This is a genomic window from Arenibacter sp. 6A1, assembly GCF_012272855.1.
GTDB lineage: Bacteria > Bacteroidota > Bacteroidia > Flavobacteriales > Flavobacteriaceae > Arenibacter.
Genome location: NZ_JAAXCQ010000014.1, coordinates 1 through 115,343 on the forward strand (window position 1 = coordinate 1; position 115,343 = coordinate 115,343).

A 115,343-nucleotide genomic window follows, 5' to 3' on the forward strand; every position below is an offset into this window, starting at 1 on the left:
AGTTCAAAATCCCATCCGGTAGCTGGGGAAAGGGTTTCTCCCAAATAAACTGCCAGGGCTTCCAAGCCATCATTGTACTGTATTTTTGTTGATGGGTGTAGTAAAAATACCTCTCCATTAGGCTCAAACCGCTGTGGTTTTGGAATGATATCGGCCGCCTTTGCTTTTCCAAAGGAAATCATAATAATGGAAAACAATAAAAATATTTTTCCCAAATTGGTCTTTAACATAATATAATAATAAAAAATTTATAAATACGACTTAAACAAGGTCAACCATCAACGAATAGAAGTACCTTAGTTTAAACTCTCGTTAACTATTTAAGAAGTTATTTGGAGTTAATAATTGAAAATTCACAGTATCATTCTTAATCTTACAGGATATTTAAGTATCCTTAGGTAAAGTTTATAAGTATTTCCAATGAATTTTTTAGCATATTATTAGATTGTAATTTACAATATTCATAGTTTGAAATCAGGTTTTAATCTGCTATCAAAACCCAATCTGAGATTTTAAAATTATACAAATCGGATTTTGATAGGTTTACTATGGTATCTCCTAAAATTTAAAACTAATAATGCCCTCGGCGGGAACTATATTGTTTATACTTTTCCAAGTATTGGTGTCTGGTTCTCCCACTGTTACAGTATATTTTGTAGACTTTTCGAATACCTTTGGGGTAAAAGTTTTTTTATTTAAGCGCAAGGAGTATACAATTTCATTGCTACCTTCATCGATCACCTTTACAACCGGATTTTCCATGCCTTCAATATTCAAGGTAGGCAAATAGGCTGCTGCTTCACGACCATAGTTTTGTTCCTGATCGATAACGATTGGCCAACCCTCATATTGCGCCGTGTCACCGTCTTGTGGTTTGGCTTGCCTAGGCCAACACTCCATAGTTATAGTTCGTTTGTTTTTATTTAATCTTACAATCCCATATCCTGCGGCCCTATCATACAGCCTAGACGGCTTCATGCCGGTATAGAGAGGATTGGATACTGCATGAACCGTCATTTTGTTTCCAAAACCATCTTGGTTCTCTCCTGTATATTTTGGATGTCCCTCTAGACGATTCTTTCCGCCTTCTAAAGGATACCAGCGCCTAGGCCAATGATTGGTAATAGAGGGAACGCAAAAGGCAAAACCACTATCATTCCAACTATCAACACCATATTGAATAGTACTTCCCAAATGTTGGTCTCCTGCCAAATGAAATGCAAACCCTTTTCGGATAGTACTCACGGCCTTGTTTCTTCCAGTTTGTGGCCATCCATTTGAATCTAAATCGGATACTGGACGATCGTCTGCAGGGTATTCGCCTTCTTTCATGATTCTTAAAGTAGGTATAATAGCGCCTGTGAGAGCCTCTTTTGGCAAAGTGGCTACATTTGCAAAAATAGTTTGTGACAATAAGACCTTCATTTGCGATTGAAAACTCCAATCAGAGGACCATTTGTCTAAAAAGTGTAACTGTCTGTCTCCAAGTAAGATTGCCCCGGGTACATCGCCATCCTTTTTCATGTCGAAATTTTTATTCATCGCCCATCCATTATTTATTTTTGCATTTGGTAGAAGGGCGTTAGGAGCCGATTTAAATTTGCGATCTTCCAAAATCGCAAAACTAATTCCACCATAGGCCATATCGGTATAATAAACCCCTATACCTTGTTTTACTGGCGTAGGATCAAAAGGATCGGGTAAATGACTTGTTTGGGTACGCTCTACCATTCGTACCCATGGGGCTGGCATTTTGTAGCCTCCGGCATCTTGCGCTTTGGCACCTTGGCCATATTCTGGCGGAGTGGGCTTTCCTGATTCACCCCAAATATTCCCGTGGTAAACATCGTGGTCATCAGTTATACTTACAGTAGGTCTGTCTTTCATTAATTCCCTATATGCCCAACCGTACATATACCACTTCCGTAAATAATCCAAGGTCGCTTTATCGAATGGAGATCTTTGAATACCAAAACCTCCACTAGGCTCATAAAGTTGATCTCCCGAGAAAAATAGCAAATCTGGATTATGGTAGGCTACCTGGTTAAATATATCTGTATTGGGAAAGCCCATATGATCATTGCCGGTAAACCCAGCAATGACTATTTCATCCTTGTCTTTAGGTTCTTTCCGTATCGTTCCTTCCCAATAATATTCTTCCTTTGAATTGTCTCCTTTGTCCATTTTATAAGCCAATCTGTAAGGGATATCTTTGTTTTCTTCCCAATCCATAAACTTAAAAGTGGCTGTTCGAGCATCTTTATCTATGGATGCCTCTTGAATAGAGCTCCAACGTCCTTCTTTCTGTATCTGAAAGCTAACCTTTTCAGCTGAATCGCTAATTGGTGCCATCTGTGCTGTGAGTTTAAGTACTTTTCTGCTTATGGTATACTGTGAAAACATAATAGGGCCAAAGGTATATTCTGGATACGATTTAACCTTGGTTCCAGAAATCTCCCAATCTTTAAACGCGACGCTTTTTTGATTGCTCTGGCTCCCATCATCTAACTTATAACTACTGACTAAAACTAAATCCCCAATCAATTTTTCAGCAGCAACTCCTTGCTTAGTCAATTGTGTTATAGGATTTTTTGAATTCTCATCAAATAAAGAAAGTATTAATAGGTAACCATTAGAGCTCTCGGATACTTCTAATTGTAAATAAGCTCCTTGCTGTATGATCTTTTGATACTCATTGTTTAAACTGTTTTCTGAAATTTCTCCTACGAACAAGTTTCCTTGGGTGGTTACTCCTAGATCAAGTCCCTTTCCAAAAATGGCATTGTCACGATAATCGTTGAACTCTCCTTTAGAACCTATGCTAAACCCGACCCAGTTTTTATTGTCCTTCCCTGGCTGTGCATTCAATACCCTAAGATGAACCTTCATCCTCAGTTGGCCTTCACTAGCATCTAATTTTTGTGTCAAAACATGAACATTTCTGTTCTCTTTACTGACATTGCAGACAAGCTCCCCATTTTCCAAATGCCAATCCTGTATTGGGTTGGACCAATATTCTGGACCTATATAAGCTCTGGGCTTTGAAGTGTTAAAATCACTTTTAAAACTTAGATTGCCATTTTCTTTATTGATACAGCCAATTAAACTTAATCCTACAAAGAAATAGCAGCCTAATAGGGCGTAACTGTATTTGATCATTTTTTTAATTTTTTAATTTTTTTTCTGATGTTATCTTCAATAAAAAAAACAGAACCAAAGGTACGGCCCAGTTCGAGCCTCTTTCGACAAATGCCCATATTGATTCACCTGCCAATGGTCTTACCACTGCGGTTGAAAAGGCCCAAACAAAGGCCCATAAAACAACATATTTATAAGGTTTTAATAGAATAGTTATGGCCACAATAACATCGAGAAATCCTATTATCACAATTAAGTTTTTAGAAGCTTCTATAGAAAAACCAACCGTCTGCAAATAAATTAGCCAATTAGCATTACCATTAATGGCAAACATACCATGTCCTATAAAAGTCATGAAAACCGCCACTCGCAATATTAATTCTAGGCTCTTGAAATGTAAAAAAGTAGATAGCATTGGTGTTAATTAAAAATAATTATTTATTCTTGTAACAATCCGTTTTCTACCATTGGGATCCTGAAAATCTCCACTTCAGCATCTTGATGTTCCCGAGAAAAGATTTCGGCGGCCTTTGCCAAAATTTCAGGATATTGATCTGCAACATTGTTTTCTTCCCTTACATCGTCTTTAAGGTTATATAATTCAAGGGTAGGCTCTTCTTTTTTATTTTTGAGATTTCGTCTTAGCACTTTCCAATCGCCCATACGGATAGCGACTTGCCCACCGTATTCTGGATATTCCCAAAATAAAAACTCGTGGAGTTTTTGATTTTCTTCATTTCCCAACAGTGTTGGCAAAAAGCTTATTCCATCGGTGCTTTCGGGAGTAGACTGACCTGTCAAATCCGTTAAGGTGGCCATAACATCATAATGAGCAGAAATAAGGTCGGTTGTTGTACCGGCCTTTATTTTTCCGGGCCATGAAGCAATCATTGGAATACGGATTCCACCTTCATACAAAAATCCTTTCCCGTAGCCATACTCACTTCTAAATGGCTCGGCACTATTGAACCAAGGAGAATCTGTTCCTCCATTAAAGGTAGGACCATTGTCTGACGTAAACATAATCAAGGTATTTTCGTAGATCCCTTCCTTTTTCAATTGGGCTACTAGTTTTCCCACATTTTCGTCTAAATAAGAAACCATAGCAGCATAAGCAGCACGCGGATTTTTATTTGGAAAATAACTTCTTTCACCTAAATAAGGTTCCTCGTCTCCAAATTTTTCGATATAATAATCTACCCATCGTTTTGGTGCTTGTAAAGGAGCATGCGGAATAGGATCTGCCCAATACATAAAAAACGGTTTGTTTTTATGGTTATCAACAAATTGAGTAATCTTATCAAACATCAATTCCGAGGCGTAGTCATTAAGAGTATATTTGGCATAACTAGCCTCTTGGAAAGGATCGGCTCCCTTATCCAATTTGGTGTTAGGAGCAATGGTATCATTGTTTAAATACACCCTAGTTTTATTCTCATACAAGTGTACGGGGTAATAGGTATGGGCTTGGCGCTGGCAATTGAATCCAAAGAAATAATCGAAACCAAAATTTGTAGGAACAGATTCGGTATGCGGAGCTCCCAATCCCCATTTCCCGACCATTCCCGTGGCATAGCCTGCTTCTTTAAGTTTATTGGCTATGGTCACCGTAGTCATGGGTATAGGGCGTTGTCCTTCTAAGGAAGAGTCTTTGATACCAGCCACATAATTCCATACTTCTCCCCGTTCTCTCCACTCATCGTTCCCCCTAACATAAGAGTGCCCAGAATGTTTCCCGGTCAGTAAATTATAACGAGCTGGAGCGCATACAGGGGCGCCAGTATAATGTTGTGTAAAGAGCATTCCGCTCTTAGCTAAAGCATCTATATTAGGAGTTTCTATTTGCTCCTGCCCATAGGCCCCCAACTCTGCATATCCCAAATCATCGGCCAAAATGTAAATGATATTAGGTTTTTGATTTACGCTGATGACTGTTTTTTCTTTTTTCTGCTCTTTGCAAGAAGAAAATAGTACCATAAAACACCCTAGTAGATAAAAATTTGATAACAAACGATTCATTCTTATTTAATTTATGATTTCAAAATATTCTTTACATCCATTCTTTTTATTCTTTATAATCTGGGTTTAAAGCCGAGGGGACAGGAGCCATGGTGTTTTCCCTCCAGTTTATCAAAAGTTGTAACAATTCTTTCGTTATTGCACCATGGGTTTCTGCCACATTATTTTTTTCTCCAAGGTCTTCCTCTAGATTATAAAGCTCTATTGCATCATCTTCAAAATAGTGGTGGAGTTTCCATTTCCCAAATCGGATCACTGATCCGGGTCGTGTTCTAAATTTTGGGTCCCTGTTTTCATTCTCTAAGGCTACAGCCTCTAGATATACCGGAAAATGCCAATATAGCGGCCTGTTGAAAGTTTGCTGTTCCCCCGTTAATAAAGGCACCAAGTTTTTTCCATCCAAATTCTTCGATTTAGGAGCCTTTACTTTCGCAACTTCCAAAATAGTTGGATATAGATCTAAATTACTGATAGGTTCATCGCTACGCTGCATAGCAGAAATAACATTATTCCATACAAAAAAGAACGGTACCCTTATTCCTCCTTCATAGTAACTACCCTTTCCGGATCTTAAAGGGTGTTGTTTGCTAACGGAAAAAAGACCGCCATTATCGGAAGTAAATACTATAAAGGTATTTTTTAGTTTCCCGGTTTCCTCCAAGGTAGCTACCAGTCGCCCAAGATTACTATCTAAATTTTCTATCATAGTAGCATAGTCAGCGTTGTCTTGTCCCAAGCTTGAAGATTTATTTTTATATTTTTCTACCAACTCCGGAACGGGCTGAATGGGAGTATGAACGGCATAGGGAGCATAATTAAGAAAAAAAGGGCCTTTAGTGTTTTTTATATAATCAAGGGTCTTGTCCATCACCAAATCTGTCAATCGTTTTCCAGGTTCTCCCAGAAGGTCTACATTTCTATAAGGTGGGTAATAGCTTTTCGGGTGGCCGGCATGGCTTCCTCCAATATTAATTACAAAACCAGAATTTAAAGGATCTTCAGTAAGATGCCATTTTCCAGCGTGAATGGTAGTATAACCATTTTTTTGTAAGAGTTGGGGTAGTAGAAAAAATTCATCGGATAAGGTTTCTGTATTTTGGGTAGGAACCAATTTTCGATCTTTCGATTTTCCCCGTTCCGAAGTGCCAACGGTATAAATTCCATGGCGTTGCACCCATTCTCCAGTCATTAGACTGGCTCTGCTTGGGGCACAGTTGGCAGAGGCTGCGTACCCGTTGGTGAAAACAATGCCTTTTTTGGATAAGGCATCGATATTAGGGGTTTCAAAATAATCGCTACCCATAAAACCAAGATCTCGCCAACCAAGATCGTCTATATTAATGAGAATAATATTTTGTTTCTCCGAATATTGAGGTATAGTCTTATTGTTAGTTTTGCACGAATGAAACACCAACAGTAATACCAAAATCACTGTATATATCCTTATCGTTTTTTTCATGACTTTAAATATTTGGGAAAAAATGAAAGCTCTATTATTGAATATAAGGGTTGCCCTATTGTAGGGCAACCCTATAAAATATTTATTATTCCCAACCCGGATTTTGCTCTAATTGCGGGTTTAATACGATCTGATCTGATGGAATAGGCTCAAGGTAGTAATGTTCCGGAACTCCAGGTGGTACACCAAATGGAGATACATAACCTTCCGATGCCCCACCTTGTAACGTTAATTTATTTCCGTACTCGGAATTTACCACCCATCTTCCTAATTTCTCTTGTGAACCATATTCTACCAACTTTTTCCACCGCTTAATATCAAAAGCTCTTCCCAAGCCCTCGGCCAAAAATTCTATTCCTCTTTCTCTGCGAATTTCCCATAGGGCAGGGGCCACATCGGCATCTCTTGTTGGGTCGTTGGGAATGCTACCAAGATCTAAGGGAGCAACAGCACCTCTGGCCCTTAATTTGTTAATGGTGGCATCTGCAATTTCTTGGTTAAACTGTCCTAGTTCATACATGGCTTCCGCGTAATTTAAAAACACTTCTCCCATTCTAAAAATAGGGGCATCATGAGAATCCCTGTTCTGTAGCCTACTAATTTTATTAGAAAACTTATAAAAGGCATATCCTGAATAAGTTACGTTATACCCATGCCCTTCATTAAATTTCCTAAAGTGAGGTGATGTTCTAACTACCAGCCCCCTCCAGTTTAATGTAGGCAATGTTTTATGGGTATCATCACTTATGGTTGCCATTAAATCTATATACTCTCTATGTTTAGGGTCAGCATCGAACTCCCAAGTAAGTTGATTTTTACCGCCAGTATCTACCCTAAATGGTGGCGGGGTATTATAGTACAATCTGTGGTCACGATTTCTAAATTCGTCATAGGCATCTTTTTCTCCATCGAAAAGAGGACTTGTAAATATGGTTTGACCATCAAGACATAAATATTGATCTACCGCTTTTTTTGTCAGGTCTTGATGACCAATAGAACTTCTGTTGTAGTGAGACCAACGTCCGTTCTGCACTCCAAATTCATAGGCTTTGTACAATAAAATACCAGATACCCCGGCCAAACTTTCACTGTTAAATACTTCGTCGTAATTAGGATGTAGTTCTGGGTGGTCTGCTATTAGTTTCGCTCCTGCATCGGCACTGGCTTGTAAATATTGTAATTCCCCTCCAAGGCCATGGTATTTTCTCCAGCTACCTTCATATAATCCAAATCTGGAAATCAGGGCACGGACCACATCGGTATTCACGGTGTTAGAACCAGAGCCTTCAGGATTTATAAGAGTTTCAGCCTCTAAAAGATCGTTTAATACATTTTGTGCCAATTGGTCCCTGTTTGTTTTAGGGCCATATAGAACATCCGTATCGGCTTCTGATAAAGCTCTATCTACCCAGGGAACTTCTCCGTAGTTTGCTATAAGTTGTACATATTCGTATGCTCTAAAAAAAAGACCAACTCCTTTCCAATGTTGTTTTTCCCCATCGGTTAACTTACTGTTGTCAATATTGTCAAGCATAAGGTTTGCTCTCCTAATATTCACAAAGGAACTGTTCCATAAACTCGATGATGATGGGACCGTTTTCCGTTGCCAAAACAACTCGTCTCCTTGAGTACCTGAATTATTTACAATAAGATCACTGCCTAATTCCCTATTAATAGGAGTTAGGTCCCAATACCCGGGAAAGGAATAGGAATACAAAGACCAGGCATAGGTTTCAAAATTAGTGTTAGTGGTAAAGGTGGTAGAAACCGTTAATTGGTCTTTAGGAAGTTTTTCCAAAATTTCATCGGAACAACTACTCCCAATCAAAAGTAAAAAAACTGCTATTTTTATATGTATATTTTTCATCTCTCTGCTATTAAAAAGTTAAGTTTAGACCTATGGAATAGTTTTTTAGATAAGGATAAATCCCTCCACTTCCTTGAATGGCCAGTTCTGTATTAATTCCATCTGGATAATCGTTAATACTAAAAAGGTTTTCCCCTGCGATATAAATCCGGAGTTTGTCTATTTTATTCTTTTTTAATATTTCTTGTGGAATAGAATATCCTAATGTTAGGTTTTTGATTCGTAAATACGCACCATTCACAAGGTACTTGGTTTGTGTACTTCTACTAATACCATAATTTACCCCCCCCAAAGGATAGTTTCTAGGAAAAAAACCCTCTGTATTCTCCGGTGTCCAATAGTCTAACTGAGATTGGTAAACAACAGAAAATTCATCGATATAAGGGAAACGAACGCGGTTATTGATATAAAGATCTCTTTTACCAACCCCGTTGGCTAAAAATGAAAAATCGAAATTTTTATAGGTCACATTTCCAAAAAATCCATATTGATATCTTCTTGTTGAATTCCCTATTACACTACGGTCTCCAGGATTTGATAGGGTATTGTTGCCAAAGTTGATGATTCCATCGCCATTTTGGTCTATATATTTAATATCACCCGGGTTTTGATTACGACCTTCCCAATGGGGTATACCTTCCTTTAGTGTTCCTCCGGTTAAATAATTAGGGCTGCTTGGATCCATATTTAGAGTGCCAGCTTCAAAATCGTCATTGGTATAATACCCATCAGTAGTATATCCCCAAATTTCTCCTAATTCTTGTCCGACATAATATTGCCCTAATAATCCTGCGGGATTGTCGAACTTAGTGATTTTGGATTGGTTGTCAGAAAGACTAATTCCAATGTTATAATTAACTTCACCAATCTTGTCATTCCAAGAAGCAGCAAATTCCCAACCTTTCGATTCCAAATCTGCGACATTTTCCAAAGGCGCATTGGCACCAAGTATGCCAGGTAACTCAGCACCAGGCGCCAACATATCCAAGGTTTGTCTTTTAAACCAATCGAAATTGACGGCAAGCCTATTCCTGAAAAAATTAGCATCAAAACCTAGGTTAAGTGTTTGTACAGTTTCCCAAGTAAAAGATGTGCTCACCAAATTAGGCAACAATAGGGTGGCATACCTAGATCCAGTTTCTTCGTTTAACCAATTCACTGATCCGGTGTCCCCAAAATCCGTAATTCCTAAGCCCGGTATTGCTGGGTAAAGAGAAGAGGTGTTTTGGTTTCCAATTTCTCCCCAAGACCCTCTTAATTTTAAACTAGATAAAAAATCTATGGATTGCATGAAAGATTCGCGACCTAGGTGCCATCCTCCGGAAAAGGACGGAAAAAACCCGAATCGGTTGCCTTCTGGAAATCTGGATGATCCGTCATATCTACCACTTACTTCTAAAAAGTATTTTTCATCGAAATTATAATTCAATCTTCCAAAATAACCTAGAACACTCCATTCCCCGTAGGAATCATCTGTGGTTTGGGCTCCTGTAGCACCCGATAGTGATGGTAGGTCTACATTGATAAGATTATTTCTTTGAGAGATGAAAGTTTCAAAACTGTTCTCTTCACTATTTACACCTGCCAAAACATTAAAAGAATGCTTATTTAGATCAATGGAATATTTTCCATATAAATTAAAAGCATTGTAATTGGTTTGAGTATTCTCTTTTCTAAAAAAAGTATTTACAGGATCTACGGCATTTAAGACAAACCTTTCTGGATTTACCGTTAATATTTGGTTGTCGCTGGTTGTTCTAGTTAGATTTTTTTTCTCGAAAGTATATTCTCCTACCAAGTTTAACCCTTTAGTGACAGCATAATCCAACTTTTGAAATAACCGAAGGTTGTCATTTAAAATCTTTGGGGCTACTTTAAGGCGTTCTATATTTGCCGGGGTAAAATAAGGAACTTCAGTTCCATCATCGAAAACATGATTACCACTGGCCGGGGTAAAGGAGTTAAAAGAAATAGCATCACTATAACTCCCCAACGGTGTTCTTCTTGTACTGTTTCTGTAAATAATATTTGTGGTCGCGACCAGTTTATCACTCAGGTTAGTCGTTAAGGATGCATTTACATTAAACTTTCTAAAACTATCGTTTCTTGTCACTATAATACCATCTTCGTCACTATATCCGGCAGAAATTCGATAGCTAGTTTTATCCGAACCGCCACTAAAATTAAAATTATGGATTTGGGTAAATCCCAGATCGTTTATCCATTCTCCCATTAGATCAGTGTCAGCCAATGGATATCTTAGTCCACCCAATTCTGCGTAACCGTTGGGATATGTGGAAGGGTTTTCCCTATATTCTTCTAAAAACCCTACCCATGACGGAATATCTTGGCCAGTCCAAAAAGGGTTGGTCCCAAAATCGTTCACGGCATTGATAAAATCGTAGGTTGATGCTTTGTCAGGAATATCCTCAGGATACATAAAACTAAAGGTAGAGGAGTAATTAAATCGTATAGGCTGGTTTTTAGCTGGAGTTTTCGTGGTTATCAAGATAACCCCAAAAGCTGCTCTAGCCCCATATATAGAGGTTGCAGAGGCATCTTTTAGTACGGTGATCGAGGCTACGTCCTGCGGGTTGATATCGCTTACTGAGACAGGAACGTTATTCATCAAAATTAGTGGTCCTCCTCCGTTAATGGAAGTTGTTCCTCTAATATTTATCCCTAGACCAGAGGCTCCTGGTTGTCCAGAATTGGTAGTGATCTGAAGTCCTGGGATTGCACCTTGAATAGCTTCAATAGGATTGGTGACCGGGCGGTTTGCCAATATGTCTTCCATATCCACAGAACTAGTTGCCCCAGTAACATTTGCTTTCTTTTGGGTGCCAAACCCGACTACAACCACCTCGTCGAGCATCGCGGCATCTTCTACAAGGGAAACATTGATGGTAGATTTTCCTTTAGTATCCACTTCTTGTGGTAAATATCCCAAGGAACTAAAAACTAAAACAGCATCTTTAGTTACCTTGATTGCATAATTTCCGTCAAAATCTGAGGCTGTACCGATAGAAGTACCTTTTACGACAACGTTTACCCCTGGCACTGGCATATCCGTACTTTGATCTGTAATAACTCCTGTTATAGTTTTGTCTTGTGCATGGATTGTGCCAAGAGCACCCATCAAGAAGAGCAAAACACAATGTTTAAATAGTTTTTTCATAAAATTTAGTTTAATTTGGTTAGTTAATCATTCTGTTGGTTAATAAGTTTTTTTCCATTCAATTATAAGGGGCTCCGTTATTTTCTTTAGTTAGTGCGGAAACAGGGGTGACTGTTTTCTATGCCAGTGCATCACATACATCCATAGTGGAGCAATATTTTGCTTAGCCGATTTTACCATGGAGTTCATTTAAAAAAATGTCTATACCGCCATGGCCTGCTTCGGTAGCGCAACCGTTCTTTTTTTAAATGGGGATGGTAGTAATCGGAGCAATGGTTATTCTGGTTCCCATGATGGCAGAATTTTTTAATAAATTTCTTGTCGATTTCATGTTTTGAAATTTGTTATTTAGGTTAGAGAGGATATAATAGAAGATGTATATATTCTAATTAAAAAATATCCCCGTACAAATTTGGGATTTTAGATAAAACTTATATGGTGAGTTAATCTTCAAAAACCTCCTGTATATTCCTCATATGAGGGGAGGTGAAGAATATGTGACCCTTATTTGCCGAATATTGGGATTTTTATATAAAATTGTCTAAAATGTTGTTTTTTTAGCTGTAAAAGGATAAAAGCTATCATTAATGAATAAAATTCCATAATTTAGGCAAAACTATAATCAGCCTAGAGTTCAAATATAAAACGACTTAATATTGTTTACATTCACTTCAAATTTTGTTTTAGAAAGCGGTCTAAAGAATAAAAACTCCAACAAGTTTTATGTTACCACTTCCCCATTGTCTGGGTTGATGATAATTCTATTTATGTTCTTGGCGAATCTCATGTTTGGGCAAGAAAAAGCAAACTTTATCAATTTAAATAAGAGTTTTTACGGTGGGTCTAAAATTTTGGAAGACCACTTAGGTTATATGTGGGTGACCAATGAGGATGGACTCTATAAATACGATGGATATGAATTTTCCTTTATCCCTTACCAACATATATTTGGTAAGGGATTTATTGGCGACCGACACAGTGTTATTGAAAAGGACAGCAATAACATTTGGATATCAACCCTGAATGGAGAGCTGACCAAAATTACTAACGGGACTATATATACTTCTTATAAGGAAAACATATCCAAAAAAGGAAAACCGGTTAGAATAAGTGCTATCACTACAGACAAAGAACATGTTTGGTTTGGTTCAAATAAAGGAATCTTATATAATCATACTAAACAAACAGAGCAAGTAGATAGTGTTCTAAGTCTTCCTAAAGACCTAAACAGGAACCAAAGTATTGCAGGCATTGTCTTAACCGATCCCGATAATATGTGGATAAGCACTAGTCGCGGGAAAATCTATCATCATATTTTAAATACCACTATCCTAAGGGAATTAAAAACGCCATTCAGTGATTTTAGACAGAATATTAAGACCACAAAGGATCAAGAAGGAAAGCTATGGATAGGAACAGAATTAAAAGGTCTATTTGTTTATAATCCTTCAACCGACACCTTTTCTCAGCCCTTCGAACAGGAAAGCTTTAACGGATCCTTAAAAACTAAGATGATTATTTCCTTATATAGTGACAACTCAGGTATTATTTGGGCCGGTACTGATGGCGATGGTCTTTTCAAGATAAACCCTAAAAATAACCAAATCACAAACTATAAACATGAAGAATACAACAGATTATCGATAGGAAGCAATACCGTTCCCTTTATAACTGAAGATAGCAAAGGAAACAAATGGTTTGTTTTGAAAAAGGGAGAGATCAATATACTTCCTCAACAAAATCCCAACGTTAAATATTTTAATAGCACGGTTAACAATGCTCCAGCAAGGGTTCTTTCTTTATTAAAAACTAAAGATGGCTCTTTATGGATTGGAATAGACGAGAAAGGACTGACTCGCATAATGCCAAATGGCAGAAAAGTACAATACAATAATTCTGAAAAAAACGAATTTTACTTTAAAGGCAAATATGTTCAAAGTTTAGTAGAAGATAGTAAAGGGAATCTTTGGATAGGTACCTACCAAAATGGTCTGTGGGTGTACAATCTAGACAAAAGAACCTTTACTAGAGTAAAAACCACTAAGGAAACGGAAATTCCTTCCTCTGATATACGGTGCTTATTTAAGGACCATAAAGATAGAATTTGGGCAACTATGTCAACGGCAATTCATGTTTTTTCTAAGGACCAAGATTTGTTAGCTGTTTTTGGTTATCATGAAAACGGTCTTAGCGGAACCATATCTCAGTCCGTTTCACAAGACGAAAATCAAAATATTTGGGTAGCTCTGAGTAATAGTGGTCTATATAGGCTTAATGAAGATATAAACGATTTATCTAAATCGGCCTTTATTCCTTTTGAATACGGTCCAAAGAAGAATGAAGCTTATTACCAATATAATATCAAGACAATTTATCCGGACTACAAAGGAGGCTTATGGCTGATTAGTAGCTCTGGAAGGTTAATAAGGTTTGATTTGAGAAATAAATCTTTTATTTCCTATTCCTCTACAGGAAATTTGCACGGTCTCTCTCTGACCTCTCTTTTGTTAGAAGACTCTGAAAACATATGGCTCGGGAGTAAAAACGGCATTCATCATTATAATTTAGAAAATCATAAAATAAGATCTTTTTATCAAACCGACGGCCTCCAAGGTAATGTATATTCCAGAGCTGTCTTTAAAGATAGTAGCGGGGTACTATATTTTGGAGGAGACCAGGGTGTTTCTGCCTTCCGGCCGAGTACTATGGAAAAAAAAGATACTTCGGCCAAACTTTACCTACATAGCCTAGAAATCTTAAATAAAAGTGCTTCTCAAATAATTAGTGATCAATTAACTAATGGAATAGAAGGTATGAAATATTTGGAATTAGATCCAGGTCAATCCTCCTTTTCTTTTAAGTTTTCGGCAATTGACAATCTTTTAAACTCTAATTACCATTATGCCTATCGGCTTAAGGGTTTTGATAAAGAGTGGATTCCCGCTAAAAAAGAACGTCTGGCTACCTATACCAATATTTCCCACGGGGCTTATTCTTTTGAAGTTAAAGCAGGTACTTCCAAAGATACATGGGATATTGACCCTATATCGTTAGATATTTATATTAAACCGGTTTGGTATAAAAGTAAGGTAGCCTACCTGATATATTTTATACTTATAAGCTTATTGTTCTATGGAGTTATTGTTTGGATACGGTTAAAAAATAAATTGGAAAAAGAGGAATGGAAAAATAATAAAGAAAAAGAATTATATGCTTTAAAAATGGATTTTTTCACTAAAATGTCCCATGAAATTCAAACGCCACTTACTTTAATATTAGGGCCAATAGATGATATGTTACAAAGGGAAGGTGCCAATGGTAACGCCCTATTAAGGCAGCGATTGTTGATGTTAAAGAACAATGCTCATAGACTCTCGAGAATTGTAACGGATTTAATAACCATACGCAACAAGGAATTAAACACCCTGAGAATTTATGCCTCACAAAACAATTTAACAGTACACCTTAAAACCATTGCTTTATCTTTTTCGGAACAGGCGCGTTTTAAAAACATTAATTTTCACCAGGAGCTTCCAAAAGAGGACTTTATAATATGGTATGATTATGATAAGATCGAACACGTATGCTATAATTTAATCTCCAACGCTTTTAAATTTAGTCCAATAGGAGGCGAAATAACTTTAAAGATAGAGCAATCAACTAAAGACAATGTAACTATTTCTATTAAGGATTCGGGACCAGGGATACCTAAGGAAGAATTAGATTTAATATTTGAACTTTTTTACCAAGCTAAATTAGGAAAGCACCAGAAAGGCTCTGGAATTGGTTTGGCCCTTACGAAAGAACTAATTAGTTTACATCATGGAAAAATTGATGTGCAGTCTTCCGCTGATACCGGTACCTGTTTTAAAGTTACTTTACCTACAAAAGAAAGTACATTTACTGAAGAAGAAAAAATTAGAGTTACCCAAAAAAATATTGTAAATCAAGAATTGACTGGAGAATGGACTCCTAATGTAAAAGCGAACCAAATTTATAAGGTCAATGATAAAAAATCACATACTATACTCATTGTTGAGGACAATATAGATATGCAGATATTTTTAAAAAACATCTTAGAACAAGAATATCATCTGCTCATTGCGGAAAATGGTGAACAAGGGATGGCTATAGCCGAAAGAAACAGTCCGGACCTAATTGTTAGCGATATCATGATGCCGAAAATGGATGGTATTAATATGAGTGAAAAACTACAAAAACAAAAATCAACGGGACATATCCCAATCATATTAATGACAGCTGAAAATACTGACAACATAAAAATAAAAGCACTGAATTCAGGGGCTGTGCAATTCATAAAAAAACCTTTTGACTATCACGAACTATTGTTGAAAGTAAAAAACCTGATTATATCTAGGCAAAAAATATTATCCAAGTTAAAAATGGACCTAGTTAATATTCCGAATAAGAATATGATTCTTTCCAAAGACGAAATATTTATGCAAAACTTAACTAAAGAGGTTTGTGAAAATATTGAAAACCCCGATTTTAAGCTAGAAGAATTATCGAAGCTGATGAATATGAGTTACTCCGCTATATACCGAAATTGCCAAGACATTACGGGAAAAACATTAATAGAATTTGTTAGAAACCAACGCTTAAAGAAAGCAGCCATATTGATTTTGGAACAAGGGTACAATATTTCTGAAGCCTCTTTTATGTCCGGTTACAAAAGTTCCAAATACTTCACAAAGTGTTTCAAGGAGGAATATGGAATATCTCCGGCTTCCTTAAAAAGGGAAGCAAAATCTATAGGCCTAGAAACAACTATGAAAAGATATAAATTTAATTAAATCAATTTTTCATAAATGCCCAAAATAGGTTTGCCTGACATACAGCCAAATTGGACTTTAGGAGTTGTAATCTTATTTATTATATAAAGTTAAGAATAACATTCTTAATTTTAAAAAATTATAAAAGCCCTAACCGATACCATGCTGCCTATAAAGAAAGAACGGAATAGCCTTTCCTAGCTTGTTCGTGACACGACATATACCCAGTTCAACTATATAAATGATGCAAGGAGCAGGTGGAGTTCGGAGCCGAAAGTTTCCCAGGAAATGGAATCAAAAAAAAAAGGCAATAGCAAGAACTTATAAGTGACCAAAGAAGGATTTTTGTATCCTTAAGGATTATGACCATTACGATCGCAAAGGGATTGGATGGAGCATGAGTAGTGGTTTGAGTGCTGAAGAAGCATACTTTCGGCGTGCAGGATGGTAATAAAGAATCGGGATATAGTCAAGAGACTTATTTACCATTCAGACAGTGGGGAGAAATATGACTGTGAGAATTTTGGAACGAAATACAAATCTTAAAAACGTACCTTAACTAATAATGCGGGTTTTATTTACAAGCCCTCAAATTTTTTCGAGATTAAACAGGTTTAGATCCACAAGAATGTGGTTATATTCAATTTATAGTAATTACAGGGTATAAATAGGTGTAAAAACAACAATACTAAACCTTTTTTGGAAAATTTTACACCACTGAAAGTTCTTTGTGTTCTACATTGCCGTCTAAAATAAAGTGAATTTATATTTCAATGGTAGGCCAATGATAAAATATACTTATCAACCCCATTTTTTAGAGTTTATTAATCTTATTCATAATTGTATATGATAATTCCAATACACTTAATAAACTTAAGGGCATCCCGTCTATTACGTATCAATTGCATACCAAAAGGAATCAAATAGACAATTATTGGGGTCGTACGTATATTTTAATGACTTGAGTATTTAGGCAGTTGGTGTTCCAAAATTGATTCTACTTGAATTGTGACATTATTTTCCTAATTAGAACTAAAGTCATTTTCTTGATACAGTGAACTACAAATCACATAAAATATAATATTCTTAAAACCATGATAAAGAAAGTATACATACTTGTTACATTTTTCGCATTTATTGGAATTTTAAAAGTCAGGGCAACAGATCCTAAGTCCTTAAAGGATTATCTGGTCCCCAAACCTAAAGACTTAAACATCAGTCAGGGTGAATTCACGCATAATAGTGGTAGAATAATTGCTTATGGAATTGCAAAAAATAGAGGGCTGCGTTTCTCAGCAAGATATCTCCAAGATATATTAGCAAAAAAAGGGATGAATTTCTTCATTGCCGGTAATATTGCCTATGGGGAGTCCCCGAGGATTGAATTGATAATTAATCCGGAAAAGGTACGTAAAGTTCAGGGATACCATCTTGAAGTATCGGATCAGCATATTTCTATAACGGCACATGATGAAGCCGGACTTTATTACGGAGTTCTGACCTTTGGACAAGTTCTTGAATACAGTGTAGGCAAGGGGGGGGGTTCCCGCCTTGGAAATATATGATCACCCTGATTTTGCCAGAAGGGGGGTCACTTTGGATATAAGCCGAAACAAGGTTCCTACAATGCAATCTTTATTTCAGTATATTGATATGTTCTCCTCTTGGAAAATCAATGAAATTCAATTGTACACAGAACATACTTTTCAGTACCAAAATCATAAAAAGGTGTGGCGAGGTGCAAGTGCGCTATCCTCGGACGAAATTTTGGTACTGGATAATTACTGTAAGGATAGATTTATCGACCTTGTTCCAAACCAGAATGGATTTGGACATATGGAGCAATGGCTAAAACATAAGGAGTATTGGTACATGGCTGAAAATGAAACCATAAAAGACCCATCTCATCCCGTTCTGGGAATCAGAAGAACCCTTTCTGCCGTGGATGACAATTCTAAGGTGTTTATAGAAAGACTCTATTCAGAATTGCTCCCTAATTTTTCGAGCGAATTTGTTAATATTGGAGGAGATGAGCCCTACGAACTGGGAACTGGAAAATCCAAAGCTGCTGTGGAATCGAAAGGAAAGGGTCAGGTATACTTGAATTATTTATTAAAACTTAATCAGTTGGTACAGGCTAACGGAAAAAAAGCCCAATTTTGGGGTGATATTATTCTTAAGCATCCTGAATTAATCCAGGAATTACCCGAAAATATAACTTGCATGATATGGGGGTATAGAGCAAACCATCCTTTTGACCGGCAAGCTGCGAAATTTAAAAAAGCAAACATACCTTTTTATGTTTGTCCAGGTACTTCATCATGGCGTTCCATAATAGGAAGGACCGATAATGCAATTAAAAATCAGATCAATGCGGCCGAAAACGGTATAAAATATGGCGCTGTTGGATATTTAAATACCGATTGGGGAGATGGTGGACACCCTCAGCATCTAATAAGTAGTTATGCTCCTTATATTTATGGCGCAGCAGTCTCCTGGTCTTTAGAGAACAATAGAGATTTGGATATTAATTACCTGCTCAATAAATACATCTATCAGGATTATACCAATAAAACTTCTCAAATTATATATGATTTGGGTAATGTAAATCAAATTTTGACCCCTGGGGGTAGCTTTAATATGCCTTTTTACAACCTTTTAAAGAATGTAAAAGAGCCATTGAGTAAACATCAACAAACCAATAAATTAACCTTGGATAATTTAGAAAAAGCGATTGATGAGCTAAAGTCCATAATAGACAGGGCCAATAGAATAAAAGCTTCTGCCAAGGATGCTCATATTGTAAAAAGGGAGATCGTTAACGCCGCAAAACTGGCTATACATGCTTGTCATCTTGGGATTGAAAAACTAAACGCTACAAATGGTATCTTGGACAATTTACCCTCGGAAAATAAATATTCCTTAGCGAAAGAACTGGAAGAAATTATTGCAGAATATCGAGAAATATGGGTAATGAGAAATAGGGTAGGAGGTTTAAGTGACAGCGTGGATCATCTAAATAAATTGAAAAGGAATTATGAGAAATAGCAATTCATCAATGAATACAAATCAAATCTGTTTTTTTTCTTTTAGTAAAAAAATTAAAGGAACTGCTTTTGCAATGATTAGGAATTTCCTTCTGTATAAATATATGCTCTTCTTTTTATTTGTTGGTATAGCCTATCCACAGAAAGTAGATACACTTAAAAAGGACGTAAGTCCCAATGTCGTATTAATTTACCTTGATGATAGCGGTTATGGTGATTACGCTCATAATGGGAACCCAACGATAAAAACACCGAACATTACAAAATTAAAGCAAAGCGGTATTAATTTTACTCAGTTCTATGTAACCTCCCCAGCCTGTTCGGCATCGCGATATTCAATAATGACAGGACGCTACCCTGGTAGATCTGGATTGGGCTCATGGGTAATTGGTCCTAGATCCCAAAGACATATTCATAAACAGGAAATTACCCTGGCCGAGGGACTGAAATCTATTGGTTACAAAACAGGTATGTTTGGTAAGTGGCATCTTGGCACCCCAAATGAGCAGAATGGACACAGCTCCGATGCGTTACCCTTAGCCCATGGATTTGACGAATGGATTGGAACCAATGTATCTCATGATTACAAGAATGCTATGCTTATCCAAAGTAATCCGGAAGGAAATAACCCAATTACGGGATATGATGTGCTTGCAACTAATTTGCCGTCAAGTATTGCAGCGTCAACCTCACTAACTGGTGTTTGTACTAAAGCAGCCATTAACTTTATACGAAGTAATCAAAACAGACCGTTTTTCGCTTATATTGCCTATAATATGCCACACCTAGGCCTTTTTGTAAGCAGTGAATTTCAAGGAAAATCCCGAAAAGGAGAGCTGGGTGATGTTATGGAGGAACTGGATGCTTCTATAGGTGATATTATCAACACTTTGGAAGATGTTGGAGTTCGGGAAAATACAATAGTTATATTTTCTTCTGATAACGGTCCGTGGATTGTGTTTTCTAATAGAAGCGACACTAAATATGGGGATACCAGATTAAAAGTAGGATATGCGACACCGTTCAGGGACGGAAAAGGTTCTACATGGGAGGGGGGGCATCGAGTGCCTGGAATTATTAGCTGGCCCGCAAAAATAAAAGGCAATAGAAATGAGCAAACCCCTGTTAGTACTTTGGATGTGTTGCCTACAATTTTCTCTATTACAGGGGTTTCGCTTCCCATAGACAGAACCATTGATGGTCGTGATATTAGCTCTCTGTTATTGTCCGAAGGTCACTATAGCCAGATAAATGACTTTAAGTTGTTTTATAATTACACAGACAACCTCCCTTCGGCAATAAGGAAGGGGCCTTGGAAACTTCATGTGCGCATTGGTTCCCAAACGAAAAACAATTACGGTTTTGTAGCCTCAAGGGAAACTCCCCTCCTATTTCAGGTTGAAGAAGATTTAGGAGAACGTATCAATAGGGCTGATCAGCAATCGGAAAAGACTTTGGAATTACTTTTTGAATTAGAACAATTTGAACAAGAACTTAAGAAAGAGGGTAGTTTTTGGGATTAGTGTATTACCCCTGAAAAAGTTAAATTTAACAAAACAACATATAAGTAGATGTTTTTATAATTGGTAATATTGGTGAGAGGGAACCAAAAGATTTACATTCATAATGTCCTCTTTATATATGAAAAGTAAGCTGTTTCATTTTTTCTGTTTGTTATTTCTTTCTTATGGCCTATTAGGCCAAAGTAATCGATTTATCAATCTTGATAGGGAAGATGGGCTGGTCAGTAATTTTGTAAGGGCTATCTTTCAGGATGCCTACGGTTACATGTGGTTTGGAACCGACAATGGACTGAATCGCTACGATGGCATTCAAATGGAAACCTATCAACACGTTCCTGAAGATGAAAGATCTCTTTCTAACAATCATATTCAAGATATTTTTCAAACTTCATCTAATAAATTACTCATATGTACTTCAACGGGTATTGATGTTTACAATTACAAAACCCAAGAATTTAGGCGCGTAAGATTTATTGGCAACTACAGATTAAAAGGTTTTCGTGAAACTTTTGACAATAAGGTGTGGGTTCTTACGAACAATAAGGTGATAATTGTTTTGGACGCCGATTTGCAATTTCTATATACCATTGACTTCGCCCAAATTGGTAATGAGGAGAACATAAGGCTAAACAACCTATGGATGTTTGACTATGATCAAGATAATTTAGCCTTATACGATGAAAAGTCCGGATTTTTTTTGTTTAACGTAAAGACCAAAAGGTTAAAATTGCTTTCAAAACATATACTGCCCGTTTCTACTCGAGTTTTTGGAATACACCCTGTAAATGAGCAAGAATTTTGGGTGGCCACTTTGAAAGGTGTTTTTGCATTTCAAAATGGTAATTTATATAAAAGATTTACCAAAGAGCCCCATAATAATACACCACAATTAACCAGTAATTTTGTTCTGGATATAAGGCAAATGCCCAACAATGAGATCTGGCTGTTTACAGATGGCGGCGGTATCAATATTTATAATAAGATCACCAATCGGTTTAAGTATTTAAAAAACAATATTGATGACGATTATTCATTGGGATCAAATTTTATTTTTACCACACACATAGATAACAACTCAACGTTATGGATTGGAACAATAAAAAACGGTGTTAGCCAATTGGATGCCAATAACCCATTTATTACCCATAATTTACTTGTAAATGAAGATTATCAAAGGCATAATGTACCGGTTTCGTCCCTGTTCTTGGATTCAAAAAATCGGATTTGGGTAGGTAGTGATGGTAATGGTCTTTATAAGCTAGTAGATAACCATATGGAACACGTAGTGTTGGATTCAAAAATTAAAACGATTTCGGCCATTAACGAGGTAAATTCAGAACAATTAATTCTTGGAACGTATAAAAACGGGGTAGCTACACTCGATTTAAATAAAAACAAATCCACAATACAAAAAAATATAATTAAAAGCATAAATCAGGATGTTAAGATTACTTTTCTTGAAAAAGACAGCTATGGGAGATTTTGGCTGGGAAGCAATAATATTGTAACTACAATACCAAACGAAGGTGAAAGCTTGTATCAAGTTAATACTGATAGAGCACCTATTAATTTAAGAGCCCTTTCCTATGCTCAACACAATAAGGATACCTTACTTTTTGGAGGGGTTTTAGGTATTTACCAATATGACCAAAATGGCTTCAAAATGATTTCCAATGTTCCCGAGGACATTAATTATATACTAAAATTAGACAGAAATAATTATTGGTTGGCTACAAGGAAAGGGCTATGCTTGTTCAATGTTAAAAACACGGAAGCATCTTTTTATGGCTTACAAAATGGTCTTAATAGCCAAGAAGTCAATGTGCTTATCTCTGACAATTCCAACAATATATGGGTTGGGACCGATCAAGGAATTTCAAAATTTGATATAGACACCAAGAGCTTTACCAATTATACCTATAAAGATGGTTTCACGGACAATTCATTTCAAATTAACTCCGTCCTTAAGGATAAATATGGAAAGTTGTTCTTTGGCGGAACAAAAGGCGTACTTACATTTCACCCAGATAGTATTATATCGGAAACAAAAATTAAAAAAGTTATCATTACTAAAATTCTGGTCAATTATGAAGACGTATCAAGTGATAAACAAATGGTACTGGAGAAACCAATAGAGGAAACACAGCTAATCACTTTAAGCCATAACCAAAAGGTTCTAACGGTCAATTTTTCTTCCTTTGATTTTAAACAACCCGAAAAAATTGATTTTTCGTACAAATTAGAGGGCTATGATGATGAGTGGCGCTTTACTTCTAACAGAGGTATTACCTATATGAACCTTGAGCCAGGGGAATATACCTTAAAATTAAAGGCCTCGGATACCGCAAAAAATTGGAATGACACCTATACTGGACTTGATATTAAGGTACTTCCTGCTTGGTGGCAGACGTTGTGGTTCAAGTTAGGAGTTTTCATTTTTCTTGTATTGATAATCTATTCTATAAATTACTTCATACTAAAAAAGGCAGAATCCAAAAGAGCTTTGGAATTTGAAAAAAAATCCCTCAAGGAACAAAATGAAATACACGAAAAACAAATAAAGTTTTTTACTAATATATCGCATGAGATCCGTACTCCACTAAGTTTAATCCTGAGTCCTCTTGAAGCTATAGTTAAAGAGGGTGGCCTTAGTAGCAAAGTCGTTGAAAACCTGTTTATTGTCCAAAAAAACGCATTGCGCATAAAAAAACTAATAGACAGAGGTATTGATTTTAGAAAAGCAAAATTTAAAGAACCCGAAATGCAACCTGGTAAACAAGATATTGTTGCTTTTCTTCGGGAACTCTCTGAAAGCTTTAATAGTTTTTCAAAATCAAAAAACATTACACTTATTTTTAAGTCAGATGTAGATTCCCTGTTTATGTGGTTTGACGAATATATGACAGAAACAATATTCTACAATTTACTTTCAAATGCATTTAAATTCAGTGGTCCTAATGAAAACATTATTATGTCTGTTTTTTCAGAAAAGGATAAGGTAAGAATAACGGTTCAGGATTTTGGATCAGGAATTCCTTCTGATGATCTTGTTCACATCTTTCAACGCTATTATCAGGCTAAAAGTCATTTAGGTGGTTCAGGAATAGGTTTGGCATTGACCAAAAAATTTGTTGAAGCACATGAGGGAGAAATTGGTGTTAAAAGTGAAATAGGTATAGGAAGTTGTTTTGAAGTGGTTTTTCCCTTGATAAACCAGCCGAGTAAAGTAAATAATCTTTTTTATTACAATTCAAAGGAAAAGGTTGTTCCGGTTGAAGAATTCCCCCACTCCAAAGAAAAGGAAACAATTAATTTAAAGGTGCATACGGTTCTGATTGTAGAGAATGAAAAAAGCCTACGGGACTATTTACGTGTAAATTTGGCCCCTTTCCACAAAATTATTATTGCTGCCCACGGGAAGGAAGCTTGGCATATTGTAAACAACAGAAAAATAGATCTCGTTGTCTCCGATGTTATGATGCCAGAAATGGATGGCCTTGCGTTATGTGAACTTATAAAAGGAAACAGTAAGACTAGCAACCTTCCTATAATATTATTAACGGCCAAAACGCTTACCGAGGACAAAATAAAAGGTTTTGAAACAGGTGCCGATGCCTATCTGGAAAAACCCTTTCAATTAGAGGTATTACGTTCAAGAATCGACAATCTCTTGGTTGGCAAGGAAAGACAAAGTAAAAAAATGCTGGAGGATTTAAAAATACCTTTGGATGCTGAAACAATTAGCACCTCGGATGAGGAGTTTTTAAAGAAATGCCTGTCCATTATAGAAGTAAATATTGATAATCCGGATTTCAATATCCCCATTTTTTCTAGAGAACTGGGAATGAGTAAATCTCTGATTTATAAAAGAATGGGGGGAATAACGAACATGACAATCAACGAATTGATTCTTTCCGTTCGACTACAAAAAGCCTCATATATGCTCACTCATACTAAGAAATCAATTGTAGACATTTCATTGCTTGTTGGCTTCAAAAACCCAAAATATTTCAGTACCTGCTTTAAAAGGAAATTCGGCCTAACGCCATCAAACTATCGATCTGAACAACTATATAAAGATTAGAAATAGGATATAGTCGTTCCCAATAGAAATTAGTCCTTATGCCCCACAATGATGCCACCTTGGTTGAAGCTCATCATTAAAAAAAAAATAGCCGCTTGCAATACAAGTCAAAATACAGAATTGCTAATTGATGAAACTTGTCTGACCAGATTTATAAGCTCTACACTTCTTCTTTTACTGTTAACGTTAATAGGGTAAACCTCAACATCCTTAAAGGAATTGCTATATCGGAATAGATAATGGTCTAAAATTGGACCTTGTTAAGACAGTTAACTATATCCTAATGAAAATCCGATTAGTGGGGGAATTATAATTTTTTAGATACCGATGGCTTGGACAGCTATTGTACTTCCATCCAAGTGTACTCGTGTTGTGTCCATTACGCTCTGAATTCTAATAGGACTTTTGAACAGAAGTTAGTATTTACGGTGCAATTACGAATTGTAGTACATTTTTCATCTATACAATAATAGACATTTTGCAATCAATACCTAACCTCTGCATAAAATTGACAATACCAAACCTCTTCTGGAAGATTTTCACCGTTTAGAACTCTTATTTCTAAATAGATTAGCCAGACCTTTTAATGAATTAAGAAGGATAACTAAACCAAACTAAATCATACAATTTTATGAGAAAAACGAACAAAAAAAAGAAGAAACAATTTCAGGGAACACCCACTTCGGCACTAAATAGGGGTATAGTCTTTATTTTGGTGTGGACATTGACGTCTATGTTCGCCTTGGCCAACGATGGGGCCTTTGTTAAGGTTCAAGATGAAATTAGTGGGACCGTGACCGATAACTCGGGCCTTCCTTTAATTGGAGCTACAGTAGTGGTTCAAGGATCATCATTAGGAGTGACAACAGATTTTGACGGTAAGTATTCCATTGCGGCCTCTAATGGAAGCGTATTGGAGTTTTCATACATAGGTATGTTGACCAAGACAGTTGAGGTGGTAGATTTCAATGACATAAACGTATCCCTAGAAGAGGATGTCAACCAACTGGAGGAAGTGGTCATTGTAGGATATGGTACTCAGAAAAAATTAAATGTGACAGGTGCTGTGGAATCTATAAATTTAGAAGATGAGATTGGCGAACGTCCAGTACCCAATGTTACTTCCATGCTACAAGGAGTTCTTCCTGGACTCTCAATAAGCCAAACAGGAAATGGGGGTGAACCGGGTGCGTCACAAAATTTGAACATTAGGGGCTTAGGCACCTTAACAGGGAACTCGGGAGAACCTTATATCTTAGTTGATGGATTTCCTCTTTCTGCCAGCCAGTTGAACTCCATAAGCCCAAGTGATATTGAGAACGTAACAGTGTTAAAAGATGCTGCTTCCGCCGCCATATATGGCTCAAAGGCTGCATTTGGAGTTATATTAATTACCACCAAAGGGGGTGTCAAAGGTAGGACTGTTGTAAAATTTTCAACGAAATATGCCCTTTCTTCACCAACCTCGTTACCAAAAATGGCCAATAGTCTGGAGTTTGCAACGGCTATTAACCAAGCACAAACGAATAGTGGCGCTTCCAATTGGTTTAAAGAGGAGGCATTGGACAAAATAAAAGCATATTTAAACGGCGAGTTGCCGTATTCTACGGAGTTAAATGAGCAGGGTAATAGATGGTTAAGTGGTCGGAGTGGCTTTGCCAATACGGATTGGTGGAAATTGTTTTTTAGGGACAGTGCACCTAGATCAGAACACAATGTAAGTGTTAGTGGGGGAACAGAAAGTACCAAATATTATATCTCTGGAAATTATTTTGAACAGGACGGCCAGATGAATTATGCTATTGATAAATATGACAGGGCTTCCTTTAACATAAACTTAAAAACCGAAGCTACAGATTGGTTGAGGTTTGATGTTACAACAAGGTATACTAAGGAGAAAAGAATATTTCCTTCTGGTGGCTTTCAAAACTTTACTAAAGATATAGTTTACCATCAAATCTCTAGGGCATGGCCAACGTCTCCGGCTTTCGACCCGGATGGAAATGCGATTGATGCCAATATTTTGAGGTTTAGGGACGCGGGTAACACATCCAATGATTATAATACCACATTAGTGCAATTGGGTGCCGACTTCGAGCCGGTTAAAAATTGGATTACTCGAGTAAGCTACAATAGAAAAGTGAGAGGCTCACAAGCGGTAAGGGAGCGGTTTGCAGCTATTTTAAACTATCCTGACGGGTCTACTAATAACGTAGGTTATAAACCAAATAACATCCAGAGAGTCTATACCGAGGGTACAGACCAACTGGTGAATTTAGTAAGTTCTTTTAACACCAGCCTAGGAAGTCATCATTTGAAAATCTTGGGGGGGTATGAACAACGTCTGGATGAATGGAGTAATGTGCTGGCATCTAGATCAAACCTTATCACCAAATTTGTTCCTGCCATCAGTACTGCAGTGGGGGAAGATTATGTTGGGGATACTGCCCGCCACTATTCTACCCAAGGTGTGTTTGGAAGGTTTAATTACGATTATAAAGAAAAATATATACTGGAACTCAATGGGAGGTATGACGGAAGTTCTCATTTTAGAGACGGAAAACGATGGGGATTTTTTCCTTCGGCTTCTATAGGTTATAATATTTCCAAAGAAGCTTTTTGGAAACCTTTAAAAGGAGTTGTCAACAATTTAAAATTTAGAGCTTCATGGGGTGAGCTTGGTAATCATGATACCAATCTAGGATACTTGTATCAAGAGACCTTAGGATCCAATGAATCCCATTGGTTAATGAACGATCAACAAACTGTATATATAACCAGACCCAATATTGTTAGCCCAAACCTTACATGGGAAACGGTTACTACCACGGATTTGGGTATTAATGCAGGGTTGTTCAAAAATAAACTGAACGTAACCTATGATTACTTCACTCGGGTAACGTCAGATATGATAGGACCTGCAGCTGCTCTGCCCGCCTTATTAGGAGATAATGCACCTAGGGAGAACAATGCAGAATTAACGACCAAAGGATGGGAAATTTCCTTCTCATGGAAACAAAAATTCGGTAACTTTAGCTATAATTTTGGGGCAAACTTATCAGACAATACCAGTAAGGTTACCAAATACAACAACCCTACCGGTATCTTTTCCTCTTATAGGAAAGGTCAGGTGATTGGTGATATTTGGGGGTATGAAACTGTGGGATTGTTTGCTTCTGATGAAGATGCTGCAGCTGCACCAGATCAATCCATATTTCGAAACAGATGGCTGGCCGGTGATACCCAATATGCAGATTTGGATGGTGATGGAGAGATTACCCGAGGGGACAATACAGAAAGCAGTCCAGGGGATAGAAAAATTATCGGTAATAATAGGGCACGATATAACTACGGATTTAATCTTGGAGCTTCCTACAAGGGATTCAATCTGTCAGTACTATTCCAAGGTGTAGCCAAAAGAGATTATTATTTTCCGGCAAGTACCAATCTTTTTTATGGTTTTAGAGGCAATATATGGCAAACTAGTGTAACTAAAGCTTCTCTAGATTATTGGACCCCAGAAAACACTGATGCGTATTTTCCAAAACCATATTTTAACGCAGAACATCTTAAAAATACACAAACTCAAACTAAATTTTTACAAGATGCCTCATACCTGAGATTAAAAAATGTGCAATTGAGTTACAGCTTACCTAAAGAAGTTTTGGGTAAAATAGGAATGAGCCGATTACAGTTTTATATCACAGGAGAAAATTTGTGGACAAAAACAAAGCTCAATGAAAATTTTGATCCAGAAGTTCTTGGAGGAGGCTGGGGAGGTGGAAAGATTTATCCACTATCCAAAGTTTTTTCATTTGGGGTGAATCTTGATTTATAAGGTACTAGAACCATTAGTTTAAGATATGATATCAATTAAAACGAATAATAAAATGAAATTTTTAAAAGTATTGATAATTGCAGCACTTACATTTTTTGTAACAAGTTGTGATGATGATTTTTTAGAGAGATCCGCTCTAGATCAAATAACGACAGATAATTATTGGAAAACGTCCGAGGACTTAAAGCTATACGTCAACCAATTCTACACAGCCTTTCCTTCGTGGACTCCAAATGCGTTTAACGGCGGAATTTATTGGCATGATCAAAATAGTGATAATATAATCAGACAAAATGTAGACGACAGATTGGCTGGAAACAACACCATAACTACGGGTAATGGTTCGTATAATTTTAGAAACATTAGAACCGTGAATATTTTTATGGCCAATTATGATAAGGTTGAGGACGAATTTGACACCTATAAACAATATGTAGGGGAAGCTTTGTTCTTTAGAGCTTATTTTAATTTTAGTTTGTTGAAGAGATTTGGGCCTTACCCATATACAAATCAAGTTTTGAATGACACTTCGGAAGAGTTGTATGAATCTAGAACTCCTAGAGATATCATTGCTCAGAATATTATTGCCGATTTGGACCAGGCTATTGAATATATGCAGGCTGATAAAAACAATAATGGAAATAGGCTCAACAGGGGAGTTGCCCAGTTGTTCAAAGCCAGGGTGGCATTATATGAAGGAACATGGGAAAAGTATCATGCAGGTACTTCATTTGGGGTTGACGGTTCTGATGGAAGTACTTTTCTAAATATAGCCACCGATGCTGCAAAGTCATTAATGGACAGTGGTATATATAGCCTTCACAATACGGGTAACCCCATGGAAGATTATTGGAAAGTATTTAACCAGACTGATTTTTCGGGTAGTTCTGAAGTGATGCTTTGGAAGTCATATAGTCAGGAATTAAGCACTGCTCATAATGGCCAGCGCTATTTATCATCTTCCGGAGGAGGCCGTGGCATTACACAGGTATTGGTAAATGATTATTTATGCCTTGATGGACAGCCAATTGCTACAAGTCCGTTATACAAAGGAGACACTACTTTGGTACAAGTTGCTACCAATCGGGACCCAAGATTATCCCAAACCATTTGGCTGCCAGGACAAGATTGGCGTATAGAAGGCGGCACTGTGGTGGAAACTTTTGAAAAGTCCTTTCTAGATGCTTCTGGCGAGAGCGTATGCCCTACCGGGTATCAGATAAGAAAAGGAGCAAACCCAGATTGGGCACAACGCAGTGGTGCCGGTCAAGGAACAACTTCAAGCCCAATATTCCGATTTGCCGAAGCGCTGTTAGTTTACGCTGAGGCCAAAGCCGAATTGGGAATTATTACACAGGCAGACCTGGATATATCCTTAAACCTACTACGTGATCGTGCCGGAATGCCACCTTTGGCAATTGGGAGTATTACAACCGACCCCAATTGGCTATTTCCAGACCTGTCCCCAATAATCAATGAAGTGAGAAGGGAAAGGCATGTTGAATTGGCAGCAGAAGGATATCGTGCAGATGATATAAATAGATGGGCCGCACATGATGAACTTACAGTTGGAAAAAGATACAAAGGAGTGAGGTTTGATCCGGTACAGTTTCCGGATATGGTTGTTGGTTCGGAGGTATTACTCGATTCTGACGGATATGTAGATCCCCTACAAGGAGAATTGCCAAATGGATATCAATTTGATTTAACAAGAGACTATTTGCTTCCCATACCAACCGATGAATTAACATTAAATCCCAATCTAACCCAAAACCCAGGTTGGGAATAAATTAGGAAGGGATAATAATAGGGGAGGTGGTCAATTGATCCCTTCGAAATAGTCCGTCAGCGCATAAAGTTCAGAGTTAATTGTTTAATAGTTAGTTGTTAGTGAAAGGTTGTTTAGTTTGTTTTAAACAACCTTTCCTTTCTATATCCACATCAAATTACCTGACCTATTAACTAACTACATTTATTGTACAACTCAAAATATTATAATATCTATAAACAGAGTAAGGATGAAATATGTTAAACTAGCCATTACAGTAAGCCTAGCAACCCTATATGTAGGATGTAAAAACCCATCTAAAAATCAATTAAGTGAAAATATTAATAAAAATAACCCTCCTCCAAATATCATTTTCATAATGAGCGATGATCATGCCTATCAAGCCATTAGTGCTTATGGTAATGGTTTGAACATGACTCCGAATATTGATAGGATTGCTAATGAAGGAGCTATTTTCAACAAAGGTTTTGTAACAAATTCCATTTGTGCTCCCAGTAGGGCAGTAATGCTTACTGGAAAGCATAGCCATATCAATGGAAAGGTAGATAATATCCAAGCATTTGATTGGGATCAGGATAATTTTGCGAAATCTTTACAGACAGTGGGATATCAAACTGCCTTGATTGGAAAGATACACATGGATGGCTTGCCCCAAGGGTTTGATTATTCTAATGTACTCCCTGGACAGGGTCACTACTACAATCCAGATTTCATTGAGAATGGGGTGAAAAAGCAAATCCCAGGTTACGTAACCTCTATTACTACAGATATAGCCTTGGATTGGCTAAAAAATAAAAGAGATCCGGACAAACCTTTTTTATTATTATACCATCAAAAAGCACCTCACAGGGTATGGATGCCTGAAGCGAAATATTTAACATTATTTGACGAAAAAAAATTTACGCCTCCTTCCAATTTTTATGACGATTATGAAAAGAGACCGGCTGCTGCAGCTCATGAAATGGGAATTTATACAGACATGGATTTAGTATATGACCTTAAAATGTTAGACTCTGAAGGCACCATCGAAACACCGTACAGAAAGAATTTTCAAAACATGTATGATCGGATGGATGCTAAACAAAAAGCGGCATGGGATGCCTATTATAACCCTGTCATAGATAAATTTAAAGAAGATTCCCTAAAGGGAAGGAATTTGGCCGAATGGAAATTTAATAGGTATATGAAAGATTACTTGCGCACTATTCAATCTGTTGATGACGGTGTTGGAGAAGTATTGGATTATTTGGATCATCAAGGGTTGACCCAGAACACTATAGTAGTGTATACTTCGGATCAGGGATTTTATTTGGGTGAGCACGGTTGGTTTGATAAACGGTTTATGTATGAAGAGTCTTTCCGAACACCAATACTTATGCGCTACCCAAATGAGATTAAGGCAGGAACGGTAATTGACGAATTGGTCCAAAATTTGGATTTTGCGCCTACCTTTTTGGATTATGCGGACGTGGAAATCTCCACCGGTATGCAAGGTGAGTCTTTCAGAAAATTGGTAGCTGGAGAAGAAGTAGAATGGCGGGATGCCATTTACTATACCTACTATGAGTATCCCGGGGAACACAACGTTCAAAGGCATTACGGCGTAAGAACGGATCGTTATAAACTCATCCACTTCTATTATGATGAAGATTATTGGGAAATGTACGATTTGGAAAAAGACCCAACAGAAATGAAAAATATATACAATGACCCAAAATATGCAACGGTACAAAAAAACATGCATAATAAATTGGAAGAAGTAAGAGAAAAATATAAGGATAATGATTCTATATCGGACATGTATTTAAATAAGTATTTAAAAGCAAAAGGACTGCAGAAATAGCATTTCACGTAGATTTGGAAATTTGTTTGGAGAATGGGAACTTGAACTTATAAAAGGACTAGTCTTTTGAGAATTGGATTAAAATGCTAAAGGATAGAGGAGTATGAAACCGGAGCTGTATTTTAAGTAAAGGACAAGACTAGGGAAGATATAGGGCACGATTTTTACGGGGTTGTGCTTACAAGAAAAAAGTTGTTTGTTGGATATTACAGGTATGGAGTTTTTGACGATATCATATCGTGGCATTCTATATTAAGACAAGCTGCTCACTATTTATAGGGGAGGAAATTAATATTGACTTCTTCCTGTTATTTCAAAAAGAATAAGCACTTCAGGTTTAAAATAGAAACTTTCATCACAATTTATAGTTTCACTAAAATGTTTTCAAATTTAAATAAGTACCAGAAGGCTAATTTTTGTAATTAACCCATTATAAATTTTAAAGGTTTTTTATACCTTGTGATCCTTGAAAAACAAGTGTAAATTAAATTTAATTGAATGAGGAAGATCGTATTTATTTTTTTACTGGGATTTCTAATGCAAGGAATTGCCCAGTCCACAAATAGTAATGAAAAATACAATGTCTTATTTATCGTTGCGGACGATCTCACTGCCACCGCAGTATCTTCTTATGAAAATATAGCGGGTAGTACCCCTAATATTGATAAATTGGCTACAGAGGGAACAAGATATACTCACGCCTATTCTCAATATCCTGTTTGCGGTCCCTCACGGGCATCCCTAATGTTTGGTTATTATCCAAATGCAACCAAAACCTATGGGTATGTCAGCGGCCGAGAACAAGTAGGAACTAAGCGAAAGTCATGGTCACAGCTATTTAAGGACAATGGGTATTATACCGCTCGGGTAAGTAAAATTTACCATATGGGTGTTCCCATAGATTTTGAAACTGGTTCCAATGGTCAAGACGATGCTGCCTCTTGGACCGAACGTTTTAATAGCCAAGGGCCTGAATGGCAGGCAGAAGGGGAAGCCGAATTGGTGCAGAACAATCCATTCGGTGATAAACCTAGAAAAGGTGGCAATGTAATGACTATAGTTAAGGCAGATGGTGATGATTTACTACATTCTGATGGGAAGACTGCAGAAAAGGCTATAGAATTAATCAGGAAGCATAAAAAGGAACCATTCTTTTTAGCGGTTGGGATGGTAAGGCCCCATGTACCCTTTGTAGCCCCAAAATCATATTTTGAACCCTTTCCCCATTCTCAAATAGTATTACCTCCCAAAGTTCAAAACGATTGGGATGATATACCCGCTCGTGGTATAAATTATGTAACTAGCGTTAATGGGGAAATGACAGAAGAGCAAGAGAAGAAGGCGGTAGCTGCCTATTATGCCTCCGTATCTTATATGGATGCCCAAGTAGGAAAGATTCTCAACACACTAAAAGAAGAGGGCTTAGAAGATAATACCATCGTGATATTCACCTCAGACCATGGTTTTCATTTAGGAGAGCACCGTTTTTGGATGAAGGTAAGTTTACATGAAGAGTCAGTACGGGTGCCATTGATCATAAAAATGCCAGGAAAGGAAGCTGCAGTATGCCATTCTTTTACAGAACTATTGGATTTATATCCGACCGTATCGGAATTAGCTGGTTTAAAATATTCTAAAAACATTCAAGGGAAAAGTATCGCAAATACCTTAGATAATCCTCTTGTTGAGGTACGGGATATGGCTTTCTCTGTAAGTCAGGGAGGAAAATCTTTTTTGATTAGAACTAAAAAATGGGCTTATATTCAATACGATGAGGACGCTGGGTCTGGGATGGAATTATTTGATATGGAATATGATCCCAAACAGTATAATAATTTGGCCTATAATCCACAATATGCTGAGGTTAGGAAGGAGATGCAAAGTCGGTTACGAGCAAAATTAAAAGAGGTAAGAAATAATGATTTGAATATCCAATATGGAGTTCAAGAAACTAAGTAAATAGTAATCCAATAAAATCGGAAAATTTAAGCGAGTACAATTTTGTCAACGTTCGACAATTCCTGAGGTTTTAAAATTAGGAGTAGGAAGTATGGCGATTTTCAAGTGCCCATGGATAACCAATTTAAATGCCCGGCCGTACTTTTGGAACGTGGGTTTTTACAGTTTGATATTTTCTCAATCAGTCTACTAACAGCGTTTCAGAATTGATCCTAAAGCATTTTTCTTCTCCTAAATATAATGGATTTCCGTGTTTTTCTGACCAAAAGCCATCTAGTACATCCTTAGTTAAACAACGATAAACAGCAACGCCTTTATAGGTGGCATTATCATCACCTTGATAGTTGAAATTAATCACCAATATATTGTCTTTAAAAAAGCCAGTTCCTTTTTGTTCTTGGGTAGAATTTATTAACCATTTGGCAATTATTCTATTGTTCTCATCCAAGGATAAGGATAGAATTCCTTTATAAGTGTTTTCGGTGTCATCTTGATTTTTACCTAGTATGGAGTAGTCGCCTGTTAATTGTTTTAGTGTCATTAATTATGCTTTTGTACCCGGAGATTGGCTAGTAGTGTCTTTAAACATATATTTCTTTATCTATATAATTATATTAACTCGCTGTCTACAGTACCTAAGTTGGTAGTCCCATGCATTTCAGCCCTAATAGCTAACAAAAATAACTTTTATTTTCACTTTTCTTGGCTTATATAAACGGTTTTTTACTACCGCTATTTCTCCTTTTCTTTTTTGATTCCAAAGATAGGCTTGCTCCTAATCTATTTCCTGACGAATAATATTTTTGCATTTTCGTTCGGGCTTCTTCTAATCATATTTGGAATTGGCTAGCCATACATACCTTGGAATTAATAATTATCCAATTTAACCCCACGAGAATTCCGAATATGTGTTAAACCCTCTTAAAAATGTGTTAATCCCTCGAAATTATGTTACACTTTTTTGAATCTGTTCTAACACAGGGGGATAGCGAAGAAGTAATATTGCTTTTAGGTAATTCAATTTCCGCTCCTTTTAAGAGTTATGACATGCAAATGGAAAATTCACTTATCTAGCATGTTAATTATTTTAAGGAGCTTATTGTAATTATTGCTAAAAACCAATTAAAACCAACCAAGTATGAGAAAACTAAAAAGGTGTATGCTCTTTTTATTGAAAAAGCCTAAAAAGCAATTATTAGAAGCAAACCTTGTGCTATTGCTGTGTATAATTTCAGCAACAACCATTCAAGCCAAGGTTATTTATGAACCCATGGTAAACGAAAGTTTGGTATCGGGCGTTTTTCAGGATGGGGTTGTAACAGGTACCATTCTGGACGAAAACAACAATCCGTTGCCGGGTGCCACGGTTTTGGCGGTAGGGACCGTCATTGGGGCAACCTCCGATTTTGATGGCAACTATAGTATATCCGTGCCAGAAAGTGCTACAAAACTGGCTATATCCTATATAGGGTATGAAACGCAAACTGTGGCTATAGCGGGAAGAAGTGAAATAAACATTCAATTAAAAGTATCGGCGAACACCTTGGACGAAGTTGTGGTTACGGCCCTAGGTATTGAAAGATCTAAAAGATCTTTGGCATATTCAGTGTCCAAAGTTGGAGGGGATGAATTTACCGAAGCCAGAGAAACAAACGTAGCAAACAGTTTGGCCGGTAAGGTAGCTGGTGTAAATGTGACAAGAACGGCGTCAGGACCTGCTGGGACTGTGCGGGTTTTAATCCGTGGTAACTCTTCATTAACCGGTAACAACCAACCGTTATATGTTGTTGATGGAATCCCTATTGATAACACAAATAGAGGTTCTGCAGGTGAATGGGGTGGATCTGATGGCGGTGACGGTATTGGTAATATCAACCCAGACGACATAGAGTCCATGTCAGTATTAAAAGGTAATTCTGCTGCCGCACTCTATGGATCTCAAGCATCCAATGGGGTTATTCTTATTACAACCAAAAGGGGTAAAACCAATCAAGGACTTCAAGTAGAAGTAAATTCAAACTACGTATTTGAAAATGCTATCAATCATTTAGATCCACAGACGGAATATGGCTCTGGACTTTTGGGAGAAAAACCCACAACACAATCTGAAGCTTGGGCTGCCGGGGAGTTTTCTTGGGGAGCAAAATTGGATGGGTCCAGTGTTGTACAATTCGATGGGGTAAGCAGACCTTATTCTTATTCTGGTAATAATTTTGACAAATTCTATAGAACGGGGAATACTTCCACAAATACTGTTTCCTTAAGCGGAGGTTCAGCAGATTTAGGGTATAGATTTTCTGCCTCCACTATGGACAACGAAAGTATTATGCCGAATTCTGGAATGAAAAGACAGACCTTTAGTGTGAATATGCACGGGAAAGCATTGAATGATAAATTGTCATTTCAAACCAGTGCACAGTATATTTTACAGGATGTAAAAAACAGATCTCAATTGGCAGATTCTCCAGGAAATGCTCATTATAGCGTTTGGCAATTGCCAGTAACAACCAACGTGTATGATTTAAAGGGCGATCCTAACAGGTTGGGAGCAAATCCTGAAGACGCAACGGATCTATATGGAGCTACCATGGGGCAAAAAGGATATGAATTATTGCCCACCAGCTCTATTTGGTTTCAAAACCCATATTGGGCAGCGTATCAACAGACAGATAAAGATTCTAAAGATCGCCTTATTGCAAGTGCTTCCTTACAATATGATGTGAACGATTGGGTGTATGTAAAAGGTAGAGCCGGGATTGACCAATCTGACCGTATAGCTGAAAGTATTAATCCTACAGGAACTGGACATAATATAAATGGGGGTATGAGTCAAGGTCAGTACAAATACCAACAGACCAATTTTGATATCATGCTAGGTTCCCGTCAAGAATTTGACAATGGTATTGCGTATGATTTCTTGGCAGGTGCCAATAAAATGAGATTGCAAGAAGATGGAACGTACGCATCTGGAAATAATTTTGCTTTGCCATTCTTTTACTCCATAGCAAATGGTATTAATAATGGTGGAGGGAGTTCTTTCTCAAAATTAGGTTCCCACTCAGTATATGGTCAAGCAGAAATCTCCTACAATAACTGGCTGTTTTTAACGGGGTCGGCAAGGAATGATTGGTTCTCCGTGTTGGATGGTAGAGATGTTTTTTATCCATCAGTAGGGCTTAGTGGCGTATTATCCGATGTCATAACATTACCAGAAGTAATCGATTTTGTAAAAGTTAGAACCTCTTGGGCACAAGTGGGGAGCGTTGGAGACATTGGGGCTTATTCTTTAAAACAGAATTATGGTTTAGGTAGAGCACAACTTGGAGTTCCTCGTGGTTCAATAAGTGGCAGCTCGGTAAGAAATGCTAATCTTAACCCGTTGCTAGTAACAGAGTTAGAGCTAGGATTCAACGTTCAGTTTTTAAACAATAGGTTGGGGGTAGATTTCTCCTACTACGACAAAAAGACCGAAGACGATATCCTAAATGCTGGAATTTCTTATACTTCTGGATATTGGTCAACCATAGTAAATGTGGGTGAACTTACAAATAAAGGGGTTGAATTATTGCTGACAGGGGTACCGGTTAGAACGGAAAATTTTGGTTGGAATGTTTCTTTTAACATGAGTAACAACAAAAGTAAAGTAGTCAGTTTGGTAGATCCGGACAATGATAAAGAACGTTTTAATATAGGATTAAGTAGGGCCAGACATGCTTGGGTAACCCATATTGAAGGTCAGCCTTTTGGGCAAATAACAGGTAGTCAATTCCTTAGAGGTGCAGATGGAGAATTAACCCTTGATGCCAATGGATTGCCTCAAGTAGATGAGGCCGCAGGAACAGTGTCTTTTGGGACAGGCGTACATCCATTTAGTGCAGGTTTACAAAACAGTTTTAGATATAAAGATTTCACTTTAAGTGTTTTAGTAGATATGAAAGATGGAGCTGTAGGACACAGTGGAACCAATGCTCAATTATACCGAAGAGGGGTACATAAGAATACTTTAGTAGGGCGTGAAAATGGCCTTGGTGTTATACCGGCAAGTGGCATTAGAGATTATTATGAAAAAATTTACAATGATATTGCCGAAGAGTTTATTTATGATGCGGGCTTTGTGAAATTAAGAGAAGTTACCTTAGGCTTTAACGTTCCTTCAGAAATGTTGGCAAAAACCTTTATAAGTAAAGCCAACCTTTCACTAGTAGGAAGAAATCTTTGGTTGATTCATTCAAACGTTGAAAATATTGACCCAGAATCTAGCTATACCTCAGGCAATGCCCAAGGATTAGATTTCTTTGCTATGCCACAAACAAGTTCGTTTGGATTTAACGTGAATCTTACTTTTTAGTAATTAATAAAATAATAGTATTATGAAAATAAATAAAATCAGCATAAAAATTGCCTGTTTTTTTGTTACAATCGCGGCTATTTCAATGACATCCTGTGCGGAGGATTTAGCAGAATTGAATGAAAATCCAAATGCAATTGCAAATTTACCTGTTGAACTTCAGCTCACAGAGATACAATTAAAAGCCGCTGGTGCGCAATATGAAATGCGTAGGGTTGGTTTAGGTTGGGCCGCATCCTCTATTCAACAATTGGCCGATATTAATATTGCGACCAACATGTTGCCGGGAGATAAATACATTGACTTTATTGATTACAGTTATGCGGTATTTGATGAATATTGGGTGTATGAAGCCAAAGATGTAATTGATTATGTAACCCGTACTGCTGAAGATCCAGAAGCTATAAATTACAACGCTATTGGGCGTATTATGAAGGTTATCTCTTTTCAAAAGGTAACTGACCTTTATGGTGATATTCCCTATTCTGAAGCTGGCCAAGGGTTCATATCCAACAATTGGTTTCCGGCATACGATCGCCAACAAGATATTTATACCAACATGTTAAGTGAATTGGAGGCGGCAGCATCACAATTAAGTGCTTCAGCAGAAAACCCAGGGAATCAAGATGTTATATATGGTGGTGATATTACTAAATGGAGAAAATTATCGTATTCCCTGATGTTGCGATTAGGACTTAGAATGTCAAAAGCAGATCCTGCCGCATCAGAAGCATGGGTCAAGAAAGCCATCGCAGGAGGTGTTATGACAGATTTAAATGACTTGGCAAAAATTGAACACGAAGAAGGTGGGGTAGAAAGCCCTATTGGCTATTCTTTTTTCGTAGATAAATTTATGCGATTGAGTGATACCTTCGTTAGCTGGATGCAAGATAATGACGATCCTAGATTAGAGATATTGTCCTATGTAGAGTCTGGTGCACCACATCAGGGGTTGCCAAATGGCTTGGATCCAACAACAATAGCGACCGAGGGACCTGCGGGAGGCGATCTTTTAGATTATTCACAAGTGAACCAAGCTTTGGTTCAAAGAGATTCTCCTTCAATGTATATAACCTATGCCGAAGTAGAATTTATGCTGGCAGAGGCTGCAGTAAGAGGATGGCATACTGGCATAGCACAAGAACATTACAATAAAGGTGTTCGTGCTGCCATGGCAAACTGGGGGTTTTATGGTGTGACCCCGCCCGCAACAGCAGACGTAGATGCATATTTAGCAGCCAATCCTTTTGTTTTAGCAAACGGACTAGAGATGATAGGGGAGCAATATTGGGCAGCGACCTTTTTAAATCCATTGGAAGCTTATGCTAACTGGAGAAGAATAGAATACCCTGTTTTGACACCCGTAAATTATCCCGGAAATGCTACAGGAGGAACTATTCCAAGAAGAATGAAATATCCTTTGGTTGAATTTACTATAAATGCAGAGAATATAAATGCTGCAATATCAAATCAAGGTCCAAATACTTACACTACCCGTGTATGGTGGGATAAGCAATAGTATTCATATTCTTATCACTTAAACAATGTTAGTTATTTTTAAATTAGTTTAATAAAGGAGGGGGGCACCCTCCTTTATTTTATTTTTATTTACTAGGTTTATTATGATGAAAACTTATGAATCCACATTTTGTTTTTGGCTATATACGGTAACTACAATACTTCTTTTGCCCATAATTGCCACAGCCCAAAAACAAGAGCAATTTACCTTATTGGAACCTGGAAAGACAGGAGTAACTTTTGAGAACACAATAAGGGACACCAAGGCCAGTAATATCCTCATTTATTCAAACTTTTATGGTGGAGCAGGCGTAGGAGTAGGTGATTTTAACAATGATGGTTTACAGGATATTTTTTTCGCCGGAAATTTGGTCAGTGATCAATTATATATAAATAAGGGCGAAATACAGTTTGAGGATATTACTCGGGCTTCTGGAATAGAAGATAATGGAGGTTGGTCTTCTGGGGTAATCATTGGAGATATTAATAACGATGGTTGGCAAGATATTTATGTGACTAGGGAGCTTTATGATGGCAATCCTGAAATTCGTAGGAACAGGCTCTATATAAACACCACTAAGGACAATCTAGATCATAAAACAACATTTAAGGAAGCTGCGGCAGAATACGGACTAGACAATAGCGAAAGGACCAGACATGCTGCTTTTTTGGATTACAACAAAGATGGCTTGTTAGATGTTTTTCTTCTTAATCACCCCCCAAATCCAGGGAATTTTTCAGAAATGTACGGCGTAGACCGTACGCAAGAAAGATTTGCCCCAAGGCTGTATAAAAATAATGGTAATAAAACATTTACGGACGTTACCATGGATGCAGGAGTTTTTAAACTTGGCAACGCCAATAGTGTTTCGGTATTTGACGCCAATAATGACGGATGGCCAGATATTTACATAGCGCATGATTTTGGTCCCCCAGATGCCTTTTTTTTGAATAATACCGATGGGACTTTTACGAATATCATCGATACCTCTTTAAAGCATATTTCCTATTTCAGTATGGGAGTCGATGCTGCGGATATCAATAACGATGGTAATTTAGATCTGATGGTCCTTGATATGGTGGCAGAGGATAATTTCCGAATTAAATCCAATATGAGCGGTATGAATCCTACATCATTCTGGAATATTGTGAATAATGGTGGGCATTACCAATATATGTATAACACTTTGCAGTTAAATCAGGGTGTTTTCTCGGGAATCCCTCAATTTAGTGACATTGCACAGATGGCAGGAGTGTCTAGTACTGATTGGAGTTGGTCCAATGTTATTGCAGATTTCGATAATGATGGCTTAAAGGATATTTATGTCACCAACGGTCTTTTAAGGGACATACGAAATACAGATTCCGACAAGGCAGTGTCCAACTACGTTACCGCAGTGGCCAATGATTTTGTAAAGAACAATCCCAATGCAGGGGATGTGTCTATTTGGGATATTCTTGATTTGGAGAAAACTTTAAACCATATTCCTTCGGTAAGGTTGTCCAATTACGCCTTCAAAAATAAGGACGGAATGACCTTCGAGAAAATGTCCGAAGAATGGGGTTTGTCCCAAAAAACCTTTTCGGCCGGATGTGCTTATGCGGATCTAGACAATGATGGTGATTTAGATCTCATAGTGAATAACGTGAACGACAGGGCGTTTATATATCAAAATAATGGGGAGAATAAAGCAAATCAGAATTACCTACGGGTAAACTTAACAGATAAAGAAAAGAACACCCCAATGCTAGGCGCAAGAGTAGAGGCCCTACAAGGAAAAACAAGACAGCTTTACGAGTTTACAAGTGTTCGGGGGATGTATTCCTCTAGTGAACAAATTGCCCATTTTGGATTTTCTGAAAATAACAAGATAGATTCCCTCAAGATCACTTGGCCAAATATGAAAACTACCGTCTATACGGATGTAATGCCAAATCAATTCCTAACTATTGATTTAGAAGATGCCCATAAATTGAATAGTCATACTACTTCCAAGAAGAACCCATTATTTAGTACAGTCCAAGCGATTCCATTTGAACACCAAGAAAACAAGTTCGATGATTTTGACCTTCAAGTGTTATTGCCCCATAAACAGTCTCAATTTGGTCCAGCATTAGCAGTAGGCGACGTCAATGGAGACGGCTTAGAAGATGTGTTTGTTGGGGGAGCGTCGGGGTATGAACCAACTCTTTTCCTACAAAATAAAACAGGGGAATTTAGGAAGGTTGATAGTGAAACCTGGAGAGAAGCAGCTAAATATGAGGACTTGGATGCCATATTTTTTGATATGGATAATGATGGTGATCTAGATCTATATGTAGTGAGCGGTGGCAATGAATGGGAAGCGAATACCGATTATTATCAAGATAGACTGTATATAAATGAAGGAAAGGGAATTTTTAATCTTGCCAAGAGTAAACTTCCCTCGCTTACCGAGAGTGGTTCGGTAGTGCGCGCCTTCGATTATGATAAGGATGGCTATCTGGACCTTTTTATAGGTGGGCGACATAAACCCTGGGATTACCCCTCACCAGTTAGTAGCAGGATATTGAAAAATAATAAGGGTTCTTTTAAAGATGTTACCCGATCAGTCGCCAAGGATTTATTGGACATAGGAATGGTTACCGATGCCGTATGGATCGATTTTGATGAAGATGGGAATACAGACCTTGTTCTTACCGGCGAATGGATGCCGATTACCTTTATTAAAAATACGGGGGAGAAGTTTATAAATATAACCCATTCTCAAGGCTTGCCCAATACCGAGGGCTGGTGGTATAGTTTGGCAGCTGCAGATATGGATAATGATGGGGATTTAGACCTAGTAGCGGGTAATTTGGGGCTGAATTATAAGTACAAAGCTAGCGAGGAAACGCCTTTTGAGGTGCATTACAGTGACTTTGATAAAAATGGCTCCAAGGATATAGTGCTTAGTTACTATAATTTTGGTGAACAGTTTCCGCTCCGTGGCAGATCTTGTTCCGCAGAACAAATTCCCATGATTGCAAAACGGTTCCAGAGTTATGATGTATTTGCAACCGCCAACTTAACAGAGGTTTATGGGGAAGATAACCTGCAGTCCGCAACACACTATTCCTCGAAAACTTTTGCCAGTGCCTATTTTGAAAATAAAGGGAAGGGAAAGTTTAGTATGAAAGCACTTCCCAATGAAGCGCAAATATCCAATGTAGATGCTATTCTGCTAGAAGACTTTGATGGAGATGGCAATAAGGATATCCTGTTGGCCGGCAATATGTATCCCGTAGAAATAGAGACAACAAGAAACGACGCTGGTGTCGGCCTCTTCCTAAAAGGAGATGGAAAGGGAGGGTTTACTCCGGTAGTACCTAGGGAAAGTGGGGTGTATCTAATGGGGGACGTTCAGAAGTTAAAGCGGATAAATACATCCGGGAATAAACTGATCATAAGTGCCGTTAATAATGGCGTAATCGGAGCTATTAAAATAAATGAATAATCAAGATCGTATGAAGAATAATAGAAAATTGATCAACATTGCTTATGGGCTTGTTTTTTTCTCCTTTGGTGTACATTTTGGTCATGCTCAAACCTCCCATAATAAAGCAAACACAGAAAAACTATTTTCCTTATTGCCTAGTACTAGTACTGGTATTGATTTTAACAATGCGGTAACGGATACCGAAGAGGCCAATGCACTTATATATGAATTGTTTTACAATGGTGCTGGTGTGGCCATAGAGGATATCAATAATGATGGACTTCCGGATATTTATTTTGCCGGGAACCAAGTTCGGGATAGGTTATATTTAAATCTAGGAAACCTTAAATTTAGAGATATTACCGAAGCATCCGGAATATTGGATAGAGGCGGATGGTCTAAGGGAGTAAATATCGTGGATATTAACGGAGATGGCTTTAAGGATATCTACGTATGTAAGAACTTATACGATGATAATCCTGAACTTAGAATAAATGAACTATACATCAATAACGGGGATTTGACTTTTACGGAATCGGCTCGCGACTATAATTTGAACGACCCTTTTAGAGCTATCCATGCTAACTTTTTTGATTATGATAAGGATGGAGATTTTGATATGTTCCTTATAAATCAACCTCCCAACCCTTCGTTGTTGTCTCCCTTGAAAGGGAGGAATTGGCTTAGCCCAGACCTTACCTATCGGTTTTTAGAAAACACAGGGAATGGGTTTAAGGATGTTACTGCAGCTGTAGGCTTGGAGAATGTGGGATATGGCCTAAGTTCTATAGTGGGCGATTTTAATAATGATCAATGGCCAGATCTTTATGTGACCAATGATTACGAAGGGCCCGATTTCTTTTATATAAACAATGGTGACGGAACCTTTACCAACAAGGCCAATGACTATTTAAAGCACATATCGTTTTTTAGTATGGGCTCGGATGTAGGGGATATTAATAATGATGGTCTGTTAGACCTGGCAGTAATGGATATGGTCGCAGAGGATAACTACCGACTTAAGGCAAATATGGGAGGCATGAACCCAGAGGAGTTTTGGAATATAGTAAATCTTGGTGGTCATTACCAGTATATGTTCAATACCCTACAAATGAACAACGGGAGCGATGCCAATGGCAACCTTGTTTTTAGCGAAATAGGGCAATTAGCGGGAATGTCCAATACCGATTGGAGCTGGTCAGCGCTGTTTGCAGATTTTGATAACAATGGGTTTCAGGATCTGTATGTTACCAATGGCATTAAGAAAGATATTAGGAATACGGATGCTCTTAGAAATATAGATGCCTATTTGTCCAGTATTGTAGAAAAACACCAAATTAAAAATGCGTCTTCGAACCTAAATGAAATTCGGGGGTTAGTTTCATTGGATAGTATATTGGCGTTTTTTCCCTCCCAAAAAATACCCAACTATGTTTTTAAGAACAAGGGTGGGTTAAATTTTGCAAAAGCGTCTGAAGAGTGGGGAATCGATCAACCTTCATTTTCTTCTGGGGCGGCCTATGGAGATTTGGACAATGACGGGGATTTAGATCTAGTAGTGAATAATGTTGATGATGTTGCATTTATCTATGAGAATAATTCGAATAAATTGACCAAGAATAATTTCCTCAACATAAAATTTACGGAAGCTAATAAGCACAAGAGCTTTTTTGGGACTAGGGCCAGTATTTATTATGATGGAGGAGTACAGATAGGGGAGTTGACCAGTGCAAGAGGATTTTATTCGAGTAGTGAAAGCCTCATCCATTTTGGACTGGGAAGAAGCAAAAAAATTGATAGTTTGGTAATTTCATGGTACGATGGGGGTTCCTCGGTGCTACACAAAATTAAATCCAATCAGATACTCACAATTGATCGGGCAAAATTAAAAACTACTGTACTAGGGAAGCAAAAAAAAATAGACAGGCTTTTTGAGGACATTACCAATGAGATTAACCTCGATCAAATACATCAAGAAAATTTTTTTGATGACTTTGAAAGGGAAGTGTTGTTGCCTCATAAAATGTCTGCCTTTGGTCCGGGTCTGACCGTAGGGGATGTTAACGGAGATGGACTTGATGATTTTTTCGTTGGAGGAGCAGTAGGTCATAGCGGAAGTGTCTTTTTTCAAGCTGTAAACGGAACCTTCCACAAATCAGGGGTGGAAGCGTATACAGGTTATCCCTATCATGAGGATATGGGGGCTGAATTTATCGATGCCGACTTGGACGGGGATTTGGATTTGTATGTAGTAAGTGGCGGCAATGAATACGAAAAGGGAATTGAATTATATCAGGACAGATTTTATACCAATGATGGCAACGGCAATTTTTCCTTGTTACAATCGGCATTGCCGCAACTAACAGCAAGCGGCTCGAGGGTAATTAAGGCAGATTATGACAAGGATGGAGACATGGACCTGTTCGTATGTGGGAGGCAAGTGCCCGGTAATTACCCCGAACCAGCGGAAAGTTATCTATTGAAAAACAATTGGAAGGAAGAAGGTGTTCTTCAGTTTAAGAAAGTAATTATTAAAGATCTTATGGATCTGGGTATGGTAACAGATGCTTCTTGGACAGACTTTGATAATGACGGGGATTTAGACCTTATAGTTGTAGGGGAGTGGATGCCAGTAACCGTACTGGAAAACAAAGAAGGTCATTTTAAAAAAATGGACTTGTCAAACTCCCTTAAAAACACAACGGGCTGGTGGTACAGCGTACAAGCAGCAGATTTGGATGGGGACGGTGACGACGATTATATAATTGGGAATCTAGGGCTTAATTACAAATATAAAGCTAGTCCCGAAGAGCCCTTTACGGTGAATTATGGTGACTTTGACCAAAATGGGAAAAATGATATTGTACTGGGATACTATAATTACGGGGAACATTATCCATTGAGAGGTAGATCCTGCTCATCTCAGCAAATTCCTGGATTGAAACAAATCTTTCCAAACTACGATACCTTTGCCTCGGCATCGCTGAGCGAAGTATATGGGGAGGATCAATTAAGTAAATCCTTGGAGTATAAGGCGTATATGTTCCAAAGTATTGCTCTTGAGAATTTGGGAAATGGGAATTTTAAAACACATGAGTTACCCATAGAGGCCCAAGTATCTAGCATTAACGATATCCTAATTACCGATGTGGACAAAGATGGGGCATTAGACCTTATCCTAGCAGGGAATATGTATGGCTCAGAAGTAGAAACACCACGCAATGATGCAGGGATCGGACTCTTTTTAAAGGGAAACGGAACATTCGGCTTTAAGGCCATCTCCATGATGGAGAGCGGCTTAAATCTTCCTTATGATGTAAAGGAATTAAAATCGTTAAAATTAGGAAACAAAAGGGCGATGGTAGTCGGTGTAAACGATGGACCATTAAAAATTATTACATACTAATAGCCCCAACCAAGGTGTTTTAAGAGCATTGGGAATTTAAAAACACACATAGTCCGAGAAAGTTTTATATTGAAAAGCGGTAGACAGTTCCATCGGAACCCTAATCGGAATCCTTTTGGATCAACGACAGGGGGCTAGATGGACTGTATTCTCGGGGCAGTACTCCAAATTCCGCCTTAAAACATCGGGTAAAATAAGACGGGTTGTTAAATCCGACCATAAATAAAACCTCGCTAACAGTATGATCTCCTTGGGCAAGTAATCGGGCTGCTTTTTTTAGTCGTACTAAACGAATAAAATGGTTAATGGATAGTCCGGTCAGTGCCTTTATTTTTCTATAAAGTTGGTCCTGACTCATATCCATATTTTCAATTAGACTTTGAACCGAAAATTCGGAATCCGAAATATTGGATTCTATAAGACCAATGATTTTTTCAATAAACCGTTCGTCCACAGATTGTGGCTGGGTTTCCCCTAACAGCGTGTCCGACTCCAACATTTTCTTTCTCAAAGCCTCCTTTTGTTCTATTAGTTTCTTTACCCGGGTCAATAAAAGCCTACTGTTAAATGGTTTTTCTATATAGGCGTCTGCACCTTTTTCAAAGCCTTCAATTTGAGAATCCATAGATGTTTTTGCGGTCAATAATATGACCGGAATATGAGAGGTGTTTACATTGGACTTTATATGCTTGCATACCTCTGTTCCATCCATACCTTGCATCATTATATCGGTAATAACCAAATTTGGCATGTTGTTATTGGTTACAGAAAGCCCTTCCTTACCATTATCTGCGGTAAAGACCTTATATTCACCTTCTAGTATTTCCATTAAATAGTCTCTAATATCCTCGCTATCATCTATTATTAACACGGAGTGCTTTTTTGGATTTGAAGAGGTAATCTCAATTTTCGGAAAAGTATCCGTACTAAAGTCTGGATTGGAATGAATAACATGATGGGGGTATTTAGAGAGTTCATGGATTATAGGGAAATGAACAATAAATTCGGTCCCCTCATTTTCTACGCTGTGAACCTCAATTTTGCCATTGTGTATTTCCGTATATTTTTTTATTAAAGTAGTACCGATTCCGTTGCCTTGCAAATCTTCACATTTCTTGGATCTGAAAAATTGGAGAAAAATAGAATCCAATTCCTCCTTAGGAATGCCAATCCCGCTGTCCATGACACTAATAGAAATGTAGTCGTTATCATTATATACCTGTACCGTTACCTCCCCATATATTGGAGTGAATTTTATAGCATTAGAGATTAAATTAACCAAAATAGACTCTAATTTATTGGAATCAGCAACCAGAATTATTTTTTCATCCGGACATGATACTTCAAAATCCAGCTTATTGGTTTGGGCCATTTCGTAGAATTGAGAGCAGATACTCTTCACAAAAACATTGAGATTAATTTGTTCCAATTCTACATTCATGATATTGCTTTCGGCCTGTCTAAAATTCAGGATCTGATTTACAATATTTAATAGCATCTGCCCATTTTTATGCATTCGAATCAGCTTTTTATGAAATTTTTGCTCTATATCGCCAGTGGAAAGCATTTCTTCCAGGGGACCAATTATAAGGGTTAACGGGGTGCGTAGATCATGTGATACATTCGTAAAAAAGGAAAGTTTTTGTTGGTAGAGCTCGTGATTTCGCTCTTGTTTTATTTTTTCGATTTTCAAGGCCTGGATTATTCGAATACGTGCCCTTACCTCTATAAAAATGAGATACAGTATAAGTGCCAGACAAAGGGAGTAAGCCAAATATGCCAGAGGTGTGGCCCACCAGGGCTTTAATTTTATAATGGTAATCTTTCTGGATTGAGGGTTCCAACCAAGATGTTCGTGGCCTACTTTTACTTCTAGTTCATAGGTGCCCGATGGTACATTGGTGTAATTGGCAATATTGGATATACCGGTAGATTCTCTCCATTCTTTTTCAAAATTGTTGAGCCTATGTCGCAAGCGTACTTTCTTCTTCCCGGTAAAAGTCAAGGCGTTAAAACCAATGGAAAAAGATTGACTGTTGTGGGGTAGAATAATAGTATCGGAGTAATTTAGGTTTTGGGGCAAGATCACTTGTCCATGAAATTCTGTTTGAGGTGAAATAGCTTGATTTAAGGTGTGTAATTCCGAAAACATTAGGGTTGGAAAAGGAGGAAGGCGGATAGGTTCGTCTGGTTTTATTTTTAGAAGTCCATTGTCAGTGGCAACGACAATAGTATTGTCCATAGCGTCATAAAACAAATCGTAACAAGAGTATTCCGACAGTGTATAGGTTGCGGTCACCGCTTCCGGGTCTAGCTTAAAAATACCTTTATAAGTACCGGCCCATAAATTTCCGGAGGCATCCGAGGCTATTCCTGTAACCACACAACCATCTATTAAAGGATAGCGTTTTGGAGCTTGGTTAGGTTTTACAATCCCAATGCCATTTCTACAAAGAATCCATAAGTCATCATTGTCATGGAGATATAGGTTTTCTACAAATATTTTATCATTTTTAGCGCCAAAAGTTTCATATTGTTTTATGCGCGCTATGTTGCCGATCTCATCAAGTTTTATGGAAAAAATACCATTTTTTGAAGATCCGGCCCATAGTATATTGTTTTTGTTGTCGCTTATCAGACTCCTTATATCTGTAGGATTTGCTTCCGTTTCCTTAGGAAGGTCAATTTTCTGCAATTGCAATTTGCTCTTTGATAACCTATACAATCCTTTTTCGGAGCTACCTATCCATAAGTTATCATTGGGCCCCCGTGTGATGCTGTAGATACGATCTTTATCTAATAATCCAAAATCGTACTTATTGGGAACTAATTTATGGGTATGGGGATCGTATGTCTTAATTCCGTTGCCCCAAGTGCCAATAAGGAGGAGTTTAGTGATAGGATCATAATAAAGCGATGATATAGATTTTATTTCCTTGTTGGATGCAACAGATTGAAAATTTTTATGGTTTTGAGTGTGTTCTCCAAGTCCATTACCATGTGTTCCTACGAAAATTCTACCATCGGGTAATTTGGCCATCGCCCAGATAATATTTGAGAATAGATTCTTCTCATTTTTCGCATCATGGATAACCGAATAATTTTTTTCGCTTAAATCGATTACGTTCATTCCTCCAAACCAAGTACCAATCCAAAGATTATTATTACTGTCAGTGTAGAGGGTCAATACATAATTGGAGTGCAGGTTATTTTGTTTATTCTGGTCGTATTGGAAATGCTCTAGTTTCTTACCATCGGTAGAAAACTTATATACTCCATGTTCTTCTGTACCTGTCCAAATAGAATTTTGATGAACACTCAGTGACCGGATTTCGGTGTGCTCCAGTTTCCAGGGATCTGTAAGGGTATAAAGGAGGTTGTTTTTTTCCAAGACAGTATTCACCACTCTAAAAAGCCCCTTGTCCGTACCTAAAAGCAAGTCGCCGCTATGAACGGCTAGGCTCCTTATCCTAGAGGTACCCTTCACCTCTATAGGTTGATCAAGAATATAATTGTTGTTTATTTTCTTGACCCTTGTGATTTTAGAACTTTCATTGCCAATGAGCAAGCTACCGTGCACTTCGAGAATGGTATGAATTGCCCCAGAAAGTGTAGTGAGTACTTCCGGATCCGAGATTTGGTAATCAGAGGATTTTGAATCGATATCTGACAGGGGAAATGAAAATAGGGTTCCATGATCACTGCCTACCCAAACCTTGTCATTACTGTCTAAAAACAAGGAGGAAATGCCTGCCAAATTTTCTAACTTCATTTTTTCAATGACTAAAGGAACGATTGTTTTTTTGAATTTATCCAATAAAAAAAGTCCCTTGTCACGCGTACCGATCAAAACCAATCCTTTTTTTAAAAATAAAGTTTGTGATATCTTATTGCTAAAACCTTCGGTATTGTGCAAATTGAAAAGGACAAACTGACTTCCATCAAAAATGTTTAAGCCTTCACCTGTAGCAATATAGATAAGTCCTTCATCATCTTCACTTATATGCTCTACATTATTAAAGACCAATCCATCCTTGGTGTTGTAGTTGACAATTTGTGAGAAGGTCTTATTCCCAATAAAAAAGGTAACTAGGGAGATTAGAAAAACAATCTTTTTAGAACTCATATAAGTTTATTCAGGTCTTTCGTAAAAATAGGGATTTGTTAATAAATTCTTAAAATATTTCCGAAAAAAAGACAAACTAACCCGAGTACGTAATATTTCGTGAAATTGTGTCATAGATATCGGAATTTGTTATAACAACTTATATTGTTTGTAATGTATTATTGAAAAGTAAGGATGATGTTAGCGAGATTGGGCTTACAAGAAGAGCATAGACTGTTACACGATACTTGTGAAATAAAAATGGTTGTTTTTAAGTTGTTAGTTTTTTTGAGTTGTTTGTTTGGGACAAGGGGTGGTTATTATCGCCCTTTGTTTATTTTAGTGAACCCGGACATGCCAAGGGTATGGCGAAATTAAAAATGCCTAAGTCCATTTTACACCAGTAAAAGAGAGTCCTTCCATAACGATATATCAAATCAATGCGCTTTAAATTAATTTATGAAATATCCCCAAAAAGAACTCACTTGGGGATATCTATAAAATTATGGTAGTATAGCAACGAAGGTCTTTATCTAAGGCGTATTCCAAGGTTTATAAGGATTCCAATGTCAGATGAAAAAACAATGTTGGGATGTCATAGGCAGTCTCTTCTGTATGGATTCCCATGGCTACATTCATAGTTGTTTCGGTAATCTCTTTAATAATAACTATGTTACTGGTTTCCTTAAAACCTAGATATTCGTCCAAGATAAGTCTTTGCTTTCCTGTAAAATGTACACTCATAGGGCCTACTTGTGGATAGAGCGTATTAATCGTGAAATCTTCTTTGCTTACTTCCCAGGTGGCATCCGGATTAGGTGTATATACTGCATGAGCCAAGGGTACGTTAGCGAGGTCTGCTGAAACGGCAGTAATATTAGCTCCATGAAAAGCGCTAGCATGTATGATCCCCATAAGGCTTTGGCCATCAGTATTATCAACCTTATAAGTACCATCGTAGACAAAAGTAAAGGTATCCTCATAAGAAGCGCCCAATCCAACGGCGGCTAACAAATTATCAAAGGATGCTATTAAAAGGCTAAGGTCGTTTATAATTAACCCTGCACCATCCTTACCTGCGGTATAGGCCTTTTTTAATCTCCAGGTTTTACCTTCGGGTCTACCTTGACCTCCAGTAAGAAGTATTTCAAATGAAGGCAGAATTGTTACTTGCTTCGTTTCGGTAAATGTGCCATTTGTGCCACTAACGGTCATGGAGACATCATATGTGCCTGGGCTTTTAAATACATAAACAGGATCCTCCTCTGAACTCGTTGCTCCATCTCCAAAATCCCATGAGATTGTGGTTGCATTTTCAACCGTACCGTTAAAAGTCACCTGGGTGTCTTTAATTAAAAACTGGAAATCAGCTAAAGCGGTCACTGGTGCATCATTACTGCAATTCGCCATAGTTAGGGCGAAAATTAAAAGACTGAATATTTTAATATTTTTCATCTGTGTATTGTTTTTGATGGTCATAGGTTATTCGCATTACTTCATTCGTATTAGCGATCAGTTTTCGGTCGTGCTCAATTTATAGGTCTTATATTTCAGTAATTAATCTCTTAATTCTTATCCCACCAAATTGGGGTGTCAATTTTATTGGGCCCTTGTCTGTTGATAGCCTCATTTGTATTGGCCGTATTGGAACCAAGCTCAAAAGACGAGTAATTGAATCGAGTAGGCATAATACCATTAGTTGCACCTTTAGACAAATTGTCGTCGGTACGAACGGCTATAGCAGGATAACCAGTACGACGAATATGGGACCATGACTCAAAGAAATCCGGAGTCAGGGCCAACCACAATTGTACCCCAATTTGTTCTTCATCGTTAGTGCCCGCTAGGGATGCCGATGGAGAAGCCATAAAAGTTTCGATGTCTGCTGTTTCTACAGCCCATTGGTTTAAGGAAGTTTCGATGCCCTTTCTAAAAAGTAAGTTGGCCTTTGCAGGGTCATTGTCGTATGCAAGAGCTGCTTCTGCTCTAAGCAGCCATGTTTCTGCAGCGGTCATTACATACAGTTTGCTATCGGAGGAAGATAAGGCAAGCCCCATATTGGATAAATTAGCAAAATTGGAATTTCCAAAAGCCCGATCTGTAAGTCCGTTGGTAATTCCAGAATACTGCCCATTTTGATCCGTACTGACAAATACCGCTAATCTTGGATCGTTTGTACCCTGTAGTTGATCGATAAATAGGGTAGACATTTTTATGGAAGGGAATCCGGTTCTTCTGGTAAACCATGCATTTCCGGTACCTTCGGTCTCTATCAAAAAAGCATCGTGTTCGGGACTTTCCATTAAGGGTTGCGACAGACATTGTGCGACAGTAAACTGCGATAAACCAGTATCCGCATAACGCAATCGCATAGCCAAGCGAAGCCGAACGCTGTTGGCGAAACGAACCCATTTATCCAAATCATTATCAAAAACAGGGTCCGAATTAGGGTATCCCAAAGAAGGGCTAGCAGTTTTTAACACCAAAATACTATTTGTTAACCTATCGATCATATCCTTATAAATACTTTCCTGTGTATCATATTTTGGTTGTAAGATGTCTTTAGATTTACCTTTGCCGCCTTCCGTATAGGGTATGTCTCCAAAGGCATCCGTGATTTTAGCATACCCTAACACGGCAATTACATTGGCCATAGCATTCCGGACCTTATTGGAGCTGTGGCCCGAGGAGGTAAGTTCCAATATCTCTTCTATATGGCGTATAGTACCTCCGTATAAATCATTCATTATATCATTGTAGTCATCGTCAAAACCATCTCCGTACTGATCAGGCGCTCGCCATGTGCTTCCTGCCACATAACAGTGTGCGAGTTGGCCTGCGAAACGTGAGGATGCTTGATCTGTTGTTGATAGAAATAAACTTCTAACTGCTTTAGTGAATAGTGCAGAATCGTCTATTGTAGTTACTGCATTCGGATTTTCATACAGCTCATCCAAATGGCTCTCACAAGAAAGGCATACCGTTCCCACCACTGCCAGAACTACTATTTTTAGTTTAAAATATTGTATAGTTTTCATAGTTGTCAGTATTAAAAGTTGATTTTTAAATTCATCCCATAGCTTCTTGTAGAGGGTAAAGATGAATGTTCAAAAGCAGTACTGGTTGGACCACTGCTATAGGTGGCTTCTGGGTCTATGTCGCCAGCCGCGTTATATAAAAAGAGTAAATTTCTACCCACAGCTGACAAACTTCCCGATTGTATAAAAGTGCCGCGCAACATGCTTTTAGGAAAATCAAAAGTCAAGGCAACCTCCCTAAGTTTTACATTGGTAGCATCTAGCATAAGGTCTGTTGCTATTTCATTTGAGAAAATATCCGAGAATTGTTTTAACATGGCACCCGCTGTAACATCATTGGGAAAACCTGTGTGTTCGTTGATGCCTTCTTCTATTATTCCAGTTTCCCTGCCCACTAAACTACGGGCATCTGTACCAAAAAACATTCGGTATCCGCGACCATACGAATAGTATTCACCACCTACCTGGGCACTTACCAAAGTATTTAAAGTAAGGTTTTTAAAGCGTATTTTATTGGTAAATCCACCGTACCAATCGGGGTTAATATTTCCTAGAGCGATTCGATCGCCACGTTTGGCATAGCCGTCATCTCCAATTATTTTTCTTCCAAAATTATCCCTTAAAAAATCATTACCATAAATAGTTCCGAATTCTTGACCTGGTCGTGCTTCCACCGAAGCCGTCCATAAACTGCCTAATTGAATGCTTTCTAGGCCTTCGTTTAAGGAAACTACTTTAGAGTTGCTTTTGGTAAAGTTAAACCCTAGGTCCCAGGAGACATTTTTAGCGTCTAATGGGGTTAAGTTCAATTGAGCTTCAAAACCTTTATTTTCAATCTCCCCAGCATTGACTACTTTTGAGGAGTATCCGGTTGTTCCAGAAATGGGAACCGCCATAATTTGATTTGTAGTATTGGTTTGGTAGTACGTAACATCTAATTGGATACGGTTTTTATAAAAACCTACATCGGCACCAACTTCCCATGATTGAGAAACTTCCGGTCGCAAATCAAAAGAAGGTAGACTTCCGGAAATAGAAGCCATGGTGTAGGGGAGGGAGACAGTTTGGTTTACATTATAAACTGCTTGAGTACGATAAGGGCTGGTATCATTTCCTACTTTAGCAAAAGATCCTCTTATTTTCCCTTGGCTTATTACATTAGAGGTGATGCCCAATAATTTTGTGAACAATAAACTCACGTTCTCAGAGTGGTACCAGTAGGAATTATTGGCTTTGGGTAAGGCCGAAGAATTATCATTTCTAAGGGTAGCATCAAAATAAAGGTAACCACCATAACTAAACTGCCCTAACCCATAGAAAGAGTATATCGCTTTTTTGGTTATGTTTTCATCACTGAAGGCGTTCTTATAATTGCTAATTACATAAAAATCATCAACTTTAGCATCATTCCCTGAAACATTTAACGCACTACTAAATTCGTTGCGATAGGTAGATCCTATACTTAGGGTAACATTGAAATTAGATATATTAGCTGTGTAGGTTCCAAGAATATCGGAATTCCATATGCTGCTTTTTCCACTGTCGTGTCTATACGAACCCAATCCATTGCTAACGGCCTGTGCACCCCTTGCACCATAGCTGGTAAAGTCATATACTATATAGTCCATACCCGATTTCGCAGTAATATTGAACTTATTACTTATATCCCAATCCGCAGCAATAAATCCTTGAAAACGGTCTTTTTTATCAAGATTACCAGTATTTTCCAAAGTCCAATAAGGATTATTGAAAGTGTTGTCCAAATTCCATTTTATTTCCTCGCCATTAGAGTTTTTAGTATTGTTTGCAACATCATTCAACCGTATATCTCTTGGCATTAGAGAAAGTTGTAATGCGGTATTGCCGCTACCTTCCGCTAATTCTGGTCTATTGCTAACTTTAGAGGTGAGATAGGTCATTTTTCCGTCTATGCTAAATTTATCAGTTAGTTTGGAAGTGCCCCTCATACTAAAAGTCTGTTTATTTAAAGTATTATTACTGATAATTCCTTGACCTTCTTCATCGGTTATTGCGATCCGGAAAGAGCCCTTATCGTTGCGGCCTTCAAAGGCCAAGGTGTTTGAAAAGGTAAATCCGGTTTGATAAAATTCCTTATAAGGATCTCTATTTGGATTAGCGGAGTAAGTATCTTGATGCCCTAGCCAGTTCGTATAGGATTGTCCTTCCATTTTAGGCCCCCAACTCCAAGAAAAGGGATAGTCAAGAACGGGCCTGCCATCTGAATTTATCGGCGCAAAATCAGCAAATGCCCCAGTACCGTATTCATTTTGAAAATCGGGGGTCAAGGCAACATCTGTAAACGAAAAGGAAGAATTCAAAGAGATTCCGATGCCGTTTTTTCTAACGCCAGATTTAGTGGTCACCAAAATAACGCCATTCATGCCCAAGGAACCGTAAGCGGCAGCGGCACCTGCTCCTTTTAGCACACTAATGGAAGCTACGTCATCTGGATTTATATCAGAAAGGGCATCTCCGCGGTCAACACCCCCGAAGCCACCAGCACCACCAGATCCATTACTGATGGGAATACCATCAACAACCACCAACGGTCTGTTGTTACCATTAATGGTAGTGATTCCTCTTAACAGGACTCGGCTAGAGCCATCGACACCTGTATTGGATTGTGTAATCTGTAATCCGGAGACTTTTCCGGATAATGAGTTCATCACATTATTCTCTCGGGCAACATTGACTTCCTCTGATGAGACTTGTGAAATAGAGTAGCCTAGGGATTCCTTATCTCTTTGGATATTAAGGGCGGTAACCACGACCTCATCCAATAATTGGTCGTCCTCTTCAAGAGCGACATTGATGGTGGTTTGTCCCGAAACAGGAACTTCCAACGACTTGAATCCGATATACGAAAATTCCAAAATAGCATCTTTACCAACTTGACTGAAGGAGTAGTTACCATCAAAATCTGTTGATGTTCCTAGCGTGCTGCCCTTTAGAACCACACTGACACCTGCCAAGGGCATATTGGAGCCTTTTTCTGACACTTTACCGGAAACCGCTGTTTGCGCTATTCCTGAAATGGTAAAAACCATCAGAATCGATAAAATTATAAGGTTTTTCATTTGGTTTGGTTGTTTTATGGTTATTGGTTTAGGGAGGTCTCATTATCAGGTTTCAATTTTAAAATATACTCTGCGACCGCCATTTTTACCTCATCGGACAAATAGTTTTGGGGAGGCATTTCAGGATAGTCGTCCCGAAGGTTCTTCGGGTTGGTTATATAATCGACAATACCCTGTGGATTGTTATTGTGAATCGCCTGGATAATTTCCGTGGGTGGACCTATTAATCGGTTACCAAATGCATGGCATCCGGCACAGATGCCGTAATAGGTTATTTTACCTAGTTCTTCCTTGCTTACAGATCTTGGTGCTACTGGTTCGGGCAGCATATAGGTACGAACGTTTTTGGTGTCCGTAATTTGGGCCGGACCCCAATCATCGATACCAAAAGAGCGGTATTTGTTTTTATCCCTGATGGTACTGCCGGTACCACCCCCGTAGGCAAAAATATCGGGCCCCTTGGTGTCCAATTGACTGAGCATGATTGCCTTTATTTCACCGGTGGGATTATTTCCATTGTCGTACATGATATTATCTAATATCACTACCCGATCCGGATTTCCTTCAGAATTAGGATCGTTGGCTTTAGGGGCACCTGTGGCCAAATCCACAATGGTGATACCCGTATTATTGTTCCCTGTTATAATGTTGTTTTCCACGATTACATCATCGGCCGCCATAATAAGAATACCTGTGCCCGCGGGAACACCCGCTACTGTTGATCCTGGGGCGCCAAAATTAGGAGTATTATTATTGACAACGAAGTTGTCTCTTATGATCACATCGTATGTTGTTTTTATCGGAAGCCCGGGAGTTACAAAAGCCAATATCCCCCCCGTATTGTTATGTGCATAATTGTTTGCCACCAAACAATGCCTAGAATTCTCAATTTCGATACCAGCCACATTATCAAAGACTTCATTGTGTAACACATCAACATTGTCGCACATGCCCACATAAATGGCAGCATCTTCAATTTTACTACAAACGTTGTGCTCGATCAATCCATTTTTCCCATATTGTGGAAAGATACCGTACACCCCGGTGTCAATGATCCAATTGTTGCGAATAACAAAATTATTACCGGCCTGGCCCATAATGCCATTGCCCTTGTAATTAATGATCTTAAAACTTTCTATTAATATCCCGTTGCCAGAATAAAGAAAAGCATCGTTGATTTCTTTTTTTCCATCCAAAGTGGGCCATTTTCCGTTTATAACCACTCCTTGGAGACCGATATTGTCTTTATCGATATACACGTTTTCAGAATAAGTGCCTGGATAAACGCGGATCAAATCTCCTGGATTTGCTTTTTTTACGGCATCTTGAATGGAGCCGCCATCCTTTACTTCGATAATCTCACCGTCGTATGTGAGGGTCTTTCTAATAAGGGTATCGTTGGCATCGGTTGTCATGCGATAGCCTATGGGTGACGGAATTGGTACAGTATCTTTATACGGGGTGGCAAAAAAGGATTTTCCCAAAAAAACACCTATTGCCAAAAAGACAATTGCGCCGATAATTTTAAAAAATGTTGATTTCATTTGTTTTAGATTTAAATGGATGGTTTTATTCCAGAAGGCAAGTTTTCTGGTACCTGTGGTGTAAAAGTTTCATCTGTCAAAGTTTTTAGAAAGTCGACCAATCTATCCAATTCATAATCAGTTAGATTGGGTTCCCAAATGTGCCAGTGAACGATTAGCTCTTCATCGTCAGGTACGGCGTGGCCCCGGCCGTCGGTATAAAATTTTATGGTTTCACGAAGGGTTTGAAAATTTCCCGAATGCATATAGGGGGCGGTTTTTTCGATATTTCGAAGGCTGGGCACTTTAAAGGCCCCTCGTAAGGTTTTATCCTTAAAAGGTATTTCGGCACCAGGGTCTAGCGGTAGTCCGTTTGGTTCTGGTGAGCCTATAACAGCGAACTGTTGATTAGTGAAAAGTGGGGGAGTATGACATTCTGCGCAACGGGCTACAAAGGAACGGAAGATGTTCAACCCTTCAATTTCATTTTTATTTAGGGCATCGTGATACCCGTGAGCATATTGGTCGTATTTGCTATTTAAGGAAATTAACGATGCTTGAAAAGCAGAAAGGGCAGTATAAATTTCGTTTAATTTGATGTCTTCGGAAGGTTTTTTACCAGGAAAGGCCTCCGCGAACATCAATTTATAAGTATCGATGGCATTCAAACTATTTAAAAGGTTTTCGGGGGTATTGTCCATTTCCACCTCAGAAAATAATGGTCCTTGGGCTTGTTCTTCCAAAGTGGTGGCCCGTCCGTCCCAGAAAAGCTTCTTAAGGTAGGCAACGTTCCAAAGTGAAGGTGCGCCGCGGGTTAATTTTTGCCCATGACTACCAATACTAGTGGGGAGGCCATCTGAAAATCCCTTTTTGGGATCGTGACAGCTAGCGCATGAAATAGTGCCGTCACCCGAAAGAACAGGGTCGAAAAATAAATAGCGCCCTAAATCAATTTCCTGTGGGGAAAAGCCATCACGAATTTCAGGAAGTGAAGTCTGCAAACCGCCAACACCCTTATTATGGGGTGAATCGTATTGTTGGTACAGATTGAGGGCAATACATTCGTTCTGATCGTTTTTTATAAAACCGGGAGGGCATTGCGACTTTAATTTTGGAATTGGTTCATAGGTTTCGGAAACTTTTTTTGGGAGAAAATAAAAAAGGGAAATTATCAGGATCACTCCCGAAACTACTGATTTTAGCACTAGACTACTTCCGTTCATAAATTATTAAGCAGATAGGTTGGGTGAAAAAACTCGAAGAATGCAAACTGCACTCGATTACGAATTAAAATAGAATAGTAGAAAAACCTTAGTATTTTAGGGGCTTTGTGACGAAAAGTGGCTATACTGTGATGAATGGGGCACTTTTGGCTGGAGTATTTCCTAGAAAAGATTTTTATTACCCAATAGAACGGGAAGCACATTCTCTGGAATGTGCTGCATAATGTATAAACAGTAATTGTGGGTACTTTTAAAAGAGGAAATATGTACTTTGGAAAATTAAAAATGGTGGACTTCCTAAAGAGGGGGAGTCCACCATTTTTATAATACTAGGTTCACAAGGCTAAAAGGAGATGATTGGCTTGTGAAATAGTTAGGAGAAACGAATTTTTATCAACATCCTATCTTATTTATTCATGATAATCTCAATTTCGTCTAACATCTTACTTACCATTTCAGGATGTTGATCGGCAATATTATTTTGCTGCCCTCTATCTTCCTTAACATTGTATAACTGAACATTTAAATCGTTCCCGGTTTCATGATTTACCCAATTTCTTTTAGGGCCTTTTTGTGAAGGAATTAAAATGTAATCTCCTTTTCGATACGTAGTAATGCCTTGGCTTCCTAAAATAAGGTTGTCTCTTCCAACTTTTGATTTTCCGATAAAAGCATCTAAGATATTTTCACTATCGGGAGTCAAGTTTTCTTGGCCAACCAACGAAGCAAAGGAGGCTGTGAAATCAATTTGACAAACCAATGCATCAGAAACACCTGGTTTTATCTCAGCTGGCCATCTTACCATAAAAGGAACATGTGTACCTGCATCAAACTTACTGTATTTACCACCCCTAAGACCTCCACTCGGACTGTGTTTTCCATTTTTGGTAATGGCCTCATCCTCATAGCCGTCGTCTAAAACGGGACCATTATCACTTGAAAATATTACAATTGTATTTTCAGCTAAACCCAACCTGTCTAATTCATCTAAAAATTGGCCAACAGCCCAATCTGCTTCTAAAATAACGTCACCTCTAGGTCCTAAACCCGATTTTCCTGCAAATCTTGGGTGTGGTATTCTCGGAACATGAGGCTGATGTAAGCTATAGAATAAAAAGAAAGGCTTGTCTTTATGATCATTAATAAACTTTGTGGACTCTTTTAAGAAATCATCACTCATATCTTCATCTATGAACAAAGCCGATTTTCCACCGCGCATATACCCAATTCTTGAAATTCCGTTGTGAATGCTTTGGTCGTGTCCATGACTAGGGTGTACTTTTAATAATTCAGGATTCTCTTTACCCGTAGGTTCGCCCTCAAAGTTTTTACGATAGCTAACTTCGATAGGATCGTTCGGGTCTAAACCGTCAATATGATGATTCTTAACATAGACGGAAGGCACCCTATCATTGGTAGAAGCCATTATATACGAGTAATCGAAACCAATTTCCCGTGGTCCTGGCTTTATTTCCCCATTCCAGTTCATATTTTCATCGCCGAGACCTAGATGCCATTTGCCAACTACACCCGTAAAATACCCTGCATCATGCAACATAGACGGAAGCGTTTGTTTACCAAGTTCAAATAGGAGGGGAGCATTACCGGGCAATACCTTTGCTTTTTGACTTCTAAATGGATAAATACCAGACAACAATGAAAACCTACTCGGTGTGCAGGTTGGAGATGTGGCATAACCGTTGGTGAATCTGATACCTTCATTAGAAATACGATCGATATTTGGTGTGATCAATTCCGTAGAACCATAGCTACTAACATCGCCGTAACCCAAATCGTCTGCATAGATAATAACAATATTTGGTTTGGAATTGGTGGTTTCTTCCGGTATGTTTTTTTTGGTTTTATCGCCACAACTCGTCAATATAAGGGCAAGGCCTATGGCTACTAAGTGTTTTGTCATTTGCATTTTTTTAGTGTTTTACTTTTTTTATTTTTAAAAATTGGGGTCGTATTCTGGGTTTGGTTCTGAAGGTACTGGTGCATCAACTTCTTTTCGCCATGAATCTAATATCCTATAGAGTTCTTCAGTTTTTTCGGGGTTCATAGCAGCTAAATTAGTTCTTTCTCCTAAATCCTTTTCTAAATTGTAAAGTTCCAAAGCATTGTCTTCGAAATAATGGTGTAATTTCCAATTCTTATAGAGAATAGTAGACCCTGGACGTGTTCTAAATAATGGGTCTCTTCCATCATCCTTGGATTCGTTATAGGCTTCTAGGTAAATAGGAAAATGCCAAAATAATGGGCGGTCTTTTATTTTATGACCTTTTAATAAAGGCAGTATGCTGGTGCCGTCCAATATTTTGTTTGGTAAATCAACCTCTAGAATATCCAAAAAAGTAGGAAAGAAGTCTAGGTTTACAATGGGAGTTGCATTAGTACTACCTGCTTTTATATGGTTGGGCCATTTTACAATATACGGAACCCTCGTACCGCCCTCGTAATAAGATCCTTTTCCTGCTCTTAACGGGTTTTGGGTAGAGATAGATCTAATGCCACCATTGTCTGATGTGAAGACAATTAAGGTGTTGTTGCTTAAATGAAGCTTCTCTATTACGTTTAATAATCTACCAATATTGATGTCGACATTTTCGACCATAGCGGCAAAAACCGGATTGTCTTGCCCATCGGAACCTCCCTTAGCCTTATATTTTTCAATAAATTCATCTTTTCCCATTAAAGGGGTGTGAACGGCATAATATGGTAAATACAAAAAGAAAGGGGTGTCTTTATTTGCTTCAACAAAATTAATGGCTTCATTGGTTAGCCTATCGGTTAAATGTTCACCTTCCGGGGCCTTTTCTAAATTTGGTAATTTATTATACGGTGCCGTATAGCCATTTTTACCCGGGTTTCCACGATGATCTCCCCCAATATTGACATCAAAACCATCATTTAAAGGGTTTTTGGTGACATGCCATTTTCCAAAAGTCCCGGTAGTATAACCAGCTTTTTTAAACATTTCAGCCATGGTGACCATGGCACTGGTTAAGTGATCTGTATTAGGAGATGGGATGATTTTTCTTGATTTAGAATTCCCTCTTGTTGAAGGAGACACCGTATAAACACCATGTCTAGGCGTGTTTTGCCCACTCATAAGGCAAGCTCTACTGGGTGCGCAATTTGCTGCAGCCGCATAGCCTTGTGTAAAAACCATACCCTCTTTGGAAAGCTTATCAATATTCGGGGTTTCAAAATAGTTGCTTCCCATATAACCAACATCTTTCCACCCTAAATCATCTACATTAATATAAATAACGTTGGGGTGTTTGGAAATGCTGGACAGTTCTTTACCCTTGGTCTTACAAGAGATCAATAGCGTCAGTAATAACAATACTGCTGCTCCTGTTATTATGGTTTTTTTCATGAGTATTTAATTAAAAAAATGAAAGTTTTTACCTCCCCCTCAGTTTTAGGAAGGAAAGTTAAGGTGTAATTTATGAAATCTACCAAATTAGGAAAGTAAATTCAGGTTAAAAGTTTTCCCATGCTATTGAGAATTGTGGTCTTCAATTCAAAGCCATATCCCTTTGGATATAGGATAATATATTACAGCAATACATCCATCAGGACGCATTTGTCAAGGAAAAAAATACTGCGAAATCCCCTGATTTTTTTTGTTTTCGAGCCTTATTGGGCAATTACATGTTTCGGTAAGAGCTATTGTTTTCACAGGGTGTTATTCCAACTTTTGAAATATTTCCACGCCCATTTCTAAATAAAAAGTATGCAGTTTTCCTCAATCTCCAGGTATTAGCAACCAGACTAGAATCGCAACCCAAATATTCGTATCTTTAATAGGGTGTGGATTGGAATCATACTTTGTCGGTTACACGCAGTTCTGTTGCTTAAAGCACCAGTTACATCTTCATAGAATCTAAAAAAAACAACGGTCGTTTGTTCCTTGCTGGCTGTTTAAAATAAATACTATCATGAAATCATACAATGTCACCCAAAAACTTATAAACTCCCATTTGATCTTTGGAGAGATGACTCCTGGGTCTGAAATAGGAATAAAAATAGATCAGGCCTTGTTACAGGATGCAACGGGTACCCTTGTCCAGCTAGAACTAGAGGCTATGGGGCTTAAAAAAGCCAAAACGGAAGTTGCCGTTCAATATGTAGACCATAACCTGTTGCAGACTGATTTTAAAAATGCCGATGACCATTTGTTCCTTTTGTCAGCTGCACAACGTTTTGGCCTTTGGTATAGCAGACCAGGAAACGGAGTAAGCCACCCAGTACATATGGAGCGTTTCGGCAAACCGGGAAAAACGCTGGTAGGATCGGATAGCCATAGCTGTGCGGCAGGATCTTTGGGGATGCTCGCCATTGGAACCGGGGGATTGGACGTTGCCGTAGCCATTGCGGGCGAACCTTATTTTGTGAAAATGCCAAAAATCATGGGGGTTAAATTGACAGGGAAACTTCCGGATTGGGTAAGTGCTAAAGATATTATCCTGGAAATGCTCCGTAGACATGACGTTAAAGGCGGGGTCGGAAAAATTTTGGAATATTATGGGGACGGATTAAAAAATCTAAGCGCAATGGACCGTCATGTCATTGCTAATATGGGAGCCGAATTAGGGGCTACCACGACAGTGTTTCCCAGCGATGAGGAGACCAAACGCTTTTTAAGATCTCAGGGAAGAGAAGAAGATTGGATAGAACTGCTGGCCGATGAAGGTTGTGAATATGATTTACATGAAGAAATAAAGCTAGACGAGTTGGTGCCACTTATTGCCCAACCTACTAGTCCGGGTAATGTGGTTGCCGTGAGCGAAGTTGCAGGAAAACCCATCGGCCAAGTGGTGATCGGATCTTCGGCAAACCCGGGCTTGCGCGATTTTTGGATGGCTGGAGCCATTGTAAAAGACAAAACCATCAACAGTGAGGTGTCCTTTGATATCAATCCGACCTCTAGGCAGGTCATCATGAATATGATCGATAACCGTGCCTTTGCCAACTTGATCAAAGCAGGGGCAAGATTCCACCAATCAGGCTGTATGGGGTGTATCGGGATGGGCCAGGCCCCAGCCTCGGACACCATTAGTTTAAGGACTATGCCACGAAACTTCCCGAGTAGATCGGGGACGGAAGATGACCGAGTGTACCTATGCAGCCCCGAAACGGCGGCGGCCTCTGCCTTGACAGGAAAGATTACCGACCCCAGGGACCTCGAGAAATTGTTCGAAATGAGCTATCCCCAATATGAAAGCCCGGACATGGAAATCATCAATACAGAACTGTTGGTTGCCCCGCCCGAGGATGGTTCCCAAATTGAATTGAAAAAAGGACCCAATATTAAAGCATTGCATCATATTAATCCGTTATTGGACAAATATGAAGTGCCTGTTCTCCTAAAAATGGGAGATAACATTTCTACCGATGAGATATTGAAGGCCGGGGCCGAGGTATTGCCCTTTAGAAGCAATCTTCCAGAAATTAGTAAATATACCTTTACGGTGATAGATGACTCCTTTTATGATAGAGCCATGGAATCTAAATCCTTGTATGGCGGACATATTGTAATCGCAAAGGAAAATTACGCACAGGGATCGAGCAGAGAACACGCAGCCTTGGCACCCAAATATCTAGGACAGGTGGCTGTGATAGCCGTTTCCTATGCCCGGATAGCGTGGCAAAACCTTGTGAATTTCGGGATAGTGCCCCTCGAATTTATGACTATCGCAGATTATGATAAAATAGAGCAGGGGGACACCGTGAGTTTTAAAAATTTAAGGAACGATATTAAAAACCGAAAACCCATTAAAGTCAGAGTCAGTAACGATTCGGGTAAAAAAATTGAATTTGAAACCAAACACTCCCTAAGCGACCGTCAGATAAATATGCTACTTAAAGGGGGGATTATTAATGAGTTTAAGGACAAACTCATTACTTAGAAGACTACCAGCAACCTTGATCTTTCCATTAATCATCAAATGAAATCTATGTCATTAAATAAATTCCCTTCCGGTATGATAAAATGTATCTAAGTGTATTTTTACTATACTTATTGATGATAGTCTTTAGTCAGTCGTAGAAGAGATTTAGATGGTAGGTAAAGACTTCGTTTAAGAGGTCTCCGCTAAAGAGCTTAAAACGCTTCTTTCGCCAATTGGCTGATATCGTACCTCTTTTGAAGTTCAATTTTACAGTGATAGTTATTATCGATATAAGCAAAAATGACGTTGACCCTTTTTTAAGTAATTATATTACCAATTTTCTTGCAATTGAAAGAGAATATCAATTATTAAACATAATCTGTTCATAAAATTGATTAAATTTATAGAAAGGAATCGTTTAATTCGATTTCTGACAATGGTTTATGGAAACATTGTTTTAATAGCTTTTACATACTATTATTTGATCCAAACCATGGGAGTTTTGAGTAGTGAATGTTCTAGGGAAGTGTCATAAGTAGCATTCGTAACCACATTGATAAATAGTAATTTTATGTCCCTCTCCTAATTGAAACGGAAAGGAACACTTGCTCGGAATTTAAAATGCAGAAATAGATATTGCAGCACTTTTTAAAGAAGTGACCTTAACTAGTCGTATTCCCAGAACAGCTAGGCTTAACTTGAACAAATAACGGCAATAGAATGCTGGGTGAATCAATTAGTTTTAAATAATTAATATTGATCTTAATGTCGGGTAAAAGATTTTATGTCGTCCTTAGTTTTATAGTGTTGGCAGTGCTTGCTTTGGGAATATCGCTTTATCTGTATAATAAACCACATGTTAATATCGAAAAATCAGAACCAGAATATTTTTTAACAGCTCAAGAACTTATCACTGAATATCAAAAACACGAAATAGAAACAGATAAAAAATATTCGGAACGTATACTTCAAGTAAAAGGTCAAATAAATGAAATATCCATAAATAAAGACAAAAGCGTTATTGTACTTAAGCCCACTGGAGAGGTTTCGAGTGTTATTTGTCATATGTTACCTGTAGAAAACACCAAGTTGTTAAAATTAGAAAAGGGCGATATGGTAACTATTAAAGGGAAGTGTACCGGGTATTTATTAGATGTAATTATGGTTCGATGTATCTTAGAAGAATAAGAATATGAGATGGCTTTTTTTTGTTATAATTAATTTATGGGTTTTAAACGGTGCTTTAGCCCAAGGCAAATTTCTTGCAAAGGACGGGTACGTTTCATTTTTTTCCCATTCTTTGCTTGAGGATATAAAAGCAGATAACAATCAGGTATTGAGTATAATTGATACGGATACCGGTTCGATTGCTATTCAGCTTCTTATGCGTTCCTTTATGTTTAAAAAAGCCTTGATGCAAGAGCACTTTAATGAAAACTACGTGGAATCCTATAAATATCCAAAAGCCACCTTTTCTGGAAAAATAAAGGATTTCGATACCCTGAACCGTCGAAATGGAAAAACAGAAATAGTAGGGGTCCTTTCCATTCACGGTCGTAAAAAGGAAATTAGCACTATGGCGATGATCGAATTTATAAATAATGAAATTGTCTTAAAAGGTGAATTTTGGGTAGAGGTGGCAGATTTTGATATAAAGATTCCCAAAATAGTGGAAAACAACATCGCAAAATCTATTAAAGTGAATTTTGAATTGCATCATAAACCATACAATTGAAACCATGGTATGAACAGAACTGAAAACTGGCTGGAACTACGAATTCAGCTATGCGCATGACATATGACCGTTAAAAACCAATAAATAACTATCCATGAAAAACATTTTATTAATCTATTTTATTTTCCTTTCCAGCTATAATGGGTTGGGACAGGAATTAGAAGACATCCTAGAACAAGAAGCATCGGATACCACCTTGCTCGTTGCAAGTACTTTTAATGGAACTAGATTGTTAAACGGACATTCGGTAGAAACTAGAAAAGAAGGGATTTTAGAATTTTTAATTTCTCATCGATTCGGTCGGGTGAATTCTGGATTTGATCAGTTATTTGGGTTAGACGAATCTAATATTCGTTTTGGTTTTGAATATGCAATGAATGACCGACTTACTTTGGCTATTGGGCGGAGTTCTTTTGAAAAAACGTATGATGTTTATGCTAAATACAGATTGTTGCAACAAAAAACAGGAGAAAGCCCCTTTCCTTTTGGACTTACTGTTTTTGGGAGTGCCACGGAAAAAACGATTAAGGATTATGAGCCTGGCAATAAACCTTCCTTCAGTGATCGATTAACCTATACAGGCCAGATTCTACTGGCTAAAAAAATTAATCCTACCGTTTCTGTACAATTTGCCCCAACGTTTATCCACTTCAATACGGCACCAGAATCTATAGATCCCAATGACATTGTCTCATTAGGTTTTGGTACCCGGGTTAAGATTAGTAAACGAGTTTCTCTTAATGGCGAATATTATTACAATATTAATCCATTTGACTCTTTGGATGTTAAAAACTCCATTGCCTTTGGGGTTGATATAGAAACAGGTGGACATATATTTCAGCTGATTTTCACCAATGGTGTGTCTATGATTGAAAAGGGATTTATTGCTGAAACTACTGGTGACTTTTTAAAAGGTGATATTCATTTCGGATTTAATATTTCTAGGGCTTTTCAATTAAAAAAACAGAACAGGCCTTACGTAAATTAAAACGTACAGGGTAAAAATATAGAGGAAGGTTAACAGGGAGATGGTTAGGGAATTAAAAACAATGGACTTTTTTAACAGCTAAGACGTGTTATAAAAAAACAAAAAAGATGATGTAAGAGCCTAGTTTAATTAAAAAATAGATTCAAGATAGTACATACGGAATTAAGACAGTTAAGGGACAGACCACTTTTTGTCTTAATATGGGCATTATGCAATAGAGGGACTTTCCTTCTTTTTAAAATCAGGATCCAAGTATTGCATCCAATAAAGAAATAATTAATACTATATTAAAATTAACCTACGCACACGATACCGTTACCGAATGAGTATGTCCATCACCAGAAGTTGAATTCACTGATATTGAATTGTTGTTTTTTAACGTGCTAAAATTAGCAGCCGTCACAGTGACCTGATGATCATGGCCAGAAGATCCTTGAATAGAATAGGTTTTCTGAGCGCCAGATTCTACATCTGTTTTGGATACAGTTAAACTGTGTCCATGATTAGTGCCAATGGATGACACGGTACCGTTTGCTAAACAGTTTTTCTGTGAGGTAGGAGGAGGGGTGTCGGTTCCATTATCCGAACTAGAACAACTGAGTAACGTATAGGCAGGTATCCCAACAAGCATAACTCCTACTGTTTTTTGAATAAATGTTTTCCTATCCATTTTTTTTTCTTTTTGATTAAACAATATAAGTATTGATGTTATTATTATAAATAATCCTTAGTTAAGAGGTTGGTTTTATATTTAATAATTGATACTCCAAGCTTATTACTCAGTAAGATTAAAATTACAATGACCGCTAAGTGACTGTTAGATTTAAACAGACTTTAGGGAGGGAAATCACATTGGAATAACTACAAGTTAAGAAATATAAGTCATTTTACTTTCCATTTCAGAGGAAAAAAGTTTCAAGTATTCTTACATTATATAATGAATGGCAAAACCCCTTTAAGTGTGTTGGTGCAAAATATCTAGGACTGCAACTTATGCTCTGTATACCTTAGGGTAATAAGGTTTTGGGAAACCCCATGCTTATTTAAAGGAGTTGGATATATCTATATTGTATGAGGATAATGAACTGACCGCTACACATATTTTTTTCGAAACTCCCTGGGATTTTCCCTGGTAACTTTTATAAAAATACGATTGAAATACGATAGACTTTCAAAGCCCGAACCATAACATGCATCGCTCACACTCCTGCCTGACATCAAAAGTCGTTTGGATTGACTTATGCGATAGCGGTTTAAAAATTCGGTAAAAGTATACTTGGTCATTTTTTTAAAGTAGCGGCAAAATGCTTCTTTTGTCATTTGGCCGATATCGGCCACCTCTTGAAGTTCTATTTTACGTTGATAGTTTTTATCGATATAAGCAAAAATAGCGCTGACCCTTTTCTGGTCCTTATCGCTGATCCTATGCTCGAAAGGCCGATCGTGTAAAAGCTCAATCTCGTCTGAATCAGAGAGAGAATGTAATATTTCAAGCAATTCAAGGTATTGTCTGATTGGTGACAAACCTTCCAAAGCAAACAGCCTTTTCCCAATATCCTTTTTTAGTTTGCCATGAAATGCCAGACCTTGTTTTGATTTTTGAAACATTGTATTAATCAATAACAATTCTGGGGTTCCAAAAAGATGGGTCTCTACCAATTCTTTCTTTAGGTGGACTACGACTTTTTGATAATCTGTGTCAACGCCATAGTCGAAATTTAAATGGGGAATGTTAGAGCCTATCAATACTAGGTCGCTCCCTTCATAGTTCGAAATATGATCACCAACATGACGGGTACCGTTGCTACCCTCAATATATACAAGTTCGTACTCGGGATGGAAATGCCAAAAAAACAGATTGCTCATCCTTGGATTGATCAATATACTGATCGATCTGTTTACTTTATTGGTGAGGGTCTCGAGCTGAATTTTCATATCAATGCTACTAATTGAAGCTTTTGAATGTGAAAATAACGTAAATAAATCAATATAGTACAAGTTTTAGTTAATTGCATTAAACTCACTCATAAGATTCTAACGGATCTTGCATAGACTATTGGATTGATACTTAGACGCAATCTCAGAGAGTCGTTTCACATTACAAGGGATAAAAAACTAATTTTATAAAACAAAACACAATGTACTTAATATCAAAAGTTTTAAAACAAAAGAACTTCCCTTAAAAAAGTGACAAGGCCTGTCCTAATAGGCACCTTAGAACAAAAGAGGGGGCCCAGTTTCAAAGTGTTACAAGTGCAATGGTCGCCCAAACAGCGCTAATTCCACCTGTTTTCAAAAACATTCCAATAAAGAAATACCATATTAAAAAGGATCAAATGATACTCGTAAATCTAATTTAATATCAATCACGTGAAACTTCATAGAAACCTAAGCATAACCAATTGCGACCTAAAATTAATATACCATGAAAAGAAAAACACCAACAATGGTTCCGGACTACGGACACAAAGAAATTCCCGGTAACCCCTCAACCACCAAGAGTAGCAAGTTTCCATTGCGAAAAGAGGCAACTGCCGATACGTTGAAGGTCTTGACCTTGGAGCAATGGAATTTTTGGAAAGAAAACGGATATGTGGTCATCAAAAAGGCCGTTCCATGTGAACAGGCTGAAAAAACGGCCGCATTTCTTTGGGAATTTGAAGAAAAAGATCCAACTGACCAAAAAACCTGGTACACTGAAGCTCGTGCCGAAATTAAAATGAAAGAACTGACAGGAACGGGAATGGTAGAGGTCTATAACAACCAACACCTATGGAACAACCGTCAAATGCAGAAGGTCTATGACGCCTTTGTCGATATTTGGGGAACAGAGAAATTGTGGGTGACCATTGATCGGGCCAATTTGAACTTCCCAATACGCCCCGGCTTTGAGTATAAAGGGTTTATCCATTGGGATTACGACCCGGAAACCAAACCGCAAAATGTGCAAGGTGTCTTGGCATTAGCAGACCAGACAGATCCCAATATGGGCGGATTTCAATGTATTCCTTGGCTGTACAGAAACTACGATACTTGGAAATTGACACAGCCCGAGGATAGGGATCATTTTAAGCCCGATATTACGGGGCTTGAGGACAAACTAGTGAAGGTTTCGATGGAAGCAGGCGATCTGCTGATTTTTAACAGTTCCCAGCCACATGGCATCAGACCCAATCGTTCCGATAACAAAGTACGGATTGCCCAGTACATCTCAATGATGCCAGCCCAAGAAGACAACGAAAACCTAAAAGAATGGCGCGTTCATTCATGGAAGAACCGTATTGCGCCAGAAGGCTATGCCTTTCCCGGTGATCCCAGGCAATGGGAACAGACGAAATACAAAAGTGCAGAATTAACCGACTTGGGCAAGAAATTGCTGGGATCTAAAAAATGGTAATTTAGAACTATACTAGTAATAAATGAGCATATCCGCTATCGAGCCGCAAATACAAACAGAAGTTATTGGGATGACAAAGGACCGTTAAACAACAATGAATAACTACATAAGAAATGGGATTGCCGCGCGTAATCCCATTTCTTGTGTTCAAGTAATAGGTGAAACTGCATTTCGATCAACTATTTTAGTTTTTCATTAAAACAATAGAAAACCACAACTAAAGAATTGCGAAATAATCGTTACATTTAATATACGAATGCATGTCCTTTAAGCACATCGTTTACCCTGCTTATTTTCATCCGACACAGTTGGTACAGATAGACCGGCCCATCTAATTATATCCAATAAAAATCCGTAAATCCAATACTATGGAACTATTACAAAAATTTTTAGAGTTTGAGCTTTTGAGCATCGGAAAATATAATTTGAAAGTTATTGGTTTGGTCATAGCGTTTCTGATTATAATGGTAACCAGGTTAATTTTATGGATAATCAAGAAATCTATGTTTCGCAGGAGAAATTTAGAGCTCTTCAATGAAGGGAATACCTATTCATTATACCAAATTATAAAATATACAATATGGGTAATCGCAGTTGGGTTTATTCTAGAAACATTAGGAGTTAAAGTCACGCTATTAATTGCTGGTTCCGCCGCCTTACTGGTTGGAATTGGCCTTGGATTACAGCAAACATTCAACGATATAATTTCTGGAATCATTTTGCTTTCCGAAAGATCAATAAGAATTTCAGATGTGCTTCAAATCGATGGCGATATTGTAAAAATACAGGAAATTGGCTTGCGTACGTCTAAAGGACTAAATACAGATGATATATCAATTATTATTCCCAACTCCTTGATTACTACCAATAAAGTAATTAATTGGAGTCATCAAACAAATCTAAATCGTTTTAGAATAGATGTAGGAGTTAGCTATGGAAGCGATGTGGAATTTGTGATTAAAATCCTCGAGGAAAGTGCAAGAGAACATCCAGAGGTTGATGATGAAAAAACAGTAGAAGCTAGGCTTAAGAATTTTGGAAACTCATCCTTAGATTTTCAAGTCCTTTTTTATAGTAGCACCATTTTTGGTTCAGACAGAATGAAAAGTGATATTCGCAGAATTATAAACCTAAAGTTTCAACAAAACAATATCACCATACCCTTTCCTCAAATGGATGTATATATAAAATCAAGTCCAAAAGAAGATTAAAAACGAGCTTCTCTCCATTAGTGATTTTGGTTGGCTAAGATGGTCAGTGTCTTAGTTCATAGGACAATAATTTGGGCGTTCCCTCCTAGGTCGGGCGGGCCCTTGTCTATATCCCTTGTTTCACTGCGGGGATGCCGCCGCGGTCCCTAACGCAAAAACATCAGGACCAAAAACAGAAGCGTTCCAAAAGGTATTTTAAAAAGATTGATTAAAAGGGTGTAACTGTTTTGCCTAAATTAAAAACAAAGGGCCTTTGGTTTGGAAAAACTCATTATGAGCCTTCCTTCATACTACTTTTAAAAGTGATATTGGTAACGCTATGTTGAGGTTTTTATGCAGGTTATTCCTGTTGAGGTGGCAGGGGGCGTTTACTATACAACAAATATCTTGTCTCCTTAATATTGAAGGCACCATAGCCTTTTTAAGAAATTGATTTTAGAGGTGCTTGCGCGGTGCAACAGATACTTTTGTCGTGAAAAGAAGGTTATTTTAAGATGTGGTTCCTATGGTGTATTCCCCAATTCATCGCTTCATTAATTAAGTTTTCAAGGGTTCTTCCGTGTGGCGTTAGTTCATACTCTACGGTAATCGGTTTGGTCTCCTTAACAGTTCTTGTAATTAATTCGTTTAATTCCAATTCCTGTAAGTCTTTTGATAATTTTTTTGGGGCAATACCATCAACAGCTCTTTTTAATTCCATAAAACGCATCGTTCCGTTTAATAATAAGGTTCCTATGATTTTAATCTTCCATTTTCCGCCCAATAATTCCATGGTATCTCCAATAGCCCTTATTTGCCCTTTGCATTGTGATGACAATTCAATTTTCTGTTTCATCTGTTGTACTATTTAATAGTGGTTTCCTTTAGGAAACTAGTTTCCTAAAGGAAAATAATACCTCAAAGATAGCAACTAGGAAGTACTTTTGTAGTATTGATTTATACTTCCTTAAAATGAAAAATAAAAAGTTTTTAACCATCCACAGTACAGTGTATGCCCTATTTGCTATAGGGTTATTTGTGATTCCCAATATTTTGTGGCCTTATTATGGAGTACAATTAAACGATAAGTATGCCGTTTTTTTATCGCAACATACTAGTATCTTTTTAGGCGGAATTGCCATTATTGGTTTTATGTTAAAAAATGTAGAGGACAATAGTGACATTGCCAAGCAGTTAATGATGAGTTTATTGTTGACCAATATCTTAGGAGTGGTAGTAACCTTGTACGCTTGTTTTACAGGAATTTTTTACGGATTAGGATGGTCAGACCCCGCCTTTTTTATTTTCCTATCGATTTTGAGTTTTCTGCAATGGAAGCGTAATTAATTAATGAAAGTTTAATTTAAAAAGTAAATATTATGGCAGTAATCATGTATGTAGATTTTCCCCACAATGGTCCATTTGGGGATGAATTAAAAAATCAATTAAGTGAGTTGGCAGAATCTATCAATCATGAACCTGGTTTAATTTGGAAGGTGTGGACAGAAAACCAAGAAGAAAAAACAGCCGGTGGAGTGTATTTATTTGATACAAGAGAAAACGCTACTAAATATTTGGCAATGCATTCTGCGCGCCTTACAGATTTTGGGTATACAAATATCAAAGGTAAAATTTCTTAGGTCAACCAAGGGCTAAGTGACATTAATAATGGTCCAATAAAATAATCGCATTGTGTAATACGAAATAACAGAAGATATGAATAATCAAAAAGATAATAATCCACTTTTATGCGATGTAACAACAGGAATGTGTGAAATGCCAATAGGCACTGGAGAAGCCAATCAAGAGTTGGTTTTGGCAGAAGAAAAACCTATTAAAATTTTATATTACACAGATCCTATTTGTTCATCTTGTTGGGGCGTTGAACCGCAACTTCATAAACTTAAATTAGAATACGGTCACCTGTTGACCATAGACTACAGAATGGGGGGCTTATTGCCGGACTGGAGTTACAACAGTGGTGGAATAAGTTCACCTAAAGATGTTGCTGGTCATTGGGACGAAGTAAGCTTGCATTATGATATGCCTATTGATGGCGATTTGTGGCTAGAAGACCCCATGTCATCATCCTATCCGCCATCAATTGCATTTAAGGCGGCACAACTGCAAGACCCTAAAAAAGCTGTTCTTTTTCTAAGGCAAATGAGGGAGTTAATGTTCTTATCAAAAAAGAACATGACCAAATGGGAAAATATTCTATTGGCAACAAAAGATACCGGTTTAGATAATGAACGCCTGTTAAGCGATTATAATGGTAAGGCTGTTTCTCTTTTTAATGAAGATTTGCAATTGGCCAAAAAAATAGGGGTACGGGGATTCCCATCCTTCATATTTAGCAATAAGGAAGGTGCATCAGAATTTATATATGGAACAAGACCGTATGATGTTTTTGAAAGTAAAGTTTTAGAACTTTTTCCAACAGCTAAAAAGAAGGCTTATGATACTTCAGCAGATTACTTGTTCGGAAAATTTAAGTCCCTGACACTAAGGGAGTTCTCAGCGCTTTCTGGTATGGACAGACAAAAAAGTAAAGAGTTTTTAGAGCAGTTGTTCGACAGTAAATGGCTCCAAAAAATACAATCTAAAAACGGAGACCTTTTCTTTAAAAGCAAAAATTGAACATAATTTTAGCAAAGGGTCACGGATAAGAACAGTTGCAGGTTTAAATACGATGAATTTCCAAAGAAAACTCGGGCCTTTAAACGTGCAACTACCTTTGGTTGGATCAAAAATCGAACAATTAGTTAAATTATAGTATGCTAGTCGTAAAAAGGAATTATAGATACTCTTTTTTCGATTATAACTATACTCCATGTTTCTTCATGGTTAGGGCTTGAAGGAACCCACACCTAAAAGATACACCCAAAACCTAAGTTTTCACGGGCATTGACACTGTAATTGGGTCCATTACGGTATGCTTGGCTTTCAAAACATTGGTAGTAGGATCTTTTAGAATAGCTTCAAATTTCTCCATGTCGGTCACTTCTATTACCAAAACCACCGAATTGGGATCATCGATATCCTGAAAGGTCTTAAGATCCGACATGACAGGACCAAATAAATCTAGCCTGTCCTGATGGCCCTTGATCCAAGTGTTAAAATCTCCTACTTTGTGTCTTGTGATGATTGTTTTTTTCATGGGTGTTTTATTTATTGTTATGTAAAGGGCAGCCTTAATTCGTATAACTAAATTCGAAATAGCGACCAGTTTTTAGTCATGCACATTATATGATGATGCTTTTTATATTGTTAGTCTTACTTTCATTAATTATAGAAATTGCCGTGGCATTTAATGCTGCTATAGGCTTTAATGGTGTCGACTTTATTTGTAAGTAGGTTTATTGGACAAAAAATTATTTTATGGCAATCGCCGCACTTGTTGGTCCCGTTAGCGGCATAATGGAAATTTTACCAAATCCTATTTTTTGGGCTAGTTCGCTAAAATCGGCAAGGGTAAAATCGTACCCTTGCGTGGTTTCTATCAACATATTTAAAGACATGAGCAGACCGAAGGAATTTTTTCTACGATCATCATCGATTATATTTTCTATGATAACCAATGCGCCTCCTTTAGGCAATGCGTTATATGCCTTTTTAATCAGCATTTTCTTGTCCTCTTTTCCCCAATCGTGTAAAATGTTGCCCATGGTAATCACATCTGCTTTTGGAAAATCATCGGTAAAAAAATCGCCAGATGTTATGATCACCTTTCCTGTCAAACCAAAATTTCTAAGATTTTCTTTGGCTATCGGTGTAACTGGAGCCATATCAAAGGTGGTGCATTTCATATGTGGGTTGTTAAGGGTCACTTGAGCCGCAAGCAACCCTCCGGCACCACCAATATCACATAAGGTTTTATAGGGTGAAAAATCAAATTGCTTGGCAAATGCTATAAAATTTGCCTTCTGAATTCCTCCCATAGCCCCCATAAATTCCCTTAGTTTTTGAGGATCGGAATATAAGGCTTCAAAAATAGGTTTCCCTTCATTTTTTGTTTCGTTTTGTGGCAATCCGGTTTTTAGACCTTCCTCCAAATCGTTCCAAAAAGGATACAAGCGATTATTGCACATGACTAACATTCCGCCTATATAACTTGCTTTGTTTTCGTCTAGGAACAGGTCTGAATCTTCTGTGTTCTTGTAGGTGCTGGTCTCCTTAAGTCCTGATCTTTGTAGGAAGCCCAAAGCTACCAGTGCGTCCAAAAAATCATAAAGACTACGATTGTGTAGTTTGAGCTTTTGTTGAATTTCCTTCCCAGATAGCGATCTATTCGCCAGGATTGTAAAAAGCCCCATATTAACTGCGGTAAGCAAGGTCTTGGCGGCAAAAAATCCCGTAGCGACCTGCATTATTTTTGAAGGATTTACTTGGGTAGTTGAAGTTGTTTCCATTTTTGGTCGTTTTTATTTTTTTTACCTGTGGACTTTAAAATCTAGAATTGAACACTAAAAATTTTGTTTTTCCTTATTACGAACCTGTGCTTTTTACACCAAAGTAAACTTGACGCTTGCTACTGTTTTTGACTTCTTTTTATAGATAATATTTTTTTTCTACTGGTTTCATTATTAAATTATAAAGTCTTTATAGGTTAATTATAACTTTAAGTTTTTGCATAGCCAATTCCTTATCCAATAGTGTTGCCCGACCGATAACAAAATTGGCGAGATAGGCTGCAAGAAGCTGTTCTTCTTACGAGATTACCCCTTATCCGCATGGCCATAGGGTTAGAAAATCAATAAATAAACACTTGGTAATGCATACCTTATTTATGAATCATTTTTGTTTTTTTTCGAATCTTAGAAACACCTTTTTCATTTAGGACTGTACGATTAAATAATTTCCATCTATCAAAATCTGGAAACCCAACATGCAAGCCACTGAATGTGGATGTCATTATATGAAGGGGATTTTAAAACTTAAGGCTAATAATATATGTGGCCAGTTATAACTATTATACAAGAAAATGATTTATCCTTTAACCTACATGCCGATTAGGACGAATAAAGGATTTAATTGTCCGAAGACATATTTTTAATTATCCAACCCTTCTATGGTAATTCGAGCTCCAAAGGACAGCCTCTTATATCCAATTAAAGTAATCGGTTAAGGGCTGATAGTACTGTGAGCAATTTAGGGTGCAGGAAGTGGAATAAATTCTATAATTAATAATTGATATTTAGTATGTTGATAGATAAAATAGCGACCTGGTTATATTTTATATATGGCAGTTTGGCCTGTAGGGATACCATATCTTATAACACCTTAAAACAGCTCCTTGAAATCGCAAAATTCAAGGTTTTTGATGTTAATTTACGAGCACCGCATTATACCAAGGAAGTGCTATTGGAATTGATGCAGCATGCCAATTTTATAAAATTTAATGATGACGAATTGTATCAGGTGGCAGATTATATGGGTTCTAAATACAATTCTATGGAACAGATTATAGACTTCGTAGCTAAAAATACTCAAACGGAAACCATTTGTGTTACCAAAGGAGCGTATGGTGCGCTTTTATATCACAAAAACAACTTTTACTATAATAGCGGCTATAGAGTTAAGGTTGTAGATACTGTTGGGGCTGGAGATGCTTTTTTATCCTCAGTTTTGTACAAAATGTTTAAGGGATAATCTCCACAAACAGCTTTAGATTTTGGTTGTGCGGTAGGGGCAATGGTAGCGAGTTACGAAGGGGAAAACCCTAACCTAACGATGGAAAACATTGAAAAGTTTATGTATCCTTCATGAATGCCGTTTTAAATCAAAGCCATAGTGCGTTCAGCTTTATTAAAAAGAAATTGACTAGGGTATGGAGCCTAAAAACCTTTTCTGTTATTCCTTAGAACAACAAGGGAAGAATGCCGAAGGAAAACGGTAAATACGGTTTTTGGGCTAAAGACGAGATATAGCCTTCGGCTTATTTATGAAGTGTATTAAAAGGGGTGTTTTTATTGCAGGCCATCGTATGTAAGAGGCGTGCTCCACCAGAAACTGGCAGAGCCGCCTCCTTAAAAATAGAAGGTTCTTTATTTAGACTTCGATTGTTTCTTTTTAAAATCATAGAGCCAATCCAAGGCCCCGTCACTATCTATCCAAATGGTCCATGCTTGGACAACATAGGATACGGCCTCATTTTCATCGCCTATTCCAATATATTGGGGCAGTGCTTTAGGAAGTTTTTTTATTCCCAATAAATAGTCTACTACAAACTTATTGCTTGTATAAGCGGCCAATAAGGCTTTTTCGGATTTTGATGTGATGCCTAATTTTTTAAAGCTGTATAAGGCATTATTATACGTCCATACTGCAGAACCGTCTGTATCCTGACTTTTTATAAATAATTCATATCTTGTCAAATCAGTTTTACCTAACAATAAGGAAGAAAGCAAATATCTAATACCTTGGTTATCTCTCGGGTTCAACGCTAGCATTTCTTCATAAATGTCAATGGCTTTATCAAATTCCTTTTGGGCAAAATAACAATCGGCAAGTCCGGCTTTTGCCCTCATATAAGGACGAGTTTCTACCATTCCCCAGAAAACGCCCTTATTTTCCTTAAAAAACTTCTTTCCAAGGGATTTTTCAGCTGCTTTAATTGCTTTTTCGTACTGTGGTATCACTTTGGTTATATCTTTTTCGATACTCGCTAAATAAATAAAGGCCTCCGCATTGTCGGGGTCTAATTCCAAGGCTTCCTTTACTAATTTCTTCCCTTTTGGTAGGGTGGTCTCGTAGGCATCAAAAACTAAATCTTGGGAACGTCCCTTTTTGTCCGTTCTTGCTGGAATGTCATCAAAGCTTTGTCCTGTAAGGCCGTTCATAAAAGCTTGTAATTCTTCGGATGATTGAATATCTCGCTTTTTTAGTTCTTCCATTAATTTAGCAAGGTCTTTTTCTGTATTCATGCTAGTTGTGTTTTTCTTTGTACCTATTGTTTTCTTTATTACATAATCTACCTGACTAGGATTGAGGCCATCATCATGGCTAGATCGTAAGTTGTCTCGACTAATGCGGTTTTTAGAAGGGTGTTACAGAATTTGGATTTTCTTGTTCTCTCAGGGCTAAATGTAGAAAAAAATCGGTTAGGAATATAAGGGAAACGTTAATCATGATTCTAGAGTTTATTCCCATTTTTGGACAGATGCTGTCAAAAGAAAATTGAAACTTCTGTCTTTTTTAAAGCCTGTTCAAAGCACTATCCATGGAATAGGACTAATTTCTGAAGCTTAATGGACCATTGTAGTTTTCGCTCAACTCATGGCGAATACTTAATTCATTAGCACTATTTCTAATCGGCAGGATTTCAATAGTAGGGTTCCAATTCTTGGCTAAAGGTATAGATTCTTATATTTTCACTCTAATGATTCCGAAATAGAAATGTCTCTTATAACAAGTATGAAGTTGCTTGAAAATTAAAGAGCACAGGGGAGTGGTAAAGCTTGTGAATTAAAGTGATGTTTTTCTTATCTTGAGACAACGTTACCAACCAAAAAGTCCTTGTACAACAAATATTTCCATGACAGTACTAGGTAGATTACGGGAGGGTATATCACAAGGAAAAACTGTAACCGGCCGTATTTCTGCTAGTGACTTCTGATGGGTTACGTAGTGATAAATATTCAAGGTGTAATGATATTTAGCTGTCATACTTCTGCTGGGCTTAGCACAGATATGTAAACTAGTCTTACAGCAGGCAGGTTTGTGTATCTTCATTGGGTTTTTCGACCAGTTTTCAGTTATGCTCATTTCAAATTAATCTATTGCTTCATTGGTACATTGATCTATTCCATTACTAATTGTTTACTGTTTATGGTTAATTGAATCCGCGTTAGGGATCGTAGCGGCATCCCCGCAGCAAGGCAAGGGATATAGCGAAGAGCCCGCCCGACGAAGGAGGGAACGCCCAAAGTAGTACGCTGAAAAACTGAACGGTTAACAGATGCCATACAAGGGGCGCATTCATCCGAATCTGTAATCCGTAAAAGTACGGTAGCAAAGGGTGTTGAATTTATCAGGATATCAAAAATACTAGCAACAATTTTGAGGTACTAACTCCCCGAAGCGATTATTGAATTAATAAGACATGAGGCAGTATTTTCTTTTTTTAGGTTTCTTTAGTGTTGTTTGTGTGTTTAAGTTAAGGAGCAGGTTAGAGTGTTGAAAACACTATAAATAAGGTTAGTATAAAAAACTAAGAGAGGTATTTTAGACGGTTTTTGTTGCGCCTTCAGTACTATGTAATAGACAATTATACGGCCTCTTTTTTTATATGCTAATGGCGAAGACGGGGTGCTTAAAGATGGTTAGGATCCAAGAAGCCAATATTAATTTGGTTTAAAAACTCAGGGGCAGTACTGCAATGAAAAGGCGGTCTTTTCTTTGGTGATGTTTCTATTGTCAAAGCCTATTATCCTTTAACAAACATAGGGTGGCGCGAGATCCTAGGCCAGAAATAAGTTTTAACGATCTGCATTTTAATCTAGGGCTTGGCTATGCTATTGCGGAAATACACTATCTAAAGGCTTCCTTTGGCTATAGATATAACAAAGTAGATAACGATAATAAGTTTTCTTATAAAGACAAGAAAACTCCGGCTGATTGAGGAATATGGGGCTTTGTGGAGTCTGTTTAAAAATTCGACCCAGCGAAGATACTAGCACTGTAAAGGTAGTCTAGGATATGCCTATGCCGCAGGCCGTCTTACTTTTATGGTGAAAGTGGAATCTAGTAAGTTCAAACAGCTTACTTATAGGTGGAATGAGGTTTTAGAAGAAGATGATAAGTCCCATTATTTGCTGCCTTTGAATCTAGAATACTTAGTATTTATCTTCTATAATAGGATTAAATAGATGTATGTGAGTGCTTGAAATAAAAGGTGTTATGAATAAATAATTGAGGTTATAACTTTTAGTTATCTAGGGAAGGCACATCGTATTCATACACCGAAAACAACCTCTTGTTCTCCGTGGCATATTTAAATCTAGATAGCTAAAAAAGGTTCTGGGATATGGGGTGTAGACAGAATTTTGGTGGGTGAATCAGCATAATGCTTTGGCAACGACCACCGTAAATAACACCAATTTAGGTCTCCGTAATTATGTGCTTCCTGCCTTTTTCGTATTAAAATCCCTAGCCGTTAGCCAGTATTTTAAAAGCAGGTTTCGCCTAAACATCGATAATGAATTTATTCACTACAATCAGGAGTACTTAGAGAATATAAAAGAATACGATTTTGCTGGCTATACGCAGCGTGATTTTTACGAGGAAACGGATTGTCCCAAATGCGGAACTAAATGCCACACATCAAAGGAATGTAAGTGTAGGCACCTTGGGGAAGATCAGTGCCAAAAATAAAATATCAATTTACGGAAAAATTACTGGGGCGAAGGCATATGCCACAGCAAGAAATGAACAGTTTTAATGTTTTCAATCCATACCGTTTATGGAGGGGCAGCAAGTTTCACCATTAGTTATTAAAATGAAAAGGATAGTATTTTAATCTTTTTAGGGCTTGTATTGTAGTATTTTGTCGCCTTCTCTACCATATCCTTTTACTTCCAGATGGTCTGTAAATAATTTTAACACCCCATAGGAGGTTTCCTCAGTATCTACCATTCCCTTAAAAGTTAAGTAGTGAATGCCATTTTTAATTCCGTAATTTCCTTCGTGGTTATGTCCATTTATATAGGCCTTTACAACAGGGTATTTCTCAAGTAAAGCTATAACCTCATGAGCATTCCACAGATTGTGAATATTTTCTGGATATACAGGAAAATGACAATAGAGTATTACCTTCTCATCTTCTTTAGACGCTTTTTCGAGTATGGTCTTTAACCAGTTCATCTGTTTTTCTCCAATGGCCCCGTTCCATTTAGGGGAGCTAATTTTATTTTGTGAGTAATAGGTGGTTGCAAAATTATATTCTCGAGAACCTTTGGCATGGGCATGGAAACTGATATCGTTGCCATTGAGTACTATAAAACGCCATCCTTTTACTTCAAAGTCGTAATATGCTGCGGGCATGCCCAATTTTGAGGGTACCTTTGCCTTTTTATCATCGGATACGGAAAAATCATGATTCCCAAGAACATGATAGCGAGGGGCTAGCAGTTTATTGTAAATGGGAGTTACTACATCAAAATTTTCCCAGTCACGATCTATAAAATCGCCCAAATGTATTGTATAAGTTAGATCTAGGGTGTTAAAATGCGTAACACAAAGCTCTAATTTCTCTTTAGAACTAGAATATTTTCGTACACCTGTGCCCTCTATATTACAATATTGGCAATCAGCAATTACGCCAATTGAAAACAGGTACTTGTCCGTTTGGAACATTTTATCTTGATTTTGTTGACCATAATTGGTAAAAAAAGTTAACTGCCCAATTAATAATACCACTAGGAGTTTCCGTATTTCCATAAGGTTATTTATTTGATTGATTTTCAATCTTAAAACTGGCACTAACAGGATAATGATCGGACAAATACCAATTGTCTTCACCATTATGCACCTTTGCAGAAGTACATTTAGCGGCTAAGCTTGATGAAACCATGATATAATCTATCCGTTCTAATCGAGAAACTAACTGTTCCATGGATTCTTTATTTATTTCAGCTAAGACCCTTCCTGGGAAGGAGCCTCTATTCTTCATTTCGTTTGTAAATTTCGGAATTACATCATATAAGGGCAGGGAAATAAATTTTGACATTACTGCATAATCCAACTGTTCATGGGCTAAGTTTCCATCCAGACCCTTTCCTACATTGGATTTTCGTAATCGATTTAAAAAGTACCCATTAGGATCGTACAGATCGGCATCGAAAGGGGAGTGGGCATTAAAATCTCCCAACACAATATAGTCTGAATTAGATTTAGAAATTGTTTCCAGTTTTTTAGAGAGGATTTGAGCCTCATTCCTTCTTACTTTTGTACTTGAGGGATTTAGATGTACAACCAGAAAATCTATACCGTTGGTTTTGCCGTGTAGCGCTCCATGATGCATTCCTTCCATTATTCTTTCTTTTATTTCAATAGGATATTTAGAGGTTAACCCTACCGAATAGCCCGTTGTTTTCAATAATACCGAATAGTCATGGCCCCATGCCTCAGCATCTTCTTTTAGCTTTTCTGGGGTATATTCACATAGCTCTTGTAACGCTACTACGGAGGGTGCTTGACTTTTGAGCCATTGTTGCACTTTCTCTCTTCTATCTTGATCTTTCCCCCAATCATATCCGTTCCAAATATTATAGGTGATTATCTTTAAATCATGTACTTTATTTTGTCCAGATACCGCTAGGGACTGAAGAGCGATAATGGTCGCGATGATGACAGTTCTTATTGTGTTCTTCATTTTTTTGATCAATTCGGTTTTTAGATATTTCGAAATCTATAAAATTATATTGGAATACCACCTTCTTAGTGGTATGTTACATTTGTTTTTTTATTCGATTCGCCCTACTGTTCTAGCTTCTTCCGTTAGTTGTTCGTCAAAATTTATGATAAGTTCGTTCAATTTGTTTACTACTTCCGGGTACTGGGCGGCCACATTCTCTTGTTCTTCTATATCGTTTTTCAGATCGTACAATGAAATAGGAAAGTTTTTATTCCTGTCAAATCCGATACTCTTGGCAATGTGCAATTTCCATTTTCCCAAGCGTACAGCTTCTACAACGCCATTGGTGGCATAATAAAACAATGGATATTCTTGAAGTCCAGTTGTGGGATTCTTAAGGAAATGTTCAAGATTCCTACCATCTATAGTTGTGTCAAGCGGTAGTTTTCCTCCTGTTAGTGCTGCCAAGGTAGGCATCAGATCCATGGTGGTAACCAGTTCATTTGAAACTGTTTTTGATGGAATTTGCGCTGGCCAAGTAATAATTCCGGGCACACGTTGGCCTCCTTCCCAGGTTTGCGTCTTCCAGCCACGAAGGGGTAGGGCAGCCCCTTCATTGATAGCCCGATGTGGACCGTTATCAGAGGTGTACACGATAATGGTGTTCTCAAAAAGCCCTTCTTCTTTTAAAAAGGAAACTATTCTGCCTACGTTCCAGTCCAGTTCAGAAATCACATCCCCATAAAGTCCGTAGGACGTTTTGCCTTCAAAATCTTCGGAAACATGCAATGGGATATGGGGCATTATGTGTGCTAGGTACACAAAGAATGGAGCGTCCTTATGGTCTTTTATGTATTTTATAGTGGCATCCGTAAAACGCTTTGTCAGGTAACGTTGCTCTGGTCCCGATTCAATTTGTTTTTCATTTTCATACAACGGCAGGGGTGGGGATTGGAAGTTAATCTCTCTGTATAAAAAAGCGTCCATGTCATTGGAATAGGGAACACCATAGAAATAATCGAAACCCTGGCGATTGGGCATAAACACGGGTTGGTGCCCTAAATGCCATTTGCCCACACAAGCTGTTTGATATCCCGCATCTTTTAGCATTTCGGCCATAGTATATTCATTTGGCGATAGGCCAGTATCGGAGAATGGACGAAGGACCGACTTATGCAGTCCCACTCGTTTGGGGTAGCTTCCCGTGAGTAGTGCGGCACGAGAAGGGGTGCATACCGTGGCCGGGACATAAAAATCTGTAAAACGAATTCCCTCTGAAGCCAGTTCATCAATATGAGGTGTCTGATAGGCCGTAGCACCATAACAGCTCAGATCGGCATACCCTTGGTCGTCAGTAAAAATTACAATAACATTGGGCTGGGTAGCTTTAGTGTCCTTTTCTTTTTTATCTGACTTGCTTTGACACGAAAATAAAAGTAGAATAAGAATCAATGATATTAAAAAATTTCTATCCATAGGTGTAAAATATTAACAAGGTTACAAGCACCTTTGAGAACAATATAAAAAGGAAAGAGAGATTAATGCCCACTTTCATCAATGGAAATTCTATTAAAGAGCAAATAAATCGAACTAATTCAGATTTCAGGCATATTCCATAGTTATTAAGACGAACACTCAGGGATTTGGATAAGGTTTTTTAACGCCCATTAGGAACACTTAACCCCACCGGTTTATTTATGGAAAAAAGGAGCTGATCATCGATGATAAGACCTGTGTTTGGAACAGACGAATTGAGGGGATAGGAATTTTATTGATTTCAGAAGTGTTCTAAAAAAGGAGGGGGCACAAAAGGTGATGGTTTTTAGTTAAATCTATGTCTTTTAAGTTTCAATCTTCATAAGAACGCTACAAGTCATCTCTTATATTAATTTGGCTTGATATTCCGTTGGCGATACACCAGTGATCTCCTTAAATTGCTTGTAGAAATAGGAAGGGCTATTGTACCCACTTAAATAAGCAGATTCCGTGATTGGAATTCGATCTTGTGATATAAGTTTACAGGCATGCCCTATACGGACTTCATTTAAAAAGGAAGAAAAGGTTTTTTTAGTTCTCTTTTTAAAATAACGACAAAAAGAGGTTTTATTCATTCCGATTAAGGAGGCGGCCGTTGTCAATTGGATGTCTTCAGTAAAATTATCCATAATATATTCAAAAACCTTGTTGATTTTATTGTCACTGTCAGTGATTGTATCTACAAATAAAGGACTCGCTAATAACTGGTAGTTTATAGATTTCGCGGCATAATTTAAAATATCAATAAACTTGATTAAGCGCTCCATTCCTTCAAGCTTTAATAAAGAAGTTATTTTTTTTGCTAAAACTTTTCGGTCATTGTCCATAAAAACAATCCCTCTTTCAGCTCTTTTGAATAGGAATTTAATGTGTTTTGCCTCTGGTAACGACATAAAGTTGATGCCTAAAAAATCTTCTGGAAATTGTATGACAATGGACACACACTTTTTTTGTAGCGGCAATTGGTCTTCAAAAAAGTTGCTTTTCCAAACATGGGGCAAATGAGCCCCGACCAAGACGACTTCCCCATCGGAAAAGGCGTCTATGGAATCTCCTATGTATCTTCCTCCTTGACCATGTTGAATATAAACTAGCTCTATCATATCATGGAAATGCCAGTGGTCGTCAAAATACTCCCTTACATCTTTTCTAATATGGAAGGCTTGTTCAATGGGGTAATTGAGTTTGTGAAAATTTGCTTTCATGGTTTTAAAATGGTCGGTTTAAGCAAATATAGAGAATGTATTTGTTAATATAATAAAACATCCATGCCCTAGATGCCTGTAAATTGCATTTTTTAAATAACCAACAAAATTAAAAAACTTAGTATGAAGAAAATGATTACCTATTTTATGATGCCGCTCCTATTGCTGGTGTGGTACTCGGGAAACGCACAAAATAGTACCGTCACGGGAATAATATTATCGTCAGGTGATGACATGCCCTTACCAGGGGTTAGCATTGTTATAAAAGGCACTGCAAAAGGGGTGGTGTCAGATTTTGACGGGAAATTTTCTATTGACGCCAGTTCAAGTGACGTACTGGTTTTTAGCTATCTTGGTTTTAGTACCAAGGAGATAGCGGTGAAGAACCAAAAAAACATAACAGTAGTTTTGGAGGAAAGCTCCCAAGCGCTGGATGAAGTGGTGGTTCTTGGTTACGGAACTCAAAAGAAAACAACATTGACAGCTTCGGTATCCTCGGTAAAGGGAGATGAACTTGTTGATGCTCCAGTTGCTTCCGTAGCAAATACCCTAGGTGGTAGGTTATCTGGATTGCTGACAACCCAAAGCAGTGGGGAACCAGGGTTCGATGAAACTACATTTAAGGTCCGAGGTATAGGTACTACTGGAAATTCTGATGCCTTAGTAATCGTAGACGGTATCGAAAGGAGTATCACCAGTATTAATCCTAGAGATATTCAAACAGTTACGGTTCTTAAAGATGCCGCCTCTGTCGCTCCATACGGATTAAAGGGGGCTAATGGGGTTGTTTTGATAACAACCAAAAGAGGGATGGAAGGTAAAGCTGAGATCTCCTTACATTCAAGTTATGGGTTTCAAACGCCAACCAACCTTCCTGAACAGCTTAGTTCGTTCGAATGGGCAAGTTTAAAAAATATTGCTTTTGTAAACGATGGCGGTGATCCAACAAATGTACCGTTTTCAGAAGAGGATTTGAACAAATTTCAGGACGGTACAGATGTAAACCGTTATCCTAATGAGGATGTTATGGATCAATTGATAGATTCGGCACCAATGGCTTCTCATGGCCTAACAGTAACCGGTGGAGATGATAAATTTAAATATTTTGGCTCTCTTGGATACCTGACCCAAGAAGGAGTTTGGGGAGATGCGACTAATTTTCAGCGCTATAACTTAAGCTCCAATATCGACTACCAATTGTCTGAGTCTACTAAATTTGGGATAGACGTATCTGCTTCCTTAAGAGATGTAGAAACCCCTTCCATAGGTGCTGGACAGATCATTTTTGGATTCTGGAGGTTGAATTCTACAAATCCTATTTTTTACAATAATGATAAAAATACCCCGGCAGGCTACTTCGAGAGAAATCCATATTTGGATATCAACCATAGTGGTTATTTTAAGAGTAACGATTACCGTTATGCCTTTACTATTCGGTTGGAACAGAAGATTAAAGAAATTCCTGGTTTAACGATTAAAGCTAATTTAGCGATAGATAAGAGAGATGTTACCAATAAAACGTGGAAAACCCCTTACACCTTTTATCAATTGAACAACGATAATAGCCTTTCGGGCTTTACAGGAAACATTCAGGCTCCTTCATTGACCGAATTTTATGGAGGATCTCGACAATTGACCGGACAACTCATAGCTGCTTACAATAATTCCTGGGGAAAACACAGTATAGATGCTATTACCGTTTTTGAACCTAGGGATGGTACCAATGATCCGAATATTTTTAATAAGACATTGTCCGTGACACGTACCAATTTTAATTTGGACTTAGATGAAATTTCTACAAGTGGTAATTCTAATCCAGACGATTTAAGTGCCAGTGGTTTCTCCCAAAGTCAAAGACAAGTAGGCTACGCTTATCGGGCCACCTACGATTATGCGAAAAAATATATTCTAGAAATAGGAGGTAGGTATGATGGACACTATTTCTTTGCGCCTGGAAAACGCTTTTCTTTCTTTCCTAGTTTTTCGGGGGCTTGGAGAATTAGCGATGAAGATTTTTTTGCTAGTCAAACAATCAATAACCTAAAATTAAGAGGGTCTTGGGGTAAATCAGGAAACCTTGCAAGAGGGGGAGCATTTCAGTATTTGAGCCAGTTTATTGTTAGTAATAATGTTTATGCGTTTGATAGCGGTACAGTTTCTGGGGTCTATGAATCGTTAGATCCAAACCCGAACATCACATGGGAGAAAGCTACTAAATACGATTTAGGGGTCGAAATGGACTTGTTCAACTCAGATTTAGGGATAGAATTTGATGCTTTCTATGAAAAAAGGTCCGACATGCTTATCGCAGCCAATGTAGTAGTACCCAATGAATTTGGTATTGGTATTGGGGAAGAAAATAATGGTGTCATGGAAAATAAAGGACTCGACTTTTCATTGCACTATTACCATGGGTTTTCTAATGACTTTAAGATTGATGCAGGTTTTAATTTTACCTATGCCAAAAATAAAATATTGGAAATTGCAGAAAACGATGCCACTTTAAATGACCCGGAAAGAAGTAGGACAGGGAAGGCATTAGGGACTCGCTTCGGATTAAAATCCTTGGGGTACTTTCAAAATGAAGAAGAAATTGCAGCAACACCATACGCCGTAAATCTTGGAAACCTTCAACCGGGAGATGTAAAGTATTGGGATAGAAATGAAGATGGGGAAATTAACGATAAGGATAATGTAGTTATAGGGAATTCTGCCTTTCCAAAAGTGACGTACGGGTTTAATTTAGGAGCCAATTACAAAGATTTTTCTTTGACTACCTTCTGGCAAGGTTCCTTAGGTGCCGATACCTATTTAAGCGGTTGGGGAGCACAGCCTTTTGAACAATCCAACGGAGTGGCCTTTAAGAACCATTTGGATTACTGGACACCTGAAAATCCAAATGCAGAATATCCTAGGTTAACTTCTAATCCAGCAGGTTATAACTATTGGGGGTCATCACATTGGATAAGAAGCGGGAATTATTTAAGGTTAAAAACCTTAACCTTAGCGTATTCGTTAAAGGAAATACCAAGAATTAACAATGTTAGGTTTTATTTGTCTGGTCAAAACTTGTTGACTTTTACGAATCTGAAAACAGATGTAGATCCAGAGAATCCAAATAATTATACGGGGTATTGGCAGCAAAAAACACTTACTGTAGGTGTTGATGTGAAATTTTAAAATATAAAAGACAATGAAAAGAAATAAAATATTAAATCTGTTTTTACCGGTAGTAAGCTTGCTTTTACTGACATTTACCGGTTGTAGTGAGGAATTTGTGGAAACGCAACCGACAGCTTCCGTAACTTCAGAGGCCGTTTTCTCTTCCTATAACAATACAAATATTTTTCTCAATGGAATATATGGCCGAATTGGAGGCGATTTTTGGTTTGGATACGATCCACAGTCCAATTGGTCCGATGATAGTATGACGACTTTTGGTTGGGTTACCTCCAAAAACGCCATTGCTCGAAGAGATTATAGTACTTCCAATGCGCCGGTAGGCAATGGTACCTGGACCAATAGTTATGGTAATATTAGAAGAACCAATCTTTTGATTAATGGGGTTCTAGAAGCTCCCGAAGGGACTTATTCAGAAGAAGAGAAAAATCATCTTATAGGGCAGGCAAAATTTTTAAGAGCCTTCTTTTATTTTAATCTAGCGAAATCCTTTGGAGGTGTCCCCTTAATAGATAAAGTATTAAGCAGAACCTCAGGAGAAGACATAGCCTTTCCTCGTAGTAGTTATCAAGAAACGATCGACTTTGTTGTAAAGGACTGTATGGACGCGGCCCAATTACTTCCGGAGTTTTGGTCAAATGACGGTTCAACTAGAGCAAGTAAAGGTGCTGCCCTAGCGCTTAAGGCAGATGCCGAATTATTTTCGGAACGATGGGGCGATTGCGTTCAAACCTGTCAAGATATTTTTGCTCTGGGGTACGGTATCGCAGAAGATTATGAATCCTTATTTAGACCAAAAACGGAAGACAATGAAGAAGTTATTTTTGACATTGAATTTAATGAGTCCAGAGCTCATGATGCAGAAGTGTTTTTAAGCCCAAGAGTTGACCCGCTTACCGGGGTCGCCGCTGGATGGGGGCATTTATTGCCAACCCAACAGTTAGTGGATGCCTATGAATTTAAGGATGGTTCCGAGGGAGATGATCCTGCACATGCCGATGACCCCTATACTGGAAGGGATAATAGGTTTTATGCTTCAATCTTATACGATAATTCGGATTGGAGAGGTGGAAAAATTTTCACTAGGTTCGATCCAGCAGTACAACAAGGTACCTTTAGCAACTCCTTTGATGAAAACCATACCCATCAAGGAACCCTCACTGGCTATTATTTTAAAAAATACTTGGATCCGGATGTAATTCCAAGCGAAACTACTTTTTACGGGAAAAGTGTTGGAACTACAAATGCCATTATTTACAGATATGCAGAAATTTTATTGATGTATGCCGAGGCAAAAAATGAATTATCCGGCCCCGACGGGACGGTTTACGAAGCCGTTAACCGCTTAAGGGAAAGAGGAGGCCTAATGCCATTAAGTGGTTTGAGCCAGACCGAAATGAGAGAAAAAATCCGTAATGAACGAAGAGTAGAATTGGCCTTCGAAGGGGGTAAACGATATTGGGATATTATTCGGTGGAGAATTGGCGGGGAAGTATTCAATCAATTTAAGCAAGGAATGCGTATCGAAGAAGAACCGGACGGATCTTTAGTGCACAAAAGAGTAGATGCCTTTGGAGGTGAAATGAGGTTTAATGAGCCTAGGGATTATTTGTTCCCTATTCCTGAGCAAGCGATAGAGGTTAATCCAAAATTGGAGCAAAATCCTAATTGGTAAGTTTTTTTTATATTGGTTTAGTTTTCAGCACCTTTAGGCAATATGTCTAGAGGTGTTGTTTTTTTGGACAATCATTTTTTTTACAAATGCTCTTAGATTGGCCTATTTTAATAAATTAGAATAATCAGTCGACAGGATATGAGTGCGGTGCATCAAGATCTCCGATTAATAGCTAATTGTGGTGTTGGCTTAGAAACAATAGAAAGTACGGTTTTAGTGGGCAGTAAATAATTAGGAAGGTGTAGGATGCCACATCTATAGACCTCTGGCGGTATCAGCTAGATCTTAGTGTTTTTCCTAGATACCAAATCAATTAGTCCTGCAATAGAGCAGATCGGCCCCCATCTATTAGGTAAGTGGTCCCGGAGATGAAACATGCCATATCGGAGGCTAAAAAAGCACAGAAAGTACCGATATCTTCTGTGGTACCTAGTTTTTTTACAGGGTGTAAAGATATGGTTCGGCTTCGTTCCGCTGTTGGGTCTGGAAAGCTGTCGAACCATTTTTGATTTCCTTCAGTATCGATAAATCCAGGAGCAATGCCAATAGTTCGGATTTTAGGGCCCCATTCGATAGCAAGGGATTGAACCAGCCCTTTTAAAGCAGTTTTGGTAACATTATAAGGGAAACATCCTGGAATGGTAGCTTCACTATGGTTAGAAGTCATTATGAGAATAACGCCGTTTTTGCTTTTCTCTAACCATGGTTTACAAAGAAGGCTTAATTGCCAATGCGATTTCAGGTTTAAATCGGTATTAAAATCCCATTGTTTTTCGCTACAATGATCAGCCCCTTCAAAAACATTAGTCCCTGCATTGGAAATCAAAATATCAATGCCTCCATATTTTTTTACGGTAGCTTCAACAGTTGCTGTCATTTGGTTGATATTTGTTACATCGCAATAACTGTAGTGTCCCTTAGCCCCTTCCATTACCAGCATTTCAGAGAAATTCTTGGCATCTTCAGTGTTTTCTTTAAAATTAGCACAGCCCGTGATAGTGCAGCCTGCCCTTGCAAATATTTTGGCTATTCCAAATCCGATACCACTTGTCACCCCTGTAATCAAGGCTGTTTTTCCTTTTAAGTCAATTGAAAGCATAATTTGTTTTAAATATAAAATCCTTCTTTGTTTTCTCGTATACCCGGATGTTTTTCCATTTCTTCCTCTATCAAATCTACTCCTAAACCAGGCCTGTTACTTAGTTTTAAATAACCGTTTTCAATATCCAATGGATGGGATATTATCGAATCGCGCCAAGGAACATCTTTAAAAATAAATTCCTGCCTAAAGAAATTGGGAATAGTAGCACACACATGTCCAGAAGCCAGCGTTGATAAGGGACCATTAGGATTATGTGGTGCTATTAAGACATTATAGACTTCGGCCATGCTAGCCATTCTTTTCATTTCTGAGGGACCTCCGCAACGAGTAATATCTGGCATAATATAGTCGCAAATATGTTTTTCTAAAATAGGTCGTATCCCGTATCGCGTATAGTGTCGTTCCCCTACACAAATAGAAACATTTGAATCTATCCTATCACGAAAGGCTTTTAGTGTATTGGTATTTTCCGGACCCGCTGGTTCTTCATACCAAGTGATATCTAGTGCTGCCATTCTATTAGCCATGCTTACTGCTATGTTAAAATTTAGCATCGCATGGGTTTCTATCATAATATCCATATCCTTCCCTACGGCCTCCCTGACGGCCTTACTCATTTCAAATGCTTTGTTCTGATCAGACTTGGACAAGGATAGATTAGTGTCTAGATCTTCGCCGTAAAAATAATTAGTATGGGCAAACGGATCAAATTTTAATCCGGTAAATCCAGCAGCCTTAACTTCTTTTGCTTGTGAAACATAATCATTGGTATTGTGTTCTCCTTGGGTAAACCAATAATTAGCATAAAGTTTTATGTCAGTTCTAAAAGCCCCTCCCAACAAGTCGTACATCGGAACTCCGAGAGCTTTGCTTTTTAAATCCAATAACGCCATATCGATACCCGAAATGGCACACATACTGGCGCCAAAAGGCCCTACCCAATTCAGATCTCGGTAAAGCTTTGTCCATATAAAATCTATTTTCATAGGATCTAGGCCTATAATTCGATTGCCAAGTTCTTTCGCTGCCGCTTCTACAATTTGGCTTCCCGGCCAATTGGTAGCTTCGCCAACTCCTGTTAGGCCTTCATCGGTATAAATTTTAAGGAAGGTCCAATTGTATTTTACACCTTCTACTAGCCATACTTTAACGTCGATTATTTTCACTTTTTTTTTGGTTAGGTGTTGGTCTATTTTAAGTTGAAAATGGTAATAGTTTCCTACGGATACGATCTCAATTCATTACTATTGGTTTTAAAAGAATTGTTTTGTGCAATACATAAGTTAATCAAAAATAAGGGTAATTTCGCCAGTTAATACTTTATCTTTTATAGACACCCTTCCTTCACTATGTGGCGTTCCGTAAAATGGCTCCGAACCCTTATTGGAGTAATCCGAAATAAGCCAATGAATATGCTCTTCTTGCAACCAGGTTCTAGAAGATTGATCTCCCTTTGAAAGCACCGTAATCTTGCTTCCTTTTTCATTGGAAAGTGAGGCATAGAGAATATTTCGCTTTGTTGATCGAAAATCATTGCTGCCTAATTCATTGGCATCATCCTTCCAAGAATGTAATGGTTTTATTCGCCATGGCGCTACACCCTTGGTGGAAACGGCATTTAATTTAGCTGATCCTTCATTTCTTCCTATATGATCATCGGGGTAAAGGGTGAAATCTCCCTTCCTTTTCCAAGCCAAGCGATCAAAAGATTTAGGTAAAATCAGTACTAAACCATATTGATAAGGAGATTCCTGTTTTGATATTTCAGAGATAGTATAGCGGGCATTGAAGTATCCATTGGTGTCAAAGGTATACTCCATAACTCCCTTTCCTTCCTTAAAAGTTACGTCAATGATCATTTTAATTGCCTCTTGAGATTTTTTGATCTCTATATTGGTTGCATATTTCATAAACCATGGGAAATTTTGAAGAGGGGAGATGTTTCGTTGATAGGTCTCTCCTGCAATATTGTTTTTTCCACCGTCTTCGCTATTCATAGGTACAACCGAAAATAAAGGGCCTTCTTTTATAATGGTCTGACCATCATTTACAATAGATTTGATAGCGCCCGTTAATTTGCTAACCCGATACCGAATGTCACCTTGAAGGATATGATAAGAATCTTGATTTTCTTCATAGGAAAGAGCTTTGGTTTTGGAGTTTTCTATTAAAACCTTTTCCGTAAAATCATAATACTCCTCCTCGGCAATAAACCCTAGAGGGTCATAAAATGTCATTTTAAGAGTATTGATCTTTGTTTTCGAAGGAATGGTTATTATCCCTTGTTTTCTAGGAGGGATATTACTTTTTATCTCATATTCTTTACCGTTTATTTCAGCAATGATTGTTATATCCTGTAAAGAAGTAAAATCATAGCGGTTCTCTACTTGTAATTGAATTTTTTTGCCACTAAGGTTTTTGTTTAGAATTTTTACAGGAGAATATGCTTTCTTAACACCAAAATATTCGGGTTTTGGGCGTCTCCATCCATCTAATGGTCCCCAGGGGCCATATCCAACTATTTTTCCATTGGGCAAATGAAAAGTATCATCTATACCACTCCAAATAGCACCACCTAAATTATTTTGATGCACATATATAGAATCGTAAAAAGCAACCAAAGGTTGGTTATAAGCATCACGTACTCCTGGGTCGGTCAACAGCTCTCTGCGATTATAGGTAGACAAATGTGCATACTCGCCAAACAAAGTAGGTCTGGACATGGTATCTGTAGCTGCCGGACCATTGATGCCGGGATAGTGGTAGTTGGCTATGTCTGCAGTACTTCCGGCATTATTGAATCCGCCCCAGCATTGATCATGAAAAGCATTGGGTCTAGAAGGGTCCATGAATTTAACGAATTGTTTTACCTTGTCCCATAAAGGGCTCCAACGAGATTCGTTGGCAAGTGACCAAAGGATAATAGAAGGGTGTTTTTTGTTTGCCTGGATATTCTCAATGTTGGCCATTAACATATAGGGTAAAAATTTCTCGTTCTGGTAATTCCAATGCCCCCATATAGGAGAGGCATGGTGTTGTATCCAAGTTAAGGATGCTTCGCTTTCTACAAAGAGTCCCAAACGATCTGCGGCCTCCAAGAATTCTTCCGAAGGAGGATAGTGCGAGGTCCGGATATAGTTACAGTTTGCTTCCTTAAAAAGTTTGGCGTCCAATCGTTCAAATTCCGGTGTCAAGGACCGACCAGTAAGCGGGTGAACCGCATGACGGTTTACCCCATGAAGTTTTATTGGATGTCCATTTACGAAAACTTCCCCTTTCTTAATGTCGATTTGTCTAAACCCTATATTTTGAACGTTTTTTTGTAAAATCTCCTCGTTTTTGACCAATTCGGTTTGTAATTGATACAAATATGGGTTTTCGGGGTTCCAATGATTAGGGTTGTTTATGTTAAAAATCTCATCGGAAATAATATAATTTTTATGGTCTTTACTGGTGCTTTCTAAAGCAAGTCTTTTGTGTAACTTTTGTTTGCCCTTGGCGTCTATAAGGGTATATCGAAGCTGCAAATCTGAAATATCAGTATTTAAGAGGTCTATTTTAGTTTCAATTTGCAGTTTGGCATTCTGAAACTTCTTATCAAAAGTAGTGGTAATGGTTATATCCGCAATATTCGATTCTGGCAAAACAAACAAACGTACCTTTCGTAATATTCCCGCTACGGTATGGGCGGCATATTGTGATGTACAACCCAAAACATCACTGATTGTATTTGCCCTTACGGCTACTTCTATTAAATTGTTGCCCGCTTTTATTTGATTGGTTATCTCGGCTTCAAAAGGAACAAAACTGCCTTCGTGTTCAACAATAGGTATTCCGTTTAATTTTACATGTGCATAAGAACTAACAGCGTCAAATTTTATGAAAATCCGTTTGTGCTGCCATTCCTTGGGAATTTCTATGTTTCTTTGATAATAGGCCGTTTCCCCTATATTTAATTCGTGCCCCTGCATGACCAATTCCCCAGGAACTTCTATGGGGATTGGTGTATTATTGTTAAGAGCAACCTGCCATGTCCCATTTAAGGAAATAACAGGTTTTTTTATGTTTTGCACTGCTGTAGGAATGGGAGATAGTCTTGGGATTTCAAGATTGGTTTCTTGCAGAATAGGATGCGGATATGCTTGGGAATTTACGTTTGTGGTAAGCAAAAGTAAAAGGATATATGAAAAAAACCGTATGTTATGTTTTCTTAGATTGAGGTAGCCTTTATTGGTTTTCATACTTTGTTTAAAGTGTTATTATTAAAAAAGAGAACTAATACAAAATATATAATCAATTTCAATGGTTTTGAAGTTGAATTAGTTGCGTTTTTCTTTATGATTTAAAAGAATATTCGCTACAAAAATAAACCGCATTTTCGTAGCGAATACATATTATAATTCAGTGTAACCTAGACTGCTATGGTATTAATAGACAATAGTGTCTGTTGCCATTATTGGTAGCTTGTAATTTCCAAAATTATAATGTGTGCCTTCTATTATTTTGTCTACATTGGTTTCTGCCAACGGGGTGTTGTACAAATAAATGGTCTTTAATTGTTTAACGCTAGACAAGACCGAAAGATATTCTTCTTTAAAACCAGTATCGGTTAAGTTTAAGATGGTTAAATGTTCTAGGCCCTTTAACTTCTCAATGCCTTTTCCGGTTATATCCGTATTATCCAGTTTTAGAACCGTCAGATTAGGAAATTGGGATATAACCTCAAATACATCGTCCGTAATTTTTGTATCGCCAAGATCTAGATAAACCGTCTGTTTTATGACAGGGGCCAGGGACTTAATATCCTCGTCTCCAAATAGTGGACTGTTGGTGCAGGAAACCTTTAGGAAATTATTATCCATACTGATAGGTTCTATATGAAGCCCTTTGTTTTTAAGAGCAACAATACTGTCCTTGGACGCTTCGGCCACCCTTGCCTTTGGATAAAGACTTTTATTGGTTTTAGGAAAAAAAGCGGCAAACAATTCTCTTTGCAAGCCTAGCTCCCCAATTTTTTTGTCAAAGTTGTTGTTATTGGCTATCCAAGTTTTTATAATTTTTATTTCTTCCTTGGTGAGTTGGGTCTTGTCTTTTGGGGGCATGTGGTCCTCATGATCCAAGGGAAGTACCAACCTTGTATACAAAGAACTGTTATCGGGATCGTTAGGTTTTAGTACGGCGCCGTTCTCTCCGCCCGTCAGGATTCCATTTTCTCCATCTAGCTGTAGTTCGCCCTTATCTTTTTTAGGGTTATGACAGCTCACACATTTATTGTTCAATATAGGTTGTACCACATCTTCATATAGAAAAGCCTCCTCCCAATTGTCTTCTTGTAGTACAGGCATTTCATACGTTTCGACGCGTATTCCTAAAAATGATTTGATATTTTGGGGAAGAGGTTCTGTCAGGTAATCCGAACCATGGGTAATATTGCCCCCAAGGTGGCCGGTTATAGAAATCAAAAACAATAATGAAAACGACAACATGACAATAGGTAAACGTTTAAGAAAGTTCTTTTCGAAGACTTCCTTTAATCGCAGGAACATTAAAAGGGAAAATAGTGCCGTAAATACGCCAGACCATAAATGTAAGGCTACCGTATCAAAAGCATACCCTTCTCCCAAATACAGACAATAACCGCTGATACAGGCAATAATAGCGGCGATAAACCCCCATAGAAAAACCAGGGCAATTATGTTTGTCAGCTGTTTTTCCTTTCGGTCATACCATTGTAGTAATAACCCGGTAATTATAAATCCTATGGGCAAATGGACTACTACTGGGTGTAAGCGGCCTATGAGTTGTTGGATAACTTCCATGAAATATTTATTAATTCAAGTTTAGACGTTCCTTAATAACCTTCATCATAAAAACATTTGCTTCCCACTGGTCCGATAGCGGAGTCCTGGTGTAGGGAAGTGTGGGCATATAATCCGCAGGGCCAAACTCTGTCGTAACGGTGAAAACTCCTTGGTGTTCTTTCCAACCTTTTCTAATGATTTGCTCCCATATATCTACATGGCGCTTTAGGGCATTGGCCCATTCCGGAGCTTTGGGGTCGTTGACCTGTGGCCCTTGAGGGTGTCCTACCCGTGCATGTATATGGTGCGATTTGTTAATTACGGGTTTTAGTAGCTCATCTTTTCCTTGAAGTAAGGATTCATGCACTGCCATCCAATGGCTGATATCCAAGGTTAATTTTAATTCTGGAATGGAAGACAGGTATTTGGATGTTTCTGGAAGAGAGTAACTAAACCTACCTCTGTGGGTTTCATGGTATACAGGGATTTTATGAGTGGCACTAATAGCATTTGCCGCTTCGATAAACGCTGCGTTTTGTGATTCGGTAAAAAAATCGCTACCAGTATGGCAATTGACGAAGACGGGTTTCCATTCCATGAGGGTTTGTAAGCCTTTTTTATATTGCTCCAAGCTTGCCTCAAAGGGCAGGCCCTTATTAGTGCCGTGAAGAAAACTCACCAATAATCCATGCTTCTTAAGGGCTGTTTTTAACGCTACCTGCTTTTTGGCATCCCAGGGAAACCAAATTTCGATGCCATCATATCCTGATGCCTTGGTTCGTTCGCAAAATTTGTCCATGGAGAGTGCATTCCCCCAGTCCGTTTGAAAAAACAGCACTTTTTCTTGGCTGTGGGAAAGGAAAATGGTTCCGAATAAAAAGATTATAATGGTAGTTAGTGATCGCATTGAATTGGTTTAAATTATATAAATCGATTTTTAAGCTAATATTTCATTTATAACATGTCCCTCTACATCGGTCAGGCGGAAAGGTCTACCTTGGAAATCGAAGGTAAACTGCTCATGGTTAAACCCAAGTAAATGTAAAATGGTGGCATGGACATCATGGACCGAGACTTTTCCTTCCAAGGCCGAATAGCCAATTTCATCGGTCACTCCATGGCTGGCTCCTTTTTTAATACCACCTCCGGCCATCCACATAGTAAAGGCGTCGCCGTGGTGATCCCTGCCTTTATAAGCCATTTCCTGGCCTTCCCTGTTTTCCTGCATCGGTGTTCGTCCAAACTCACCTCCCCAGACCACAAGGGTTTCGTCTAACAGCCCTCTTTGTTTAAGGTCTAAAAGCAGGGCAGACATAGGGCGGTCTATTTCTGTACATTTATTTCTTAGGCCTAAGTCCACAGCAGTTCCGTGGTCGGTTCCGTGGCTATCCCAGCCCCAATCATACAATTGTACAAAACGCACACCGTCTTCCACAAGTTTTCTAGCCAATAAACAATTGTTGGCAAAGGATTCTTTTCCTGGTTGTACCCCGTACATCTCTTTTATATGTTCGGGTTCGTTATTGATGTTCATTATTTCCGGAACGGCTGTCTGCATTCTATAGGCCATTTCGTATTGGTTGATCCTAGCTAGGATTTCGGGATCGGAATATTTGTTGAACTCTTCTTTATTAATTTTGTTAATGGCATCAATGGTGTTTTTTTTAAGGTCTCGGGAAATTCCTTTAGGGTCTTCTATATATAGCACCGGATCGCCCTTAGAACGACATTGTACCCCTTGGTACACCGAGGGAAGGAAACCGCTTCCCCAAACACTTTTTCCTGCATCCGGTGTTTTTCCTCCAGAGGTCAATACCACAAAACCTGGCAGGTTTTGGTTTTCAGAACCAAGGCCATAGGTTACCCAAGACCCTATACTCGGTCTTCCTAACCTTGGACTCCCAGTTTGCATGAACAACTGGGCAGGACCGTGGTTAAATTGGTCGGTATTCACCGCTTTTAAAAAGGCAACTTCGTCTACTACCTTAGAAAAATGTGGTAAAAAATTAGACACCCAGTTTCCGGATTCTCCTTCTTGTTTAAATTCGGCCTGAGGACCCAACAATTTAGGCGTTCCCCTGATAAATGCAAATTTTTTCCCTTCCAACATCGATTGTGGGGTAAGCTGTCCGTCTAGTTTTTGAAGGGCAGGCTTATAGTCGAACATCTCCAATTGCGATGGTGCTCCGGCCATGTGAAGGTAGATTACAGATTTTACCTTAGCAGGAAACGGAGGAGCTAAAGAGGCTAAAGGGTTGACATCCCTTTCGGTGAGCGCTATTTTTCCATTTCCATTTTTACTGCCAAAGGAATTACATGACATGAAAAAAGATCCCAAAGCTAATCCGCCCATTCCTGTGACACAATTCTTTATAAAATGCCTTCTGGTGTTGGCCTGTAACTCTCTTTCTATCTTTTCTTTTATGAGTCGGTCTATATTGTTCATTGCTACGATTTTGTTAAAAACTCATCTAGGTTCATTATGGCATTGGCCACCACGGTCAATGCTGCTATATTAGGGGTTGCTTTAGCCTCAAAGGGAATAAACTCTCTTATGGTCTCCGGGCGCTGTTCAAATTCCTTAAGGGAGCTATGGTATAATTCTTTTAGGGCTGTCATTTTATCTTTTTCAATAGCTCTTAAAACGGCTTTGGAATACCCAGTAGAAATGCTTTTATCAGGATTATTGGCCTTAGCCATATATTTAGCCAAATTAAACGCAGTTTCCAGAAATACCGGATCATTAAGGGTCACTAATGCCTGTAAAGGAGTATTGGTGACTGTTCTTCTAACGGTAGAAACCTCGCGGCTATTAGCATCAAAAGTAATCAATGAAGGGTAGGGGCTGGTACGCTTTAAGTACGTATACAAAGCTCTTCGGTATTTGTCTTCCCCTTTGCTTTCTATCCATTGACCACCGTTGTAAACGGTTTGCCAAATTCCATCGGGTTGGGGAGGCATTACACTTGGTCCGTACATTTTTTCACTCAAGAGTCCCGAAACCGCCAAGGCCTGGTCTCTTATTTGTTCTGCAGACAGCCTTGTCCTTGGACCTCGAGCGTATAATTTGTTTTCTGGATCCTTGTTGTAAAGGTCAGCACTGTTTACAGATCGCTGCCTATAGGTGCCCGACATAACAATTTCCTTTACCAAGGCTTTTATACTCCATTGATGCTCGTTCATAAATCTAAGGGCCAGCCAATCCAATAATTCTGGGTGGGAAGGTGCGTCGGACTGAGAGCCCATGTCTTCCAAGGAGGCAACAATGCCTCTTCCAAAAAGTTGATGCCATACCCTGTTTACCAAGGTGCGGGCGGTAAGCGGATTCTCCTTGCTTACTAGCCATTGGGAAAAACCTAACCTGTTTTTTGGCCACTCGGCCTTCCAATCGTTTAGCACCTGAGGGGTAGATGGGGCTACTGTATCGGTTTTCATAAGCCAGCTGCCTTTTTCAAAGAATTGTGTAGTTCTTTTTTGATGATCTAGGTTTTCCACCATTATAGGCAAGGTAGGCGTAGAGCTGTTCACCAATTGCATGAAATCTTCGTTAATTTGGGAATATTCTGGATTCTCAGTGGCTTTAATTTCTGGAAGAAAAGCTATCCATGATATATAACTCGTGGGTGTTGTTGGGGAAATACGGTTGTTTTCTGCCTCTATGTATAAGTTTAGCTTTTCCTTAGTTTTCTTAAATGGAAACTTTTGAACAACCCTTCCTTGGGTTTTATTGGTGGTAAACTGTGCAAGGATTTCTCCTTCAGCATTATCCTTTCTAATGGTTACTTTAGTAGCATCTATACCGGAATAAAGTTTTAAATATATGTAGTTGGCACCCTGGGTATACACATCGTTAATGTAACAAGAACCATTATCGCGCAAAGCAATCCATTTGGTATCTGCTAAATTTCCGTTGGTATAATTTTTTGCTAAATGACCATGGTACACAGGCTCTGAATAGGTAAGGAAATTTTTATAAGCAGCAGCAACTTCCTTGTTTTCATTGTTTAAAATCCATTCGTATATTTTACTCACTTTTGATTTCTGGTCCGGATTGTAAAACTTAAGGTTGGGTTCATCCTCTGTAGTATCTTCATCCCTAGTATTGTTAAAAAAGGCCATCAAGTTATAATACTCCTTATGTTTAAAAGGATCATAGGTATGGCTATGACATTGTACACAACCAATAGTAGTGCTCTGCCATACTTCAAAAGTGGTATTCACCCTATCAATAACAGCGGCAACTCTAAATTCCTCGTCATCGGTACCGCCTTCGTCGTTGTTCATCGTATTTCTATGGAAAGCCGTAGCTATCAATTGATCTACTGAAGGGTCGGGCAAAAGGTCTCCCGCTAGTTGTTCAATAGTAAATTGATCATAGGGCATGTCCTTATTGAAGGCTTTTATCACCCAATCCCGATATTCCCACATCGATCGTCCCATATCTTTTTCATAGCCCTTGGTATCTGCATAACGGGCTTGATCTAACCACCAACTGGCCCATTTTTCACCATATGAATCTCGAGACAAAAGGTCGTCGACCATATTTTCATACGAAATTTTTCCTGTGGTAAAATTTTCGAAAAGGGTATTGTCGGCAGGAAGCCCTATTAAATCCATAGCAAGTCTTCTGGCGATGATATTTTGGGCTGCCGGTTGACTTGGTTCTAAATCGTTGTTTTCGAGCGTCTTTAGGATAAAATTATCGATGTTGTTTTGTATAAATCCATCAGTACCACTAGAAGAAATACCGGCCGATTGGGTAGTTTCAGGGACGGCTACCTTTTCTGGTAGGCTATACGCCCAATGTTTGCCCCATTTTGCTCCTTCATCTACCCATTTGGTCAAAAGTGCTATTTCTTCTTCCGATAATTTTGGCTTCTGATAGGGCATTCGCAATTCAGGATCCTCTTCTTTTAAAAGTTGTATGAAGGAACTTTTAGCGGCATTTCCCGGAATAATGGCAGGCCCCCCCGACTCGGTGTCGGCTAAAGCCTCGCTCTCAAATAAAAGGCTAAAACCACCACTTTTTTTTACCCCTCCATGACACGCAATACAGTTCTTATTCAGAATTGGCTTTATATCGGTACTGAAATCGATCGTTGATGCTGGCTTTAACTTGCTCCATATAACAAAAACAAGACCTAACATTACGGCAACAAACAAGGCGATTAAATATTTTTTGTTCACTCTTTTAAATTTTAATGGTTAAGCTTTTTAGATTAGTTCTGTAAAGTGCTAATGTGTTGGTATTTAGTTGTTAATATTGATGATGGGAAATCTGTAATTTTTTAAGAATCAATTTATTATATATTTTTTAGTTTAAAAAGCACGGTTAACTTTACTATTGCAAATTAATTATAGCAGCCATAGAAACATGGCAATATATTAACAAAAAACTCCTCTATATTTGCATTTATTTGTAAGACGCAACTTAAAAATGAACATTTAAGAAAGAAGGTTTGTCTTTGTATGTACCTTGGTATTTTTAAAGTACAGAATCCATCATTGTAAAAATATCTCTGGTTTATTGTGTTTTTCTCCAAAAATATATCTTCATTTTACACTTGGGAATCGTCTTAAGAAATGTGATCTGATGTTCATGATTTTATAGTTTTTGTTAAAAAGTCAATAATAGTTAAAATAATAGGTTGATTCGATGGACATTATGGCTGTAATTATGCATTATATTATGATAATCATCGGATCTTGAGTATTTAACTGTGTTTGCGTTATAAAATATTGGGGATGCGGTGGAAAAACGGTGTCTTAATTTTACGATCATTTTGTTTTATTCGAGAGGTAGAGAGAGAACACATATTAAGGTCTTCTTTTTACTGTCATATGCCTAAAAAGTATTCGTCCAATATTTTGTAAAAAGTCATATCGCCCTGTAGTCTCGCTGGCGGTCGGGGGAGGGGCTGTTTTCCGCGTTAGCTATTGCAGCGGCATCCTTTTTTTAAAGGACTTTAGGGCTTTTAAAAAAGATACAGCGGAAAGAGCGACCCGATAGGGGAACGTCCATATACAACAGGGAGATCTAAAATGATACAAGACCCAAAGTTGCGTGGTATTCAATATTGTTGTTCCTCTAAAATGAAGTAATTTGGGCGTTCCCTCCTTCGTCGGTCGGGCACTCCGCTATATCCCTCGTTGCACTTCGGGGATGCCGCTGCGATCCCTAACGCGGGGTACATTAAACAATCAGCAACGAAGGCTAATCAGGGAGGTTTACAAGAGTTCAGACAATGGTGTAAGTAGGCACTAGGGAAGCGCGGTAGTTTAAGATTGACTTGAGGGAACCCATCTTAAAAGTAGGTGGCACCTAAAATACAGGTCCAACTGTTGAGCTTGAGTGAATGTTGACCCACACCTTGTTTGGTCTTGTAAAAAGTGTGGGTATAACATTTAGAATTTTAAAAATAAAACATGGGTATTTGTTTTATTCCTTCTCTAAAACTATTTTTCGAATCATCAGGTTACTGGCCTTGGTTGCCGTGGTTTTCAAAACAAGCTTTCCGTCATTACTGTCTTCCCTCATTACATGGAATTTCACCCATTTCCCTCCATGGGTGTTATGGGGGCCTAGTTGTACTTTCCTGCCCTCGAATTCTATATATCCTTCCCGCCCTTGGTGGTTCCAATCGTCGAATAATACATAGAAACTTCCTAATATACCGCTAGGACAATCTATGGTAAGGGTCATTTTTTCTCCGTGCCAAGCACTGCCATAAGTATCCTTCCAAACGCCATCTGATTGTAGGTTGTAGGTGACATTTTCTTTTTGAACAACAACTTGGTCTACCTCTTTGGTCCACTGAACGTCCGTATTTTTTACTTCTAATAAGTCGGCCGAGTTAACCTGTAACAAATCATTGTCGAAACCTTCATCTATGGTGGCTTCAACAGCCTTAGGGATTAAAGGAAAAAGGGCTGTCAAAAATGTTGTATCAACTTCTAGGGTAGGGGTAAAAGCGTCGGATTTCATATAGTCCACAAGGCTGTGTTTTAACTGCTTTGCTACGGGAGAATTATTTTCGGAAATATTAAAGCCACATACCAAAATCTTGCCTTTTCCAACCTTAAATTCAAATATAGCACCTTCTTTATTGTTGCGGTGAAAATCGTCTACCACCTGTACTATGGGTTTATATTCCTTTGGAGTATTATTTAAAACGAAGGCTTTTGAAGCATTCATGATTGGTTCCCATTGCCAATCGCTGTGGAACGATGTTGGGAAATTATTAAAAGCCGCATGTTCGTTCTGAACCAATAGGCCAATATTTGTTTTACCCTGGCCAGGAAAGAATGTCAACGACCAATACAATGGATGGAAATTTAGACCAACACTGTTCTCTTCGGTCCCCAATTGATTGGCGAATAACATTACTTTCCTGCCTTTCTCCAAGGCTTTCAATGCTTTGCTGTCTAATGAGGGCGTAAAATATATTTCACTGTCATCTGTTGTTGGCAATTGGGAAGGGTAGACCCAAATATCCCAAGTATTTTTAAAAAGGGAATTCTCCAAGGCTAGGGAAATGGTCAGTTTTTGTGCGCGATCAATAGAATTTAAAGGAAAATTAAAGCTTCCTATATCCGTCAAGCTGCCTATTTCCAAATCTTTTATGGACCACTTTTCTTCCTTTAAAATCGTTCCCTTATCGGTCAGAACCTTGGCAATAATAACTCCTCCTTTGATGGGGTACTGCCCATAATGGGAAATCTGTGCACTGGCTTCAAATATTTCTTCCGTATTCCAAACAAATTTCTTCATTCGCAATAAGGGGACTGTTTCATCAAAATGTTGTTTGAATTTTTCAGGGGTTGTTATTCCTTTGCTGTCCCAATGCGCATCTAACCAACCGATGAGTGCTTCCCCTTGCCCTTGGTAGTCCTGGATACTCAATAATTGAACCCCGGCGCAGCTTTTAGTCCTCAAAAATGATTCGGTTTCATATTTGTACATGATTTGGTTCAGTGCTCCTGAAGCCATTTTAAAGTCCTTATCCTGGTCCGCAATACCATTTTTTACGGCAACTTCCTTAAAAGCTTCTAAATTCCTAGCTTTGAGTACGCCCGTATATTTGTTAATTTCATCCCAAGTAGGGTACACTGGCCATTGCCCTATCTCATGGGCAATTATTGGAATGTTCATTTGCGAATAAACATCCTCAAAATCCCAGTCGGTTCGTGCACCGTTCAGTCCTCTTGTACGGCCAACGCCCTGAATGTAATGGGTAGCCATATAATCATCTACCTCGGTGATGTTACGGGCGGTAGAAACGGAATAAAGCCTTCTGTTGTCCTTCTTTTTTAAATCTGCGACCCACTCTTTCATAATATCGAAATCGGAATTGCCCAATTCGTTTCCTATGCAGAACATGGTAAAGGAAGGATGGTTGCCGTAAGTGTCTACCACCCTGTTCATTTCTTCGATGACAAAGGCATCACGAATGGGATCTAGGCCTAAGCCTTTAGGATATCCTTTGGTGTCCATTTCTGGCCTTCCCTTTATTTTCATATCCTCGCTCATCCACCAATCAATCCAGATGGAAGCTTCTGCCTGCAAATAAATGCCCACCCTATTGGCTGCTTTAAAAGCTGCTTCCGGGGGACACCATGAATGGAATCTGGCGTGGTTTAGCCCATATTCCTTATACGTTTTAAAGATGCGTACCCAATCTTCTACTTTTGTAGAAGGATAGCCGGTCAACGGAAAATGTACGCAATCTAGATTACCCCGTAAGAAAACAGGATCCCCATTGATCGTAATGTTAGTACCATTATGACCAATCTCTTGGTATCCAAATTCTGTTTCATGGGAATCTTCATGTTTTCTTGTTTTGATCTTTGTTTTAAGAGTGTACACCGTAGGGTCAAATTCGTTCCATTTTTTGAGTTTTCCATCAAGATCAATAAGTATTTCTAATTTATTTGTTCCTGAGGTCAGCTTTTGTGAAACGGACAGTTCTTTAACCAATGCTGGTTTTCCCAGTTCCTGTATTTGAAGTACAATAGTTGTTTTTGCTTCTTGCTCGGCCGTTATTTCCAATGCAACTTTCAACTGGTCCTTGTCGAGCAATGAAAAGGTTCTTACATTATGAATATAAGTGGGGTCTTGTGCCCTAATCTCCATAGCTCCAACGATTCCGTTCCAAATACCTTGGGTATAGGCACCATAGGCGTGGCCCTTATCGCCAATATTGTGTATCATTTCATTGTCCACCTCAATAACGAGCCGATGTTTTCCAGGGGAGAGTTTTCCAATTTTATGGACATGTGGAGTTCCTAAGGCATCCTGGGTGCTAAGTTCCTTGCCGTCGATAAAAATTTTGGATTGCCATAATACGCGTTCAAGGAAAATGGTAAGCTGCTTGTCTTTCCAGTTTTTAGGGATGACAATTTCTTTCTCAAAACTGGCCACACCCAAATATTTATACGCTGGGGTAAGTACACCAAAATCGGACCCTTTAGTTTTGATGCCAAAGCCCTGCTGGGCCAGGGAAGAAGGCAATTGGATAATGCCTTCCATTTTGTTGCTCGCGGAGGAATTGTCTACAGTTGGATGGTCCGTATTTAAGCGTACATACCAACTTCCGGTAAGATTTATGGTCTGGTGTTGCCCTTTTAGACTATTTATAAAGGCAAAAGCAAGTACAATAAGAGCAATTTTTTTCCAATACATTTTATGGTGTTTTTAACCTGATTTTTAATACATTAAATTTAGATCCCATATTCGTAATTATAATGGATTCCTGTCTGTATAGGTTTTTACGGTATTCATGGGTTTTGTTTTTTTATACACAACTCTAATTCTTCCAGACTTTTACCCTTTGTTTCCGGTAATTTCTTTTTTATGAAAATAAAGCCTAGAACACATATGCCGCTATACATCCAAAATGTACCATAAGTACCTAATAGGTTGTTCAGGATAGGAAAGGTAAAGGTGAGAACAAAGGAGGACAACCATAATGAAAATGTAGCGATAGACATTCCTGTTGCGCGCAAATTGCTAGGGAAAATTTCGGAGAGTATCACCCAAGTAACTGGAGCCAAAGACATGGCGTAAATGCCAATTGCCATGAATACCAATAATAATACGGGCCACCCCCTGAATTCAAAATAATATGCCGCACCAAGGAAAACATACACCACGGCCAGCCCTATGGCGCCGAAAAGCATTAACTTCCGGCGACCCCAGCTTTCTACTGTCATCATCGCCACAAAAGTAAAAACGAGGTTAACACTTCCTGTAATTACAATGTTAAAAAACATGTCTCCAACACTATAGCCTGCAGCTGTAAATACTTCTTCGGCATAGTTAAATATAATATTGATGCCGCACCATTGTTGAAAAATGGCCAATACAACGCCTATACCAAGGATGGACAAGATTTTTTTGTCCTTTATTTCGGAAGCTGTGATTTTTTGTCTTGAATTTGTTTTCAAAGATGACTTCATACTCCTTATCTCATTTTTAGCATATTCCCTTCCTCCTATTTTTTTTAAAAATTTGGAAGCGGTACCTTCATTACCTGTCTTTACAAGAAATCGAGGACTTTTGGGAACAAGGAACATTAGGAAAAAGAAAAGTCCAGCAGGAATTAATTCGGCCCAGAACATAATACGCCAACCGTATTGGCCGTTCCAAGAAGCGTTTAATTCAGAAGGCCCAAAATCTGTTGGAATGGTTTCGGCGATACCCCAATTAGTTATCTGTGCTGCCAATATCCCAACCACTATGGTCAATTGATTGATAGCTACCAATTGTCCGCGATATTTTGCAGGGGCAATTTCTGCAATATACATAGGAGAAATTGTTGAGGCTAGGCCTATGCCTAAGCCGCCAATCAGCCTAAAGACAATAAAAGTGGTAAACCCATCGGAAAAACCCGTGCCCAATGCGGAGATCATATACAATGCAGCGGCAAAGATTAGAGAGTTCTTTCGGCCCCATGTATCGGCTAATACGGCCGAAAGCCCTGCGCCAAAAACACAGCCAACTAAGGCGCTGCTCATGGCCCAGCCTTGTAAGGTAGGGATGTCGGCTATGGCAAAGTACAGTTCGTAAAAAGGTTTGGCACCTCCGATTACAACCCAATCATATCCGAATAAGAAACCGCCCATGGCGGAAACCAAGGCGAGAAACAAAAGGTATTTGATGTTTATTGGGGAATGGTTCATGTTGTATTTTATATGGACTTTAGTCTTGGGCCCAATGTTTAGGATTCTGTAAATTTAAATAAGTTAAACATTTCTTAATCGCAAAGGATTATTATATAATTGTGCAAATTATACTTTACAGGTAATTTATTAAATAGATAAAGGGTAGAAATATATGGACAATTATACTATCAAAGAGGGTTTTTTGGGGCAAAGAATGATTGTACTGCCAAATGAGGTGAAAAAACACTTAGGTGCTAACCCTATTACAAGGTCTTTTTACATAACGGATTTGGGCTATTACCCTAACGCAAACCATCATCAAAGGGTTCGGGAAAAAGGCGCAAGCGAGTATATATTTATTTATTGTACAAAAGGAGAAGGCTGGTACAAATTGGATGACGAAATTATACCTGTTTTGCCGAATCAATTTTTTATAATACCCAAGAATACCAAACATAGCTACGGGGCACAAAATCGGAATCCTTGGACCATTTATTGGATGCATTTTGATGGGGCTCTTGTGGCTAGCTTATTCGAAAGATATTGCGCGAACGATAAGAAACCCATAACAGTTCCCTTTGAAAGTGGACGGATCAATTTGTTCGGACAAATTTTTAAAATTTACGGCAGTAGTTATATCGAACCTCAAATGGAATATGCGAATCTTTCGGCTTTAAACTTCCTTAGTTCCTTTATTTATAGTGATATCAATAATGTAAGCCACAATGATTATGAAAACTTAGTAGATTCTATAATTGATTTCTTGATCAATAACTTAGATAAGTCGTTTACTTCTAAAGATATAGCAGGTAATTTTAATTATTCTTCATCGTATATATTTAGCCTATTTAAAAAAAAGACAGGATATTCCCTGATTCATTTTTTTAATTTAAAAAAAATACAAAAGTCCTGTGAGTATATAAAATTTACCGACATGAATATAAAGGAGATAAGTTTTAAACTTGGTTACCATGACCCCTTATATTTTTCAAGGATTTTTAAAAGATATATGGGGGTTTCACCAAAAAAATACCGAGACCAATTAGAAAATTAAAGTAGGGTTGGCATAGCGATGATTTTTAGGAAAGCATGCCTGTTAATAAACCTCCATTAAGACTTTAGATTAGATCTGGTTAATTTTTTTTATGATTTGTGATCGAACATAGGATTTTGGGGTGTATCCTGTGAATTTTTTAAAAGTAGTGGCAAAATATTGCGAAGAACCAAATCCAAGATCAAAAGCAACCTCTGTGACCTTTCTTCCTTTTAATAGGTCTTGTTTGGCCCGATCTATCTTTAGCCGGTTAATATATTCTTTAGGAGGCATTCCAGAATTTGATTTAAACCAAGCTTTAAAATATCCGGTTGACATATCTACTAACTTTGCAAGTTCATCAACATAAATGATGCGATCTAGGTTTTTTGAGATAAAACTGTCCACTGTATTCAATTTTATGGAAGGGGTGGTTTTCTGTGGTTTTTTAGAAAGAATAAGGGTTTCTAGCAATAATTGAACAATTAACTGATCTAATTGTATTTTGGATAGGGTGGAGTCTACATTTTCAAGACATTCAATCAGTTTTTCCAAGATCAATTTTAACTGAAAGGAACCTTTAAATATGCTTCCCGATGTATCTAAAAGGCCATTCAGCAAAAATTCTGTTTGTTTTTTAGGCAGGTTGCAAAGTTTGCCTTTAGACGGGTTTACTAGAAGCTGAATCCAAAACAGTTCGCCTTTATCCTCGGGGAATTCGCCCGTACTGTGAATAGTATCTGGAGGCACTACAAAGATATCATTACCATTGAGTTCGTATAATTGCTCTCCAATCTTATAGTGTTGTTGACCATTCATACAAAAGCAAATCTCCAAAGCTCCTTTGTGTTGATGCTGCTCTAGTCCCGGTTGTACCCTATTGTATTTATAATGACCAAAAGAAAGGCCTCTTTTTATGCCGTAATCTTGAAGCTTATATACGCTTCTTTCTTGCTTTTCTAATTCCATCAAAAAATGTATAAAAAAGTAATATAGTACAAAATTTATAGACTTTTGATGATTATAGTTACATATTTGGCATTCTTTAAACAAGATGATGGAAACTAGAAGATTAGAATTTACGAATCAAGGCTTTACTAAGATAGATACTTTGCTTACCCTAGCGGAGGTAGAAGCCTTACGAGCTATTTATGATAATTTGCTCCAGGACAAAATAGCAACGGCTCACCTACGTAGCGATCTTGCCGGTGCGGACAATACCTCTGGCAAAACAGTAGAGCGTATTACACAAATTATGAGACCAAGTACGGTAAATCCCGAACTGCTGAGACATAGGGCCTACGAAAAAGCATTGGAACTTGTAAAGAAATTGCTTGGAGATGATATGGAGCTTGACTTTGATATGATGATCAATAAGGCTCCCCATACAAATTCTCCAACCCCTTGGCATCAAGATGCTGCTTATTGGATAGATATGCCCGATAAAAGATCGGCCAGTTGTTGGATCGCCTTGGATGAAGTCTTTGAAGAAAATGGCTGTATGTGGTTTATACCTAAAAAGGAAGGAGATTCTGTGCTCCCACATAAAAACCTGCCCTATGGAGGGGCCCTTTATTGTGAAACCGACACCGATGGGGCAAAGAGTATGCCGCTTCATCCCGGCGGATGCACTTTTCATGATGGATTTACCCTGCATTTTAGCCAAGGAAACAGTACAGATACCCAACGCCGTGCGCTGATCCTAAATTTTAGGCCCATAAAAATGATCGCGTTGGAAAGAGAGCAAGGGGTAGATCATACCGGAGAGAGAAAGCAGAGAAAGTGATTTAATTCCTATCATCCGATTTCCCATTAATTAAATTCTAAATCTTATGGTGTCTTTTGAAAACAAGTAGAAATAAATGAACCTTAAATTTATATACCCCCGTTGGGGCAGCTCAGAAGTATCATGGCCTGTTTTTTTAAATAAGGTAAAAGAGGCCGGTTACCATGGTGTAGAAATAGATCTGCCGATGGACGGTTCCCGGAAAAGTGAAATTTGTGCTATGTTGAAAGATTTTGAATTGGATTTTGTGGCCCAACATTGGGAAACCAAGGAGGCCGATTTTAAAAAGCATCAGGAGATGTATAAAAGACATTTGTACAATCTGGCTGAAGCCAATCCATTATTCATAAACTCCCATACAGGTATGGACTTTTATTCGCGGGCTCAGAATGGTGGGTTAATAGAACTGGCCCATAAAATAGAAGAGGAAACCGGTATTACAATAACTCATGAAACCCATCGTTCTCGCTTCTCTTTTGCTGCTCACGCCTGTTTGTCTTATTTGGAGGATTATCCTTTTTTGAAACTTACCTCTGACTTTTCGCATTGGTGTTGCGTTGCCGAGTCTTTATTAGAAAATCAGCCAACAGCAGTAGATAAGGCCATTGAACACACCTATCATATCCATGCTCGTGTGGGGTCGGCCCAGAGTCCGCAGGTCATAGATCCTCGAGATGTAAATTACAAAAATGAGCTAGACCGGTTCAACGAATGGTGGGGGTTAATGATAACACATGCCTTGGAAAATAAACGCCCCTTCGTTACGGTCACTCCCGAATATGGTCCCCATCCCTATACACCATATAAGACAAATACTCAAATACCGATATGTGACCAATGGGAAATCAATCAATTCATTCGAAAGGAAATTGTAGAGAACTACAGAAATCTATTTCAAACTTTTAATACTTAAGATAAACGCCATTAGCATCATGTTCAGATTAAAATTAATTATGCTACTTTTAATAGTAGGCTCTTGTACCCCCGAGAAGGATCAAAATCCGGAAGAAAAGGCGGCCCAAGAGGTCCTTTATAGAACCTTAGGAGCGGAACACGCCTCTAAATTCAGCTTTAAATATACGGAGAAGGATTCCTTGGATACTTATGCCATAAAGGTAGAAAACAACAAGGTCGTAATAACAGCTACGTCACCTACGACAATGACCAGGGGAGCTTATGACTATTTAAAAAATACCACAAACTCCATGATAAGTTGGTCTGGGAAAAACATCAATATTCCAGAGGAATTGCCCGAAGTAGAAAAAACAATTACCTCCCCATACAAGAACCGATATTATTTAAATGTATGTGCTTTTGGATATTCAACACCCTACTGGGACTGGGAACGGTGGGAAAAGGAAATAGATTGGATGGCCCTGCACGGAATGAATTTTCCTTTAGCCTTAGTTGCCAATGAAGCAATTGCAACACGCGTATGGAAAAAGCTGGGGTTAACGCAAGACGAAATAGATGCCTTTTATACAGCGCCCTCATTACTTCCATGGCAACGTATGGGGAATGTAAATAACCTTGGTGGTGAATTGTTGACAGAAGAATGGCATAATGGTCAAATAGCACTGCAGCACAAAATATTGAATAGGATGAAGGAACTTAAGATGAATCCTATTCTTCCCGCCTTTGCCGGATTTGTGCCAAAGGATATTAGTAGGTTGTATCCAGAAAATGAGCTATTACAAGTAAATTGGGGAGGTTTTCCGGAAAAATACCAAGGAGCCCTCATAAGTCCAAAAACACCTTTGTTTGATAAGATAGGAAAGCTTTTTATCGAGGAGTGGGAAAGAGAATTCGGAAAAGGAAAATATTATCTTGCCGATAGTTTTAATGAAATGGACCTTCCAAAAACAGATCGGCCGGTAACCGAGCTTTTGGCCGAATACGGAAGTTCTATCTATGAATCCCTTAAATCTGGAAACCCAGATGCCGTTTGGGTAGTTCAGGGATGGATGTTTACTTATCAAAGAAATATCTGGAACAAGGAAACAACGAATGCTCTTTTTAGTAAAATTCCTGATGACAAA

General features: G+C 38.2%; 67 protein-coding genes (1 of these 67 running past the window's edge). 31 read left to right on the forward strand and 36 right to left on the reverse strand.

What is annotated here, in order from left to right:
- From HCG49_RS13165 to HCG49_RS13195, 7 genes are all read right to left on the reverse strand, one after another.
- A partial coding sequence (locus HCG49_RS13165) for a hypothetical protein (RefSeq protein WP_168470001.1) occupies positions 1 to 230 on the reverse strand: 230 nt, incomplete at its 3' end.
- A gap of 328 nt (positions 231 to 558) precedes the next feature.
- Positions 559 to 3,159, reverse strand: a complete 2,601-nt coding sequence (locus tag HCG49_RS13170; protein ID WP_168470002.1) for an alkaline phosphatase D family protein — start codon at positions 3,157 to 3,159, stop codon at positions 559 to 561.
- Between the two features lie 4 nt (positions 3,160 to 3,163).
- Positions 3,164 to 3,553: a hypothetical protein gene (locus HCG49_RS13175; RefSeq protein WP_168470003.1), complete on the reverse strand. Its 390-nt coding sequence runs from the start codon at positions 3,551 to 3,553 to the stop codon at positions 3,164 to 3,166.
- A gap of 23 nt (positions 3,554 to 3,576) precedes the next feature.
- Complete coding sequence (locus HCG49_RS13180; RefSeq protein WP_205764397.1) at positions 3,577 to 5,157, reverse strand: arylsulfatase; 1,581 nt, start codon at positions 5,155 to 5,157, stop codon at positions 3,577 to 3,579.
- Between the two features lie 46 nt (positions 5,158 to 5,203).
- Positions 5,204 to 6,616, reverse strand: a complete 1,413-nt coding sequence (locus HCG49_RS13185) for a sulfatase (protein WP_168470004.1) — start codon at positions 6,614 to 6,616, stop codon at positions 5,204 to 5,206.
- A gap of 85 nt (positions 6,617 to 6,701) precedes the next feature.
- Positions 6,702 to 8,483 carry a RagB/SusD family nutrient uptake outer membrane protein gene (locus HCG49_RS13190; protein WP_168470005.1) on the reverse strand — a complete coding sequence of 594 codons (1,782 nt, stop codon included), beginning with the start codon at positions 8,481 to 8,483 and terminating at the stop codon, positions 6,702 to 6,704.
- A gap of 10 nt (positions 8,484 to 8,493) precedes the next feature.
- Positions 8,494 to 11,661, reverse strand: coding sequence for a SusC/RagA family TonB-linked outer membrane protein (locus tag HCG49_RS13195; protein WP_168470006.1), 3,168 nt, complete (start codon positions 11,659 to 11,661; stop codon positions 8,494 to 8,496).
- 656 nt (positions 11,662 to 12,317) lie between these two features.
- Here HCG49_RS13195 and HCG49_RS13200 point away from each other — a divergent pair.
- From HCG49_RS13200 to HCG49_RS13240, 9 genes are all read left to right on the forward strand, one after another.
- Positions 12,318 to 16,475, forward strand: a complete 4,158-nt coding sequence (locus tag HCG49_RS13200; RefSeq protein WP_168470007.1) for a two-component regulator propeller domain-containing protein — start codon at positions 12,318 to 12,320, stop codon at positions 16,473 to 16,475.
- 1,073 nt (positions 16,476 to 17,548) lie between these two features.
- A complete protein-coding gene (locus tag HCG49_RS13205; protein ID WP_168470008.1) occupies positions 17,549 to 18,019 on the forward strand; it encodes a glycoside hydrolase family 20 zincin-like fold domain-containing protein in 471 nt (156 codons plus the stop codon).
- A complete protein-coding gene (locus HCG49_RS13210; protein ID WP_168470009.1) occupies positions 18,006 to 19,502 on the forward strand; it encodes a beta-N-acetylhexosaminidase in 1,497 nt (498 codons plus the stop codon). Before HCG49_RS13205 ends, HCG49_RS13210 begins: the two co-directional genes overlap by 14 nt.
- 73 nt (positions 19,503 to 19,575) lie before the next feature.
- A complete protein-coding gene (locus tag HCG49_RS13215) occupies positions 19,576 to 21,024 on the forward strand; it encodes a sulfatase (RefSeq protein ID WP_168470010.1) in 1,449 nt (482 codons plus the stop codon).
- 118 nt (positions 21,025 to 21,142) lie between these two features.
- Positions 21,143 to 25,108, forward strand: coding sequence for a hybrid sensor histidine kinase/response regulator transcription factor (locus tag HCG49_RS13220; protein WP_168470011.1), 3,966 nt, complete (start codon positions 21,143 to 21,145; stop codon positions 25,106 to 25,108).
- A 631-nt stretch (positions 25,109 to 25,739) separates the two neighbouring features.
- Positions 25,740 to 28,946 (forward strand): SusC/RagA family TonB-linked outer membrane protein, encoded by a 3,207-nt coding sequence (locus HCG49_RS13225; protein ID WP_168470012.1) that lies wholly within the window; start codon positions 25,740 to 25,742, stop codon positions 28,944 to 28,946.
- Positions 28,947 to 28,998: 52 nt separating this feature from the next.
- Positions 28,999 to 30,735 carry a RagB/SusD family nutrient uptake outer membrane protein gene (locus HCG49_RS13230; protein ID WP_168470013.1) on the forward strand — a complete coding sequence of 579 codons (1,737 nt, stop codon included), beginning with the start codon at positions 28,999 to 29,001 and terminating at the stop codon, positions 30,733 to 30,735.
- Positions 30,736 to 30,964: 229 nt separating this feature from the next.
- A complete protein-coding gene (locus HCG49_RS13235; protein WP_168470014.1) occupies positions 30,965 to 32,578 on the forward strand; it encodes a sulfatase in 1,614 nt (537 codons plus the stop codon).
- Between the two features lie 498 nt (positions 32,579 to 33,076).
- Positions 33,077 to 34,537, forward strand: coding sequence for a sulfatase (locus HCG49_RS13240; protein ID WP_168470015.1), 1,461 nt, complete (start codon positions 33,077 to 33,079; stop codon positions 34,535 to 34,537).
- Between the two features lie 181 nt (positions 34,538 to 34,718).
- Here HCG49_RS13240 and HCG49_RS13245 read toward each other — a convergent pair whose 3' ends face one another.
- Positions 34,719 to 35,078, reverse strand: a complete 360-nt coding sequence (locus tag HCG49_RS13245; RefSeq protein WP_168470016.1) for a hypothetical protein — start codon at positions 35,076 to 35,078, stop codon at positions 34,719 to 34,721.
- A 597-nt stretch (positions 35,079 to 35,675) separates the two neighbouring features.
- On the opposite strand from HCG49_RS13245, the gene HCG49_RS13250 reads away from it, so the two are divergent.
- The 4 genes from HCG49_RS13250 to HCG49_RS13265 all read left to right on the forward strand — a co-directional run bounded on the left by HCG49_RS13250 (position 35,676) and on the right by HCG49_RS13265 (position 47,267).
- Positions 35,676 to 38,885 carry a SusC/RagA family TonB-linked outer membrane protein gene (locus HCG49_RS13250; protein ID WP_168470017.1) on the forward strand — a complete coding sequence of 1,070 codons (3,210 nt, stop codon included), beginning with the start codon at positions 35,676 to 35,678 and terminating at the stop codon, positions 38,883 to 38,885.
- Positions 38,886 to 38,907: 22 nt separating this feature from the next.
- The gene (locus tag HCG49_RS13255; RefSeq protein ID WP_168470018.1) at positions 38,908 to 40,404 is read left to right on the forward strand and encodes a SusD/RagB family nutrient-binding outer membrane lipoprotein; all 1,497 of its coding nucleotides are present in this window, start codon (positions 38,908 to 38,910) and stop codon (positions 40,402 to 40,404) included.
- A gap of 103 nt (positions 40,405 to 40,507) precedes the next feature.
- On the forward strand, positions 40,508 to 43,879 hold the full coding sequence (locus HCG49_RS13260; RefSeq protein ID WP_168470019.1) for a VCBS repeat-containing protein: 3,372 nt from the start codon (positions 40,508 to 40,510) through the stop codon (positions 43,877 to 43,879).
- 10 nt (positions 43,880 to 43,889) lie between these two features.
- Complete coding sequence (locus HCG49_RS13265) at positions 43,890 to 47,267, forward strand: VCBS repeat-containing protein (RefSeq protein WP_205764398.1); 3,378 nt, start codon at positions 43,890 to 43,892, stop codon at positions 47,265 to 47,267.
- A gap of 100 nt (positions 47,268 to 47,367) precedes the next feature.
- Here the strand turns inward: HCG49_RS13265 and HCG49_RS13270 are convergent, their stop codons facing one another.
- From HCG49_RS13270 to HCG49_RS13305, 8 genes are all read right to left on the reverse strand, one after another.
- Positions 47,368 to 51,393, reverse strand: a complete 4,026-nt coding sequence (locus HCG49_RS13270) for a response regulator (protein ID WP_168470021.1) — start codon at positions 51,391 to 51,393, stop codon at positions 47,368 to 47,370.
- 531 nt (positions 51,394 to 51,924) lie between these two features.
- The gene (locus HCG49_RS13275) at positions 51,925 to 52,827 is read right to left on the reverse strand and encodes a PKD domain-containing protein (RefSeq protein WP_168470022.1); all 903 of its coding nucleotides are present in this window, start codon (positions 52,825 to 52,827) and stop codon (positions 51,925 to 51,927) included.
- Between the two features lie 110 nt (positions 52,828 to 52,937).
- Complete coding sequence (locus tag HCG49_RS13280) at positions 52,938 to 54,410, reverse strand: SusD/RagB family nutrient-binding outer membrane lipoprotein (RefSeq protein ID WP_168470023.1); 1,473 nt, start codon at positions 54,408 to 54,410, stop codon at positions 52,938 to 52,940.
- An 11-nt stretch (positions 54,411 to 54,421) separates the two neighbouring features.
- Positions 54,422 to 57,508 carry a SusC/RagA family TonB-linked outer membrane protein gene (locus HCG49_RS13285; protein WP_168470024.1) on the reverse strand — a complete coding sequence of 1,029 codons (3,087 nt, stop codon included), beginning with the start codon at positions 57,506 to 57,508 and terminating at the stop codon, positions 54,422 to 54,424.
- A gap of 20 nt (positions 57,509 to 57,528) precedes the next feature.
- Complete coding sequence (locus HCG49_RS13290; RefSeq protein ID WP_168470025.1) at positions 57,529 to 59,052, reverse strand: parallel beta-helix domain-containing protein; 1,524 nt, start codon at positions 59,050 to 59,052, stop codon at positions 57,529 to 57,531.
- A gap of 11 nt (positions 59,053 to 59,063) precedes the next feature.
- Positions 59,064 to 60,254, reverse strand: a complete 1,191-nt coding sequence (locus tag HCG49_RS13295; protein ID WP_168470026.1) for a cytochrome-c peroxidase — start codon at positions 60,252 to 60,254, stop codon at positions 59,064 to 59,066.
- A gap of 406 nt (positions 60,255 to 60,660) precedes the next feature.
- Positions 60,661 to 62,175, reverse strand: coding sequence for a sulfatase family protein (locus HCG49_RS13300; protein ID WP_205764399.1), 1,515 nt, complete (start codon positions 62,173 to 62,175; stop codon positions 60,661 to 60,663).
- A 33-nt stretch (positions 62,176 to 62,208) separates the two neighbouring features.
- Positions 62,209 to 63,639, reverse strand: a complete 1,431-nt coding sequence (locus HCG49_RS13305; protein WP_168470028.1) for a sulfatase — start codon at positions 63,637 to 63,639, stop codon at positions 62,209 to 62,211.
- A 565-nt stretch (positions 63,640 to 64,204) separates the two neighbouring features.
- On the opposite strand from HCG49_RS13305, the gene HCG49_RS13310 reads away from it, so the two are divergent.
- From HCG49_RS13310 to HCG49_RS13325, 4 genes are all read left to right on the forward strand, one after another.
- Positions 64,205 to 66,175, forward strand: a complete 1,971-nt coding sequence (locus HCG49_RS13310; protein WP_168470029.1) for an aconitate hydratase — start codon at positions 64,205 to 64,207, stop codon at positions 66,173 to 66,175.
- Positions 66,176 to 66,922: 747 nt separating this feature from the next.
- A complete protein-coding gene (locus tag HCG49_RS13315; protein WP_168470030.1) occupies positions 66,923 to 67,345 on the forward strand; it encodes an OB-fold protein in 423 nt (140 codons plus the stop codon).
- Between the two features lie 4 nt (positions 67,346 to 67,349).
- A complete protein-coding gene (locus tag HCG49_RS13320; RefSeq protein WP_168470031.1) occupies positions 67,350 to 67,892 on the forward strand; it encodes a YceI family protein in 543 nt (180 codons plus the stop codon).
- 94 nt (positions 67,893 to 67,986) lie between these two features.
- The gene (locus tag HCG49_RS13325) at positions 67,987 to 68,880 is read left to right on the forward strand and encodes a DUF5777 family beta-barrel protein (RefSeq protein WP_168470032.1); all 894 of its coding nucleotides are present in this window, start codon (positions 67,987 to 67,989) and stop codon (positions 68,878 to 68,880) included.
- Positions 68,881 to 69,178: 298 nt separating this feature from the next.
- On the opposite strand, the gene HCG49_RS13330 is transcribed toward HCG49_RS13325, so the two are convergent.
- Positions 69,179 to 69,550, reverse strand: coding sequence for a hypothetical protein (locus tag HCG49_RS13330; protein ID WP_168470033.1), 372 nt, complete (start codon positions 69,548 to 69,550; stop codon positions 69,179 to 69,181).
- A 422-nt stretch (positions 69,551 to 69,972) separates the two neighbouring features.
- Positions 69,973 to 70,815, reverse strand: coding sequence for an AraC family transcriptional regulator (locus HCG49_RS13335; protein ID WP_168470034.1), 843 nt, complete (start codon positions 70,813 to 70,815; stop codon positions 69,973 to 69,975).
- A gap of 490 nt (positions 70,816 to 71,305) precedes the next feature.
- Here HCG49_RS13335 and HCG49_RS13340 point away from each other — a divergent pair, with 490 nt between their 5' ends.
- Complete coding sequence (locus tag HCG49_RS13340) at positions 71,306 to 72,277, forward strand: phytanoyl-CoA dioxygenase family protein (protein WP_168470035.1); 972 nt, start codon at positions 71,306 to 71,308, stop codon at positions 72,275 to 72,277.
- 368 nt (positions 72,278 to 72,645) lie between these two features.
- Positions 72,646 to 73,488, forward strand: a complete 843-nt coding sequence (locus HCG49_RS13345) for a mechanosensitive ion channel family protein (protein WP_168470036.1) — start codon at positions 72,646 to 72,648, stop codon at positions 73,486 to 73,488.
- A 484-nt stretch (positions 73,489 to 73,972) separates the two neighbouring features.
- On the opposite strand, the gene HCG49_RS13350 is transcribed toward HCG49_RS13345, so the two are convergent.
- Positions 73,973 to 74,323: a winged helix-turn-helix transcriptional regulator gene (locus tag HCG49_RS13350; protein ID WP_168470037.1), complete on the reverse strand. Its 351-nt coding sequence runs from the start codon at positions 74,321 to 74,323 to the stop codon at positions 73,973 to 73,975.
- A gap of 116 nt (positions 74,324 to 74,439) precedes the next feature.
- Here HCG49_RS13350 and HCG49_RS13355 point away from each other — a divergent pair, with 116 nt between their 5' ends.
- The 3 genes from HCG49_RS13355 (at position 74,440) to HCG49_RS13365 (ending at position 76,107) form a co-directional block, all read left to right on the forward strand.
- Positions 74,440 to 74,814 carry a hypothetical protein gene (locus HCG49_RS13355; protein ID WP_168470038.1) on the forward strand — a complete coding sequence of 125 codons (375 nt, stop codon included), beginning with the start codon at positions 74,440 to 74,442 and terminating at the stop codon, positions 74,812 to 74,814.
- A gap of 32 nt (positions 74,815 to 74,846) precedes the next feature.
- The gene (locus tag HCG49_RS13360; RefSeq protein WP_168470039.1) at positions 74,847 to 75,107 is read left to right on the forward strand and encodes a monooxygenase; all 261 of its coding nucleotides are present in this window, start codon (positions 74,847 to 74,849) and stop codon (positions 75,105 to 75,107) included.
- Between the two features lie 76 nt (positions 75,108 to 75,183).
- Positions 75,184 to 76,107, forward strand: coding sequence for a DsbA family protein (locus HCG49_RS13365; protein ID WP_168470040.1), 924 nt, complete (start codon positions 75,184 to 75,186; stop codon positions 76,105 to 76,107).
- Positions 76,108 to 76,357: 250 nt separating this feature from the next.
- Here HCG49_RS13365 and HCG49_RS13370 read toward each other — a convergent pair whose 3' ends face one another.
- Both HCG49_RS13370 and HCG49_RS13375 read right to left on the reverse strand, forming a co-directional pair.
- Positions 76,358 to 76,627 carry a hypothetical protein gene (locus HCG49_RS13370; RefSeq protein ID WP_168470041.1) on the reverse strand — a complete coding sequence of 90 codons (270 nt, stop codon included), beginning with the start codon at positions 76,625 to 76,627 and terminating at the stop codon, positions 76,358 to 76,360.
- Between the two features lie 214 nt (positions 76,628 to 76,841).
- A complete protein-coding gene (locus HCG49_RS13375; protein WP_168470042.1) occupies positions 76,842 to 77,879 on the reverse strand; it encodes a methyltransferase in 1,038 nt (345 codons plus the stop codon).
- A gap of 790 nt (positions 77,880 to 78,669) precedes the next feature.
- On the opposite strand from HCG49_RS13375, the gene HCG49_RS13380 reads away from it, so the two are divergent.
- Positions 78,670 to 79,119 (forward strand): PfkB family carbohydrate kinase, encoded by a 450-nt coding sequence (locus HCG49_RS13380; RefSeq protein ID WP_168470043.1) that lies wholly within the window; start codon positions 78,670 to 78,672, stop codon positions 79,117 to 79,119.
- Between the two features lie 395 nt (positions 79,120 to 79,514).
- On the opposite strand, the gene HCG49_RS13385 is transcribed toward HCG49_RS13380, so the two are convergent.
- Positions 79,515 to 80,393 carry a tetratricopeptide repeat protein gene (locus HCG49_RS13385; protein WP_168470044.1) on the reverse strand — a complete coding sequence of 293 codons (879 nt, stop codon included), beginning with the start codon at positions 80,391 to 80,393 and terminating at the stop codon, positions 79,515 to 79,517.
- Positions 80,394 to 81,916: 1,523 nt separating this feature from the next.
- Between HCG49_RS13385 and HCG49_RS13390 the strand changes: the two genes are divergently transcribed.
- Positions 81,917 to 82,090 carry a DUF6850 family outer membrane beta-barrel protein gene (locus HCG49_RS13390; RefSeq protein WP_168470045.1) on the forward strand — a complete coding sequence of 58 codons (174 nt, stop codon included), beginning with the start codon at positions 81,917 to 81,919 and terminating at the stop codon, positions 82,088 to 82,090.
- 431 nt (positions 82,091 to 82,521) lie between these two features.
- Positions 82,522 to 82,842, forward strand: coding sequence for a hypothetical protein (locus tag HCG49_RS13395; RefSeq protein WP_168470046.1), 321 nt, complete (start codon positions 82,522 to 82,524; stop codon positions 82,840 to 82,842).
- Positions 82,843 to 82,992: 150 nt separating this feature from the next.
- Here HCG49_RS13395 and HCG49_RS13400 read toward each other — a convergent pair whose 3' ends face one another.
- The 4 genes from HCG49_RS13400 to HCG49_RS13415 all read right to left on the reverse strand — a co-directional run bounded on the left by HCG49_RS13400 (position 82,993) and on the right by HCG49_RS13415 (position 87,564).
- The gene (locus tag HCG49_RS13400; RefSeq protein ID WP_168470047.1) at positions 82,993 to 83,907 is read right to left on the reverse strand and encodes a metallophosphoesterase; all 915 of its coding nucleotides are present in this window, start codon (positions 83,905 to 83,907) and stop codon (positions 82,993 to 82,995) included.
- Between the two features lie 4 nt (positions 83,908 to 83,911).
- Complete coding sequence (locus tag HCG49_RS13405) at positions 83,912 to 84,841, reverse strand: endonuclease/exonuclease/phosphatase family protein (protein ID WP_168470048.1); 930 nt, start codon at positions 84,839 to 84,841, stop codon at positions 83,912 to 83,914.
- A gap of 90 nt (positions 84,842 to 84,931) precedes the next feature.
- Positions 84,932 to 86,299: a sulfatase gene (locus HCG49_RS13410; RefSeq protein WP_168470049.1), complete on the reverse strand. Its 1,368-nt coding sequence runs from the start codon at positions 86,297 to 86,299 to the stop codon at positions 84,932 to 84,934.
- Between the two features lie 404 nt (positions 86,300 to 86,703).
- Positions 86,704 to 87,564 (reverse strand): AraC family transcriptional regulator, encoded by an 861-nt coding sequence (locus tag HCG49_RS13415; protein WP_168470050.1) that lies wholly within the window; start codon positions 87,562 to 87,564, stop codon positions 86,704 to 86,706.
- A 123-nt stretch (positions 87,565 to 87,687) separates the two neighbouring features.
- Between HCG49_RS13415 and HCG49_RS13420 the strand changes: the two genes are divergently transcribed.
- Together HCG49_RS13420 and HCG49_RS13425 are read left to right on the forward strand one after the other, a co-directional pair.
- Complete coding sequence (locus HCG49_RS13420) at positions 87,688 to 90,744, forward strand: SusC/RagA family TonB-linked outer membrane protein (RefSeq protein WP_168470051.1); 3,057 nt, start codon at positions 87,688 to 87,690, stop codon at positions 90,742 to 90,744.
- Between the two features lie 13 nt (positions 90,745 to 90,757).
- Positions 90,758 to 92,419 (forward strand): RagB/SusD family nutrient uptake outer membrane protein, encoded by a 1,662-nt coding sequence (locus tag HCG49_RS13425; RefSeq protein ID WP_168470052.1) that lies wholly within the window; start codon positions 90,758 to 90,760, stop codon positions 92,417 to 92,419.
- Between the two features lie 313 nt (positions 92,420 to 92,732).
- Here the strand turns inward: HCG49_RS13425 and HCG49_RS13430 are convergent, their stop codons facing one another.
- The 9 genes from HCG49_RS13430 to HCG49_RS13470 all read right to left on the reverse strand — a co-directional run bounded on the left by HCG49_RS13430 (position 92,733) and on the right by HCG49_RS13470 (position 110,503).
- Positions 92,733 to 93,518, reverse strand: a complete 786-nt coding sequence (locus tag HCG49_RS13430) for an SDR family NAD(P)-dependent oxidoreductase (RefSeq protein WP_205764400.1) — start codon at positions 93,516 to 93,518, stop codon at positions 92,733 to 92,735.
- Between the two features lie 8 nt (positions 93,519 to 93,526).
- Complete coding sequence (locus HCG49_RS13435) at positions 93,527 to 94,687, reverse strand: mandelate racemase/muconate lactonizing enzyme family protein (RefSeq protein WP_168470053.1); 1,161 nt, start codon at positions 94,685 to 94,687, stop codon at positions 93,527 to 93,529.
- Positions 94,688 to 94,804: 117 nt separating this feature from the next.
- Positions 94,805 to 97,762 carry a glycoside hydrolase family 2 protein gene (locus HCG49_RS13440; protein ID WP_168470054.1) on the reverse strand — a complete coding sequence of 986 codons (2,958 nt, stop codon included), beginning with the start codon at positions 97,760 to 97,762 and terminating at the stop codon, positions 94,805 to 94,807.
- Between the two features lie 186 nt (positions 97,763 to 97,948).
- Positions 97,949 to 99,340, reverse strand: a complete 1,392-nt coding sequence (locus HCG49_RS13445; protein WP_168470055.1) for a c-type cytochrome domain-containing protein — start codon at positions 99,338 to 99,340, stop codon at positions 97,949 to 97,951.
- A gap of 10 nt (positions 99,341 to 99,350) precedes the next feature.
- A complete protein-coding gene (locus HCG49_RS13450) occupies positions 99,351 to 100,229 on the reverse strand; it encodes a sugar phosphate isomerase/epimerase family protein (protein WP_168470056.1) in 879 nt (292 codons plus the stop codon).
- 30 nt (positions 100,230 to 100,259) lie between these two features.
- Positions 100,260 to 101,768 (reverse strand): DUF1501 domain-containing protein, encoded by a 1,509-nt coding sequence (locus tag HCG49_RS13455; RefSeq protein WP_168470057.1) that lies wholly within the window; start codon positions 101,766 to 101,768, stop codon positions 100,260 to 100,262.
- Positions 101,769 to 101,770: 2 nt separating this feature from the next.
- On the reverse strand, positions 101,771 to 104,509 hold the full coding sequence (locus tag HCG49_RS13460) for a PSD1 and planctomycete cytochrome C domain-containing protein (protein WP_317167499.1): 2,739 nt from the start codon (positions 104,507 to 104,509) through the stop codon (positions 101,771 to 101,773).
- A 1,252-nt stretch (positions 104,510 to 105,761) separates the two neighbouring features.
- The gene (locus HCG49_RS13465; protein ID WP_168470058.1) at positions 105,762 to 109,004 is read right to left on the reverse strand and encodes a glycoside hydrolase family 2 TIM barrel-domain containing protein; all 3,243 of its coding nucleotides are present in this window, start codon (positions 109,002 to 109,004) and stop codon (positions 105,762 to 105,764) included.
- Positions 109,005 to 109,099: 95 nt separating this feature from the next.
- Positions 109,100 to 110,503, reverse strand: a complete 1,404-nt coding sequence (locus HCG49_RS13470; protein WP_168470059.1) for a sugar porter family MFS transporter — start codon at positions 110,501 to 110,503, stop codon at positions 109,100 to 109,102.
- Positions 110,504 to 110,657: 154 nt separating this feature from the next.
- Here HCG49_RS13470 and HCG49_RS13475 point away from each other — a divergent pair, with 154 nt between their 5' ends.
- Complete coding sequence (locus HCG49_RS13475; RefSeq protein ID WP_168470060.1) at positions 110,658 to 111,539, forward strand: AraC family transcriptional regulator; 882 nt, start codon at positions 110,658 to 110,660, stop codon at positions 111,537 to 111,539.
- 69 nt (positions 111,540 to 111,608) lie between these two features.
- On the opposite strand, the gene HCG49_RS13480 is transcribed toward HCG49_RS13475, so the two are convergent.
- Positions 111,609 to 112,487: an AraC family transcriptional regulator gene (locus HCG49_RS13480; protein WP_168470061.1), complete on the reverse strand. Its 879-nt coding sequence runs from the start codon at positions 112,485 to 112,487 to the stop codon at positions 111,609 to 111,611.
- Positions 112,488 to 112,572: 85 nt separating this feature from the next.
- On the opposite strand from HCG49_RS13480, the gene HCG49_RS13485 reads away from it, so the two are divergent.
- The 3 genes from HCG49_RS13485 to HCG49_RS13495 all read left to right on the forward strand — a co-directional run.
- On the forward strand, positions 112,573 to 113,304 hold the full coding sequence (locus HCG49_RS13485; RefSeq protein WP_240938698.1) for a phytanoyl-CoA dioxygenase family protein: 732 nt from the start codon (positions 112,573 to 112,575) through the stop codon (positions 113,302 to 113,304).
- A 76-nt stretch (positions 113,305 to 113,380) separates the two neighbouring features.
- Positions 113,381 to 114,217: a sugar phosphate isomerase/epimerase family protein gene (locus tag HCG49_RS13490; RefSeq protein WP_168470062.1), complete on the forward strand. Its 837-nt coding sequence runs from the start codon at positions 113,381 to 113,383 to the stop codon at positions 114,215 to 114,217.
- A gap of 40 nt (positions 114,218 to 114,257) precedes the next feature.
- Positions 114,258 to 115,343, forward strand: part of the annotated coding region (locus tag HCG49_RS13495) for an alpha-N-acetylglucosaminidase (protein WP_168470063.1) (this coding region is incomplete at its 3' end). Its footprint extends 491 nt past the window's final position; 1,086 of its 1,577 annotated nt are in view.

What these genes read in the sequence shown, in the direction of transcription:
- HCG49_RS13170 (WP_168470002.1), bottom strand. Translation starts at nt 3,159, where the DNA reads ATGATCAAATACAGTTACGCCCTATTAGGCTGCTATTTCTTTGTAGGA.
- HCG49_RS13175 (WP_168470003.1), bottom strand. Translation starts at nt 3,553, where the DNA reads ATGCTATCTACTTTTTTACATTTCAAGAGCCTAGAATTAATATTGCGA.
- HCG49_RS13180 (WP_205764397.1), bottom strand. Translation starts at nt 5,157, where the DNA reads ATGAATCGTTTGTTATCAAATTTTTATCTACTAGGGTGTTTTATGGTA.
- HCG49_RS13185 (WP_168470004.1), bottom strand. Translation starts at nt 6,616, where the DNA reads ATGAAAAAAACGATAAGGATATATACAGTGATTTTGGTATTACTGTTG.
- HCG49_RS13190 (WP_168470005.1), bottom strand. Translation starts at nt 8,483, where the DNA reads ATGAAAAATATACATATAAAAATAGCAGTTTTTTTACTTTTGATTGGG.
- HCG49_RS13195 (WP_168470006.1), bottom strand. Translation starts at nt 11,661, where the DNA reads ATGAAAAAACTATTTAAACATTGTGTTTTGCTCTTCTTGATGGGTGCT.
- HCG49_RS13205 (WP_168470008.1), top strand. Translation starts at nt 17,549, where the DNA reads ATGATAAAGAAAGTATACATACTTGTTACATTTTTCGCATTTATTGGA.
- HCG49_RS13215 (WP_168470010.1), top strand. Translation starts at nt 19,576, where the DNA reads ATGATTAGGAATTTCCTTCTGTATAAATATATGCTCTTCTTTTTATTT.
- HCG49_RS13220 (WP_168470011.1), top strand. Translation starts at nt 21,143, where the DNA reads ATGAAAAGTAAGCTGTTTCATTTTTTCTGTTTGTTATTTCTTTCTTAT.
- HCG49_RS13225 (WP_168470012.1), top strand. Translation starts at nt 25,740, where the DNA reads ATGAGAAAAACGAACAAAAAAAAGAAGAAACAATTTCAGGGAACACCC.
- HCG49_RS13230 (WP_168470013.1), top strand. Translation starts at nt 28,999, where the DNA reads ATGAAATTTTTAAAAGTATTGATAATTGCAGCACTTACATTTTTTGTA.
- HCG49_RS13235 (WP_168470014.1), top strand. Translation starts at nt 30,965, where the DNA reads ATGAAATATGTTAAACTAGCCATTACAGTAAGCCTAGCAACCCTATAT.
- HCG49_RS13240 (WP_168470015.1), top strand. Translation starts at nt 33,077, where the DNA reads ATGAGGAAGATCGTATTTATTTTTTTACTGGGATTTCTAATGCAAGGA.
- HCG49_RS13245 (WP_168470016.1), bottom strand. Translation starts at nt 35,078, where the DNA reads ATGACACTAAAACAATTAACAGGCGACTACTCCATACTAGGTAAAAAT.
- HCG49_RS13250 (WP_168470017.1), top strand. Translation starts at nt 35,676, where the DNA reads ATGAGAAAACTAAAAAGGTGTATGCTCTTTTTATTGAAAAAGCCTAAA.
- HCG49_RS13255 (WP_168470018.1), top strand. Translation starts at nt 38,908, where the DNA reads ATGAAAATAAATAAAATCAGCATAAAAATTGCCTGTTTTTTTGTTACA.
- HCG49_RS13260 (WP_168470019.1), top strand. Translation starts at nt 40,508, where the DNA reads ATGATGAAAACTTATGAATCCACATTTTGTTTTTGGCTATATACGGTA.
- HCG49_RS13265 (WP_205764398.1), top strand. Translation starts at nt 43,890, where the DNA reads ATGAAGAATAATAGAAAATTGATCAACATTGCTTATGGGCTTGTTTTT.
- HCG49_RS13270 (WP_168470021.1), bottom strand. Translation starts at nt 51,393, where the DNA reads ATGAGTTCTAAAAAGATTGTTTTTCTAATCTCCCTAGTTACCTTTTTT.
- HCG49_RS13275 (WP_168470022.1), bottom strand. Translation starts at nt 52,827, where the DNA reads ATGAAAAATATTAAAATATTCAGTCTTTTAATTTTCGCCCTAACTATG.
- HCG49_RS13280 (WP_168470023.1), bottom strand. Translation starts at nt 54,410, where the DNA reads ATGAAAACTATACAATATTTTAAACTAAAAATAGTAGTTCTGGCAGTG.
- HCG49_RS13285 (WP_168470024.1), bottom strand. Translation starts at nt 57,508, where the DNA reads ATGAAAAACCTTATAATTTTATCGATTCTGATGGTTTTTACCATTTCA.
- HCG49_RS13290 (WP_168470025.1), bottom strand. Translation starts at nt 59,052, where the DNA reads ATGAAATCAACATTTTTTAAAATTATCGGCGCAATTGTCTTTTTGGCA.
- HCG49_RS13295 (WP_168470026.1), bottom strand. Translation starts at nt 60,254, where the DNA reads ATGAACGGAAGTAGTCTAGTGCTAAAATCAGTAGTTTCGGGAGTGATC.
- HCG49_RS13300 (WP_205764399.1), bottom strand. Translation starts at nt 62,175, where the DNA reads ATGACAAAACACTTAGTAGCCATAGGCCTTGCCCTTATATTGACGAGT.
- HCG49_RS13305 (WP_168470028.1), bottom strand. Translation starts at nt 63,639, where the DNA reads ATGAAAAAAACCATAATAACAGGAGCAGCAGTATTGTTATTACTGACG.
- HCG49_RS13310 (WP_168470029.1), top strand. Translation starts at nt 64,205, where the DNA reads ATGAAATCATACAATGTCACCCAAAAACTTATAAACTCCCATTTGATC.
- HCG49_RS13315 (WP_168470030.1), top strand. Translation starts at nt 66,923, where the DNA reads ATGTCGGGTAAAAGATTTTATGTCGTCCTTAGTTTTATAGTGTTGGCA.
- HCG49_RS13320 (WP_168470031.1), top strand. Translation starts at nt 67,350, where the DNA reads ATGAGATGGCTTTTTTTTGTTATAATTAATTTATGGGTTTTAAACGGT.
- HCG49_RS13325 (WP_168470032.1), top strand. Translation starts at nt 67,987, where the DNA reads ATGAAAAACATTTTATTAATCTATTTTATTTTCCTTTCCAGCTATAAT.
- HCG49_RS13330 (WP_168470033.1), bottom strand. Translation starts at nt 69,550, where the DNA reads ATGGATAGGAAAACATTTATTCAAAAAACAGTAGGAGTTATGCTTGTT.
- HCG49_RS13335 (WP_168470034.1), bottom strand. Translation starts at nt 70,815, where the DNA reads ATGAAAATTCAGCTCGAGACCCTCACCAATAAAGTAAACAGATCGATC.
- HCG49_RS13340 (WP_168470035.1), top strand. Translation starts at nt 71,306, where the DNA reads ATGAAAAGAAAAACACCAACAATGGTTCCGGACTACGGACACAAAGAA.
- HCG49_RS13345 (WP_168470036.1), top strand. Translation starts at nt 72,646, where the DNA reads ATGGAACTATTACAAAAATTTTTAGAGTTTGAGCTTTTGAGCATCGGA.
- HCG49_RS13350 (WP_168470037.1), bottom strand. Translation starts at nt 74,323, where the DNA reads ATGAAACAGAAAATTGAATTGTCATCACAATGCAAAGGGCAAATAAGG.
- HCG49_RS13355 (WP_168470038.1), top strand. Translation starts at nt 74,440, where the DNA reads ATGAAAAATAAAAAGTTTTTAACCATCCACAGTACAGTGTATGCCCTA.
- HCG49_RS13360 (WP_168470039.1), top strand. Translation starts at nt 74,847, where the DNA reads ATGGCAGTAATCATGTATGTAGATTTTCCCCACAATGGTCCATTTGGG.
- HCG49_RS13365 (WP_168470040.1), top strand. Translation starts at nt 75,184, where the DNA reads ATGAATAATCAAAAAGATAATAATCCACTTTTATGCGATGTAACAACA.
- HCG49_RS13370 (WP_168470041.1), bottom strand. Translation starts at nt 76,627, where the DNA reads ATGAAAAAAACAATCATCACAAGACACAAAGTAGGAGATTTTAACACT.
- HCG49_RS13375 (WP_168470042.1), bottom strand. Translation starts at nt 77,879, where the DNA reads ATGGAAACAACTTCAACTACCCAAGTAAATCCTTCAAAAATAATGCAG.
- HCG49_RS13380 (WP_168470043.1), top strand. Translation starts at nt 78,670, where the DNA reads ATGTTGATAGATAAAATAGCGACCTGGTTATATTTTATATATGGCAGT.
- HCG49_RS13385 (WP_168470044.1), bottom strand. Translation starts at nt 80,393, where the DNA reads ATGAATACAGAAAAAGACCTTGCTAAATTAATGGAAGAACTAAAAAAG.
- HCG49_RS13400 (WP_168470047.1), bottom strand. Translation starts at nt 83,907, where the DNA reads ATGGAAATACGGAAACTCCTAGTGGTATTATTAATTGGGCAGTTAACT.
- HCG49_RS13405 (WP_168470048.1), bottom strand. Translation starts at nt 84,841, where the DNA reads ATGAAGAACACAATAAGAACTGTCATCATCGCGACCATTATCGCTCTT.
- HCG49_RS13410 (WP_168470049.1), bottom strand. Translation starts at nt 86,299, where the DNA reads ATGGATAGAAATTTTTTAATATCATTGATTCTTATTCTACTTTTATTT.
- HCG49_RS13415 (WP_168470050.1), bottom strand. Translation starts at nt 87,564, where the DNA reads ATGAAAGCAAATTTTCACAAACTCAATTACCCCATTGAACAAGCCTTC.
- HCG49_RS13420 (WP_168470051.1), top strand. Translation starts at nt 87,688, where the DNA reads ATGAAGAAAATGATTACCTATTTTATGATGCCGCTCCTATTGCTGGTG.
- HCG49_RS13425 (WP_168470052.1), top strand. Translation starts at nt 90,758, where the DNA reads ATGAAAAGAAATAAAATATTAAATCTGTTTTTACCGGTAGTAAGCTTG.
- HCG49_RS13430 (WP_205764400.1), bottom strand. Translation starts at nt 93,518, where the DNA reads ATGCTTTCAATTGACTTAAAAGGAAAAACAGCCTTGATTACAGGGGTG.
- HCG49_RS13440 (WP_168470054.1), bottom strand. Translation starts at nt 97,762, where the DNA reads ATGAAAACCAATAAAGGCTACCTCAATCTAAGAAAACATAACATACGG.
- HCG49_RS13445 (WP_168470055.1), bottom strand. Translation starts at nt 99,340, where the DNA reads ATGGAAGTTATCCAACAACTCATAGGCCGCTTACACCCAGTAGTAGTC.
- HCG49_RS13450 (WP_168470056.1), bottom strand. Translation starts at nt 100,229, where the DNA reads ATGCGATCACTAACTACCATTATAATCTTTTTATTCGGAACCATTTTC.
- HCG49_RS13455 (WP_168470057.1), bottom strand. Translation starts at nt 101,768, where the DNA reads ATGAACAATATAGACCGACTCATAAAAGAAAAGATAGAAAGAGAGTTA.
- HCG49_RS13465 (WP_168470058.1), bottom strand. Translation starts at nt 109,004, where the DNA reads ATGTATTGGAAAAAAATTGCTCTTATTGTACTTGCTTTTGCCTTTATA.
- HCG49_RS13470 (WP_168470059.1), bottom strand. Translation starts at nt 110,503, where the DNA reads ATGAACCATTCCCCAATAAACATCAAATACCTTTTGTTTCTCGCCTTG.
- HCG49_RS13475 (WP_168470060.1), top strand. Translation starts at nt 110,658, where the DNA reads ATGGACAATTATACTATCAAAGAGGGTTTTTTGGGGCAAAGAATGATT.
- HCG49_RS13480 (WP_168470061.1), bottom strand. Translation starts at nt 112,487, where the DNA reads ATGGAATTAGAAAAGCAAGAAAGAAGCGTATATAAGCTTCAAGATTAC.
- HCG49_RS13485 (WP_240938698.1), top strand. Translation starts at nt 112,573, where the DNA reads ATGATGGAAACTAGAAGATTAGAATTTACGAATCAAGGCTTTACTAAG.
- HCG49_RS13490 (WP_168470062.1), top strand. Translation starts at nt 113,381, where the DNA reads ATGAACCTTAAATTTATATACCCCCGTTGGGGCAGCTCAGAAGTATCA.